Annotated in this window: 84 protein-coding genes, 3 tRNA genes, 1 rRNA gene, 1 other RNA gene and 2 pseudogenes (2 of these 91 only partly in view); 32 read left to right on the top strand and 59 right to left on the bottom strand. The window is 53.6% G+C overall.

What is annotated here, in order from left to right:
• The 3 genes from Pr1d_RS08335 to Pr1d_RS08325 all read left to right on the top strand — a co-directional run.
• Positions 1 to 612: the 3' portion of a formylglycine-generating enzyme family protein gene (locus tag Pr1d_RS08335; protein WP_168205121.1), read on the top strand. Its footprint begins 450 nt before the window's first position; 612 of the gene's 1062 nt are visible here — the last part of the coding sequence; its start codon lies beyond the left edge, outside the window; its stop codon occupies positions 610 to 612.
• A gap of 92 nt (positions 613 to 704) precedes the next feature.
• Positions 705 to 2420 (top strand): ATP-binding protein, encoded by a 1716-nt coding sequence (locus Pr1d_RS08330; protein ID WP_238476658.1) that lies wholly within the window; start codon positions 705 to 707, stop codon positions 2418 to 2420.
• 369 nt (positions 2421 to 2789) lie between these two features.
• Complete coding sequence (locus tag Pr1d_RS08325; RefSeq protein ID WP_148073104.1) at positions 2790 to 3470, top strand: hypothetical protein; 681 nt, start codon at positions 2790 to 2792, stop codon at positions 3468 to 3470.
• Between the two features lie 61 nt (positions 3471 to 3531).
• Here the strand turns inward: Pr1d_RS08325 and Pr1d_RS08320 are convergent, their stop codons facing one another.
• Positions 3532 to 4917 carry a diguanylate cyclase domain-containing protein gene (locus tag Pr1d_RS08320; RefSeq protein WP_168205120.1) on the bottom strand — a complete coding sequence of 462 codons (1386 nt, stop codon included), beginning with the start codon at positions 4915 to 4917 and terminating at the stop codon, positions 3532 to 3534.
• Between the two features lie 241 nt (positions 4918 to 5158).
• On the opposite strand from Pr1d_RS08320, the gene Pr1d_RS08315 reads away from it, so the two are divergent.
• The 4 genes from Pr1d_RS08315 (at position 5159) to hemW (ending at position 12087) form a co-directional block, all read left to right on the top strand.
• Positions 5159 to 6289, top strand: coding sequence for an FHA domain-containing protein (locus tag Pr1d_RS08315; protein ID WP_148073102.1), 1131 nt, complete (start codon positions 5159 to 5161; stop codon positions 6287 to 6289).
• 34 nt (positions 6290 to 6323) lie between these two features.
• Positions 6324 to 9134, top strand: coding sequence for a protein kinase domain-containing protein (locus tag Pr1d_RS08310; protein ID WP_148073101.1), 2811 nt, complete (start codon positions 6324 to 6326; stop codon positions 9132 to 9134).
• Between the two features lie 186 nt (positions 9135 to 9320).
• Positions 9321 to 10874, top strand: a complete 1554-nt coding sequence (locus tag Pr1d_RS08305; protein WP_148073100.1) for an alpha-amylase family glycosyl hydrolase — start codon at positions 9321 to 9323, stop codon at positions 10872 to 10874.
• An 82-nt stretch (positions 10875 to 10956) separates the two neighbouring features.
• Positions 10957 to 12087, top strand: coding sequence for a radical SAM family heme chaperone HemW (gene hemW / locus Pr1d_RS08300; RefSeq protein ID WP_148073099.1), 1131 nt, complete (start codon positions 10957 to 10959; stop codon positions 12085 to 12087).
• A 75-nt stretch (positions 12088 to 12162) separates the two neighbouring features.
• On the opposite strand, the gene Pr1d_RS08295 is transcribed toward hemW, so the two are convergent.
• The 3 genes from Pr1d_RS08295 to Pr1d_RS08285 form a co-directional block, all read right to left on the bottom strand.
• On the bottom strand, positions 12163 to 12855 hold the full coding sequence (locus Pr1d_RS08295) for a gamma-glutamylcyclotransferase family protein (protein ID WP_148073098.1): 693 nt from the start codon (positions 12853 to 12855) through the stop codon (positions 12163 to 12165).
• A 251-nt stretch (positions 12856 to 13106) separates the two neighbouring features.
• Entirely contained in the window at positions 13107 to 13676 is a 570-nt protein-coding gene (locus Pr1d_RS08290; protein ID WP_148073097.1) for a hypothetical protein, read from the bottom strand.
• Positions 13677 to 13946: 270 nt separating this feature from the next.
• The gene (locus Pr1d_RS08285) at positions 13947 to 14759 is read right to left on the bottom strand and encodes a uracil-DNA glycosylase (RefSeq protein WP_148073096.1); all 813 of its coding nucleotides are present in this window, start codon (positions 14757 to 14759) and stop codon (positions 13947 to 13949) included.
• A 313-nt stretch (positions 14760 to 15072) separates the two neighbouring features.
• Between Pr1d_RS08285 and der the strand changes: the two genes are divergently transcribed.
• On the top strand, positions 15073 to 16533 hold the full coding sequence (der, locus tag Pr1d_RS08280) for a ribosome biogenesis GTPase Der (protein WP_148073095.1): 1461 nt from the start codon (positions 15073 to 15075) through the stop codon (positions 16531 to 16533).
• A 45-nt stretch (positions 16534 to 16578) separates the two neighbouring features.
• Here der and Pr1d_RS25985 read toward each other — a convergent pair whose 3' ends face one another.
• Positions 16579 to 16755 carry a hypothetical protein gene (locus Pr1d_RS25985; protein ID WP_210417922.1) on the bottom strand — a complete coding sequence of 59 codons (177 nt, stop codon included), beginning with the start codon at positions 16753 to 16755 and terminating at the stop codon, positions 16579 to 16581.
• Between the two features lie 262 nt (positions 16756 to 17017).
• Between Pr1d_RS25985 and Pr1d_RS08275 the strand changes: the two genes are divergently transcribed.
• A tRNA-Val gene (locus Pr1d_RS08275) sits at positions 17018 to 17091 on the top strand.
• On the opposite strand, the gene Pr1d_RS26640 is transcribed toward Pr1d_RS08275, so the two are convergent.
• From Pr1d_RS26640 to Pr1d_RS08235, 8 genes are all read right to left on the bottom strand, one after another.
• Positions 17045 to 18220 (bottom strand): tyrosine-type recombinase/integrase, encoded by a 1176-nt coding sequence (locus Pr1d_RS26640; protein WP_390622085.1) that lies wholly within the window; start codon positions 18218 to 18220, stop codon positions 17045 to 17047. The genes Pr1d_RS08275 and Pr1d_RS26640 overlap by 47 nt on opposite strands.
• Before the next feature lie 173 nt (positions 18221 to 18393).
• Positions 18394 to 18651 (bottom strand): helix-turn-helix domain-containing protein, encoded by a 258-nt coding sequence (locus Pr1d_RS08265; RefSeq protein WP_148073094.1) that lies wholly within the window; start codon positions 18649 to 18651, stop codon positions 18394 to 18396.
• On the bottom strand, positions 18651 to 18854 hold the full coding sequence (locus Pr1d_RS08260) for a hypothetical protein (protein WP_148073093.1): 204 nt from the start codon (positions 18852 to 18854) through the stop codon (positions 18651 to 18653). The genes Pr1d_RS08265 and Pr1d_RS08260 overlap by 1 nt, the downstream gene beginning before the upstream one ends.
• Positions 18851 to 20557, bottom strand: a complete 1707-nt coding sequence (locus tag Pr1d_RS08255) for a YfjI family protein (protein ID WP_148073092.1) — start codon at positions 20555 to 20557, stop codon at positions 18851 to 18853. Before Pr1d_RS08255 ends, Pr1d_RS08260 begins: the two co-directional genes overlap by 4 nt.
• The gene (locus Pr1d_RS08250) at positions 20545 to 20916 is read right to left on the bottom strand and encodes a hypothetical protein (RefSeq protein WP_148073091.1); all 372 of its coding nucleotides are present in this window, start codon (positions 20914 to 20916) and stop codon (positions 20545 to 20547) included. The genes Pr1d_RS08255 and Pr1d_RS08250 overlap by 13 nt, the downstream gene beginning before the upstream one ends.
• A 79-nt stretch (positions 20917 to 20995) precedes the next feature.
• Positions 20996 to 21229, bottom strand: a complete 234-nt coding sequence (locus Pr1d_RS08245; RefSeq protein ID WP_148073090.1) for a MerR family transcriptional regulator — start codon at positions 21227 to 21229, stop codon at positions 20996 to 20998.
• Positions 21230 to 21360: 131 nt separating this feature from the next.
• A complete protein-coding gene (locus Pr1d_RS08240) occupies positions 21361 to 22095 on the bottom strand; it encodes a hypothetical protein (RefSeq protein WP_168205119.1) in 735 nt (244 codons plus the stop codon).
• A gap of 242 nt (positions 22096 to 22337) precedes the next feature.
• Positions 22338 to 22829 (bottom strand): hypothetical protein, encoded by a 492-nt coding sequence (locus Pr1d_RS08235; RefSeq protein WP_148073088.1) that lies wholly within the window; start codon positions 22827 to 22829, stop codon positions 22338 to 22340.
• 430 nt (positions 22830 to 23259) lie between these two features.
• Here Pr1d_RS08235 and Pr1d_RS08230 point away from each other — a divergent pair, with 430 nt between their 5' ends.
• Both Pr1d_RS08230 and Pr1d_RS25700 read left to right on the top strand, forming a co-directional pair.
• Positions 23260 to 24360: a hypothetical protein gene (locus Pr1d_RS08230; protein ID WP_148073087.1), complete on the top strand. Its 1101-nt coding sequence runs from the start codon at positions 23260 to 23262 to the stop codon at positions 24358 to 24360.
• Between the two features lie 80 nt (positions 24361 to 24440).
• Positions 24441 to 24614: a hypothetical protein gene (locus tag Pr1d_RS25700; protein WP_168205118.1), complete on the top strand. Its 174-nt coding sequence runs from the start codon at positions 24441 to 24443 to the stop codon at positions 24612 to 24614.
• Between the two features lie 353 nt (positions 24615 to 24967).
• Here the strand turns inward: Pr1d_RS25700 and Pr1d_RS08225 are convergent, their stop codons facing one another.
• Positions 24968 to 25621, bottom strand: a complete 654-nt coding sequence (locus Pr1d_RS08225) for a hypothetical protein (protein WP_168205117.1) — start codon at positions 25619 to 25621, stop codon at positions 24968 to 24970.
• A gap of 262 nt (positions 25622 to 25883) precedes the next feature.
• On the opposite strand from Pr1d_RS08225, the gene Pr1d_RS08220 reads away from it, so the two are divergent.
• The 5 genes and pseudogenes from Pr1d_RS08220 to Pr1d_RS08205 all read left to right on the top strand — a co-directional run bounded on the left by Pr1d_RS08220 (position 25884) and on the right by Pr1d_RS08205 (position 28711).
• Positions 25884 to 26840, top strand: a complete 957-nt coding sequence (locus tag Pr1d_RS08220) for a S1/P1 nuclease (protein WP_148073085.1) — start codon at positions 25884 to 25886, stop codon at positions 26838 to 26840.
• 25 nt (positions 26841 to 26865) lie between these two features.
• Positions 26866 to 27045: pseudogene (locus Pr1d_RS26635) on the top strand (YHYH domain-containing protein); the annotation flags it as partial.
• 204 nt (positions 27046 to 27249) lie between these two features.
• Complete coding sequence (locus tag Pr1d_RS26230; RefSeq protein ID WP_238476657.1) at positions 27250 to 27801, top strand: hypothetical protein; 552 nt, start codon at positions 27250 to 27252, stop codon at positions 27799 to 27801.
• Positions 27802 to 27811: 10 nt separating this feature from the next.
• Complete coding sequence (locus tag Pr1d_RS08210; protein WP_148073083.1) at positions 27812 to 28075, top strand: response regulator transcription factor; 264 nt, start codon at positions 27812 to 27814, stop codon at positions 28073 to 28075.
• 9 nt (positions 28076 to 28084) lie between these two features.
• Complete coding sequence (locus Pr1d_RS08205) at positions 28085 to 28711, top strand: SOS response-associated peptidase (protein WP_148073082.1); 627 nt, start codon at positions 28085 to 28087, stop codon at positions 28709 to 28711.
• 697 nt (positions 28712 to 29408) lie between these two features.
• Here Pr1d_RS08205 and Pr1d_RS08200 read toward each other — a convergent pair.
• On the bottom strand, positions 29409 to 35087 hold the full coding sequence (locus tag Pr1d_RS08200) for a choice-of-anchor Q domain-containing protein (RefSeq protein ID WP_148076304.1): 5679 nt from the start codon (positions 35085 to 35087) through the stop codon (positions 29409 to 29411).
• Between the two features lie 1547 nt (positions 35088 to 36634).
• On the opposite strand from Pr1d_RS08200, the gene Pr1d_RS08195 reads away from it, so the two are divergent.
• On the top strand, positions 36635 to 40009 hold the full coding sequence (locus tag Pr1d_RS08195; protein WP_148073081.1) for a choice-of-anchor Q domain-containing protein: 3375 nt from the start codon (positions 36635 to 36637) through the stop codon (positions 40007 to 40009).
• Between the two features lie 537 nt (positions 40010 to 40546).
• On the opposite strand, the gene Pr1d_RS08190 is transcribed toward Pr1d_RS08195, so the two are convergent.
• From Pr1d_RS08190 to Pr1d_RS08170, 5 genes are all read right to left on the bottom strand, one after another.
• Positions 40547 to 41263 carry a DUF2071 domain-containing protein gene (locus Pr1d_RS08190; RefSeq protein WP_238476522.1) on the bottom strand — a complete coding sequence of 239 codons (717 nt, stop codon included), beginning with the start codon at positions 41261 to 41263 and terminating at the stop codon, positions 40547 to 40549.
• Between the two features lie 150 nt (positions 41264 to 41413).
• A complete protein-coding gene (locus Pr1d_RS08185; RefSeq protein WP_148073079.1) occupies positions 41414 to 41791 on the bottom strand; it encodes a hypothetical protein in 378 nt (125 codons plus the stop codon).
• Positions 41792 to 41988: 197 nt separating this feature from the next.
• Entirely contained in the window at positions 41989 to 42195 is a 207-nt protein-coding gene (locus Pr1d_RS08180; RefSeq protein WP_148073078.1) for a hypothetical protein, read from the bottom strand.
• 62 nt (positions 42196 to 42257) lie between these two features.
• Entirely contained in the window at positions 42258 to 42470 is a 213-nt protein-coding gene (locus Pr1d_RS08175) for a hypothetical protein (protein WP_148073077.1), read from the bottom strand.
• 494 nt (positions 42471 to 42964) lie between these two features.
• On the bottom strand, positions 42965 to 43993 hold the full coding sequence (locus Pr1d_RS08170; RefSeq protein ID WP_449240576.1) for an integron integrase: 1029 nt from the start codon (positions 43991 to 43993) through the stop codon (positions 42965 to 42967).
• Between the two features lie 68 nt (positions 43994 to 44061).
• Between Pr1d_RS08170 and Pr1d_RS08165 the strand changes: the two genes are divergently transcribed.
• Positions 44062 to 44241, top strand: a complete 180-nt coding sequence (locus tag Pr1d_RS08165; protein ID WP_148073076.1) for a hypothetical protein — start codon at positions 44062 to 44064, stop codon at positions 44239 to 44241.
• 168 nt (positions 44242 to 44409) lie between these two features.
• Here Pr1d_RS08165 and Pr1d_RS08160 read toward each other — a convergent pair whose 3' ends face one another.
• The 3 genes from Pr1d_RS08160 to Pr1d_RS08150 form a co-directional block, all read right to left on the bottom strand.
• Positions 44410 to 44778 carry a hypothetical protein gene (locus Pr1d_RS08160; protein WP_148073075.1) on the bottom strand — a complete coding sequence of 123 codons (369 nt, stop codon included), beginning with the start codon at positions 44776 to 44778 and terminating at the stop codon, positions 44410 to 44412.
• Between the two features lie 22 nt (positions 44779 to 44800).
• Positions 44801 to 45199: a hypothetical protein gene (locus Pr1d_RS25980; protein ID WP_148073074.1), complete on the bottom strand. Its 399-nt coding sequence runs from the start codon at positions 45197 to 45199 to the stop codon at positions 44801 to 44803.
• A gap of 108 nt (positions 45200 to 45307) precedes the next feature.
• Positions 45308 to 45529 (bottom strand): hypothetical protein, encoded by a 222-nt coding sequence (locus Pr1d_RS08150; RefSeq protein WP_148073073.1) that lies wholly within the window; start codon positions 45527 to 45529, stop codon positions 45308 to 45310.
• Positions 45530 to 46002: 473 nt separating this feature from the next.
• Between Pr1d_RS08150 and Pr1d_RS08145 the strand changes: the two genes are divergently transcribed.
• Positions 46003 to 47229 (top strand): choice-of-anchor tandem repeat GloVer-containing protein, encoded by a 1227-nt coding sequence (locus Pr1d_RS08145; RefSeq protein ID WP_148073072.1) that lies wholly within the window; start codon positions 46003 to 46005, stop codon positions 47227 to 47229.
• 159 nt (positions 47230 to 47388) lie between these two features.
• Here the strand turns inward: Pr1d_RS08145 and Pr1d_RS08140 are convergent, their stop codons facing one another.
• From Pr1d_RS08140 to Pr1d_RS08105, 8 genes are all read right to left on the bottom strand, one after another.
• Positions 47389 to 47583, bottom strand: coding sequence for a hypothetical protein (locus Pr1d_RS08140; protein WP_148073071.1), 195 nt, complete (start codon positions 47581 to 47583; stop codon positions 47389 to 47391).
• Positions 47584 to 48008: 425 nt separating this feature from the next.
• The gene (locus Pr1d_RS08135; RefSeq protein ID WP_148073070.1) at positions 48009 to 52211 is read right to left on the bottom strand and encodes a serine/threonine-protein kinase; all 4203 of its coding nucleotides are present in this window, start codon (positions 52209 to 52211) and stop codon (positions 48009 to 48011) included.
• A gap of 166 nt (positions 52212 to 52377) precedes the next feature.
• On the bottom strand, positions 52378 to 56043 hold the full coding sequence (locus Pr1d_RS08130; protein ID WP_148073069.1) for an Ig-like domain-containing protein: 3666 nt from the start codon (positions 56041 to 56043) through the stop codon (positions 52378 to 52380).
• 267 nt (positions 56044 to 56310) lie between these two features.
• Positions 56311 to 56874 (bottom strand): ECF-type sigma factor, encoded by a 564-nt coding sequence (locus tag Pr1d_RS08125; protein WP_148073068.1) that lies wholly within the window; start codon positions 56872 to 56874, stop codon positions 56311 to 56313.
• A 1173-nt stretch (positions 56875 to 58047) separates the two neighbouring features.
• The gene (locus Pr1d_RS08120; RefSeq protein WP_148073067.1) at positions 58048 to 58449 is read right to left on the bottom strand and encodes a hypothetical protein; all 402 of its coding nucleotides are present in this window, start codon (positions 58447 to 58449) and stop codon (positions 58048 to 58050) included.
• A 116-nt stretch (positions 58450 to 58565) separates the two neighbouring features.
• A complete protein-coding gene (locus Pr1d_RS08115) occupies positions 58566 to 60035 on the bottom strand; it encodes a DUF1501 domain-containing protein (RefSeq protein ID WP_148073066.1) in 1470 nt (489 codons plus the stop codon).
• The gene (locus Pr1d_RS08110; protein ID WP_148073065.1) at positions 60032 to 63241 is read right to left on the bottom strand and encodes a DUF1553 domain-containing protein; all 3210 of its coding nucleotides are present in this window, start codon (positions 63239 to 63241) and stop codon (positions 60032 to 60034) included. The genes Pr1d_RS08115 and Pr1d_RS08110 overlap by 4 nt, the downstream gene beginning before the upstream one ends.
• 987 nt (positions 63242 to 64228) lie before the next feature.
• A 16S ribosomal RNA gene (locus Pr1d_RS08105) occupies positions 64229 to 65770 on the bottom strand.
• A gap of 534 nt (positions 65771 to 66304) precedes the next feature.
• Between Pr1d_RS08105 and aroH the strand changes: the two genes are divergently transcribed.
• Positions 66305 to 66727 (top strand): chorismate mutase, encoded by a 423-nt coding sequence (aroH, locus tag Pr1d_RS08100; RefSeq protein WP_148073064.1) that lies wholly within the window; start codon positions 66305 to 66307, stop codon positions 66725 to 66727.
• Between the two features lie 49 nt (positions 66728 to 66776).
• On the opposite strand, the gene Pr1d_RS08095 is transcribed toward aroH, so the two are convergent.
• Positions 66777 to 67016 (bottom strand): hypothetical protein, encoded by a 240-nt coding sequence (locus Pr1d_RS08095; RefSeq protein ID WP_148073063.1) that lies wholly within the window; start codon positions 67014 to 67016, stop codon positions 66777 to 66779.
• A gap of 328 nt (positions 67017 to 67344) precedes the next feature.
• Between Pr1d_RS08095 and Pr1d_RS08090 the strand changes: the two genes are divergently transcribed.
• Entirely contained in the window at positions 67345 to 68895 is a 1551-nt protein-coding gene (locus Pr1d_RS08090) for a 2-isopropylmalate synthase (protein ID WP_148073062.1), read from the top strand.
• 39 nt (positions 68896 to 68934) lie between these two features.
• Here the strand turns inward: Pr1d_RS08090 and Pr1d_RS08085 are convergent, their stop codons facing one another.
• The gene (locus tag Pr1d_RS08085; protein ID WP_148073061.1) at positions 68935 to 69420 is read right to left on the bottom strand and encodes a DUF420 domain-containing protein; all 486 of its coding nucleotides are present in this window, start codon (positions 69418 to 69420) and stop codon (positions 68935 to 68937) included.
• Positions 69421 to 69582: 162 nt separating this feature from the next.
• Here Pr1d_RS08085 and Pr1d_RS08080 point away from each other — a divergent pair.
• Positions 69583 to 69667 (top strand) — tRNA-Leu (locus tag Pr1d_RS08080).
• Between the two features lie 86 nt (positions 69668 to 69753).
• Positions 69754 to 70329: pseudogene (locus Pr1d_RS08070) on the top strand (IS256 family transposase); the annotation flags it as partial.
• 391 nt (positions 70330 to 70720) lie between these two features.
• Here the strand turns inward: Pr1d_RS08070 and Pr1d_RS08065 are convergent.
• The 7 genes from Pr1d_RS08065 to Pr1d_RS08035 all read right to left on the bottom strand — a co-directional run bounded on the left by Pr1d_RS08065 (position 70721) and on the right by Pr1d_RS08035 (position 76937).
• A tRNA-Ala gene (locus Pr1d_RS08065) sits at positions 70721 to 70793 on the bottom strand.
• Between the two features lie 77 nt (positions 70794 to 70870).
• Positions 70871 to 71329, bottom strand: a complete 459-nt coding sequence (gene nrdR, locus Pr1d_RS08060; protein WP_148073058.1) for a transcriptional regulator NrdR — start codon at positions 71327 to 71329, stop codon at positions 70871 to 70873.
• Between the two features lie 351 nt (positions 71330 to 71680).
• Complete coding sequence (gene rpoN, locus Pr1d_RS08055; RefSeq protein WP_148073057.1) at positions 71681 to 73195, bottom strand: RNA polymerase factor sigma-54; 1515 nt, start codon at positions 73193 to 73195, stop codon at positions 71681 to 71683.
• A gap of 377 nt (positions 73196 to 73572) precedes the next feature.
• Positions 73573 to 73944 (bottom strand): YbaB/EbfC family nucleoid-associated protein, encoded by a 372-nt coding sequence (locus Pr1d_RS08050; RefSeq protein ID WP_210417921.1) that lies wholly within the window; start codon positions 73942 to 73944, stop codon positions 73573 to 73575.
• Positions 73945 to 74049: 105 nt separating this feature from the next.
• On the bottom strand, positions 74050 to 75804 hold the full coding sequence (dnaX, locus tag Pr1d_RS08045) for a DNA polymerase III subunit gamma/tau (protein WP_148073056.1): 1755 nt from the start codon (positions 75802 to 75804) through the stop codon (positions 74050 to 74052).
• 57 nt (positions 75805 to 75861) lie between these two features.
• Positions 75862 to 75956: signal recognition particle sRNA small type (gene ffs / locus Pr1d_RS08040), an RNA gene on the bottom strand.
• A 414-nt stretch (positions 75957 to 76370) separates the two neighbouring features.
• Complete coding sequence (locus tag Pr1d_RS08035; RefSeq protein ID WP_148073055.1) at positions 76371 to 76937, bottom strand: hypothetical protein; 567 nt, start codon at positions 76935 to 76937, stop codon at positions 76371 to 76373.
• A gap of 2010 nt (positions 76938 to 78947) precedes the next feature.
• Here Pr1d_RS08035 and Pr1d_RS08025 point away from each other — a divergent pair.
• The 5 genes from Pr1d_RS08025 (at position 78948) to mutS (ending at position 85225) form a co-directional block, all read left to right on the top strand.
• Positions 78948 to 79868 carry an alpha/beta fold hydrolase gene (locus tag Pr1d_RS08025; protein ID WP_238476656.1) on the top strand — a complete coding sequence of 307 codons (921 nt, stop codon included), beginning with the start codon at positions 78948 to 78950 and terminating at the stop codon, positions 79866 to 79868.
• Complete coding sequence (locus tag Pr1d_RS08020) at positions 79865 to 80704, top strand: triphosphoribosyl-dephospho-CoA synthase (RefSeq protein WP_148073054.1); 840 nt, start codon at positions 79865 to 79867, stop codon at positions 80702 to 80704. Before Pr1d_RS08025 ends, Pr1d_RS08020 begins: the two co-directional genes overlap by 4 nt.
• Before the next feature lie 43 nt (positions 80705 to 80747).
• Positions 80748 to 81227, top strand: a complete 480-nt coding sequence (locus tag Pr1d_RS08015; RefSeq protein WP_148073053.1) for a 6-pyruvoyl trahydropterin synthase family protein — start codon at positions 80748 to 80750, stop codon at positions 81225 to 81227.
• A 176-nt stretch (positions 81228 to 81403) separates the two neighbouring features.
• The gene (gene fliG, locus Pr1d_RS08010) at positions 81404 to 82393 is read left to right on the top strand and encodes a flagellar motor switch protein FliG (RefSeq protein ID WP_148073052.1); all 990 of its coding nucleotides are present in this window, start codon (positions 81404 to 81406) and stop codon (positions 82391 to 82393) included.
• 147 nt (positions 82394 to 82540) lie between these two features.
• Complete coding sequence (gene mutS, locus Pr1d_RS08005; RefSeq protein WP_148073051.1) at positions 82541 to 85225, top strand: DNA mismatch repair protein MutS; 2685 nt, start codon at positions 82541 to 82543, stop codon at positions 85223 to 85225.
• 26 nt (positions 85226 to 85251) lie between these two features.
• On the opposite strand, the gene Pr1d_RS08000 is transcribed toward mutS, so the two are convergent.
• The 14 genes from Pr1d_RS08000 to hisE all read right to left on the bottom strand — a co-directional run bounded on the left by Pr1d_RS08000 (position 85252) and on the right by hisE (position 102848).
• Positions 85252 to 85995, bottom strand: a complete 744-nt coding sequence (locus tag Pr1d_RS08000; protein WP_148073050.1) for a TlpA family protein disulfide reductase — start codon at positions 85993 to 85995, stop codon at positions 85252 to 85254.
• A gap of 112 nt (positions 85996 to 86107) precedes the next feature.
• Positions 86108 to 87874, bottom strand: a complete 1767-nt coding sequence (aspS, locus tag Pr1d_RS07995; RefSeq protein ID WP_148073049.1) for an aspartate--tRNA ligase — start codon at positions 87872 to 87874, stop codon at positions 86108 to 86110.
• Between the two features lie 88 nt (positions 87875 to 87962).
• Positions 87963 to 88970, bottom strand: coding sequence for an NAD-dependent epimerase/dehydratase family protein (locus Pr1d_RS07990; RefSeq protein ID WP_148076300.1), 1008 nt, complete (start codon positions 88968 to 88970; stop codon positions 87963 to 87965).
• A gap of 66 nt (positions 88971 to 89036) precedes the next feature.
• Positions 89037 to 90812: a fatty acid CoA ligase family protein gene (locus Pr1d_RS07985; RefSeq protein ID WP_148073048.1), complete on the bottom strand. Its 1776-nt coding sequence runs from the start codon at positions 90810 to 90812 to the stop codon at positions 89037 to 89039.
• 189 nt (positions 90813 to 91001) lie between these two features.
• The gene (locus tag Pr1d_RS07980) at positions 91002 to 91610 is read right to left on the bottom strand and encodes a DUF937 domain-containing protein (protein ID WP_148073047.1); all 609 of its coding nucleotides are present in this window, start codon (positions 91608 to 91610) and stop codon (positions 91002 to 91004) included.
• Positions 91611 to 92218: 608 nt separating this feature from the next.
• Entirely contained in the window at positions 92219 to 93349 is a 1131-nt protein-coding gene (locus Pr1d_RS07975) for a HupE/UreJ family protein (protein WP_210417920.1), read from the bottom strand.
• Positions 93346 to 94551, bottom strand: coding sequence for a tetratricopeptide repeat protein (locus Pr1d_RS07970; RefSeq protein WP_148073046.1), 1206 nt, complete (start codon positions 94549 to 94551; stop codon positions 93346 to 93348). Before Pr1d_RS07970 ends, Pr1d_RS07975 begins: the two co-directional genes overlap by 4 nt.
• Before the next feature lie 182 nt (positions 94552 to 94733).
• The gene (locus tag Pr1d_RS07965; protein WP_148073045.1) at positions 94734 to 95786 is read right to left on the bottom strand and encodes a DUF4331 family protein; all 1053 of its coding nucleotides are present in this window, start codon (positions 95784 to 95786) and stop codon (positions 94734 to 94736) included.
• A gap of 582 nt (positions 95787 to 96368) precedes the next feature.
• A complete protein-coding gene (locus Pr1d_RS07960) occupies positions 96369 to 96695 on the bottom strand; it encodes a hypothetical protein (RefSeq protein ID WP_148073044.1) in 327 nt (108 codons plus the stop codon).
• A gap of 1 nt (position 96696) precedes the next feature.
• The gene (locus tag Pr1d_RS07955) at positions 96697 to 98331 is read right to left on the bottom strand and encodes a flotillin family protein (protein ID WP_148073043.1); all 1635 of its coding nucleotides are present in this window, start codon (positions 98329 to 98331) and stop codon (positions 96697 to 96699) included.
• A 64-nt stretch (positions 98332 to 98395) separates the two neighbouring features.
• Positions 98396 to 99055: a hypothetical protein gene (locus Pr1d_RS07950; protein ID WP_148073042.1), complete on the bottom strand. Its 660-nt coding sequence runs from the start codon at positions 99053 to 99055 to the stop codon at positions 98396 to 98398.
• 278 nt (positions 99056 to 99333) lie between these two features.
• Positions 99334 to 101415 (bottom strand): SHD1 domain-containing protein, encoded by a 2082-nt coding sequence (locus Pr1d_RS07945; protein ID WP_148073041.1) that lies wholly within the window; start codon positions 101413 to 101415, stop codon positions 99334 to 99336.
• 136 nt (positions 101416 to 101551) lie between these two features.
• Complete coding sequence (gene hisG / locus Pr1d_RS07940; RefSeq protein WP_148073040.1) at positions 101552 to 102406, bottom strand: ATP phosphoribosyltransferase; 855 nt, start codon at positions 102404 to 102406, stop codon at positions 101552 to 101554.
• A 106-nt stretch (positions 102407 to 102512) separates the two neighbouring features.
• Entirely contained in the window at positions 102513 to 102848 is a 336-nt protein-coding gene (gene hisE, locus Pr1d_RS07935) for a phosphoribosyl-ATP diphosphatase (RefSeq protein WP_148073039.1), read from the bottom strand.
• A 142-nt stretch (positions 102849 to 102990) separates the two neighbouring features.
• Between hisE and miaA the strand changes: the two genes are divergently transcribed.
• Positions 102991 to 103920 (top strand): tRNA (adenosine(37)-N6)-dimethylallyltransferase MiaA, encoded by a 930-nt coding sequence (gene miaA / locus Pr1d_RS07930; protein ID WP_148073038.1) that lies wholly within the window; start codon positions 102991 to 102993, stop codon positions 103918 to 103920.
• A 44-nt stretch (positions 103921 to 103964) separates the two neighbouring features.
• Here miaA and moaC read toward each other — a convergent pair whose 3' ends face one another.
• The 4 genes from moaC to smc all read right to left on the bottom strand — a co-directional run bounded on the left by moaC (position 103965) and on the right by smc (position 110004).
• Complete coding sequence (gene moaC / locus Pr1d_RS07925; protein WP_148073037.1) at positions 103965 to 104438, bottom strand: cyclic pyranopterin monophosphate synthase MoaC; 474 nt, start codon at positions 104436 to 104438, stop codon at positions 103965 to 103967.
• Between the two features lie 9 nt (positions 104439 to 104447).
• The gene (locus tag Pr1d_RS07920) at positions 104448 to 104801 is read right to left on the bottom strand and encodes a putative signal transducing protein (protein WP_148073036.1); all 354 of its coding nucleotides are present in this window, start codon (positions 104799 to 104801) and stop codon (positions 104448 to 104450) included.
• 261 nt (positions 104802 to 105062) lie between these two features.
• Complete coding sequence (locus tag Pr1d_RS07915; protein ID WP_148073035.1) at positions 105063 to 105635, bottom strand: helix-turn-helix domain-containing protein; 573 nt, start codon at positions 105633 to 105635, stop codon at positions 105063 to 105065.
• A gap of 766 nt (positions 105636 to 106401) precedes the next feature.
• Positions 106402 to 110004, bottom strand: coding sequence for a chromosome segregation protein SMC (smc, locus tag Pr1d_RS07910; protein WP_148073034.1), 3603 nt, complete (start codon positions 110002 to 110004; stop codon positions 106402 to 106404).
• A gap of 220 nt (positions 110005 to 110224) precedes the next feature.
• Between smc and Pr1d_RS07905 the strand changes: the two genes are divergently transcribed.
• The 3 genes from Pr1d_RS07905 to Pr1d_RS07895 all read left to right on the top strand — a co-directional run bounded on the left by Pr1d_RS07905 (position 110225) and on the right by Pr1d_RS07895 (position 114097).
• Complete coding sequence (locus Pr1d_RS07905; RefSeq protein WP_148073033.1) at positions 110225 to 110806, top strand: hypothetical protein; 582 nt, start codon at positions 110225 to 110227, stop codon at positions 110804 to 110806.
• An 82-nt stretch (positions 110807 to 110888) separates the two neighbouring features.
• Positions 110889 to 111929, top strand: a complete 1041-nt coding sequence (locus tag Pr1d_RS07900) for a zinc-dependent alcohol dehydrogenase family protein (protein ID WP_148073032.1) — start codon at positions 110889 to 110891, stop codon at positions 111927 to 111929.
• A gap of 209 nt (positions 111930 to 112138) precedes the next feature.
• On the top strand, positions 112139 to 114097 hold the full coding sequence (locus Pr1d_RS07895; protein WP_210417919.1) for a RecQ family ATP-dependent DNA helicase: 1959 nt from the start codon (positions 112139 to 112141) through the stop codon (positions 114095 to 114097).
• Positions 114098 to 114143: 46 nt separating this feature from the next.
• On the opposite strand, the gene ppdK is transcribed toward Pr1d_RS07895, so the two are convergent.
• Positions 114144 to 115343, bottom strand: partial view of a pyruvate, phosphate dikinase gene (ppdK, locus tag Pr1d_RS07890; RefSeq protein ID WP_148073031.1) — the end only. The gene runs 1464 nt beyond the window's last position; only the last 1200 of its 2664 coding nucleotides appear in the window; its start codon lies off the right edge, out of view; the stop codon is at positions 114144 to 114146.

Raw genomic sequence — 115343 nt, 5'->3', positions numbered from 1 at the left:
GCCGGTACGACCACGGCGTACTACTTCGGCGACGATCCTGATTTGATTGACGAGTACGCTTGGACGGATGACAACGCCGAGTATGAAACTCACCCCGTTGGGCAGAAGCTTCCTAACGCTTGGGGTTTGTATGACATGCACGGTAACGCTGCAGAGTGGGTACTCGATGAATATCGTCCTGGCTGGTACGCTTCGCTACCGACGCGCCTTTGCACAACCGAGGAAACACTTTGCTGGCCATCGAAGCTCTATCCCCGTGTGTTGCGTGGTGGTTCGATGTATGTTCTCCCCGCTGATTGCCGCTCGGCAAGTCGCAGGGCGAGCAATGATGAAGATCTACGAAGCTACGATCCCAATACCCCCAAGAGCCCCTGGTGGTTTGCAAGCGATGAGGCGATCGATATTGGTTTTCGCATCGTTAGGCCACTTGAGACGCCTTCTCGAGAAGAGCAAGAGAAGTATTGGCAAGCGGATGTTCCTTCGATTACAAGCGACGTGAATCGCAGAATCGACCAAGAGGGACGCGGCGAGCGTGGACTCGTCGATCCTGAGCTTCCACAGGCAATCTCATCTCTAAGAGATTCTTCCGGAGCGAAGGCGAAGTCTCCTTAGAAGGCAGCCTTGCATCCGAAACTCTCAGCACAGCGACAGCTGGAATAAGCTACGCTTTCCCTAGAGCCTGAAAACCGTAGGGAAAATATGCCATGCACACGATTGCTACCCCAGAATCGTTAAAATCGGAAGAGCAGGATGTGATCCGGGTTGCTGCGCGGAACGAAGGAAAGATCGAATTAGCAAACCGCATGGACACTCGAGGGCCTGCTATCCGGGCAGGGAAGGACAAGCTCTACAATCCACAAGATCCCGAGTATGCAAAAAAATGTTGTGACTCCATTTCTGAATTGATTGAGTTGCAACTTCTCCGCACCGGGGATAGCCCGAAGCAATATGAGCTAACCAACTTTGGCTGGCAGTTGAGCCGCAAGTTGACGACTAGACCAAACGATGAGGAACAGCACGTGTCGAACGAAGTAGAATCGCCGCCAGCACCACCCCAAGAATCAAGCCAACCCTCCACCCTCAAGCAAGCGGCTTGGAATACCTCGCAACCAGAATCGACTGAAGCGTTGATCTCGGCATTGGGTCTCGATGAAGGCTTTTTACCAGAGGAACCAAGCACTCTTGAGGAGAGCGGCCTCAACGTTACCTTTGTCGAAGACTTAATCCTCAAAATCATCCATACCTCGGGATCGCTCACTGGAAAGCAAGTTTCCGATCGAATCTGTCTGAGAGTTGCCATTCTGGAGGACATTTTCACTAGCCTCCGCAAGCGGCAGTACCTGGCTCTCACGGGTTCTGCGATGTTGGGAGATCATATCTATCAACTAACCGACCAAGGACGCGAGCGGGCTCGAATTGCGACTCAGGAATGCGCTTATGCGGGGCCCGCGCCAGTACCTCTGGATGACTATGCTGCCTCGGTTCAAGCGCAGACTATCCGCACGGAAAAGCCGAAGCGAGATCGGCTCGTCAAAGCGTTTTCTGACATCAATGTCGAACCGGAAATGCTAGCCAAACTTGGCCCGGCAATCAGCGCGGGCAAAGGAATGTTCATCTATGGACCTCCCGGAAATGGAAAAACCACGATTGCCCAGCGGATCACTCGCTGCTTTGGACAAAATATCTTGGTTCCCCATGCCATCATCGAAGATGGACAGGTCATCAAATTCTTTGATGCTTCGTGTCATGTGCCAGTAGACTCGCTGGCAAGCAAGTTGATCAATACTTCGAATCAAGATCGTCGCTGGATTCGTATTCGTCGACCCACGGTAGTGGTTGGTGGTGAACTCACGATGGATAGCTTGGAGTTGAAGCACGACCCGGTGAGTCACGTCAGCGGAGCTTCCTTGCAACTTAAGAGCAATTGTGGCAGTCTGTTGATCGACGACTTTGGCCGCCAGCAGGTCAATCCTACGGAGCTGCTCAATCGCTGGATTGTGCCACTAGAGAATCGCATCGACTTCTTGAGCCTTGCCAACGGCAAGAAAATCGAGGTCCCCTTTGAACAGCTCATTATCTTCTCCACGAATCTGGAACCGAGCGACTTGGCCGACGACGCTTTCTTGCGACGCATCCCGTTTAAGATCGAGATCGGTGCACCGTCTCGCGAGGAGTTTACGAAGCTGTTTGAAGTGTTTGCCAACAAGTCGAAAATTGATTGTTCGCTTGACCTGTTGGAGTACCTGATTAATCATCACTATGATTCGTGTGAACGTCCCCTGCGTCGTTGTCATGCCCGTGATCTCTTGGATCAAGTGGCACACTACTGCGAATACAACGAACTGCCAATGGTGGCTACGACAGACATTCTCGATCACGCGGTGAATAACTACTTCGCAGCCATGAGTGGTAAGGAATAGCGAAGGGTAGATTTCTTGCAAGCTCGCGCACAACCTGGTTGTGTTGGTCAACTTGGCTTCTTGGCCTCGTGTTTTTCGGTTGGCACATGGTTGGCGAGGCCGCTTCTTTTACGGTGCCAGCCATTGCGTTTCATCTGTGAGTGGATTGACACTTCACAGGCGAGTGGGGAGCGTCAGCTCCCTGCATCGTGGCAGAAATAATTTGCAATCTCTCTCAGAAACGATAGACTATCGTGAATTGAGGGATAGCCTTACCATCTAAAGAGTGTCTATTCGAGGCTATTGGGAATGCCCTAGTCGAATGATCAAGAGCGATGTGGAATCCCGATGCCCGCATACGATTGGGTCTTTCACGAAAGTTAGTGGCCAATGAATACTCTACTCAAAGCAGTGATCTGCACTCTGACTACTTGGGGCTTGGCTCCGAACTTCTCGACTGCAACAACAATCGATGAAGTACTGGTGCCACCTTCCACCCCTGGAAATTCCTACACCGGCACTTTTTTCATCACGCCCTCTCAGGCCACTTGGGCATTTGGCGTCGCCAACGACGCGATCGAAGATACTTCGGTCTCTGGTATCTCAAGCATTGACGGATTGGAAGCGAATGACCACTGGGTCTCGGCCATTATCGCAAGGAGTGATTGGGACAACGGATTCAATTTTGATTCGATTCGTCCCATCGGTGCGACGCCTCCTTCGTCATTTTCGATTGACACAACCAACGTTCTCTGGCAATGGGGAGCCACTAGCTCGGTCGCCTTCTACTGGCTATCTGAGGCTGGCCCCGATGCAAACAATCCACTCGCAGTTCTGCAGGCCGGCACCGAGTACGATGCGTTTCGTTTTTTCACGTCTGACCCGAACTCGCCATTTGCATCTTTCAGTGCGCCAAATGGGGGAGACATCACCACCGGGGAGACTGTCGTATCAATAGTTCCTGAGCCTTCGGCAGTCGCTATGATTTCGCTGTTCTTTGTGAGCCTATCTTTTCGTAGAGAACATCGAGAAGGAGAACGGTTCCCCATGTGCAAAGTGAGATGGCCTTGAAGTACGCGCTTCGCTTTGGCGAGCAGGACTCGCCGGACGCGGCGCGGCTAACAAGGAGTCGTTAACTCAGCGCTACCACCAGTGAATTCAATCCCGCCTCTGCTGGGTCTAATCCAGATTGTTCGTCGATCGGATCGACGGTTAGGGCGGCTAGATTGTCATAGGTTATGTAGCCGACGGGTTTCTCATTCTCGACGACGACCAAATAGTCTTTCTGGGCCATTGCCATCGAACTGATGATTTCATCCAGTCGCATGTCTACTTTCACCGTGTCACTCACCGGCACAAGATGCTCGTCGATGGTGTGGAATACGTCACTCCCACTTTGGCGGAACGAGTCAGATTCCAAAGCGCCCAACAGTTGTCCTTTCTCATCCACGACGGGGACACATGGTGGCAAGGTTTGGTTTGAGGCGAAGGAGTAGATTCCCAGACTCTGATTCTCACCCGAGCCTAGACCATCCTTTGGCAGTACCAGCGGCAAAGCCTCCATTACGTGCTGAGCGTAGACTTCATGATAGGGGGGAAACTTCTGTTTCCAGGTGGAAAACTCTTGCTCCACATCGTTTGCGTCGAGAATCAGATTTCCGCCGTACCCACGTACCTGACTCAAAGCGGTTGTACCGCGGGTTACTGCATCTTCTGCGGTGTCACCGGCAGGCCAATTGAGAACAACTCCGGAAATCGAGAGACTGGAGTTTTCTCCATGTGATGCAGAATACTTGTGATTGACTTGCTTGGAGATGTCTTGTGCTAGCTCGATGCCTTCGCTGACAGTACACCCTTGGAGCAGAACAGCAAATTCTCCTTCTTGAACGATCCCACACAGGTCTTCGTCAGAGAGCTTTTCATTCAGACACTGCGCCAACATCGTCGTCGCTTCTCTTACCGCGAAATAACCCTTCTGCATATGGAGACGTGAGAGCGCATCGATCCCCATGACGACGAGGGCACCATCTTGAGCGTCATTCTTAGTTCGCAATTGTCTTTCAAGCTGTCGAACGAATCCACTTCGGGTGGCAATCCCGGTTTGCGGGTCCAGCGAACTTGCCCGATTGAATCGCTCTTCGAACTCCAGTCGACGAGCGCCACTCTTCAGGCGAGATAGAAGTTCGCCAATGTTTACAGGAAATCGGACTAAATCGTCTGCCCCCAAATCGAGCAATTGATCTGGATTGGTCGAAGACTCTGTGCCGTAAAACGCGATCCGATAGATGAAATGGGTTGTGCGAGGCGAACACAGAACTTCTCGACATTCTTTTCCGTCGCGAGCGTCGATTAGCAGCAGGGATGCAGTAGCGTTCCTCCTCCATGCGGCCAGGTCACTCCAGTCGGAGGATGCCACGACTTCGTAGCCAAACGAGGATAGGGTCCAAGAGATTTCTCGCAGAGCAGTTGTATCAGTCGAAAGAATCGTAACAGGAAATCGGGTTGCACTGGAAGTCACAAGAACCTCGCTTGATCTAGGGCATGACAGGCATGAATTACGCTTAATGGAACTTTAGCATTTAATCTCTTGCTCAGAGAGGAAGTTCGCCATTTCTTGGCTGGCGATATGCTAGGCTTCTTATGAATCAAACTCTTTTTGTCGGTGAGGTCGTTGCATGGAAGCCGCTTGAGGAGACCGCTCGGCTTACACACCAATGGACAACTCGGATTAATCTCAATTGATTTAAGGTGTAAATTCAGTGGAACTAACTTTGCGCATAGAGAACGACACTCGCCCTCGGATTGAGTATTACCCCGTGAACAGCCCCACTCTGCGGACGGTTGTTATCGAAGAATACCCATTTATCATTGGGCGCGGTGAAACCGCACAGCTGCAAATTAAATCGGAAAGCATCTCGCGCGAGCACGCAGAATTAACCAAAACTGCGGATGGCTATCGGATCCGTGACTTAAATAGCACCAACGGGACTTCGATCAATGGGCAGCCGATAAGCGATTCTCCTCTGGAGGATGGAGACTGCGTAAGTGTTGCAGAAACGGTCATAACGTTTCTCTGCGCAGAAAGTGGGCAAATGGAGAGGATGGCAACGCAGCCGCTGGCGTCGAAACGAAAAGACGAGCCTCAGCTTGCATTGATGAAAGGGATCAGGGCAACTCGCGACTTAGAGGAAGCGTTGCTATGGCAAGCCATTCCCCTCTGCCGAACCAACATTGTTGATGCTGAGACAGATTCAACTGAAAGTATTTTCGTATCCGTCGATGAACCCCTTGCATCACTCTTGCAATCTACTGACGCACATGATTGCTGTTCCACTGCCTCTCGAGTTCAACAACTTGCCTGGCAGCTGACTGCAGAGCATGCTGAGGAGATATCTTCTACGGACTCGATTCTGATGCGAGTGGAATTGCATTCGGGTCTTGATAGTCGTCTGTGTGACGCCCTCGATCAAGCATTTGAACGTTTGACGCTTGATCGGTCACTTGGAATCGTGCTTCCTTGGGAATGGGCCGTTCAGTCACCAGCTACATTAGCCCTTTGCGCAGAGTTGAGATCGCTTGGAGCAGAATTGACATTCGACAACTTTTCGGGTGGAGCCGCCTGCATTGGCGATATGGAGGTTGCCACCCCTGAATTGCTAGTGCTCGCACCTTCATTAGTGCGGGGAATTTCAGCAAATCCACGACAACTGAATCAACTCCAGAATGTGACTTCCATCTGTGAAGAAGCGAATATCAAGGTAATTCTTCCCGCTGGACTTCCTCAAGAAGATTGTCAGGCAAGCCACGATATCGGTTTGAATTTGATCGTCAGCAACTCGGCCTCGCCGATCGAACTCCAAAGTAAAAATGACATTCCGGTTTCAGTTTGAATAGCGTTCATCTCATCTGGCAGACCGCTCGTTTATGTCCACTTCCGTTGCCACCAGTATTGAACTTCCTGTAGGCTACACCGTTGTAGACCGTCTCGGAGCAGGCGGCTATGGCGAGGTGTGGAAGGCTACCGCTCCAGGTGGTGTTGAGAAGGCAATCAAAATTGTCTTTGGCCACTGCGACGAAGGCATGGCAGAACGAGAGCTCAAGTCGCTCGAACGGATCCGGAGTGTTCGCCATCCATTCGTGCTCTCGATAGAACGTTATGAGATCGTCAACAATCGTCTAGTGATCGTCACTGAGCTGGCTGACATGAGCCTCAGTGACTGCTTTCAGAATTACCTGAACGATGGCCATTCTGGGATTCCACGCGATCAGTTGATCGCCTATATGTGGGACGCTGCCGAGGCGCTCGATTGCCTTGTCGAGCAACATTCCCTCCAGCACCTGGATATCAAACCAGAGAACCTGCTGGTGGTAGGGGATCATATCAAGGTGGCTGACTTTGGTCTGGTGAAAGAGTTGGCCTCGAAGACGCTTAATTCCATGATGGGAGGAATGACGCCTCTCTATTCCGCTCCTGAGATCTACGACAACAACCCCACCAAATTTAGCGATCAATACAGCCTGGCAATTGTCTACCAACAAATGCTCACCGGTTCGCTCCCCTTTCCCGGTCGAACACCTGCTCAATTGGCGAAACAGCATACACTCTCGGAGCCCAATCTGAACCAGCTCAGTGAGGCAGACCAGAGAATTGTGGGAAGAGCGCTCGCCAAAACACCCACAGATCGATTTTCTAATTGCCGTGAGTTTATTGATGCACTGAGAACGGCTGGTCAGCCCAACCCCTCAAAAGCTAATGCAACTAGCAGTACGAAGGGGAAGCTACCACCCAATGATTTAGACAGCGACGACACAAAATCGGCCTCGATGCTCGACACCAAGCAAATGGAGGATCCTGTATGCGCTGCTGCGACTCAGGTGTTGTCGGAAATCAATGGTTTGGTCGATACCTCGACAATCTCACTTGATAGTCAGCCGGCAAAAGTTGCTCCGCGACGATTCCCTCGTTTTGATTCTACGATCGAGGAGATTGAAACCCCCGCGCTTGGCCCTTTGACGGCAACACAACCGATTCCGACTCTATTCATTGGCGTGGGAGGCATGGGCATTAAGATGCTCAGAACAACCCGCAATCAGGCAAGTGCCAATTGCGAGGAAGCCATGGGGAGGATGGCATGGCTGGCAATCGACACAGAGAGAGATTCCTTAAAGTCGCCCACTGATGGGGAGACTCGCAATCCCTTATCGAGTGAGGAAAAACTGCATATACCTCTGCGACGTCCCAACGAATACCGGGACGACTCTCAAGCTTTGTTGCAATGGGTGAGTCGCCGATGGCTTTACAATATCCCCCGATCGCTGCAAACACGTGGTTTTCGACCTCTTGGACGTATTGCGATTGTCGACCACGCTGAAGAAGTGTTTTCTGCACTGCACAATCGACTCCAATGGCTCGCAACCAATGATCCAGGTCTTGCAGAAAACTCTCGCCCAATTCACGTGGTTCTCCTCGCAGGGATGTGCGGAGGCACAGGGGGTGGTACTGTCATCGATCTCGCCCAGGCGGTTCGCTCGATTTGTCAAGAGTTTTCGCAGGAGGTAGTGATCCATGGCGTGTTAGCAAGTACTTACCACATGGAAAGTACCGATTCACTAGCCGCCGCCAATATGTATTCGCTGCTCGCAGAGCTCAGCCATACTCAGCAAACTGGAAATTGCGGAGAAAGCCCACCGCCGGGGACTGCCGCTCGATACGAATTGCCGCAGCGACCTTTCGATGAAGTCTACGCTGTTGCGATTCCAACTCGCAGTGATCGGGCTTCTTGCGAACTATCGCTACAGTCAATCGCCAATTATTTGTTGTTAGAGGCGAGCGGCAGTGTCGAATCAGCCGTGGATGCAATACGCCTGAAAATTGAGAACCCACCAGAGCATGCATTTTTGCGTACTTTCACCTGTATCAACCTTGATGAACTGGCAAACTCATTTCGAACTATTCATCAGCAACTACTGTCAAAGGCTATCCTTGAACATTGGCTCGCCCCGTGTCAGGATAACTCCGATGCTGATTTGAAGTACTTCCAGGAGTATGCAAGTTCTCATTTTGCAAGTACGGTACTCTCTCAGCTTCCCAAGCCGGCCCCAAAGCCTTTGCCAAAAACGATCAAAGAAGCAGAAGACCCCGGCCCTTCGGCAGAGGAAGCACTCCGTACGAAAAAGATAAAATGCATCGCAGCAGCATTCTCGCAATTTATTGATTCCTTTGAGTTCCAGGGGCCGAATGATCAAGGAACGGTAGAAAATGCGGAAGTGCTCTCGGCCAGCAACCGAATCCTAACCACTCTCGGCATGGTTCTCAAAAGTCAGGAACTTCAAGAAGCTGAAATGGTACAAGTGCTATCGGAATTGCTAGGTGAAGCAGCAAGCCATACGGCCGCAGATTCTTCCGAAGCGAAACCAAGCGAATTGGCTGCAAGTGCATTGTCAATGCTTGAGAAGAGTCCGCTCAATTGCGGCCATCGCCGTCGAACGGTGTTGATTGCTCCTTGCGACAATCAAGATCCGGGACTGATCGAATCGCTTCGCCAGGCATGCCCCACGTTGGCCGATTTCAAGACATCAGTCCCTCAACCGTATTTGCTTCAAGAAGGAAGCGAACTAAGTCCGCTCAATCTAGGCGCTCGATTGGCGGAGATGTATCCGGACATCGACGAAGCGGGTGGGCGGCTGCACACTAGAAGCGACATCCAATGGCGTGATCTTCGCGATAACTTGTGAATTCACCCGGCGGACCGTTCTTCTCTCAGATCTCGTCAATCTTAGTGTACGCCATGCGCAATTCGCAGAACCGAAAATGATGCGACACTCTGCCTAAGTTTGTCGGTATAATAATAAATATTGATCAGCAGGGCTGAATTAACCTACTGCGTTGGACGGGAAACAAGAAGAGGCAACAAGATTACCATGCTGCGCTACTCACGATCTTGGCTCCTCGGGCTCGTGCTGTCGCTGTGCGCTTCCATTGCTCAGGCAGTACCCGCTCCTGAAGATGTGGTGATGTACGAGGTGAATCTGCGGGCATTCAGTCAGGCTGGAGATTTGGCAGGCGTCACGGCGAGACTTGACAACATCCAATCGCTCGGCGCGAACACACTTTGGCTCATGCCGATTCATCCGGTTGGCCAAGTGAATAGTGTGGGTGGGCTTGGCTCCCCCTATTCGATCATGGACTATGGCGTGGTGAGTAGTGAGTATGGCTCCTTGTCCGACCTGACCACACTTGTAACCGAGGCCCACAGTCGGGGGATGTTCGTCCTCATGGATTGGGTCGGAAACCATACTGCCTGGGATCACCCGTGGATTACTACTCATCCAGACTGGTATTCGCAGAACGGCCAGGGTGAAATTATTCATCCGCCCGGTACAAACTGGCAGGATGTGGCTGACCTCAATTACGATAGTGCCGCCATGCGTTCTGCCATGATCAGCGAAATGCAATACTGGGTCGCTGACGTTGGTATCGATGGATTTCGTGTCGATGCGGCCGACTTCGTTCCTTATGACTTCTGGGAACAAGCGATACCCGCCGTGCGTGGTGCCACTGAGCGTCCTCTCTTGATGCTCGCCGAGGGGGCTCGGGACGATCATTATGCTGCAGGCTTCGATCTTACATGGGGGTTTAGCTTCTTCACTGCAGTTGAACGTGTGTTTAATTCGTCTCGTCCCGCTACAGACTTGGTGTTCAGGCACAACCAAGAGTTTTCATCAATCCCTGCCGGAAAGAGCATTCTCCGGTACACTACCAATCATGACGAGAGCGCATGGAACGCTACGCCACCAGACCTCTTCGGTGGTCTGGATGCCTCGCTGGCCGCTTATGCAGCAGTCGTTGCTTACGGGGCGACTCCCTTGGTTTACAACGGACAGGAAATCGGCTGGTCAGAGAATGTACCTATCTTTTCTAAGTCGCCACTCGACTGGAATACGGGACAAGTTACCGAAGCATGGTATTCACAGTTGTTGGCCGTCCACAACAATCACCCTGCCCTTCGCGCCGGCTCAATCGACGACCGCAGCAACAACAATATCGCCATGTTGATGCGAAAAACCGCTGAGGACCAGGTTTTGGTTCTTGTAAATACAAGAGACTTTACAAGTTCGATTCAGATTCCCACCGAATGGCAGGGGGAGTGGTTCGATCTGCTCACTGACAATGCAGAGCAGCTGACGGCTTTGTTTTCCCTTGATCCTTACGAGGTTTTATATCTATCTCCAACGCCTTCGGGTCAACCGGGAGACTTTGATCTCGATGGAGACGTTGACGGAGCCGACTTTTTGGCGTGGCAAAGGGGAGTGTCCACTAACCCTCCCAGCGCATCGGATTTGGTGGATTGGCAAGACTTCTACAGCAGTTCAACGCCGCTCTCAGCGAGATCATCAGCCATTCCTGAACCCAGCGCCCTCCTTTTGGGAGTGTTAGCAATTCTTACTGGGCTCGCAGCTAGACGCCGGTTGTGAAGCACGCTTTAATAGCGTTCGTTCAACATCCCGAAAGGGGTGTGTCCCGCAACAACTATCAATTTGTCTGGTATGGGGTGCGATGAGTTTCCCTCCTCCCCGAGCTGCATATGTCCACATCCCCTTCTGCGTGCATCGCTGTGGCTATTGCAATTTCACGGTGATCACGGATCGGGATGATCTCGTGGAACCTCTACTCACCGCGATCGAAACCGAGCTGAGTTGGCTGGAGACGCCACAGTCCGTCGACACCTTGTACTTTGGCGGCGGGACACCCACGTATCTTTCGCCCTTGCAATTGCGCAAGCTCTGTGAGGTGCTACTCCAGTGGCACCCTCTATCCCAGGGCTACGAGTGGACTGTCGAAGCAAATCCGGGGGATCTAGATTCCGAAAGAATCCAAGTACTTTCAGAGCAGGGTGTGAATCGCTTGAGCTTGGGTAGCCAATCTTTTCGTCGCGAGAAGCTCACTATGCTTGAACGCGATCATTCAGCCGCTGAGATTCGCTCTGCAGTCGAGTTGTGCCGGCAGGTTGGGATAGGAGTCTCTCTCGACTTAATTTTCGGCACGCCTGGTGAAACACTCTCGGAATGGTTGACTGACCTGGAGCAAGCCATCCAACTCGAACCCGATCACATCTCCACCTATGGATTGACGTTTGAGCGGGGAACCCAGTTTTGGAATCGCTTGCAACACCGGGAATTGATTCCCGTCGCTGAAGAACTCGAACGCGAAATGTACCTTGCGGCTATCGACCTCTTAGCCGAGGCAGGATTCGATCACTATGAAATCTCAAATTTTGCCCGACCGGGGTATCGGAGTCGACACAACGAAACCTACTGGTCCGGCCGAGGCTACTTCGCCGTCGGCCCCGGGGCAGCCCGCTATGTTGACGGGGTGCGCCAGACCAACCATCGCAGCACGACCACCTATCTGCGTCGGGTTCAGCAAGGCCTTTCGCCAGTAGCCGAAGAAGAAAGACTAGACGCCATCTCCCGTGCTCGTGAGGCACTCGTTTTCGGACTGCGAAGAATCTCAGGAATCGAGCGCACCTCCTTCGAAGCTCTAACGGGTTTCACACTTGCGGAATTGGCAGGCGATACCATTCACCGCTTCGTGGACTTAGGGATGCTCGCCGACGATGGGGAATGCGTGAAATTGACTCGGGAAGGATTGCTGATAAGCGACAGTTTATGGCCCGAATTCCTGTGACGACTAACAAGTCGCCCGGAAAGCCCACGATAAATGTTGGGTCCCTCAACTCGGCCACACCTGTCTCGTCGCTGGTTACGGATCGATGATTTTCAACGCGATGGCTTCTTCGACCAGTTTTTGAATCGAGGGAAATCCAGAACTGCCCTTTACAAGTTGTTGCATGACGGCTTCAGTCTCAGCTACCGTCAATTTGCGTCCTCGGGTATCTCCCCACACCAAACGCGCCTCGCGACAAGACTGACACAGCATATGCAGCCGATCTCCCTCCTTTATGAATTCGACCTCATTTATATTCAGGCAGCAGGCACATTCACCATGATAGGTTTGAGACTTGTCTAATGCCTCGAAGTATTGCCGCGAGAGAAAGTCTTTTGCCGCCAGGATGTGATTCAGATAGTTGCGAGATGGTTTTAAGCCGCTGGCAATCTTGTCTGGTCGGGCTTGGTAAGTGGTGCAATGTACTTCTTTCTCATTCGTTTGGACCGTGATCGAGATTCGCGTGTAGTGATCCGGATATCGTTCCGATTCGTCCAAAAGAGTAAGATCCTCGTCAACGATATCGTAGAGGATTCCTTCGACCGTACCGTTTGGGTCCTCGTTGATGTTGGCGAAACCGATGTCGGGCGGCAGCCTTTCCCGCAGGGCTTTCTTGTTGAAGAGCAGTCGGTACCCTGGCAACAGAGCGCGTTGACATGAACTGAAGCGCACCCCCTTCTTCTCCATGATTGCGTGGTTGCAGTTTGAGCCGTATGCGAAGTACTTCATGATTGGAGAAACCTGTTTGGCGCGTTGAGCCTACGTACGAATTGAAAATGATATCGGGCACGCCATAAACTGACTAACCGTCCAATTAGTCTAGCAAATCCGGGCTAGTTGCGACACGAGTATCGGAGGTACATAAGACTCTACAGATTAGCCGGTCCGCCATGCGATCTGGGAAAACGCAGGTGATGCAAACTAGGACTTTCGGACCGCGTGGCGGTCCGGTTTAGAAAGCTTCGATTCTTAGCGAGATTTCAAAGCGGCGCACGAGGCACCTGCCGAGGAAATGGTGGGTCGTCCATCTGCGGCGGGTAGCCGCCTGTTTCTTCCACCCAAGCTTGTCGTTCTTCTTCGCTGGCGTAGTAGCGGAGCCAGATTTCTGGATCGTCTCCCACGTTGGCACAGTCCCAATGCAGATAGTTATCCCGGCGGTCTATCCTTTTCTCATGCGAAGGCAGAATGTCACGATAGATCAGGCAATAGAGTTGGCGATCTGACAGATGCTCGGTGAAATCAAGCACGATGTTTTTTTCAAATAGCTGCTGGACGGTCTGATGCAATATTTTGTGAAGTAATTCGTCGTCTAGTTGGTCTGGCGAAGGCAAAACCAATTGTGGGTCAAACCACTCACAGATAGGCATGATTGGTGCGCGTTCCCATTCAAGCATCGACTGCAGAAACTCATTTTCGCTCGATGTCGACATGACGTTGGCATTCACGCAGCCGATAGACTCGTCGTAGAGCGGTTCCAAGGCATCCCGCAACTGTGCATTTCGCAGCAGATGCTCCACGTCGTCCGTTTGGTGTGAGTCAGGTAGTTTCATAGCTTCTGCAAAAGAGGGCAATCAGGCCAAACCCGGGGTCTCAAACGACAACTTTCTGCCTGAGCAGGAACTCTGCCGTGGAATCGCAGAAAAACTACGCTCCACACCCCACATGTTTGACTTTATCAACAAGCTGCCTGCCTGGAAATATTTTTGAGGGCTATAAACAGGGAGATTTTAAAAAGGCTCGTTCAGGACCGTTACGACCCGCAAGGTCCCCCTAAATCACTGCCAGCAAGGCCAGCGAAGCTGGCAAAATTGGCCGAAAACTCACCCCACCGGGGTGCCCATTTCCCGCATCAAGAACTTCATGTCTTCCCAGGCATCCTTCTTCGCCGGTGGGTTGCGGAGCAGGTAAGCCGGGTGATAGGTGCAAACGACCTTAATTCCTTGATAGTCATGAATACGGCCTCGCATCCGACCAATGGCTTCTGTCGTTTCGAGTAGATTCTGGGCAGCCACTGCTCCCAGGCAACAAATGAATTCAGGGTTGATTAGCTCCAGCTGTCGATCAAGATATCGGCGGCAGTTCTGCGATTCGGCGGGGGTCGGGTTGCGGTTTCCCGGGGGACGGCACTTGAGGATATTCAAGATGTACACATCCTCACGGCTGAGATGGCACGCCTCGAGAATTTTCGTCAGGAGCTGACCCGACCGGCCAACGAAGGGTTCACCCTGCCGATCTTCTTCGGCCCCAGGGGCCTCTCCTAGAAGGCACAAGCGAGCTTGCGGATTGCCGACTCCAAACACGGTTTGTGTCCGTGTCTCGGCTAATTCCTGGCAGAGCGTACAGCCTGCGACCTCCTCGCGAAGAACTTCCAATGTGGCTGCATTTGATACGACGCTTGGCATTGTTTCTTCCTGGCTCTCTATTCCTTGCTGATTTTCTCTCTTTGCCAATACCTGGCTGCTACTGATTTCCTCGCCGGTATGAGAAACTTCCTCGGGTTTGTTCCTAGAGAGACTAAAAATCGATTCCCTTGAAGCAGTCGGACGGGGAAGCTGCTGCACACCTGCTGAATCCAGGCTCTCCAGCATCTGCTGCGCCATTCGAACGAGTTCTGAAGTAGAAAATTCGGCCATCGTACTGTAATAGCTGCATGATCAGTGATAGGGACTGCACAATCGCAGCGAATTCCTAGCTAGTCCAATTGAGGGTTCAAGAAACTATGAACTTTCTCCACCCAGCTGCTAGTATTCGGACAAGCGAAAAAGAGCGATAAGCTGCCTTTTTCAGCAGAAATCCTGTCCAATTCGGCACATCGCCTAGAGTTGATTGTACGATCTTCAATTCTCGATGATAAGGGCTCGCAGATTCAACCGTGGCTCTGGCAGCGTTTCTCGACTATTATAGAGTATTGAGTATCGATAAGTGTTTGGGGAGGTTCGAAGTCTGATGGGAGTTCCGCGCGTTGTCATAGTAGGCCGACCCAATGTGGGAAAGAGCAGCCTCTTGAATTGGCTCGCCGGTCTGCGCATTGCTATTGTTGAGGATCAGCCGGGAGTTACGCGCGATCGCGTGGATTACCTCATGGAATATGAGGGCCGCTTCTTCGAACTTGTCGATACCGGTGGCATTGGCATCGAAGATGTCGATCGACTCACTCAGCACATCGAAGACCAGATTCAGTTGGCCATCGACTCTGCCGCGGTGATTCTACTTGTGGTCGATGCCCGCGAAGGGCTCGTTCCTCTTGATGAGGAAGTTGGACGACGACTTCGCAATCTGGATGTCCCCGTACTCTGCGTTGCCAACAAAGCAGACGACCCCAAATTTGACGAACAAGCCGCCGAATTCTATCGGCTGGGCCGCGGCAACTTTGTACCCGTCAGCTCCAAGCAGAACCGCAATCGATCGGTTCTGCTGAATTCGATTCTTGAACGCTTACCTCCAGAGGAACTCGATGGTTCGAGTGACCCTGAGGGCGAGCCTGAAATGAAGGTGGCAATTGTCGGTCGCCGCAACGTTGGCAAGAGCACACTCGTCAATACATTGGCGAAGACCCAACGCATGATCGTCAGCGAGATTCCCGGTACGACGCGTGATAGCGTTGATGTCCGCTTCGAATTAGACGGAAAGTCGTTTGTCGCGATCGACACTCCAGGCATTCGCCGACCCCAGAGTAGGGGGGCGTCCATCGATTTCTACGGCACACACCGAGCTCAACGCAGCATCCGAAGAGCGGATGTCGTCTTTTTGTTTCTGGACGCTACGCAGCGGATCAGCAAAGTCGACAAACAGCTTTGCGACTACATTAGCCAGCAATACAAGCCTTGTATTCTCGTCGTCAACAAATGGGATATGGTAGTTAAGACGATGTCTACCGATAAATGGGTCCGTTATTTACATGACACTTTCCGCACAATGCGATACGCGCCGATTGCCTTCATCACGGGCCAAACCGGCAAGAATGTCAAAGCACTCTTGAATCATGGTCAGATGCTCTTCAAGCAATCGTTGACGAGGATTCCTACGGGGCAGCTGAATCGACTATTGCGCGAAGCCATCGGCCGCGTACCTCCGCCAATTCACCAAAATCGTCGCCCTAAGATCTATTATGGAACTCAGGTCGGTTCCCAACCTCCGACCCTGGTATTGTTCTGTAGCGATCCCAAAGGTATCGACAGGACCTATCAGCGATACCTCTTGGGTGCTGTGCGCAGTCAACTACACTTCGAAGAAGTACCCATCAAGCTCTACTTGAGGAAACGGCAACAGTCTGATCAACGCGACGAAATCAAGATTGTCGATTCTACTCCGGAGCCGATTGAGACGGACCCCGTCGTATCGGGTACCAATGGTGGCGTTGTGATAGAGGATAGCACAACAGAGTCCAAGGAAATCGAAACGACTTAGAACTCCAATGCCGTGACGCAATGCGGTACACGGCCCTATGACGACTCACTCTTGACTATTCTCATCTGAATCCGTGCCTTTATAGGAGGCAACACTGTCACCGGACACAAGGTGCTCACTGTGGCGATAATGATTGACGGCTCCAAGGATAACGGCGACCCAGGTCGCCAGGAAAAGCGCAAACTCGCCTACTGCCAAGATTTCCTGCCTGTCCTTAAGCATCGTCTCCTCCCTAACAATTTCCTGAGTAGATATACCCAGAGGTGCCTCATGTCGGCTCCAGCAATCAATACTGATTACCATGCCACACGTCCACAGTAGAGCGAATCCTGCCCTTCGGCACAACCGCTCCTTTTTCAGGCTTATTTCTCACCTTTCAAACCATCTCAGCCCTACCCCGTCACGAACAAGAATGCTACACTTTTGGGATCTGTCGGAGAATACTGCTAGCAGGACCAAAATCCTCTAATATTCCAACCGGACAGGGCGATTAGCTCAGTTGGTTAGAGCACTAGCTCGACAAGCTAGGGGTCACAAGTTCGAGTCTTGTATCGCCCACTTGAACACCTGTACACTTCGGTAATGTGTCGTATTCGGCGGGAATTCTTGAGTCCTCGCTTTCGGCTTCCCGTTCCGTACTACTGCTTACGGACGCTTTCTTCTTGCACTTGTGCTTACACTTCTCGTTGGCCTTCTCGAAGTCGGCATCGGTTACTTGCCAGTAATGTTTCTGAGCAACCAGTGTGCTATGCCCTAGCCACGCTGCGGCAACGTGGGCAGGGTATTCTGCGGCCAGCTCCGTCGCTCGGGTAGCTCGGAGGTTTTGAAACAGCTTCGGCCAAGGATTGAGACCAGCTTTCTTGAGAATCCGAAGCAGTTGCGTGCGAAGATTCACGTTGTTGTCGCGGTAGCGACGAATAACAGGCTGCTCGCTCAGCCTCACTTGCTTGGGATCGATGGCCTCCTGAGCTTGCTCCCACGCCTTCTCAAAGTACGGCTCTAGTTCGGCAAACATGGGAATCACTCTCGATTCGTGGCCGGCGTGATGCGCGGTTTTGGGAGAGCGTACGGCAATCCTTCCTTCAGCCCAGTTGACGTCGCCCCAAGTCAACGCCAAGTGCTCAGAGGGGCACCGTAGACCGCCGTAGCGGCTCAAAGCGAAGATGAGCTTCCATTCATTGTCAGGGCAAGCTTCGAGCACAGCATCAGAATCCTCGCGCGAAACAAAGTACTCACGGTCTGCGACTTTAACGCAGCCAACTCCCTCTTGCATTTCCGCAAAGGGATTCTCTTGAATTAGTCGCTTGCGAAGTGCGGCCTTGAAGAACTGGCGAGCGATTCCGCAGCGGCGTCGCACTGTATTGGGTGCTAGTTCCTGCGAAGTTGTGAGCCAAGCCCTCCACTCGTCAGCATCACCAGGTGAAACCTCAGCGAGGGGCTTGTCCCGCTTGAAATACTCAGTCAGGCATCTCTGAGTATGGCAGTAGACGGTCTTCGTCGACGCCTTCACCTTCACACTTTGGGTATTGATGAATGCATCCAGGAATGCTCCCAGAGTAGTCGAATCGGGTTTTTCTCTGTGCTGAAGCACGCCCTTCGCAGCCAATTTGTCATATAGAGAAGGATTTTGCTGCTGGAGTCGACCGATCCAGGCGGAGACTTCTGGATCATGGGATTTCAAGCACATCCGATCTGAAATGATGGCATCCACCATGGCCCGAATCGTCTCCGCTGCCTTGGCGGGTGTTTTTCCCAGGCGAATGGAATCACGTTTGCCGCTCGGGGTAATGAATTGCAACGAACGGCATCCGTTGTATTCCTTGGTTTTCTTGTTCCGGTCTCGGATGATGCTGGCCATGATTAGCCCTTTTTATGTGTTAGTTCTAAGTTCAGAAACTCAGCCAAGGTATCAATGGTGGAGATCGCCAGACCCCGCTCGCCTTGGAGAAACTTTGTTAGCATTGATTGGTCAATCCCGGTCTCCTTGCTTATTCGGTAACGGGAGCAATCTGCATTGCGAATTGCTTCGCGTAGCTGCTCGGATACTTTGGTCGATTTGACAGTTCGTTTCCTGGCCATGATAGGATTATTGCCAATAGGTGGCGCATAGTCAAGCATTATTTCTTCCTTCTCCTTGCTAATGGATTGGTTTTCTGAGCAATTGCTGTTGCTTCACGATAAGCCTTCTCATCGAAGTATCGTGCCGCCGAGTCGATCCGGGGATCGAGTTGACATATCCGCCGCACACGCTCTTGTCGTCGGACTTCTTTGTCGCCGTCGAAGGGGAGAAGACGCTGGTTCTTGGGTGGCGATTTGCTCATATCGCACCCCCTGGACTCTGGCCATTCAAGTGTTTCGGGGAACCGTTGACACCGTTGACGCTGACAGTAATGGGCTTTTCTTCGGGGTTTACTGCATTTGTGTCACTGTCAACGCTGTCAACGAGTGTGAAACGGCGGGTAGGTTGACCACGACCACCACCATGATCATCGAACTCCCAGCTACCCAAACCGGCCTCAACCAATTCCTGAAGTGCGACCTCAGCTTCCTTGGATGTTTTGAACCGACGGCAGCATCGCATCAGGTCACGGGGGGTCACGGATCCACCCTTCCGACGGATCAGTTCCACCAACTCCCGACGTTCACGGTCTCCCTGATCTTCCACGAATAGGCCATAGACCCGCTTGGCTTCGTGGCCAAACCAATCGGACAACTCGATAGCGGCACTCATGGCCACTTCGTCGATAATGTCGCTCTTGGCTTCTTCTTCAGCCCAGGAACACAACTGGAAGATAAGAGCAAAACGAGCGGTGTAGGCCTCCAGCTTGGACCATGCCGCCGCCAAATCATCGTCTAGATCCACTAACTCGGCACGGTGGCGATTGAAATACTCCACCCAGGTGGCTTTGGCCTCCGGTGTCAGGTCCATCGGTAGCGGCTCGGATTCCCCCTCATCGTTAACTTGTGGCTCTAATGTGAACAGGGTATCGAACAACTCAGTCATTGCCGCTTCAGTGCGAGGATCAATGACCGCATCGCTCCAGACAACCTTGCGAGGGTCCGGCATGGCAAACAACATTCGAGCACATAACCCGTCCTGCATGTGTTCTCTTGCAATAGCAGAGCGAAGGATGCCGGGTTGAATTCCACCCAACAGCGAAACAGCAGCCCTAGGAACAAATATAAACTTGATCGCCCCTGTTTTTCTATCCACGGTAAGCGATGCCCCACTATGGCAGGCTAGCCAATGGCCCAGGTCGCTTCCCTTACCGCCTTTGTATTCTGCTATGCCATTCAGCCAACCAGCCAACTCATCACGTTGAACCAACACCCCATCGAATTGACCAGCAAGCAGGGTGGCTAATGCCTCGATTGTGCAATCACTCGTCGCGAATCTTTTGAGCACTGGCTCAGGCGGAGCACTTGGAGGGGGTTCAGTGGTTTTTTTGTCTTGCTTCCAAGTTGCATAGGCACGTTCCCAAACGGCTTTATCTTCTTCGTGCTGCTGAAGTGCATCTTTGTGCTCGGCAATGGCTCTGGCTTGTGGCTTCTCCAGAAACTTCATCACGGCTTGTAGAGCAGGTGTCTTGTAACTCCCCGACTTGCCGACGATTGCAGCCCACAAGATCGCGGGTTCCACCCAGGTGGCTTTGAGACGTATCACCCTGGAATTGCCCACGGCTCTGGCCAGACAGCAAAGCATGGGTAAAGCGATGAATGCCGCATCACATCCAATGGCCTTAGCCGCCGCTGCCACAAACTCACCTACGACACCCTGTAAGCAGTGAATCGGGAAAGTCCTGTAAGCGTTGACGCTGACACAACTATGATCTTCCTCGACGTTCTCACTATTAGCGTCAACGTCAACACCCTCCAGGTTGGCTAATATCTCCTGCTTGTGGGGCCTCAACTTTTCGAGCCAGTGTTTCTTATCGCGGGTCGCCTCGATCAACAATTCCCCATCGACAACCTCGATCTGAATGCCATCGGCTCGGGCCTTTTCGAGAAGTGCTACAACGTCCATGACAGCGCCTCGCTTCCCACAGGTTTGGCAACTGTTTGCCTAACCTTCTCTTCATTCAGAATCCCGATCAATTTATTCGTGGCCATCGCTCTGGCCAAGACGATGGAGGAAAGCGGCCCAGTCGATCCAACCGCCCGCAATTTGTCAGCCCAAAACAATTGGCGGTAGCGAGGGGGGAGGAGCTTCTCGACAACTTCCTCGGCCAGCCGTTCACCTGGTATGGTGTCGGCCATCGGCACCCGCTGAAGATGTACGTCGATGTGACGCTCTGCAAATACTTCTAGGTGGCCATCGGAGTGGCTGAGGATGAGCACAGCGGCTCTTTGCGGTTTCTCTTTAGTTCGTATAGAATCAGTCATAACAGAATCCATTCTGTTGGCCCGTTGCTGCCGTCACAGCCGGGCCATTTCCTTTGGCCCACAACGGGTAGGTGAAATACTAATTGCCAATCCGCTGCTCGCGGCTCTTACACCATTCCGCGAGCGACTCTGGGGAATACATGATGCGGTTACCAACTGGGATGAATGGCAGCCCGGCATACTTCCTAAGATTGAAGAGATGCTTCTTGCTGATGTTTCCTAGAAATGCCGCTGCCTGATCTTCGTTTTTCAATGCGGCGGGTTTCGTCTCGTCCAGGAGTGCTGCTAGTTCGGTGTTTGCAGTTACTGTCATTTTCTTGGTCCTCATTGGTTTAGCTAACTGAGCTATACCGCGACATGCGGCAATGAGGGAATGATAGACACGGAGAAGCATGCCCAACCATCGGGCAAAATATGCCCAGGGTTGGGCAATGCCTGAGAGGCTTAGAGATTCAGAGTGTATCCCTGGGGAGAAGACTGCATCAAAGCTTGCAGGTCTTTGCCGAGCTTAGGCAGGATTCTCTTTGGCTTATCTCCAGCCAACTTCGTCAAACCTACCGGTCTAGGGTGGCCCTTTACGACTGCATCAAGCAATTTCGCAGCGTCCCAATTAACTTCCGCGTATGTCTTGCCATTCCAGGTAATTTCAGCGGTTCCCATTTCAGTTTTGAATTCGACTTGTGGGAGTATGGGTTCACTCGAATGTGTGACTTGCAGACTACTCTCAGCCTCAATCTCCGTCGCCCAGCCTAGAATATAGTCCACCGCAGCAAGTGCACTGATGGAAAATTTTGCGAAACGTACCTGCTCTTGGGAATGACAATATCCTTCTTTGGCTTGCTTGATAAGGCCGCCAGAATACTCAGGTATATCTAAGCCAACGCAAACGATTGCCTCGTCGCATATGAAGTGAATTCGCCGTCTGAACATATCGACTTTATCAGGTGGCCTATTGCGCTCTAGCCACAGGGACACAGGGGCCAACTCATTAAAGATTATCCGGCCTGTTATGTCCCTAAGTTTCAGAACTCGCTCTTCTCTGGAATCCAACGAGAAGGAATCGATGATTTCGGTTGACAGAGTGGAGATATGCTCTGCAAGATTTCGAGCGATGATTGCTACAGATTCTGAAGCATGTAGATTATGAGCACTGCTAGTGCGTGGCGAATTGCTGGCCATGAGAATACCCTTACCAAAGCCGGGCCGACTGGCGGCAGACTACCCAGGTAAGGGATTGAGTTTTCTGCCGCTAGTCATTTGCTGTCACGACTTGCAAATCGTGGCAGGCACCCGACGCTTTTGACACTGAATGTAGCAATTGCTTACAATTGTCATTGTACGCGCCCGCGCCCTGATGAGTAGGGGATCTACCGTCTGGAGCAATCTCTCGACACCTACGCCTTCCCCTTGCTGCTCCTCAGTCAGCAAATCCCCAACAGTTCTTCGAGTTCGCCCAACTCTTCATCCTCGTGATCGAGGGAATGCTGCTCCGACTCAAGCTTAGTGCTGAGCTGTAAGGCCTTGGGCAGAATCTGCTCAAAGAAACGATCCTCATTCCGCTCGGCCCATCTGAGCAATGCCCAGGCCCCAGCACTTGGCGCACTCGCGGAAACCACAGTCGCCCTGCCAATCGAGTTGTAGACCCAGAATGCATCCCCGACAAACGTAGCAGGAGAGCTATTGGGCAAATCCTCCTGAGTAGGGTCCAGACCCCCTAGATCGACGCCCTCGTTTGCTTGATTAACGGGAGGGTACTTTCTTGCCATCTCCCCCCAGGCGAGTTCTCCAGCATCCCTGCGAGTTTTGCCAGCTGCCCGCAATTCCTTGATCGTTTGATCTTTGAAGAGGGAAGCCTCATCCCAGCGGTCTTCCCGACGCAACCGTTCCATGATTAAAGCTTTAGATTCCTGCATTTTGGCACCTCATTCCTTCCCTTGAATGTATTCAATCAATTAAGTGACTCAACTGTCTCTCGACTTATCACATTATAGCAAAGAATGGCAATCCACTATTCCGATGGTTGTACTCCTGACGGAAACCAGCAGTCTGAAAGGTAGGAGATCACAGGTGCCAATCGGAGTAACTTGCTCCAAATGCTTAAAAGCCTTCAGCTCGCCAGAGAATTAGGCTGGCAAACACTCTAAGTGCCCTCCTTGGCAGGACGTGATTGTGTTAAACATCCGGATTAATACAGCCAATTAATCCAAAGCCAATGATGCATCACTACCATATAGCCTTGACAAATGATTCTGTTCTGAAACATTGTCCGTGGGATGCCTTGTCTCAGAAAACTCTGCACAATATCAAGAATGATTTGCTACATGCCTTGCATTGGTTAATCTCATGCTTCTCGCTACAGAAACTTTTAAGTCGATAGTATTAACCGGTGCATTCGCAGCGTGCGTGGGACTGATATTATTTTGGTTTCCATTCTGGATTTTCAAAAGGCGGATTTTCGAAACAGTAATCAACCAGGAGCATGTCCGCAGGTGGGTTGCAGGAATACTCTCGATTGCTTCTTTTTTTTCGACAGTAGTTTTTGTAGAGGCGGCAAACTTCTCAGAACTTTTTAATAGTACCAAGGAAAAAGACGTTAACCTCTGGATAGTATTCATATCTCTTAGTTCAGCTATGTGGTGCATATCCGCTCAATTTTCCATTTCGCTTTTTGAAGAAACAACAGACGCTAAATTGCGTAGATCGAAGCATGCACTAAGTGATGCAAATAAACGCTCGAAAGAATTGGAAAAGGAACTCCATCAAGCTCACGCACGTACTGAATTTAATAAGCGCGTCTCCGAAGTGTTTCTTGAAGTTGTTACGCACAAACATACTTCTGTTTCACAACTTGCGGAGGATTTACAGGCGAGGCAGAATGGCAGGCTCACGGTCGATCAACTTCGGAAGGCTTTAGACCCTGTCGAGCGCCGAACAATTCTATTGCAAAAGCTATTTTACGTTTTTGACCGTTGGATAGCTAAGAAAAAGCAGGCGGATCTGCGACTCGCTTATTTCCACCGAGAAGGCGACTACCTTGAAATAGCCCACTGTTGGAATAGAATGCGCGATCAAAACTGTGTGAAAATCCCCGAGGCGAGTAAACACCACTTCCATGTCAACGATGGTGACGCCATGATTGTTTGCTGTGCAAAAAATGGCAAACTTGGCGTTGCAGATGACGCTGACAGATTACATTGCACGGAACATCCCTTCATTCACTTCGAGGGAAAAGGAGAAATTCTGAGCCGAGGATCCATTAAATCTGCTATCTGCTTCCCAATCGGAAGCCCCTCTAATGGATGCTGTAATCACCTTGTTTGGATTGACTGCAATATCCCGAACTTCTTTCAGAATGGGTACTTAGAGCAATACTTTTACATTTTAGACCATCTTCAACGCCGCTTTTTGTATGAAATTGAGATGGAAAAGATTTTTGGAATTTGACTATAAAAGCCGAGACTATTTTAGTAATGACGAATAATATAAAAGATTGATAGCAAAACCCTCTTTTGGAGATTTTGAGAATGCCATCTTTGGTTAGTGAAGAAAAGTTGCAGGAAATAAGTTCCGAGGTTGAGGAATCTATCAAGAGAATGGATTGGGAAGAAGCTTTTGAAATTGAACCCGCAACTCCGAACAAAGAACTTGAGAAAGAACTAGCTATTTGTATATCTGTCGGAGAGAAGTCGAATTCCTGATCCAGCTACTGGAGTCATGGTTTTAATTGCTTGCCCTGCTCTCCGAGTGTGCTGGGAATCAAAGCAGTTACCTTGTGTGTACGCATGGCCACTCACAAGCCCCTAGGATGCCTTCTGGCGCTATCTTGTGTTTTTGGGGTAAGAGTTCGGCACAAGTGCCAAACTATCGTTGTGGCTAATCCTGTGCGACTGGATTCTTGCGGGAAGCCCTACCAGTTGCGAGAATGTCACTCACGTGCCATCTCTATCGACAATTGAGCGAAGCTCGTGAACTAACAAAGCAGTTCAAGGCAACGATAGCCGGCGATCAACTCCCCGTTGCCTTTGGAGACTTAAGTTAGGGCTGCATGGGATTATGGAGACTCTTTCCCTTTCATATGCTCAATCCACTCTGAACTAAACTTGTTGAAAGTCTCCATGGACTGCTGCGCCCTATTTTTTACTTTCTGAGCCAACTCTTTCGAATCTGGGGAGAGCGAACTAGCCAATATCTCAGACATCACAGCATCCAGTGCCTGGGTTTGAGCTAAATCAAAAAGTGATGAATACAAACGAGCTTCACTCGACAGGAGCCATAGCAATTCTTCTTGAAGCATCTTATCCCGTGCTTGATAGATTTTCCCGAATTGATTGTGCTTGTCGACCAAGTCTTTCAACCGTCTGTCGATTTCCTGCATCCCAAACGGTTCATTTTTAGTTTTTAACTGCTCCCGTATCTCTCCTATATCTCGACGAATTGAAGATAATTCATTTCTTACCTGGGCTGATAGTGCATCTACTTGACTACGAAGATTGACTACATCTTGACTGGCAGCCCGGGAATCTTCAGGATCCTGTTGATCGTTTTGGTAGAGGGAGAAGCAAAGAAATATGATCGATATTACAACCAACGATGCTAGAAGTAACAGCAACAGCTTAGACGCACTACTTAATCTACTATCGTTCAATGTTGTACCCGGGGCAATCGGAGGAGGATCAGTATTATCCGTAAACTCTGCTAGTTCCATAATCGCCCCACACTTCTGGCACTTACTTCGCTTGCCAACCATCGTGGATGATATCCGATATTGCGCTCCGCAATGCATGCATCGTGAGGATACAGTTGTGCTCATTTATTGGGTCTCAACTTGTCTGATAGTTGATATAATAACCATTACTTACTAAGAACTGTCTTTTATTACTGGATCACTTTCGCTTGAGACACAACAAAAGTAAGTTACAGTCATTTCGCATCTTTGAAGAACTTTAACTTCATAGTTTAATACGGTCATGTTGCGTCACATAGTATTTTTTTTCACATTGTTTATGCAATGGAATCTACTTTTCGGCTGGTCCGAATCAGGCCATCACCTGATTGCCTTGCTCGCATACGACCAGCTAGACGAAAACGAGCAAAAGCAATTACTTGATATGCTTTCAATGCATCCCCGATTTGAGGAGGATTTCAAACCGTCGCCAAAAATTCGCAACGTTGATCGGTTCCGCGTTGGTACTGCGGGCTATTGGCCCGATATTGCTAGAAGCCAACCTAAGTACAATCGCCCCACTTGGCATTATCAACTCGGCTCGTCGCTTACCCTTGGAGACGACGTCAACGTCCCAGAATCTCCGGGTCCTCTACCTCCTGATGCCACGCTCAATACAAAAAACCTTTACATTGCCCAGGCAGCCGAACTATGTCGCCGAGTTATGGCTGATCGCGATGCCCCGCCGGAAGACCGTGCTATTGCTCTCTGTTGGCTTGCTCACCTTGTTGGCGATGCCCACCAACCTTGCCATGCGGGAAGCCTCTATGCTGAAGGACTGTTCCCTGAAGGAGACCGCGGGGCAAACTCAATACCCTCAAGACAGAAAAACAACATGCACGCCCTTTGGGATGGGTTTCTCGGAGGCAACTACGACGAAGGAACAATGAACCGCCGTGTAAAGTGGATCGATAGCAAGTTCGGCTATGAAGCCCTCGGGAAAGAAGTACTTGCGAGAGAGGATACGCTGGAGCCTCTAGCTTGGTTGAAAGAGAGTCGGGAAGCTTCCCGGCAGTACGCCTATACGACGGAAGTGCTAGGCCCGATCAGGGCAATGATGCAATCCAAACTGACGCCGTTTTTACCGATAGATTTCTCGGAATATTATTTGAAAAAGGCTGGCAATTTATCTCAGCAACGGGCCGCTGAAGCGGGTTTTCGACTCTCTGAGATTTGGGGCGAAGGAATTATGCTAGACTAAAGTGTGAGACACGGTATATTCTGCAATGGCAACCAACATTGCTCTAATAGTTCCTCGTCTTCAGCATTGGGGATTTGCTATGTCACCTCGCCTTCGATTCGTCTTACCTTATCTTTTCTTTGCGTTGGGGTCTGTTGCCCTTTATGCACATTCCGGGCGGACTGATGCCAACGGCGGCCATCATGACCGAAAGAACGGAGGATACCATTACCACAATGGCGGCTCCGCAAGGAGTACACCTCCAGCTTCTTCATTTGCTCCTTCATACTCCCCGCCAAAAACTATTCGTAATCCAATTGCGAAGTCCTCAATCCCCAAGAAAACTCAACCGGTTTTTCGACCTCAAGGTCACACTTGGTATAGTCTGATAGGAAAGACAGTTGCAAAAGGTGATATCACGAAACTCAACTTGTCTGCTGGCACGGCAACGATCAATGATGGTCGTGATAGCCACACAATTCAGCTCGCAACACTGGCTGCTTTAGATCAAGCATATGCGTTGGAAAAAGATTCTACTCATTCGCAGTACAAGAATCGCTATCCGAGTTGGACAAGTGACGATGGCGCCTTCACGACTCAAGCAATGCCGCTGAATGTGACCGATGAATTTGTAACACTTCGCAACAATACTGGAAAAAGTATCGAGGTTCCTCTAAATCGTTTAGACGAAAAGAGTATCGAGTTTGCTCTTCAGATCCGGAAGGCGATGAAAGAGGTGGAGAATAAGCGATCTGACAAAGTTTCATCTCCCTTTGCAGAACTTGAGTCCAAAGCCTCACCCTTTGAGTATGGCGACTTTTCTTTGAGCCAAACTGATATCGCTGACAGCAACATGTCCTATTGGTTGAACACTAAATCAAATACTCGGCACAATTCGGGCTGCCGTTTCTTTGGCAACACTTCAGGGGGGCGTGAATGTTCTGCTGACGAAGGGAAGGCTTGTGGGATCTGTGGAGGCTGACAGAAATCGCATGAAACCGCATTTATCTCCTCGGCAAGCCGAAGTAGTGAGACTGAGAAGCCTTGGTTGTGATGTCACCGAGACTGCCGCCATTCTCGGCATTTCAAAACACACCGTACTCCAACACAGAGCAGCCGCTATGGAAGCCTTTGGCACCGACAAAGCCGCGTTGCTAACAAGAGTGGCAATCAAGCACGGCTTCACGTCGATCAACGACAAGCTGACTGTTAGTGAGAAACGGAAGTGTGGCCGTAAGAACGATGGGTGGAACTGAGTTTCGTTCATGTGTCATCACTTCCGCCTTCTGAATGAAGCCCGCCAACTTGCCAAGCAGTTCAAGGCTACTAGTGCCGACGATCAACTCCCCTTGCCTTTCGGCGACTTCTACCCGCTCAATCAAATTCCCGTGATTCGCTTAGATGATTCAGGCAACCGTGAGATTGTGCCAATGGAGTGGGGGCTGCTGCCGTTCTGGTGGAAACCCTCAGGCCGGAAGACTTCCCGCAAAGCCTTTCAGCGAAAATGCTTCAATGCCCGAGGGGAGACTATCGACACGAAACCAACTTTTCGGGCTGCTTTCAAGAGTCGCCGGTGTCTGATTCCCGCTACTGAATTCATGGAAAAGGGCCACTACTTCCACTTGTCAGACAAAGAGCCGTTTGTCTTTGCAGGATTGTGGGAGCGCTGGCAAAGTGGCGATGAGACGGTCGAGAGTTGCACGATAGTTACCACGACGCCAAATGCCGAAGTCCAGGCGGTAGGCCATCACAGAATGCCGGTTGTGTTGACTGAGGAATCCGATCTTGCGACCTGGCTTGATTCGGAGGTAGTTGAAAGAGAGCCATTGGAGGAGATGTTACGACCTTCTCTCGATGGAACACTTCTAGTTCGTGTCAGCGAAAAAATCTGACAACCACATTCCCCAAAATAATTACGGCAATCCCTGCAAAGAACACTATCTTGGCAGTTAGCTTGTATCGCCACGGCATATCCCCCCAGTTGCCGCCCAATTCGCGGTTGAGCCAGATACCTCTAAGGATCAATATAATCCCGACTACGAAGCTGAAGGTTTGGGAGGTGCTGGGGGACATGTGGTCATTATGCGGCTGGTGAAGCGTTGGCACAAGTCGCCTGCGGGTGTTGTGGGGGCAGCCAGAGAGGCTTCTGGTTGCTTCCGTTTCTAGCGGAGGTTTGGCACGCCGACGCTAGATAGGGCAAGCTCTCCAACTAGCGGCGGCGTCTCTTGTGCGGATTACGGCATCCGGTTTGCTCGCAAAGGACTCGCCCTCAATTGTCGTTTGGGCAGAGCTAGTCTGGAGCCGGATGCCAACGACGCGGGCGCCGTCAATTTGATACCGTCGCTGCAGAGGTCATCCTCACCTCCATCAATTCGGGCTGGCCGTTCGTGAGAGCGGTTGGTCCATCCTCGGGCAGTTTGGAAATCCGTGAACTGCGGGAGGTTGATTCGACCGAAGTAGGTGTCGCTTGCGACCCTTCGCGGCTTGTCTGGGTGCAATCGTCGAACGTGACACGCCCGAACCGGAACCCCGAAAAACGGTGGCTTGTTGACCACTGACATGTATCAATGAGTTCTTGCCCCGCCGCCGTTATCCGAACACTTGCTCCAACTGTTCTTCAGTGAGCCACCCTTCGGATACCTCTTCGGCATCTTTGGAATCAATGAATCCAAAGTCGACTTCCTCAGTGCCCCCTCCCCGCGGGAGAAAAGTGTCATCCGCAAACATGGAATCGTAGCTAATTTCCTGTTCCCATGGGGACTCGGTGAGGGGAACTAATTGGGGCTCGCCACTTTCCTCGAACAGATTCAGCGCCATGGCGGCATCGATGGCAGCCCGGTAGCTCGTTAAGGGGTCTTCCGTAGTACTCGCAAGCAGTGATACCGTTTCGACCGGTTCGCCAACAGCTAACGTCGCGACCATTGGCGGCACACTCCCGTACTGATCCTGCCACACACCGAGATCTGCCCCATCCACGTCCATATCGATGTCCGCGTCCCCATCAGTCTTTGCGGCGGGCGATGTGCCCAAACCGCGCTGCCAGGCCAGAAAATCGCGGCCATCGACGTCGCCGTCTCCATCGAAATCGGCAGAGGCCGCAATTGGTTGCACTTCGAACGCTCCGATGTCGATGCGGCCATTTTGCACACGACCATAGTTGTCACCGCGCTGATCGAAGAGGGGTACGTTGCCGACGCCGGGAGAGGCGGCTATGTCCCCCATATCGATGGCCGGGCTGCCAGGCAAGAGCGCGTGGGTTTCGGTCGGGCCGCCATTGTCCTGTAGCGCACCGAGCATCGGGTTGCCGCCTATCAGATTGAACGTATTTGTATTCAGAGAGCCAAAAACGTCCGCATCGCTGCCAGCTATGTTCCCTGCCACAATGGTGTGAGTGACATTCGCATTTCCATTGTTAGAGATTCCGCCGCCTTCGTCGATCGCTGAGTTGCCCGAGATAGTGCTGCTGGTGACAGTCACCGTGCCACTGCTGTGATTCCAGATGCCGCCGCCATACTCCGCCAAGTTGCCCGAGATGGTACTGCTGGTGACATTCGCCATACCACTGTTGAAGATGCCACCACCGCGGCTTGTTGGGACGGAGCTTCCTGAGATGGTGCTGTCAGTAACAGTCAGCGTGCCCGTGTTGTAGATGGCGCCGCCGCCGCTGGTCGCGGAGCTTCCTGAGATGGTGCTGCTGGTGACGTCAATCGTGCCACCGTCGCTATTTCGAATGGCACCGCCGCGGTTGTCGTGGCCGCCGGTGAGCGTGAGGCCGCTGATGGCGACCGTGGCGCTGTCGAAGATTCTTATGACGCGCGACATGCCCTGGGCGTCGATCGTGAGCACGTCTGCCCCGAGGCCCGCGAGTGTGACATCGCTGGAGATTACAAGTTCTCCGTGGACGAGAAAGATCCTGCTCCCGGTAAGTGCGGCGTCAAATGTAATCGTGTCGGCACCGACACCGCCGGCGGCGAGATTGACCGCCTCGCGCAAGCTCAAATCGCCGGTGCTGTAGTCGCCATCGTTCTCATCGATGTTCGTGTCGACGACTAAGCTAAATCCGGGCAACGTCTGACGCTCGTAGGCACCGATGTCGATTCCTGTGCCCACGGCCACGGGATCGTCAAACACGCGGACAAACGGTGCACCACGTTGGTCGTTGACAAGCGTGGTAGTTCCCCCGGCGTCGATCGCCAGGCTACCGGCTAGCAGGGCGTGCGTCTCGGTCGGACCACCGTTATTGGCTAGCGCGCCGAGGAGCGGGGCATCGTTGGATTGGTTGTTTCCGCTTCCGGACCCCGGCGAGACTGCCATGCCAATCAGACTATAGTTGACGAGAAGGAAACCAGTGCTGGGTTCGATATCCGGACTGCCGCCGCCGGCCGTGTTGCCAGCTATTATGGAACTTACGATGGTGATCGTGCCATCGTAATTGAAGATGCCGCCGCCCTTGGCGTTCGAGTAGTCTGCACGGTTGTTAGTGACCGTGCTGCTGGTGAGCATGACGGTGCCATAGGAGGAATAAATCCCGCCGCCGAAGGCAAAGTTGCCCACAATGCTGTTTCCGCTGACGGTGCTGCTGATGAGCGTGATGTCGCCGCCGGAAAAAAAACCGCCGCCGTCGGCAAAGCTGCCCTCTGTGCTGTTGCCGCTGACGGTACTGCTGGTGAGCGTCACGTCGCCTTGGGAAAAAATCCCGCCGCCGTCGGCATCGCTGCCCGCCGTACTGTTTCCGCTGACTGTGCTGCTGTTAAGCGTGAGCGTGTCGCCGGAAAAGCGGATGCCGCCGCCATCGTCGAATTCTCCGATGGTCCGGCCGCCGGTGATCGTCAGGCCGGAGAGCGTCAGGTCGCTCGCAAGCGCGGTGACGTTGAGTACCCGCGACTGCATATTGCCGTCGATCGTCACGTTGGCGTCAAGCGCCGAGGCGTCGATCGTGAGTGTGTCGGTGATCTCCAGCTCCGTTCCACCGAGGTTGATTGTCTGACCGGAAAGGGCCGCAGCGAAGAGGATCGTGTTGGCGCCAAGGCTGCCGTTTGCGATTCCCACGGCTTCGCGCAAGCTCAAATCGCCCGCGCTGTAGTCGCCGTCGTTCTCGTCAACATTGGTATCGACTGTCAGATTCAGACCGGCCACGGTTTGCCGCTCATACGCCCCGATGTCGACGCGAAAGCCGGGAACGGACGGATTGTTAAAGACGCGAATGAAAGGTGCGCCTCGCTGATCGAACTTAAACGCACTGGGACCAACGTCCGGATCGCCGGCGTCGATTGCCGGGCTGCCGACCAGCAGCGCGTGCGTGAGCGTGGGCCCACCGTGATCGGCCAGCAGGCCGAGCTGAGCCGATTGATTGAGAATATTGCCGGTTCCGGTGCCAACAGTGATACCCGAGTCGGCGGTGTCGCCAATGAGACTGAAATCGACGACGAGCGTGCTGCCGGGATCGGGCCTCAAATCGGGTCCCGCACCGACGGACGTGTTTCCGGCGACGATCGAGTTGGCAATCGTCAGCGTTGGGATGGTGTCTTGAAAGGAGACCCCGCCTCCCTCATCCCCCGCCGAATTCCCTGTCACCGTGCTGTTGTTGAGAGTCAGATCGCCGGAAGATGTGCGGATGCCGCCGCCATCTCTGCCGCTGTTGTTGCCGCTGACGGTGCTGTCCGTGAGCATCACATTGCCGCCGAATCTCGTGTAGATGCCGCCGCCATGTCTGCCGCTGTTGTTGCCGCTGACGGTGCTGCCTGTGAGCGTCACGGTGCCGCTAAGCGTACCGATGCCGCCACCACTGAAAAAAGATTCTGTGCCGCTGTTGTCGCTGACGGTGCTGCGGGTGAGCGTCACGGCCCCGGACTTCGTCTGGATGCCGCCGCCGTACGTGTCGTTGCCATACACGTGATTGTCGCTGACGGTGCTGCGGGTGAGCGTCACGGCGCCGAAGTTCGCGTAGATGCCGCCGCCACCCTTATCGCTGGTGTTGCCGCTGACCGTGCTGCCGGTGAGCGTCACAACGCCGGATCTCGTGTAGATGCCGCCGCCCGAGGCATTAGAACCCGTGATGCTGTTGCCGCTGACCGTGCTGTCGGTGAGCGTCACAGCGCCGGAAGACGTGCGGATGCCGCCGCCATCGGCAAAAGAACCTGTGGTGCTGTTGCCGCTGACCGTGCTGCCCGTAAGCGTCACATCGCCGGAAAACGTTAAGATGCCGCCGCCAGAGGCAGCATAACCCGCGGTGCTGTTGCCGCTGACCGTGCTGTCAATGAGCGTTACAGCGCCGGAAATCACGTAGATGCCGCCGCCAGAGGCAGCATAACCCGCGGTGCTGTTGCCGCTAACGATGCTGTCGGTGAGCGTCACAGCGCCGGAACCCGAGAAGATGCCGCCGCCAGAGGCATTAGCACCTGTGGTGCTGTTGCCGCTGACGGTGCTGTTGTTAAGTGTTAGTGTTAGCGTGCTTATGGGTTCGAAGCGGATGTGGATGCCGCCGCCGCCAGCGCTCTCACCGCTGGCAATCGTCCGGCCACCGGTAAGGTTGAGCCCGGCCAGCGTGAAGTCGCCGGTGGTGGCGTTGATGTTGAAGATGCGCGACTGCATATTGCCGTCGATCGTCACGTTGGCGTCGAGCGCCGTGGCGTCGATCGTGAGCGCTTCGCTGATCTCCAGTTCCGTGCCGCCGAGTGTGATCGTCTGTTCGCTGAGACTGGCGTCGAAGGTAATCGTATCAGCGAGGAAATTCAGGTTGGCCCAGTGAACAGCCTCACGCAGCGCCAAATTACCGATCGTGAAATCCCCATCGAATAGATCGCTCACCGTATCCACAACCAGGCCCTGGGCAGGAAATCCATAATGCAATTCAAACGCCCCCATGTCGATGCGGTTGACAAACACCCGCACAAACGGCGCTCCGCGCTGGTCAAACTCTGCGGAATTGAGGGCGATGCCCGGATCGCCCGCATCAATCGCTAGGCTGCCAGCCAGCAGCGCGTGGGTCTGGGTAGGTCCGCCGTTGTTGGCAATTGGACCGAGCAGCGGATCGATGATGCCGGCGCCTGCTGCGCTACCGATAAGATTGCCGCTGGCGTCCGGCGCTTGTGCCTCGGCGAGGCCTGTCCCGGCTTTATCGCCGATGAGACTGAAATTGACCGCAAAAATGCCGGTGCCGGGTCGTATATCAGGGCTGCCGCCGCCGGCCGTGTTGCCGGCCACGATAGAATTCGTGATGGTGACCGGGTCATCAAGGTTCCAGAGTCCTCCGGCGGTGGCACTCACGCCGTTCGAGTGGTTGGCGGTGATCGTACTGTGCATCAACGTGACGGCACCCTTGGAGTAAATCCCGCCACCATCGGCAAGCAGCCCCGCCGTACTGTTTCCACTGACGGTACTACTGGCAACTGTCACGGCGCTCTGGGAGTAAATCGCTCCGCCATCGGATCGATCCCCCGTCGTGCTATTCCCACTGACGGTGCTGCTGGCGAGCGTGACGGTGGAGCCCCGGAAGTGAATCCCGCCGCCATCAGCGCCGAACCCCGCCGTGCTATTTCCGCTGACCGTGCTGCTGGTGAATGTCAACTCGCCGGAAGAGGTGTAGATGCCGCCGCCATGTGCATAGTTCCCCGCCGTACTGTTTCCGCTGAGGGTGCTGCTTATGAGCGAGACGGAACCCAAGGAGAAAATTCCGCCGCCTCGGGCGAGAGTCCCGGCTGTGCTGTTTCCGCTGATGGTGCTACTAGCAAGAGTTAACGCGCCGTCTGAGAGAAAGCGGATACCGCCGCCAGCATGCGTGAGGTCTGCGGAGTTTAGATTGTCACCGGTCGTCCGACCACCGGTGAGCGAGAGCCCGTTAAGTGCAACGTTGCCGGCGCCGACCGTGATGTTGAAAATCCGCGACAGCCCGTTTGCGTCGATCGTCACGTTCTGGGGTAGATACGTGGCCTCAATCGCGAGTGCCTCGGTGATATCCAGGTCCCCTCTGCTGAGGGTGATCGTCTGTGGTGTGGCGAAGAGCGATGTATCGAAATAAATCGTATCGGCGCCGTTTCCAGCCACCGAACCATCGACGCTGATGTCGAGATTGGCCGCAAAAATCGCTTCGCGGAGCGTCACCCCGTCGCCAACAATAAGATCGTCGGTCAGCGACGTGACCGTAATGAACGCTAACATCCGCCGGTCTTCGAGCGGTTCAAACCGCAAGCGCCGATCGTGGCGAGGGGAACTCTTCGTACGAGAACTTCGCTGACGGCGAAACCACTCAAAACGTCGCATCCGGGACATGGGGAATGTCCTTCCATGCAAGTCAAGCAGGCTAAAGAAGACATCGCAGCAATAGGCTGCTAAGAAAACAGGAACCTGGTCGACAAGAGAAAAAGCGCGGCCAAGGTCAGCAATTCGCGAGAATCACAAGGCTCAATCGGGACGTAAATCGTCTCTCAGCAAAGCCGATTTAAAAAACCTCAACTCTCTGAGTCTAGCCACCTGGGGGGGGAATACAAGCATTTTGCATGAAATCTCTACTTTGAGGGCGAATATCAAGAAATAGGGCGTCGGCACTAATCATTATGCGTGGAAACCGCAACGCCCATCTTGTTAGCCGCGATGCGCAGCGCGTCTACGTTGCCCCGCGATAAACTCCGGTCACTTACGTTCCCGGCTCGCCATCTTTCTGACTAGCCCCTCACAAATCCATTGGACTTCTTCCCATATGAGCAACCCTACGGTGAATTAGACCGCCATCTTGTGCCGCGGCGGTAGCAGTACGAGGATTGCGATTGGAATGATCAACCACAGCGAGCATGGCTCGGGAACGGCAGCCGAGCTTGCTGACCGATGACCTACCGACCGGAGTCACCAAGGCAGGTCACCAAACGACGCAGGTATCGAGACCGCTACTGTTAACGGCATTCGGTTCGAGATGGCGGATGCATCAGCCTCTGCCATCTAGGGCTCTAAGCGAACTGACAGAGGTGTCCTAGCGGAAAGGAGACCTCTGCGCTTACGCCGACTCTCCAAGCTGCAGCGAGTTGTCCAACTTCTGCGAGTTCAACTGGCCGAAATCTGTCGGCGGTCATGGTGAACAAAGGTTTCGCTCGTGACCAATGGCACGCCTTCCATGGGGCACTTTGGGGCGAACAGATCTGGGAGCGGTTGTTATTATTTCGATGACGCATTCCGACCCAGTACACTGCCGCCCTGGAGCAGATTCGGTGTGGGCTGGAAATGGCCCAGAAGAGTCTGTCTTGCGCAGGTCTGGGAGGAGTCAGAGAACATCCGATTGAGCGACTGACGCCTGGAAGATTCGCTCAGTTTCGTCCGTCGGTTGATTTCCTCGACGGACGCAAGGCGTCGCATCAAAATTGGTTCAGGAACGGCTCATCTGTGGGGTAGTATCCCCGAAAAAAGTGTTTCATCCGTCGCCTATTCGGAGAGTAGTTGGCGTTTTGTTTAGCAACATGAGTTTTCTGTACCGTCCCACGCAAGTTACTTGGTGGTAACGGGCCTTGTCGAGATATCCCGGGAACGAAGGTCTCAAAAACACAATGGAGACGTATCTGGGGGGGTCAAATCAGTAGCAAATCAGGCAGGAGGACTGCAAAGTCGCGTAGATGAAGAAGATTTTTGCCACAGAGATCACAGAGGGCACAGAGAACCCCTTGTTTTCAGATCTCCGTGTTCTCTGTGATCTCTGTGGCTAATCCCTTATTTGTTTGGTTTTTCGACTTTGCAGTTCTCCTGAGCAAATCAGGCCTAATTGTCGCGGTCTTCCCCCATTTGGTCTATAATCGGCCTGTCTTTGGGTAGGTATGTCTTTTGGGGGAGTTGCTGTGTCTCGTCAGGATCGTTTTAATTGGTTTGCATCGCGTCAGCGTCGTCGAAAATCTAGCCGCTGCTCTCAGCCTCGGATCGTTTCTCCCGCTAGCTTGTCCTCTTATGGGCGTCGGCTGCATGTCGAAACGCTCGAAGACCGGCGGATGCTGGCGGTCATTACGGTCACGTCGCTGGCCGACAATCTTTTTATCGATGACGAAGTGACCCTCCGCGAAGCGATCCTCGCGGCGAATACCAACACCAGCATCGACGGTTCGACTGCGGGTAGCGGTGCTGACACGATTGAATTTGCGGCGGCCCTTTCTGGCGAGACGATCACTCTCGGCGGCCTGGAGTTAGAGATCACCGAGGCGCTGACGATCGACGCCACGGCGCTGGCCGCCAACGTAACAATCGACGCCAACACGCAGTCGCGAGTTCTCAACTTCACCGCCTCCACGGGCGACCTGACGCTCTCTGGCCTGACGATCACCGGCGGCCAGACCACCGGAATAATCAACCGTGGCGGCGGCATCCGTTTCGACTCCAGCGATACGCTAACGCTTAACAGCAGCACCGTCAGCGGAAATGACAGCGGTGGCGATGGCGGCGGCATCTTCACGCAATCCGGCGCAGTAACGCTCACGGGCAGCACCGTCAGCGGAAATGACAGCGTTAATGGTGGCGGTGGCATCTTCACGCAATACGGCGCAGTAACGCTCACGGGCAGCACCGTCAGCGGAAATGAGAGCGGTGGCGGTGGCGGTGGCATCCGCACGTATTCCGGCGCAGTAACGCTCACCGACAGCACGGTCAGCGGCAACAGTACCAAATTTGGTGACGATGGCGGCGGCATCCGCACGATTACCGGCGCAATAACGCTCACTTCCAGCACCGTCAGCGGAAACAGCACCGATTCTCGTGGCGGCGGCATCGACACGACTGGCGGTGCAGTGACGCTCATCAGCAGCACGGTAACGGCGAATTCGGCCGGGGGTGCGGGGGGCGGAGTTTTCGTTTTTGACTCTGCTGTCAATCCACCGCTTATAATTGTCAACTCGATCGTCGCGGGCAATACGGATAACGGCACGGCTGCTGATCTGAGACCCGACCTCGGCGGCGCGCTCAATGTCGATTATAGTCTGATTGGCGATACCATCGGCTCGGGCATCACCGCCGGCACCGGATCAGGAAACCTTCTCAATCAACTGGCCCTGCTTGGCCCGCTGGCCGACTACGGAGGACCGACGCTGACCCACGGCTTGCTGGCCGACAGCCCGGCGATCGACGCGGCCGACCCAACCTTTGACATCCTCGCCATACCCAACGACCAACGTGGCGCCCCGTTCTTGCGTGGGGTAGGCACACGCGTTGATATCGGGGCGTATGAGTCTCAACCTTTTCCGTTTTTCCCGCTGGTGGTTGATACCATACTTGACCTCAATGATAGCGATTTTTCCGCAGGCAACTTTTCGCTCCGCAAAGCCATCGGACTGGCCAACGGCAACCTGGGCGCCGACACCATCCAGTTCGACCCGGTTGTCTTTGCCACACCGCAGACGATGCTACTCAACTTCGACGAAATGCGAATCACCGACTCGCTCACCATCACCGGCCCCGGGCAGGACCTGCTTACCCTCGATGCGGGCGACGGCATCGACAACATCTTCAACACGGGGGATGGTTTTCGTATCTTCAACATAGACGCGAGCGGGAGCCAGATTGACGTGACGCTCAGCGGTCTTACGCTCACCGGCGGTGATACAGCGAACGGTTTCCTCGGAATCCCCGGATTCTCTGGCCAAAACGGTCAGAACGGTCGAAACGGTCAAAATGGCGGGGCAATCCGTTCTCTAGAGAATCTCACGCTGATCGATTTGTCCATCAGCGGCAATGCAACCGGAAACGGCGGGCAGGCTGGAAACGGAGGAGACGCCATCTTTGGAGCCGGTGGAAATGGCGGAGATGGAGGGGCCGGCGGAAGCGGTGGCGGAATTTATAGTACCAACGGCACCTTGACCATCGTCGGCAGCACTATCAACGGTAACTCGACCGGAAGCGGCGGGAACGGTGGACTCGGTGGCAGCGGAACCGGCGGCCCCTTCGGACCCGATGGAGCCAATGGAGTCGACGGTGATGGCGGATCAGGCGGCGGGATTTATGCCTTGGGCACGCTGACGATCACTTCCAGCACCGTCAGCGGAAACAGCAGCGATTCTCATGGCGGCGGCATCGGCACGTCTTCCGGTGTAGTGAAGCTCAGCAGCAGCACGGTAACGGCGAATTCGGCCGGGGATGCGGGGGGCGGAGTTTTCGTTTTTGACTCTGCTGTCAATCCACCGCTTATAATTGTCAACTCGATCGTCGCGGGCAATACGGATAACGGCACGGCTGCTGATCTGAGACCCGACCTCGGCGGCGCGCTCAATGTCGATTATAGTCTGATTGGCGATACCATCGGCTCGGGCATCACCGCCGGCACCGGATCAGGAAACCTTCTCAATCAACTGGCCCTGCTTGGCCCGCTGGCCGACAACGGAGGACCGACGCTGACCCACGGCTTGCTGGCCGGCAGCCCGGCGATCGACGCGGGCGACCCCGGCTTCACCTCACCACCCGACTTCGATCAGCGCGGCGCGCCGTTTGTGCGAGTTGTCGATGGGGGCGAGGGAGGCCTTCGCATCGACATGGGTGCTGTCGAATTGCAAACGGTCGTGGACTCGGCCGATTTTGATAACGATGGCGACATCGACGGTTTTGATTTTCTCACCTGGCAACGGGGCTTCGGCACGCCGAGTGCTAGCTCAACTGATGGCGACGCCGACAACGATGGCGACGTCGACGCCGTGGACCTAGGTTTCTGGGAGAGTCAATTTGGCCTGCCTGCACCTGCAGTCGCCCTTTCCTCTTTACCGGCTGGTGAACAGGCTAACGAAGAGCCGCTGTTGGCATCGGTTGCAGTGGCGGCGCCGGCTCCACTTCGCTCCGCATCTCAACAGGCAGTGGTGAATATTGAAGTGGTTCCAGTTGCGTTGGCCTCTAAACCGCTAGTCACTTTTGCGACGCCAGCCTCAGTGGAACTTGCATCTGTCGCCCAAATCGCAAGTGGCTTCTCGACTACCATCTTACGAGCAAACGGTTTTAAATTTCACTTGAACACAGCGCAGGAATATCTTCCTGAGACGAACGGATTTGCCGAGTACGTTGATCTGGCGTTTGAGCGAGCGTGGGACGATTTCGACTCGCTGGCCCACGAGCAACGCGACTTGATTCAAATAATTGCGAATCGCGACAAGGGTGGTCACCTGAAGAGTCATGCTCAGGCAGCCGATGATCTCTTCGCAGCGCTGACCGAGGAAAAAGAATTCGCTGGACTGCAACTGCCGCTGTGACCATCGTTTAGATAGGAGATTCTTCCCGAGATTCATCGCGCGCTGTTAGAAAAGGCAGCTCGCTAATCTGCGTCGAACACATCGACCGAACGCATTTCGAGCGGCCGAGATTAGCCAAACGGTGCGACCAAATTGACTACACTCAATGGCCGGTTTGTATTCCCATCTGAAGTTGTCTTTCGTGACATCGGTCGAACCGTTCTGGCAGGCATGTGTGCTACCTCAAATCTACGTTCGGAATCTTGACCTCTGCGAGTTTCGCAGATCACTTCGCGACCGCGGTTGCATCACCCGACCGCTGGAAAAGGCTTCTCCAACTCGCATCGGTGTCAAATCTCGGAGGCCACCTCTGCGAGTTTGGCCACGGCGCAACTCGCTGAAACTGGTCCAACTTCAGCAGCTTGAGCGTTGGCCGAACTGCACGAGGAGTCCCCGCCAAAAAGAGACCGGTGCCGAACGTCACGCATCACCGGGTTGCCGCCAGCGATGCTCAATTTCAGAAAACGGCACCAGCGGCAACTCAGGTGCATGCGATTGTTATGCCCCGATTTTTGGTGCACAACATAGATCGGGGCGACCATGCCATTCATGAACAATATCTCGCATTAACAAAGCGCAGTCAAATTCAACCGAACCATTTGGGAAGCGTGATTCGTCCTCGAAATAGCTGGATTGGATCTTGTCGACGTTTAAGGATGCGACGTGCCAGTTTTCGCATTGCAATTCAAGACCATCGAATTTGCCATTAGTGCTGGTATCTGAATACCCAAGCGAGCCCAATTCAAAAAAGCTGGAGGCGGATTCGAGGGAGTCGAAAACTGATGATTCCGATATCGCGGGGACGACCGTGCCAGAAACATGAACCTTGGCACCGCCATCATCGCTTGCCATCGTGACGGAATAGTGATCACCAATTTCTTCTACAGTGAACTTTGCGTGATGATGAATTCCGGGAAAGATCCTGCCACCGGCCAACGAATTGAGCATTGAATTGGTATCTCGGCGAGGAATGTAGACACCATTCATCGTTTGACCGTTTGCTTCCCATTCGACAGCAATTCTGTGCGCAGCGTTCTCCGACCCGATACCCCAAGGAATTGGAAACATTTTTGGCCGAACCCGTTTCAGGCGAATAAGGCAGATGCCGCCGATCGCGTAACCATCGACCAATTGTGGCCGGAATGGCGAAGGTAACGCGGCCGCCATGCACTCGGGATCGATGCGATAGTTCGCGAGAATACGTCGATCAATCACACCGCTAATTGCTGGTAAACGCATTGGAGTTGAGGGGCATAACGTCCGGGTTCACCGGGCCGCGGCGAACTCGCTAAACATTGAAACCCGCGCGACCCGCGGCTCCGTGTGCAACCCTTTGTTATCTCGCGATCGTCGTGCTTCAGCGGCTTATTCAATGGTTCCACTCGAATCAACCGCAAAGCTCTCCCGCTCGTCGTCCCAGATTCCCATGTAGCCCTTGTGTTTGAACGAATCGTCGTAGGCCTCCATGGAATCTATCGATGATTTGATGATCGCATTGTGGGAATTGTAAACGATTAGCCTCAAACCGGAATCATCAACAGTAATTGAATCGGGCAATTCTCCGAAAACCCATTGCATTTTGTTGTGCGGATCATCAACGAATCTCGTTGCGTAACCATAGCGAAACTCGAATTTTGTGGCGATGTACGATTCTCCGTTTGGTTTATTCCCGATGTATTTCGGGGCAGGGAAAACGAACCAATAGAGAAAGACCGGCGCCGTCACCAAGATAAACAGTGCCAATGCACATGAACGAAGGCAAGATTTCGACGCTTTGCGAGTTGGGATCTGATCGGGTTCGTTCGTTTTTGTGCTAATCGTGTTGTCTAAGCTAAGCGAGATAACGTAAAAGGCTCAGTTGCCGGCCGCCCGCGGGAGCAGGCGTCAAACCGACCACACCATTCTACTCGCGGGCGTCGCCGGTCAACTGCAGCCGGTGGTTAGGGGCCGCCGCGGTCGTTCTTGCCCTTGTTGTATATCCAGAGGATCAGCAATCCGAGCAGTCCACCGATCAAGAACAGAAGTATTGCTCCGCCAATATCTATGTGGGCGCTGCCGCCTAGCAGTAGAGCGATCACTGCAAAACCAGCGAAGGCAAGCAAGCAGCCACAACCACCTTTTGTAAATGCACTTGCCTTTTCACCCATCCGGTAGAGGCCCCTAACGTTTGCATCACATGCGCGCGGAGCGCGACTTGTGCATGCACTGGTTAGATGTCTTCTCCATGGTGGCTCAGCATGGAAAAGGCCGCTCCGAGCGCAGTACCACTCCCGAGACCAATTGCAATACCGACACCGATGTTGTCGAGCGCAAGACCGAGTGCAACTCCAACTGCTGCACCCAGGGCAACACCCATGCTTACGACGTGAGGCTTCAGGCCACCGCTCTCGCACCGAGAGGTCCTGGTTCTTTTAGGCATCATGAATCCTCCTCAATCTAACGTAAAAGGCTCAGTTGCCGGCCGCCCGCGGGAGCAGGCGTCCAACCGACCACAACATTCTACTCGCGGGCGCTGCCGGTCAACTGCAGCCGGTGGTTAGGCGACTGTTTGCCTCAGCGGTGAACTGGTCTAAAAGGTCCCATTGCCGAATCCCGCAGCGGGGGCAGGTTTCGTATCGGTGATACCACGTCTCCGAAGACGAGCCGATTGCGACCTGGAACCAATAGATACAGTGCTTACAAGCCGCTGCAGGGAGCATGCTTTTGACTTCTTCTTTAGTGCGGATGGCATGTGTGCCGTACCAGCTCATTTCTGAAGTCGCCTAACTTGGTTATAGGAAGTTTCTGCCTATCACCTGTAGACCGCAAATGTGCGGCCTAACGCGCAGGCAGTGGTTTGTTGTAAATTCTATTGTAGCAGTGGCTTGCTTCGATGGCGCCCCTGGTTTTGCGTGATAGGCCGCCCCTGTCTAGCGCTCATCGAGTCCGGTGGCGCAGCCCGTCGGCGGGGCTCCGGACGCCGCGTCCGCCGCGATTCAGGACGTGCGTGTAGATCATTGTCGTCCGCACGTCCTTATGCCCAAGAAGTTCTTGAACCGTGCGTATGTCGTACCCGTCCGTCAGCAGGTGTGTGGCGAACGAGTGGCGGAACGTGTGGCTCGTGACTCGTTTCGTCAGCCCAGCTTGTCGAACAGCCTGCTTGATGGCCTTTTGGACGAGTGACTCGTGAACGTGATGTCTTCCTTGGTCGCCGGTTTTCGCATTGCTCCAGCGATGCGATTGAGGAAACACGTACTGCCAAACCCATTCGCGGTTGGCATTAGGGTACTTGCGGGCCAGCGCGTGAGGAAGCTCCACGCGGCCGAAGCCGTCGGCCACGTCTTGCTGGTGAATTGACTTGACTTGCTCCAGGTGTTCCTGCAAAGGATGCGCGATAGCCCGCGGCATCGTCGTTACGCGGTCCTTGTCTCCCTTTCCCTCGCGAACGGTGATCTCACCACGCTCGAAGTCCAAGTCCTTGACTCGCAGTCGGAGTGCTTCGAGCAGTCGCAGCCCACCCCCGTAGAGTAGCATCGCGATCAACCACTTCTCGCCCGCCAGATGCGTCATCACGCGCGAGACTTCATCGACCGTCAGAACGACGGGCAACCGCTTGGGGCGACGGGCGCGAACGACGCCTTCGATTCGGTCGAGCGGTTGCCGCAGAACATGCTCGTAGAGAAAGAGTATCGCCGAGAGCGCCTGATTCTGCGTTGACGCAGCGACGTGCTCATTGACGGCCAGGTGTGTTAGAAAACGGTTGACCTCGTCTTCGGCAAGTTCGCGTGGGTGGCGCCAACTGTGAAAGTCGATGTATCTGCGAACCCAGTGGACGTAGGCTTGCTCCGTGCGGCGACTATAGTGCCGGACACGGAGTACCTCGACCATGTAATCATAGAGCCGGGGCGCTGGCTTGTCGGCGAACAAACCCAAAGGTGTGCGGCGATGCTGCGACGAGTTGGTCACGGCAAGTTTCCATCAGGTACTCGGATAGCACCCAATAGTAGAGCCGCGGGACACTGCGAAATCAAACAATGGCGGTCGATACGAGCAAATGGGCAGAACACGAGGTGGTTGAGACCGATGCGACAGGGGACGTTTGCTTCGTGCTGGCGGTTGCATCAACCGGCCGCTGGAAGAACTTCTTCCAAGTTGCAGCGGTGTCATTTCTCGGGAGACACCTCAGCGACTTCGCGACCGGCGCAACTCGCTGAAACTGGTCCAACCGCTGGCAGTTGGAGGAAACTCAAACTGAGCGAGGTTGTGCACACCGCCGCGAGTTAGCTGCGGACCGTTTCACACTGTGGTTGATGTAACCGCCTCGCGCAAACTGTTGAGAGATTTGTAATTTGCGTACTCACATCTTTGCACTATTTTGATTGTCAGTTTCTGGTTTTTCGCCGCAAGCACTTACGCAGAGCTTCAGCAATCAACAAAAGAAGTACTACACCCCACTGAAATATGCCGAGAACCACAAGGCCCATTCCACCTTGAGAATCTATCCCTTTCGTGAAATAGATAATGATGTGATATAGATAGAGAGAGGTCAAAAGAAATGAGGCGGTGAACAAAGGCAACCAGCTCTTCTGTTCCAAATAACTCATGACACCAAGGACTGCCATGGGAGTTGGGAATACTACTAACCAGAAAACAACGTCCTCCCAAAGCACAACTTTTCCCATTTCACCAATGAACAAAGCAATGTGACACAGAATCGCCACGACACAAATCAGGGGGGTCACTTTATACATTTTCTCAGTTCCGCACCCAACATCAGTGATTTGAAATTGACATCAAAACCGACGCAGTAATTACCAATACCAAACTCGGACCACCGACAAGGAAAGAAACGAACATCGCTATCATCCCCCAACCCGCATCTGTTTCGGGAGGGCCTAATGCAACCTTGATCCAGAGACCTACAGGTATTACCAACAAAACTACGCCAGCTACCAACATCTTCTTGTAAACTGTGGTACTTTTAGGTTTCTTGCTTGTCAGGAACAAAAGCAGAATGCCTATCATGATCAGTGTGGGACCCAGAAACATTAGGGAGGGAATGGCCTCGTACAGTAGCCTGTCATCCCTGCTCTGTAGACTATCGAAAGTCCCGATCACCCCAAAGGCAAGCGTTATTGAGCCAATAGATCTAGCAATAATCAGCCGTCTCATAAGAAATGCCTCCCTGGGTATGACGTGGAGCCGGTGTCAGACTGCTACTACCCTTACTGTACTGCTAGGCGAAAGTGAAGCTCGCCAAATTCCAAGTCCCAGGCTGTACTAACTCTTCTTCCTATGGAGGAAACCTCGGAAGGCAGCTATTGCCATCTGCAGTAGAAACATACCCAGACCGCACAACACCAGAGCAGGTGCGAAATCCGCCCAACTTCCGCCTATCAGGTGAGGCACTCCAATCGAGAGGAAGGCTGCTGCGGCTGGCAATCCAAGGGCAATGAGAACCACGCTAACCACATTGGAAACACGAATTTCCAGAAATGCCATGGAAACCTCCTCGCACATCGTAAATGTGCTGCTATCCGGCATCACTGACTCAGCGATGCCACGAAGGTCTTATGGGGCAAATTTCATTCCAAGGGCGACCATCGATAAGCATCCATTTGTTTCTGTCCGCTAACCTACAGGTGGTGATTATCACCGCCAGCACTTGGCTGACATTCCTTTCTGGTGGAGCTTTATGAAATCTATTGCATATTGGAGACTTTCATGTGTACTCGGGAACGAATATTGCACATTATAGTCTCGTGAACTTGAAGAGGCCGAAAACCCGGAGCCGAGTGGCTTGCGGCGGCGATGGACGTGCGGAATCGCACGCAAACGAGACAGTAAGACACAAACGGCAAAACGGAACCAATTCAGAATTCGCCGCCAAGTTTTCGCAGAATATATGTCGGGGCCCTTGGTCTTTTTGCCATTTACCCTATGAAGGCAGAAGACCCATGCGAGGGAGGTGAATCATGCGATGTCTAACAACCTTGCAAGTAACTTACATTAACACTGTTTCCGTCTTAGGTATACTTTTCGAGTTTACCGCGTCTGGAATTGCGCAAGCACAATTTACCAACCTGCACAACTTTGTCGGTTTCGCCGAAGGGAAAACACCTGCACAAATTGCCATATCGGGTAGCACGGTCTTTGGTACGGCTTCTGAGGGCGGTGCGAACGGAGAGGGCACGCTCTGGTCCTATGAAACGAGTACAGCCCAGTTCACCAATCTGCACGACTTTGTCCGCCTTGCCGATGGAAAGGGGCCTTTTCCTATCGCCATATCAGGACGCACACTTTTTGGTACGGCCCTTGAGGGAGGAGCGAACGAAGCCGGCACGCTCTGGTCCTTTGATCTGGACACAGATCACTATGCGAAATTACACGACTTCGATAGCGTGAGTGACGGTGGGGCGGGTTATTTCATCGCGTCAACCGGTCGCATAATCATTGGCACTGCCCTATATGGCGGCGCGAATGACGCCGGTACGCTCTGGTCCTTTGATTTGGAAACTGATCGCTTCAAAAAACTGTACGACTTCGGCAGCGTATTCGACGGGAAGGGACCCTTTTCAATTGCGTCGATGGGCCGCACAGTTTTCGGTACGACTGAATCAGGTGGGGCGTATGGAAGCGGCACGCTTTGGTCCTTTGATTTGGACATTGATCGCTTCACAAAACTGTACGACTTCGGCAGCATTCTCGAAGGGTATACGTTTCGTAGAATCGCCTTATCGGATACCGCGGTTTTCGGCACGGCTGCATTTGGCGGAGTGCGTAATTTCGGCACGCTTTGGTCCTACGAGTTGGAGAGAAACCAGTTCGTCAAGCTTCACGACTTTATCAGGGCAGCTGAAGGGAGTGCGCCGGGGTCCGTCGCTGTATTAGGTTCAAAAGTGATCGGTACGAATGACATCGGCATGGCGGATGTGCGCGGCACACTCTGGTCGTACGAGGTGGCTACAAGCAACTTTGCCAAACTTTATGACTTCAGCAGTGCGAAATACGGGAGTGCGGGAACGTTTATCGCAATATCGGGTCGCACTGTCTTTGGTACGGCTTCTGTTGGCGGGGCGAACGGCGACGGCACGCTCTGGTCTTTTCAGATACCAGAGCCATTGAGCTTGGTACTTGCTCTGATAGGCATTTGGTCTGCACTCCACCTTTCATCGTTCCGCCCAAGGCAAACTCAGTCATGAGTTGTCTAGCACATTTGTGATACGCCCTCCCGGGATTTCTCGCGCCAACCAAGTTCCGCGGGAAATCTGACCGCCTTTGGAAACGGAATTTGGCGTTCGTGCCGAAGCTGTTCCTGCCCGCCAGCAGGAAAGGCATGTTGCTTCGTGCGTGAGGATGCATCATCCGAGGCCGGTTACCGCCTCAGCAAACTCGCTGAGGTGCCCAAGGTCAGACGAGACCTCCGCAGTTAGCGGGAGACTCTTCCAGCGGTCGGCTGGTCCAACTTCGTTCAGTTCGAGATCCTGCAAATCTGCAGCGGTGGCGCGACCGCCGCCACGAGAATCTCCCGTTTCCTGCGGCGGTCGTTTAGACACCCGCTAGTTAGCGACCGGCGATATACCCCCCGCTGACACACGTCGAGGGAGCCGTTGATGGCGGGTCCCAGCCGCCTGTCTCGCGCATTCAATCTGATGACAGATGCCGCGTTGCTCTTCCGAAAATAATTCGCGGCGGGTGTGCAATTTCGGCGAGCAGAAGTTAGCCTGCTCCATCCAACGAGCAATGTTAGCAACGCACTCTGTGAACTTGGTTTCGAGGCGTGGGCAACTACTCTTCCGTAGCTCAGACCACCGCCACTGACGATCTCAGTGAATGCCGTCCGCCGCAGAATCTATTTGGAAGAGGTGAACTTTCGAGAGACGCTTCAGGCCCCTGAATAGGGGACGCTTCTCACGCCTTGGGGAGTCAGCTGAACTCATCTAGGGCTGTCTCGCAGGCTGTTAACGAGGATTCGCCAACCCTAGTCGGCAAGCATTGCATTCGCCTCTTGACGCAGCGTCTGCAAAGCGACTCTCTGCTGCCAAGCTGTGCTTGGCAATCTTGTGAGGCAAGCGTCTGTGAATTGGTTTGCTTCCTGACAGAGTCGCCTAGCTTGGAATTCGTTGCCCAACGAGTATCTCGACATGGCAAGGAAGTAATTTGCGCAGGCCGAGTGATAGAGGTCAACCTGATCTCCGCCTCGGTCGAGTTTAGCGGATAAACTCATCAGCACTCGGACCGCTTCATCAAGGTCCCCCTTACGGTAAAGGCATGCACCGTACGTTAGGTGCGCGCGGTCTCCCTGATATTCGTCGCGATATGTGTGCGCCATCTGCACTACAGTCTCGGGATCAATTAACTCATTGGGGGTCATTGCCCACAGCCAAGACACGTATCCTTGGTTAGAAGGTATCGGACTGTGTTGAAACTCCTGCACAAGTTCCGCGCACGTCTGATGAAAATCGCCCCATCGACCACTCCCCAGAATTGCCCAGGCACGTGCACGCGCGGCACTAAAGGAATACTTCAAATCTGACCCTATTGCTTTGGAGAACTCCTCTCGTGCTCGCTTGAAGTTGCCGAGTTCTGCGCAGACCTCTCCACGCGACCTCCAGTAGCCAAGCGTATCAGGAGCGTATTTCATGAAAGCCTGCAAGGCGTCGGTGCGACTCTCGCTCGCCGCCTTTGGAGATTGACCGTAATATGCCCATGCCAACTCACCTCGTCTGGTACTGCCAGAGGCAAGTTCGTAACCGCGTCTAGCATCCCAGGACTGAATCTCGCCTCGGGCAGAAGCTGCTGCCAGTTCTTGGCCGTTTGCGCTCCATGCCATCGACGAGATACGCGTCGAAAGCGGCGGGAAGTTCAGCAGCACGGTGCCCGCTTCAGAATCGGCAATCTTCACCGTTCCGTCGCGCGTACCTAGAGCCAATCGCTTGCCAGTTGGGTGCCAAGCGATCGCAGTGATACCGTCAACGTGAATTTTTTCGGAGAACAGTTGTACGCTGTGTTCGGCATCCACGACTTCTAAGCGACCATCCGCCGTCCCGATAGCGATTCGGCCTCCATTGGCGTCCCAGCATGCCGAAATTATTTTGTCTCGACCGTTGGGTAGATATTTGAACAACCTCGATTTCTGCGGTATGTCAAATAAGTGTAAGTGATCTCGCCAATACTTCGATCCGTTCTCGCCGTCATCGCCAAACCCTATCGCGGCAAACCGAGTTCCGTCTGTATTCCAGGTGACTCGATTGAGGGGGCCAGATGCGTTCCTTGACGCACGCTTGCTCTCCCAGGTCCAGAGAAGTCGCTCCTGATCGACGTTCCACACCTCTAGCCGCAGCACTCGCTCCGCTTCGGTCTGGACAAGCACGGTCGACCCATCCGGAGAACATGAAACCGTGTGAAAGTGGCGTTGCGAGTCGACTGGAATGGACGCGCATGGGGTGCCAGTCGCTACGTCAAGAATCGAGATTTTATCCCCGTCGTCGTGGATGGCTGCTCTGGTGCGATCGGCGCTGACGGCGATTGGATCTTCAGGGGACATCAAATGTCGGCTGCTGTTTGCACCGTTTCGAACGTTCCATAGGGCAGTAGAACGCCCCGCTGGATCTACTACGGTCAATATCTGATCAGCATCTTGCCAAGTGATCGTTTCAATATCGTCTTCGGTTGCTATCATTGCCGGGCGTTCTCGATCGAGATCCCAAAGCTTGATTTCCGTAGATTCGCCACCTGAGACGAGTCGTCTGCTATCCGGATGCCACGACAAAGAATGCACCGGGTACCGATGCCCTTGAAGCTCTACAATTCTTGTCTTCTTCGAGGAATCAAGAATTGCAACGGCTTCGCCTTGCGAGACAGCGATGAGAGCTCCGTCAGGGCTAAAACTAATCGCTTCCCCATATCGACCGCGACCTGATTCGTAGACTTGCTCCCAGTTCTTCGTGTCAAACAGACGCCAACGATCATCTTCTGAGACAGCCAATTGATTTCCGCGAGGATGCCACGATACACATACGGCAATACCTGGGAGACCTAATGTCTTAACGCGCTCGCGCTTCGATACGTCCCATATTTCAAGATCTCCACCCCAATCATATCCAGCAGCTAAAAAGCGGCCATCAGGGCTCCAGGCCAAGGATACATCAGAGTCGAAACCCGGAAGTTCATACCTCAACTGCTGGGAAACAGCGTCGCGGACCTCGATGCGATGCCGCAACTCCATTCCCGCCTCCCTAGTCTTCATCACCCCAATTAATCCTACAGCAATCAGCGAGCCTTCTGGGCTCCAAGCGACGGTGTTGACCCTAGCATCGCAAGCATATCGACTTACACGGTTGCTGTTGCGTTCCCAGATGTAATATGCGTTTTCGTCCTCTGTCATGCCCCATGCTAGCTGCTCACCATCGGGACTCCATGCAGACCTGTATCTCATGATGTATGAGGTATCAAACCTACGGATGCACTTGCCGGAATCTGCCTCCCAGACAGCCCCTGGAGCAGCGATGAATTTTCCATCGGGACTCCAAGCGACGAATGGTGTGAGTCCGGGATAGACAATAGTTCGTTCCTCGGGGCGACACTTGGACAGCAAGTAGTACCATTCCCAGCCGCGAATGTCTTGAGTCTGCGGAAGAGGCAAGTACTTAATGAGATTGTCAATCAGTCCTCCTGCATTGCCACTGTCAGTCTGGAATTGCCCCGCTACCATCTCTGCGTAGTACTGATTCTTATGGGCAATATTCTTCTGCTCTATGGCGGCTAATTGCAGTTGCTCAGCCTTCTGGCGTTCGAGTTCCGCCTGCTCACTATGTCGCACAGCTTCATTGCGAGACGCAGAGATGGAAAAGTTGCTGATGCCCAGCGCCGTCGCCGACACGAGCGAGATGCACAAGAGTGTCCAAACCAGCGCAGCATGCCGTCGCGACCACTTTCCGAGCCAACTCGCAAATGTTGGCGGCTTCGCCTCAATCGGTTCGTTGTTGAAATAGCGCTCGATATCCTCGGCTAAATCGCTGGCAGTTTGATAGCGGCGCCCACGCTCCTTCTCCAAGGCCCGCATGGCGATCCAGTCCAGCTCACTCTGCAACTTGGTTACGAGGCGTCTGTTTTCACTAGCAACAGGCATTCTTGTGGTCGAATCGTTGGCAGCTCGAAGTGTGCTGAGCCGCGCACTTGGGCGCAGGGGTTCTTGTTCGCGTATGATTTTGCGGGCGTCGTCGATCCCGGCTTTTGCCAGCGTCTCACGATCGAACGGGGTCGTGCCGGTCAGCAACTCGTAGAGCAAGACGCCGAGCGAATAGATGTCGCTGCGAGTGTCCACGTCGAGGTTGCCGAGCCCGGCCTGTTCGGGGCTGACGTAAAGCGGCGTACCAATGAGTTGCGAAAACTGAGTGAAGAGCGTCTTGTCGGTCAGGTCTTGATGCAGCGCCTTGGCCACGCCGAAGTCGATCACTTTGATCGCAGGAACACCTTCACTACCAGTGACCATCACATTCGATGGTTTTAGGTCGCGATGAATAATGCCTTTTTGATGGGCATGCTGCACAGCATGGCACACGTCAACAATCAGGCGGAGCCTTTCTTCGATAGTCAGCCGATGCTGCTGACAATACTCGGTGATCGGGATGCCGCGCACCAACTCCATCACAAAGTAGGGGTGACCCTGCTCGGTGGTTCCCGCGTCTAGCACTCGGGCAATATTGGGATGGTCCATCATTGCCAGTGCCTGGCGTTCCGCCTCAAAGCGGGCGATCACCTCGCGGGAGTCCATGCCCGGATTGATCAGCTTCAGCGCGACCCGCCGTTTGATCGGTTCGGTCTGCTGGGCCATGTAGACGGTGCCCATGCCGCCGCGGCCAATCTCTTCCAGCAGCTTGTAACGGCCAATGACGGGATGCTGGGAAACATCCCATGCATCGGAGGCGACGGCCGCTGACAGGATCTTGCTGTTTGGCGAGGTGTGCTCCACGTTCGGGTTGAGCTCCGCGACCGCCCGCGAGATGACACCTTCGCGCGTCGCCCCATGTGCGGCGAGCAGCTGTTCGGCTTCTTGGCGCAACTGGTCGTCGCCTTGGCAGGCGTCGTCGAGGTACTTGGCGCATTGCGCCTCGTCTTCGATTTCGATGGCCGAGAAGTAGATCGACTTGGCCGAGGCAAGTCCAGAGTTGTTCGAGTGCATATCTGCCTCTTATGGAGTCGCAGAGACGAGTCTTCAATCGCGATTTAGTATAACCGGGCGCAGGATCACGAGCGCCCCATCCGATTGCGAAGAGTCGACCAATCCTAATGTTCTTAATCTCACCTCAAAAACCCCACTGCCAGCTTGAATGCTCGCAATCACTGCATCAGCTCACCCCATTCCAGTCGTCGCCGAATCCGCCAAAAACCCGGTCGAAGGCGGCATCGTCGAGTACGCCGTCGGCCAAGTCCTCGCTGATAAGTCCCTCCTCGCTCCATTGATCGAGTGCGTCATGCAGGTCGTCCGCGACGAGCGTCTCGGATAGTTCGCCGCCAATGAGAATATCGTCGCCGAAGGAACCAAATAGCTTATCGACATCAGCGCCGCCCACGAGCATGTCGTCGCCGAAGGAGCCGAAGAGTCGATCGTTGCCAGCACCACCAAAGATCAGGTCGGAACGGTAATCGCCGATCACACGGTCATTGCCCGCTCCGCCGTGGATGAGCGTGTCGGCGCCGACGCCTAGCACGATGATCTTGTCGTTGCCTTCGCGTCCCCAAGCGTGGATCTCAGAAACGTCGGCAGCCGCCACGGCCGGGCCCACCCGCTGTCCGTTAATCCAGGTCCTTAGCTGGCCGGTGAATAAGGATCGTGTCACGAGGATGCGGTCGTTGCCAGTGGTCCCACCGATCCTCAGGATGCCATCGGAGTCGATCGTTACGGCACCATCTTCGACTGCCTGGACGATATTCACGGAAACGTCGGCCGCAGCACTGGTAAGTGCTCCGCCAACGTCGTTGTCAGAGACAGAAAAGGAGAACCCGTCGCTCCCTTCACCAGCGCGGCTGGCGCCCGGCTGGTACTCGAGTGTGGGAGCGCCGCTGAACACTGCGCCTACTTCCACGCGATCGCCAGTCGGGGTGAAGAGCGATCCACTGGTGGGTACCGTTTCGACGGTAAAGAGCAAGCTGTCGGCCGGCGTCTCGGCGTCGTTGCCGACCAGCGTGAAGGCAACGTGACCGTCTTCGGTTACTTCGACCGACTGCCCTGTGGCAGTTGGCGCCGTATTGACGGCACCGATAGTCACATCAAACGAAAGGCTACTCGTGGCGCCGCTACCATCATCCGCCGTGACCGTGACCGTTGTCCGCGGAAGCGCGCCTGCAGCGTTGTATTTCCAGGTCCAAGCGCCGGAGTTCCCTGTATCCTGAAAAGCAATGACGCCGAAATCAGTCGAGATGGTTACGTTGTCCGTCTCGTCGAGATCGAAGAAGGTACCGGTCTTTCGGGCGGTCTCCCCCTCGCCAACGGCCACGTTGCCGGCACTCGCCGAGATCAGAGGACCGTTATTACCAGCGCCTGTATCCGTTACGACCGTGTTGGTGCCGCTGCCTTGCTGAATATCGTCGGTTCCCCCGCCAGTGACGATCGTGTTGGTGCCGCCGCCGTCGATAAGAGTGTCGTCCCCTTCGCCGCCGATGATCACGTTGCTGCCGGCGCCGCCGGTGATCGTGTCGTTGCCGCCGCCGCCGTCTAAGACCAGCGTGATGTTGGCCTGCGAGGAATCGATCGTATCATTCCCATCACCTCCGGCGACCGAGACGGGGACATTGAAACCGTCATCGGTCTGTTGGATGATCACTTGATCGTCTCCATCGCCCGCATCGAGCGTAAGATTCTCAGTGGGCGGCAGGAACGCCACCGATTCGAAGGCGCCCGTGCCTCCATCGCTGATGATCGAGAATCCATCTGCCGCGCCGCCGTCGTCGCCCAAGACAATGGTCTGATTACCGGGCGTACCGATCGAGAACGAGCGGTTTTGCACATTCAACTGATCGATAATCGGCTCGAACTCCGAGAAGGTCACCGTAAAGCCATCGAGCGTAATCGTGCCCGACTCGGGTCCACCGGTGGTGTAATCGTAGTTGTCGACGGTGGTTGAGCCGATTAGCTCCAATGTGTCGTCGTCTCCAGTCCCTTCGCCCGCGGCAATCGTAATGCCGCTGGGGAGCACTCCCGGATTCAAGCCGTCGATGTCGATCGAGAAAGTTTCCGACTCCGCGGCGCCTGTGAGTGTGATGCCAAGCACACTTTCTAAGGCAATCGTGGCGACTGGCTGGCCGTCTTTCGTTATAGAGACATCGTCGCCGATGCGAGAGACGTAGACTGTGCCGCTTCCAGCGGGAATGGTGACGACGGGATTGGACATTTGTCCGAAGACGCCTCTGTGCCCACCTCCGTCTTGCCCGGTGCTGTTCCAAGTGACGACATAATGTTCTGCGTCAAGCATCGCCACAGACGGATTTCTCTGCCCAAAAAAAGTTTGGCTATTGATCTGAAATTCGCCTCCGAGAGCGGCTCCAGCCGCATCATAGCGTTGCCCAGACACGTTCGGAGAGAAGCCGTCTCCACCTTCACTGGACCAAGTCACGACAAAGTTGCCCGCAGCGTCCATTGCCAAGCTCGACCGCTGAGTCCGGTTCTCAATCGCATCGCTATTGACTTGGAACTCGCCTCCCACCCTGGTTCCAGCCGCATCATAACGTTGCCCATTCACGCTAGACCAAACGCCGCCAATGGATTCGGTTGTCCAAGTCACGGCAAAATTGCCCAGTGCATCCATGGCAACGGATGGCCTCTCTTGGTGACCATCGAATTGAGTGTTAACTTGGAATTCGCTTCCCACAGCAGTACCGGCTGCATCAAAAAGCTGCCCATAGACTCCTGAGCCGGAACCGTCTTGACCAAAGCTGGACCAAGTCACGACAAAATTGCCAGTGGCGTCCATCGCCACGGACGAATTCTCCTGCGAATCATCGACATGGGAATTGACCTGGAACTCGTTTCCAACGGCGGTTCCAGTCGCGTCGTATAGCTTCCCAAACACGCCACTGTTAGAGCCGTCATTATCGGTCCAAGTCACAACGAAACTGCCCGAAGAGTTCATCGCCACAGAAGGAAAATCATCACTACCACCCACCATGCGTGTATCAATCTGGAATTCGGCTCCAACCGCAGTTCCGGTTGCATCGTACCGTTGCCCAAACGCAGAGCGATGTGAAGAGCCTTGTATATTTTTTCTGGTCCAAGTGACGACGAAATTGCCCTCGGCGTCCATCGCCACTGACGAGTGTTCATGATGATAATTCGCATCGGCACTAATCGCGAACTCGCCCCCCAAGGCAGTTCCGGCTGCATCGTAGAGTTGCGCATAGACGTCATATCCATTGCCATCATTTTGGTTGCTAGACCAAGTCACGACGAAGTTTCCCGCCGCGTCCATCGCAACTGATTTGTTCGAGACAACATCTTGTGGACCAATGGTGGATGAGTTCACTTGAAACTCCGCGCCCATTGGTCCAAGCGGAATCGCGTCAAAAACACGGACCCAATCCCCGCCAGGATTACCGTCCTCGTCGCCATCCAAGGCATCGCCCGATTCATCCGTGATGGCGTCGCTAACTGTGAGGCGATAGCGGCCCACTTCCACATTAGTAAGGTGCAGGTCGACCATTATTCCTTCGTCCGTGTTGTCGACCCACAAGGCAATGGGAGTGTCGTCAGCTGTATCAAACAGCTCGTCCGCACCTGCGTTGATCAAAGTGAAGTTGTCCGCTTCCTCTAGCCCTACCATGATGTCGTCAAACTCCAGGAAGATCCCTTCATACTGCTCATAAATCAGGCCAGTACTGATGGGATCTGCTTCGACTATAGTCGCGGCCAACATTCGCCGGTCTTCCAGCCGCTCGAAAGTAACATTGCAGCCTGCTGTGGCTTGCTTGCGAGAAGTCTGGCAAGCAGATCGACGGAATTTCGAGAGGAGGTTTCGCATGGCGATGATCCTGCTGGAGTGGGGGAGGCTCGGATTTGGATTTCAATTAGTGAGGCTGTTCGTTGCGTCCAACTGACAAGACTTGCCGCACTACCACTACATGCGTATTTGCTGTCAGAAGTGTCCCGGGAAATCCGAGAGTTTTCTGGCGTTGCTGGATTTCGCCTATTTTTAAAGGCTAAGCGACAACGGCACCCTGAGGATCGAGACCAGGGTCACAGGCTGGTAGGCGAGGCAAATCGGCGATATTGCCGTTAGAAGGCGCCGTCAATTGCCGTACGAATCGACGTGCACGGCGAACCAGGAGCGGATATAGTCCCAATGCCGGTAGGCGATCGTCCTGGACATGCCCAACACTCGCCCGGCTTCGGTCACCGACAAACCGGCGAAGAACAGCAACTTGAGCAACTCGGCAGCTTCGGCGTCCTCCGCGGCGAGTCGATCCACTGCATCGTTCAAGTCGAGTAACACACTAGGGTCGGTCGGTAGTTGGGTTGGGTCGTCAGCGAGGATGTGCCGCTGGAGATTTCCACCCCGTTTCACCGCCATTTTCTGGCGAGCGTGCTCAACCAAGATCCGCCGCATTGATTCAGCCGCCACCGAAAAGAAGTGGGCTCGACTGTCCCAGTCTTGAACTGTGTCGGTATCGACCAGGCGGATATAGGCCTCGTTGACTAAGCTCGTCGCCGAGAGCGTGTGATCGACTCGCTCCACGCTCATCTTCCCCGTGGCCAATCGCCGTAGCTCGTCGTAGACAACCGGGAACAGATCTTGGCTGGCGTGTTGCTGGCCTTCTTGGATGCGTTGCAGGATGAGCGTGACGTCTTTCATGAGCACTAGTCTAATCGCAAAATCAGCAGCGAGCCACAATCAATGTCTCGGGCCACTTCACTCTTGCTACCTAGAGGCTATTTCCTGTGAATTATTCGACTTCGTGCGTGCGGCGATATAGCCCACGGTTCGCAATGGAACTTCCCATTATTCAATGAGGCCAGACACCGACCAAGCATTGCCATTACGCAATCGCACCAAGGTTGCTTCTTACCCAGTGGATTTCAAATAGCATTGACTACCTTCCGTGATCACCGCTGACAAAGAATCGAGCATTCCGATTCCTGCGTAGTAGGGCCACCCTCGAACACAAACGACCTGATTCTCGTTGTAGTCAGCGGCCTGGCAATAGCGCGCTCGAAGTGATGACACATCGCACCTCCCAGGTCAGTTTCAGAGCGCTCGAATGAAGCTCAAGACCGCGCAGCGCAACTAGCGGAGGCGTTCACGACCGCCGCAGGAAACTGCAGATACTCGGAGCGACGATCTCGCCACAGACGGCAGTTGGCCAGATATTGAAGTCGCTGAAGATGCATCAGCCGCGGCGGTTTAGGACTTTGGCGAACTGCTGGAGGTGTCTCGCGTCGGCAAACGTCTCAGCGAGTTCGAGTCAGTGAAAAGCGTAGTCAAAGCGATCGCACGTGGCAACGTTTGGTGGCCTCCGAGCGGCTGCTTTCGTGACCCAGAACGAAGCGTCATGTCGTGCAGTCGGCGTGAACACCGTTGACGATAATTGCCTGTCGCAACGCCCGTCGGATTTATCGACCGCCGCTACATAGCGGTTGGCAATAGAGCCCCCAAAATTCATCCCCTAATGGCCGATTTCACTCTGTCCGGCGAGTTAGAAAACCTCGGATTGGGAGCAGGTGAACTAGTACGCTATACCGATGGTACCTGAAGGGCGGGCACCGGGATTAAAATCTGAGCCAAATCAACTCTAGATGCTGGGACAAGTAGGAAGATTCTTTGCGAGTCTGGTCGAACAGCGCGGGCCAACTTCGGTCCTCATCATCACTTGCCTGCCTTAGCCGAAGCCACTCTTTTACAATGCTTGACACAGCTAGGCGCCGCAGCCCTCTGATCCGTTCTAGGAAGTGAGAATTCCTTGGGCTACTGGCATGGCCCACGATGTGATCGATGGCAACTTGGGCGGATGATTATTCAGCCAACCTCTCACTCATTCTCGATCATGGCCAGGATGCTTGACTTGGTCTCCTCGTCCAGATTCGACCAAGCTTCGACCAGAATGGCCAATCCTGGATCAGTAATTGGCGAATTTACTTGCACCTGAGCTTGCACTTCCCGCCGAACTTCAGTTTTCCCCGGCGATTGGGGATGTTGTTCGAGTCTTGTATCGCCCACTTTAACACCCGTACACTGCGGTAAGGTGGCGTGATCAGCGGGAATACTTGAGGATTCTATTTCGACTTCCTCTTCCTTACTATCAGTTACCGCCGCTTTGTGCTTACACTTCTCAAAGTCGGCATCGGTTACTTGCCTGTAATTTTTTTGGGCAACGAGTGTGCCGTGCCCGAGCCATGCGGCTGCAACATGGCCAGGGTACCATAGAAACAATCATCACGTTCTATTTGAATTACAACACTTTTTTTGTCTGAAAAAGTAGTGAAGTGTAATTGCCCTTGAGAACGGAGATTGCCAAGTGAGGAGCAATCTACAGCCATTGTTTTTAATTAGGTCAGTAAATCATTTACAAGGTTTCCATGCACATCAGTCAAACGATAGCGTCGTCCTTGGAACTTGTAGGTGAGTCGTTCGTGGTCGATCCCGAGTTGATGTAGAATCGTCGCGTGTAGATCGTGCACATGGACGGGCTTGTCGACAATGTTGTAGCTGAAAGGGTCTGTTTCACCGTAAACAAGCCCCGGTTTGATTCCACCCCCTGCCATCCACATGGTAAAACAACGCGGGTGGTGGTCACGGCCGTAGTCTGTAGCAGTTAGCTTCCCTTGGCTATAACTGGTGCGGCCGAATTCTCCGCCCCAGATAACCAGCGTGTCCTCCAACATGCCGCGTTGCTTCAGGTCTTGAATCAAGGCAGCGCAGGGCTGATCGGTTTCTTGGCATTGCACCTTAATGGAATTAGGCAGAGTACTATGTTGATCCCAGCCGCGGTGGAAAAGCTGGATAAAGCGGACGTCTTTCTCGGCCAGTTTTCTCGCCAATAGACAATTGGCGGCGAAGGTACCCGGATTGCGGGAATCGGGACCGTACATATCAAAGATATGGTCTGGCTCTTCCGAGAGGTCGGCAACCTCAGGAACCGAGGTTTGCATGCGATATGCCATCTCGTACTGAGCTATCCGAGCCGAAATTGCTGGATCGAGGGTTTGATCGAATTGGAGTTGGTGGAGTTCTCGCATGTGGTCAAGCATGTTGCGTCGACTCGCCGCAGAAATACCACTGGGGTTGTTAAGGTAGAGCACCGGGTTCTTTCCGGGCCGGAACTGCACCCCTTGGTGGACTGAGGGCAAGAAGCCGCTGCCCCATAGGCGCGCATAGAGAGGTTGGCCCCCCTTGTTCTTGGTCACCAAGACGCAGAAGGTGGGCAGATTATGATTGGATGTCCCCAGCCCATAGCTGAGCCAGGCACCGATGGAAGGTCTGCCGGCTATTTGTGATCCGGTCTGGAAGAAAGTAATCGCAGGATCATGATTGATGGCCTCGGTGTGCATTGATCGGATCAAGCACAACTCGTCGACCACTTTGGCCGTGTGAGGCAATAAGTCGCTTACCCAAGTGCCATTGGCACCGTACTGTTTGAAATCAAAGATGGATCCTGCCAGGGGCAAACTCGCTTGATTGCCCGACATGCTTGTAAGTCGCTGTCCCATCCTCACTTCCGCGGGCAACTCTTCGCCATTTCTTGCGCGGAGCAGGGGCTTATGGTCCCACATGTCGATTTGCGAAGGACCACCACTCATGAATAGATAGATCACTCGCTTGGCCTTGGGAGCGTGGTGCAGCCCCTTCAACACGCCATCCATCGCAGCATCCGAGGATGCTGAGGCCGCCACTTTTTCTGTGCCAAGCAAGTTCGCGAGCACTGCCGAGCCGAGTCCCGCGCTGGACTTTGAGAAAAAATGACGCCGAGTGATCGCTGCAGCGCTATCAGACGAATTGTGATTGTAGGAAGTATTCATTGCTTCGTTACCGATTCATGAAGGTTCATAATCGCTTCGACAACAACGGTGAGTGCTGCCAAGGAGGGTTCATTCTTTTCCGTCTGGTAGCGGTAGTCACCAATCTTGAGAAATTCGTCGGCTTTCTCTGGCTCGCTCTGAAACATCTCGAATTGCTCGGCATAAAGATCCAGCAGGATGTCCAGCTCTGCTAGTGTAGGGAGTCGACTCGTCACCTTCTCAAACGCCAGGTTGACTTGTTCTCTTATGTCTTTATCGGCACGTTCACTGAGTTTGTCTGCTAAGGCACGGGAAGCTTCCACGTATTGTGGGTCGTTCAGAAGCACCAAGGATTGGAGTGGGGTGGCGGTTGTTTGCCGTTTGACGACACACACCTCTCGATCCGAGGCGTCAAACGTCATCATCGAGGGAAGTGGAGACGTGCGTTTCCAAAATGAATAGATGCTGCGGCGATGACTCCCTTCTTCCTTGTCTCGTTCGTACGTTGCCGAGCCTTTTTCCTCCCATAAGCCAGCAGGCTGATAGGGTTTGACAGGAGGTCCCCCGATTTTCTCAATCAGGAGCCCACTGGTAAACAATGCACTGTCCCGGATTGCTTCGGCAGATAATCGATGCCTAGGTCCCCTTGCCAGGAGTGTGTTCAGTGGATCGCGCTCTCGAAGTTCTGGTTCGCATACCGAGGATTGTCGATAGGTTGCTGACATCACAATAGTCTTCATAAGCTTCTTAACATCCCATCCCGACTCCACAAAGGATTCAGACAACCAATCCAACAACGCTGGATGCGTGGGCAACGTCCCCTGGCTTCCGAAATCAAGCGGAGTCGCAACCAAGCCTTCGCCAAACAGCGATTGCCAAAATCGATTCACAGCAACCCGGGCAGTCAGGGCTTGAGAGGAACCAGTTAGCCAACGGGCGAGCCCCAATCGATTATTTGGCAGACTATCACCCATAGGAGGCAAACAGTCCAACGTGGCTGCAGAGACGGGATCGGCAGGAGCATCATACGCTCCCCGAGCCAACAAGAACGTCGGACGTTTCTCGGGCATCTCCTTCATCACCATAAGCTGGCGAGTCTTGTCATAGGCATCTGCATAGGCCTTGCGGGCTTCATACAGCGCAGCTAGTTTCACGGCGTATTCTGAACTGTGGTTGCGAAGGTAATAATCGTAGAGTTGATCCGTTTCCTGAGGCGACCGTTGTTGAGCCTTCTTGATCAACTGCTGAATTGTTTTCGCGTCGTCAAGCAAACTTGCGACTTCCAATTCGCTTAGCTCTCGATTATAGACTTTCAATTCGTCGACGAGCCCCCCCATAAAGCCTCGATCGCGGAAGCGTTGACCCAGCACCAATTGGTGTGCGATTTCGGCGACTTTGTTCGTATCGACTTCGTTAGATTCATCTGTGTACACAATTTGGCGAGTCAGGTTGTCACGCTCTACATTACATTTCATTGGTTGTCCGTCCCAATAGATTTGTAGGCCATCAGCCTGACTCGAACCATCATACGTGACAGTTACCTGCACCCATTGGTCGATGGGGAATAGCTGCTCAGTCCGAATCACGATTCCGTTACCAGGCAAGAAATGCACAAGTGAAGCGGTCATCTTGCCATCTTCGATTAGGAGTTCATACCCACGACTTCCTGCATCGATTGATGCCCGACTACGGTGCCAGATGACAGCACGATCTTTCACGTCTGGCGTCTTCACCCACAAGCTAATCGTGAAAGGGTCACACCGCGTAAAATCTCCACCCACTCTCGTACTGAAATTATTTTCTCCGCTAAACTTCAGCGCCTTGCCATGTTTTCCTTCGACAAACTTGGGATTCTCGTCCAATTGACCTGTCTGCTCTGGCTGGGCGCGATTGGGCACATTCTCTCCCTCAAGCCTGTCCAAGGAGAAGTCGCCAATCAAACCAACGGACTTCGTGTGGCTAGGTGAAGTATTTAGCCAAACGTCAAAGGAGGCACGTTGGTCGACTATCGTGTTATCTAGCTCCTCTTGAGCTCGGGCAATTCTATCTCGGAGATTCTTAAGAGTTTGTTTTTCTTCCTCGGTAGTAAGCGTCATCGTCGGCGTCGGAGTCGAGGACGTGAAGTAGGAATAGAGTCCACTTTCGTCGATGTTGTCGAAAAACGCAAAAAGTTGGTAATACTCCTTCTGCGATATCGGATCGAACTTATGGTCATGACAGCGGGCGCAGCCTATAGTGAGACCCAGGAAAGCTGCTCCGAATGTATCCACGCGATCGACCACATACTCCGTGCGGAATTCTTCTTCGACACTCCCTCCTTCGCTGGTCTGGCGATGCAGGCGATTGAATGCAGTAGCGAGGATTTGCTCATCCGTGGCATCAGGCAAGAGGTCGCCCGCAAGTTGCCAAGTGATGAACTGATCATAGGGCATGTTTTCATTGAACGATTTGATTACCCAATCACGCCAAGGCCATGTTTCACGATAACGGTCCTCTTGGTAGCCGTAGGTATCTGCGTAACGCGCCAGGTCCAGCCAATCGACCGCCATCCGCTCGCCGTAGCGGGACGAAGCGAGCAGGCGATCGACTAGCTTTTCGTAAGCCTCAGGTGACTTATCCGCTTCGAATGCATCTATTTGCTCAAGCGTTGGTGGCAACCCAGTTAGGTCGTAGGTCAAGCGACGAATCAAAGTAGATCGGTTCGCTTCAAGAGCAGGCGATAATCCTTCTGTTTGCAGCTTAGCCAGCACAAAACTATCGATTTCGTTTCGAGGCCAATCGGTTTGCTCTACTGGTTGAACCTCAGCTGCGTTTAAGGGCAAAAAGGACCAGTGGGCTTTCCACTCGGCACCTTGCTCGATCCATTGGCGGAGGAGTCCCATCTCTTCTTCCGTCATCGAGAGATTCGAGTCGACCGGAGGCATTCGCATATCTGGATCGGACGAGGTGATTCGACTAATTAGCTCGCTACTCTCCGGATCGCCAGGCACGATAGGATGCTCGCCCGAATCGGCTTCCCCAGTGGCACTTTCGAGTTGATCTAGCCGAAAACCACCCTGCCGGTTTTCTTCGTCGGGGCCGTGGCAGGTATAGCACCTGTCCGACAGAATCGGTTTGATGTCGAAGTTGTAGTCGATGGATGCAGACTGACCATCGCCCCATGTGCTTTCCAAGGGTGTACTAAACAGGCTGGCGAGGATAACTACAATTGAAAGAAGCAGTTTCATTGGACAATATCGAACGAAGTGCGTGGCGGATGAGCTAATTCCCACGTAATTCACTATTATATGGGCGAAACGAGCTTAAGTCGAATCATAGGTTGGAGAGTTCATGAATCTACGACTCAGCAAGAGATCGCTATATTCGTAACCCTGCTGCTCTGGATAATACGCGGCATCTCCGAGGCACCACTTTCCGGCAACGAACCACTTGTAACTGTACTCTTGCAATAATTCGGGTGTGGTTAGCTCCTCAAGCGGCAAGTACTCGAGATAGCTTGTCGGCAACTAAGGGCGCATCTTGAAACTCTCCGAAAATCGACCTTTCTGAGCTTACCGACGATAGAGCCCACCAAACCACTCCGTGCTACTAACAGTTCAATTCTTCGCAGCCTACAAAAATTATCTAAACGCAGAGGACGCGGAGTCGCGAAGATACGCAGAGAATCCTTATAATCCCTCCTCTGCGCCTCGGCGATCTCTGCGTTTAATTGATATTCGGTTGCGGTCACCGGCTGCGCTGGGTTATGTAGTGGACGAGCGGGATTTCAGCCAGTTTGCAGGCTGGCCCTTGTCGGAGTGCAAATGGTGTAGGCTGCATAGCCATAGGTGAACTTGAGGGGGTATGTTGCCAACACATCAATCTTTAGATCTTGTGCATTCGGTGAACATGCAAATGACATTGAGAGTTGTGGGATCAAGAATGGTCTGTGGTCTCTCTGCGTGTCTTGATCTAAGCCCAATGCCATTCTGAGCGCATAAAAAAACCCGATCCAAGGTGGCTATCCCTGGACCGGGTTTCTCAATTATCAATTCGGTTCGTTTGCTTTAATACCGAGGGGATGAACCCCACGGCTCGCAGCTGACTTCTATGCCATCACAAGGACTGTCCCCATGTTTTTCAATATCGTCACCGATAAAGAAGATTTCATCAACTTCTGGTTACTGGTCGCTAAAGCGACCAGTCCTCGAGTTGACGTTCTAAGAAATCCTTAGAAAGGAGGTGATCCAGCCGCAGGTTCCCCTACGGCTACCTTGTTACGACTTAGTCCCAATCGCGGAGTTGACTCTAGGCGCCTGCCTCCTTACGGTTAGCTTGGCGACTTTAAGCCCCCCCCACTTTCGTGGCTTGACGGGCGGTGTGTACAAGGCTCAGGAACATATTCACCGTGGCATGCTGATCCACGATTACTAGCGATTCCGGCTTCATGCAGGCGAGTTGCAGCCTGCAATCCGAACTGGGGCATACTTTTTGGGATTTGCTTGCTCTCGCGAGGTAGCATCCCTTTGTATATGCCATTGTAGGACGTGTGCAGCCCAGACCATAAAGGCCATGAGGACTTGACGTCATCCCCACCTTCCTCCGGTTTAACACCGGCAGTCTTCTTAGAGTCCCCGCCATGACGCGCTGGCAACTAAGAACAAGGGTTTCGCTCGTTAAGGGACTTAACCCGACATCTCACGACACGAGCTGACGACAGCCATGCAGCACCTGTAGAAGTTTCACCCGAAGGCAACTAACCCACTTTCATGGGCAGCATCCAACTATGTCAAGGCCTGGATAAGGTTCTTCGCGTAGCCTCGAATTAAGCCACATCCTCCACCGCTTGTGTGAGCCCCCGTCAATTCCTTTGAGTTTCAGCCTTGCGACCATACTCCCCAGGCGGAGCACTTAACACTTTCGCTGCGACCGAGAGCCTATGGGGGGGCCCTCAGTCAAGTGCTCATCGTTTACGGCTAGGACTACCGGGGTATCTAATCCCGTTCGCTACCCTAGCTTTCGTACCTCAGCGTCAGAAGAGACCCAGTAAGCCGCTTTCGCCACTGGTGTTCCTGATGATATCAACGCATTTCACCGCTCCACCATCAGTTCCGCTTACCCCTGTCTCCCTCTAGCACGGCAGTATGCAGCGCAATTCCACGGTTGAGCCGTGGGATTTCACACCGCACTTACCGCACCGCCTACGCACCCTTTAAGCCCAATAATTCCGAATAACGTTTGTCCGGTTCGTATTACCGCGGCTGCTGGCACGAACTTAGCCCGGACTTCCTCTGAAGATAGGTCAAGATCCGCTCTTCACGGACCCTTCCTCCCAACTGACAGCGGTTTACAACCCGAAGGCCTTCATCCCGCACGCGGCATTGCTCGGTCAGGCTTTCGCCCATTGCCGAAGATTCTCGACTGCAGCCACCCGTAGGTGTCTGGGCAGTGTTTCAGTCCCAGTGAGACGGGCCACGCTCTCACGCCCGCTATGCATCGTAGCCTTGGTAGGCCATTACCCCACCAACAAGCTAGTACAAAGCAGTCTCCTCCCAGGGCGGAATCACACCTTTGATCCGGGGATATTATCCGGCATTACCTGCAGTTTCCCGCAGCTATTCCGGACCCTGGGGTAGATAACTACTCGTTACTCTCCCTTGCGCCGCTTTCCACTAAAGTAATCGACCGAAGTTTCAAACTTTAGCTTCTCGCTCGACTTGCATGCCTAATCCATGCCGCCAACGTTCATTCTGAGCCAGGATCAAACCCTTCAATTAATGTATACTTAAACTGAGTAAACTCAGCTAAAGAGCCTAATTGTAGAATCTGAAAAATGTCGTTGCGGGGAATTACTCCGCACCGACAATCGTACAGTCTTGTGCTGGCATTTCACTCAAGAATTATGAGCACCTACAAAGAGGAACTCACAACCTCAAGAAATTGTTAGAAGTCACTTACCGAATTGTCAAAGAGCAAAACAAACTCCAACACTTATTTTCCGTGCTGGAGCATTTCTCACAAGACCCTGTTGCGAACAACAAGTTCATGCGAGACCCGAAATTCTACCACTGGGACGCAGGCTGTCAACGGGTCAGAAAGAATAAGGCAAAACATTTTTCAGAGAGGCAGAGTCAAACCGGGCAAAGACGGCAATGTTTTCCCAAACTGCGAATATCCCTCGCATATTCGGAATTTGGCGTTTTATAATAAGGCTGAACGGGCGACTGGCTTACCCTCCGGATGGCCAGGAGTTAGTCTGCTGTCAGAGAGCCAGTGATCCCTTCTTTTTCCCTATTTCGCGAGATTCATTCATGCCTTGCCGTGGTGTCCGTGGAGCAACTACCCTTCAGCAGAATGACCGCGAGGAGATCCTTTCGGCTACCCGACAATTGCTTGCCCTGATGTTGCGACAAAATGGCATTCAAACCTGCGACCTTGCCAGTGCTTTTTTTTCCACAACCCCGGATATCAACGCCGAGTTTCCCGCGTTAGCGGCCCGACAGCTAGGGCTTCTGGATGTGCCTCTGTTGTGTGGTCACGAGATGACGGTCCCCGGCGGACTCCCGATGTGCATTCGTATTCTCTTGCACTGGAACACCGACAAGGCTCAATCCGAAATCCACCACGTCTACGAGCGGGAAGCCAAGCGGCTACGACCAGACATTGGCTCGCTTCCGCCTGTTGATCTGGAGGAATTGGAAGCTTGGATCCAGGAGCAAATGGAGAAGCAGTAGCCAATTCCGTCATTCCCGCCTGCGCGGGAATGACGGGGGAGTGCCCACCCTACTGAGCGGTAAAAAACCGAGAATCACTTCCGCCGGGACCGATTTCGAACCGCACCTTTCTGGCACAGCGGGGACAGTGGCCCACATAGGCACTTCGCTCCGTATTGGGATAAACCCGCGAGTAGACTCCGCAGCAGGCAAAATTGACGCCGAGAAACGGCTTCACCGAAGTTGGAGACGATCGCTGATTTCCGGCATCGCCGGAGAAGAGATCCAAATGCTTACCTTTATCCAACACTTCAGAATCTCACGATTTTTTGCGTTGACCACCGAACCTTGACGGCCCCCAGGCTCTCAGCTAAAGTTGTTAAGAGAATACTTCAAAGTTCGATCCTCGGCCAACCGAATATTTACGTAATTATGGCGATTTTGTCCTTACTAACCCTGCTACTACTACCGCTCATCAAGAGTAGGGCTTAGGGTTCGTAACGGCACTTTATCAAGAAAAGTTATCAAACCCTGAGGCCCTTCGGCCGCAGGGTTTTTTTATTGTCGATACATGATTTCCGGCGACTTGTAGAGCCGCGGCTATCAAATCACCAACCACAAGTAATTCACAAGCAGTCATGACCACTAAAATGCCGCGAAAGATCACGATTTTTGACACGACTTTGCGCGATGGTGAACAATCGCCTGGTTGCAGCATGAACCTCAAAGAGAAGTTGGAGGTCGCACAATCATTGGTTGATTTGGGCGTAGACGTCATCGAAGCGGGATTCCCGATCACCTCGATTGGAGATTTTGAAGCCGTGCGAGAGATTGCTGGCACGGTTTCGGGGGCCACGATCTGTGGCTTGGCCCGCTGTCGAGAGGCCGACATCGATCGTGCCTGGGAGGCTCTCAAGGACGGTTCTAACACCCGGATCCATGTCTTCTTGGCGACCAGTGCCATCCACCGTGAGTTCAAGCTCCGCATGGACAAGGAGGAGATCATTCGTCGGGCCGTCGAAGGGGTCAAGCGGGCTAAGAGCTACTGCGATGACATCGAGTTTTCCCCCGAAGATGCTGCCCGCACCGAGCACGACTTCTTATGCCAAGTGGTCGAAGCGGCCATCGCCGCGGGGGCCACGACCGTCAACATCCCGGACACGGTCGGTTACGCCACGCCAACTCAATTTGCCGAAGTGATCCACATGCTTGTAAACCGCGTGCCGAACATCGATCAGACGGTGCTTAGCGTCCATTGCCACAATGATTTGGGATTGGCCGTCGCCAATAGTCTCGCAGCCGTCGAAAATGGTGCAGGACAAATCGAATGCACGATCAACGGCCTCGGCGAGCGGGCTGGAAACTGCTCCCTGGAAGAAGCCGTAATGGCTTTGCGAACTCGTAGCGACTACTATCAGGCTGAAACAGGAATTAATACCCAACGACTGGTCCCCATCAGCCGTCTGGTCTCCAACATTACAGGAATGGTGGTTCAACGCAACAAAGCAATCGTTGGCCGCAACGCCTTTGCCCATGAGGCGGGGATCCACCAAGACGGCATGCTCAAGGAGCCTACGACTTACGAAATTATGCGTCCCGAAGATGTCGGCTTCACCAAGACCGACCTCGTTCTCGGAAAGCATAGCGGTCGAGCAGCCCTTGCTGACCGCAGCAGGGCACTCGGCTACCATCTGACCGATGAACAAGTCGACGCGGTATTCGTCGATTTCAAGAAACTCGCCGACAAGAAAAAAGAGATCTACGACGGCGACATTGCGGCCCTGATCGAACAGCGAAATACAGAAATTGGCGATCAATGGCAGTTGGTATCCTATGAAATTCAAGCTACCAGTGGTTTAGTCCGCCAGGCCAAGATTGTCTTGTCTCGCGGCGGCCAGGAGTCGGAAGCGACCAATAGCGAAGGGGACGGACCGCTCGATGCTTTGTTTCTGGCCATCGAGAAAATAACTGGCAAGTCGGTCGTCGTGAAAGATTTCCGGGTCCAGAGTGCCAGCCGAGGAAAAGATGCCCAAGGGGAATCTCTGATCGAAGTGGAGCACAACGGTCGAGTCTATCGCGGTCGTGGTGCTTCCACCGACACGGTCGAAGCTGGCGTTAGAGCATTCCTCAACGCCATCAACCGCATCGAAGCCGGCCAAGACACGAACAAACCAAGCGGAGCAGTCTAAAATTGCTCTGGTTAACAACTAATTGCTAAATGCAAACAGCTACAAAACAAACGCCATCATATAGAACACCCAGCCGGTGCAAGTTGTGAGCAGCATATCGATGGCCGCCAGCCAGGCCCAGCGACGATGAGATTGGCTATGCTCAGCGGGCAGGGGAGGGCGCGGGAAATTCTTGAGGGCCCGTACGATTACCATTACCCACAAGACCAGTGTTGAGATGGCGAAAAACAAATGAACCCAAAGCACGTAGTAAACGCCACTTGAGGGGCTGCCTCCCAATTCACCCGCGGCGCGCTCCTCCCAGCCGTGTAGTCGAATATCCACCTCAAAAGCTGTCAGCACGATGACCAGCAGTCCCGCCAGAGTAAGTTGTACGCGTTTGTGTAGCTGGTAGTTATTCTGTTTCCTCACAAGCCAAATGCTCCAAGCCAGAATGGCGAGCACAAGGACCATCCCCAAGCACACGGCGTCGAGCATGAACGAAGCACGGGTCCCGAGAAACCCATTCCAACCGGGATATTCCATAGTTCAGCACCGCATCGCACGAGGAAATTCGAGAAACAGCTCGCAAACCTTGGTTGGCGAACCGCACCCAAAACAGTAATCTGAAGTCGCACCAGAATCTAGTGCAGAACGCGAAGCGGCCAACATTCCGCATTCCGCAATCTGCACTCCGCACTTTTTTGGGGCCGAGTGGCGGAATGGCAGACGCTCTGGACTTAAAATCCAGTGGGGGGTAACCCCCGTGCGGGTTCGACTCCCGCCTCGGCTACTCTTACAGATGTACACTTATGTCCGGTGATGCCCAGAAAGGACTTCATTGGGATTTTCTTATTATCCGTCATCGGCTGGCAAGAGGTTATGGGCGCACCGGTCGATGGACGGAAGGAACTCCTTGCCGTGGTTGTTGGCGTGCGAGATAGCGAGCAGAGTTGGTACAAACTGCTGATCGACCGCAAACATCGTGGTTTGACGATGGCTCCCAAGCTGGGAATTGGTGACGGGGTGTTAGGCTTTTGGGCTGCTCTACGATAAGTCTTCGGCGAAAATCATGAGCAACACTGCTGGGTTCGCAAGACGGCCAACGTGCTGAACAAGCTGCCCAAGAGAGCGCTACCGAAAGCCAAGGAGGACCTCCACGAAATCCGGATGGCCCAGACTCGTGAATCGGCTGGAAACGCATTCGACACCTTCTTGGAAAAGTACGGTGCGAAGAACCCTGACGCATGTGCGTGCTTGAAAAAAGATCGTGATGTGTTGCTGCCGTTCTACGACTTCCCAGCAGAACATCGGAAGCACTTACGTACGACCAACCCGATCGAATCGACGTTTGCAACAATCCGGTTGCGTCATCGAAGAACCAAGGGAAGCGGGAGTCGCCGAGCGAGCCTGACCATGATGTTCAAGATCGGCCAGTCCGCTCAGAAGAAGTGGTGAAGGCTCAGCGGCCACGAAAAAATCGTCCCACTCATCCAAGGTAAGAAATAAGAAATTCGTAGACGGAATTCAGCAGGAAGTCGCCTGACTCAAAACACAACTATTGACAATATCTCGCGGCGAACAGTGAATTCGCCAACAACACCGAATTGGGTTATCTTCCGTAGCCGCTGTTTAATCCTTGCCAAGATATCGCTGTTTGTCGTCAATCCACCCGTGCCGAGTACCGGTAGACTTAAGTTTACAGGGCGTAGGAGTTTTCAAGTATTGGTCCTCTAAAGCAAAGATAGCTTAGGAATAGACCGGATAAACCAGTTTGCGTTCCAAAAACCGTGTAGTTTACTACACACATTTGGCAAGCGGTCACTGAAAACTATCGTTTTTCTAGTGGAGCGAAAGGGAGTCGAACCCTCGACCTCTGCATTGCGAACGCAGCGCTCTCCCAACTGAGCTACCGCCCCAAGAATCTCCTAACGATTCTAAATCGTGCGTTGGCGAGTGTCCAGGTGGAGAAGAAAGATGAGCAGGTAGAGGAAACCTACTTCGCCTTCGAAAGAAAAGGACGAACTTCAGCGACGAAGTCGCCTGCGTCCGCAAATTGGCGATAGACACTGGCAAAGCGTACGAAGGCCACTTCATCGAGATCGCGAAGGTGCTCCATGACTAGCTCACCCAGCCGCTGGCTGTCGATCTCGGTTTCAAACGAGCCGTAGACATCGTTCTCAATAGCGGCGACGGTCCGTTCGATTTCGCGGTCGCTGATCGGCCGCTTCCAGCACGCCCGTTCCAGACCACTCTTGATCTTGCCTCGTGTGAAAGGAACGCGTGATCCATCGCGCTTGACCACTTTGATAGTGGACTCCTCAATCCGTTCATAAGTCGTGTACCGACGCTTGCATTTGAGGCACTCCCTTCGGCGACGGATGGAAAACCCATCCTGGCAAGCCCGGGAGTCAATCACGCGATCATTATCAGTTCGGCAGAAAGGACATTTCATGGTCACTACTATACACTAGCTTTGGCGCTAGTAAACTACCGCACAGCCCGGCCATCTAAAACTTTTTCCACCGTTCAAAAGTGAGACCTGTTGGAAAAGTAATGAAGGAGAAATCGTCCGTTGGTAGTCTGGGAGGTCTTGCGACATTCCCTCGCATTTAAAGACAAATATTGCGGAGAATACGTAAAGTTTCGCAAGGACCCCTACGTGATGCAATTGTGGCAGTGGAAAACCCGTCGAAGGACGAGCAATTGCCCATGCAATAAGCGATCGCATGAAGCAAAGCTTGTTTTTGCTTGTAGTAGAAAACCACAGGTAGTCTGATCAAACCGTTGTGGCGAACCGGTTAACTCACTTTTCCTTCGACCAGTCCCGCCGTTGGCGGCTGCTGGGAATATCCATCGCTTTGCGATACTTGGTGACCGTGCGGCGTGCGACGGTGATGCCCGCCTTAGCAAGCTCGTCGACCAAAGCATCGTCGCTCAGCGGTTTGGTCTTGTCTTCGTTGTCAACTATTTCTTGCAATTTGAGTCGCACCTTGTCCCAGGCGACTTCCTCGCCGTCAGCACTAGTGGTGCCTCCTACGAAGAACCGCTTGAGCGGAAAAATTCCTCTCGGGGTCTGCATCCATTTGTCGTCAACAGCCCGACTCACCGTGGTGACATGCACACCGACTTTGTCGGCAATCTGCTGCATCTTGAGGGGTTCTATGTGTTCGGGTCCGTTGTCGAGGAAGCTTGTTTGATGATCGACGATGGCCTGCGAAACCTTGGTGAGCGTACTTCGCCTTTGTTCGATGGCCTCGATGATCCACTGGGCCGAGTTGACTTTCCGTTTGATGTACTCGCGGGTTTCGGCGTTGGTGTTGGGATCTTGGAGCAGATTGCGATAAGTGTTGCTGATGTAGAGCGACGGCAACTGGGTGTCTTCCAAGCGGACCTCATAGCCACCCTCGTCTTTGCGATCGACATAGACATCGGGCGTTACCGAGGGGGCGAAGGTTTCGTTGAACTCCGCTCCCGGCTTCGGCTTGAGCGTTCGCAGGTCTTCCCACGCTTCCTGGATTGTTTCGATGGAGAAACCGGTTTTCTTGGCAATCAATGGAAGACGATTGTTCTCCAGGTCTTCCAGGTGGTCTTCGATAAGTACTTGCAATTCTTCGTAGAACAGCAGGCCTGATGTCAATTGCAGGAGCAGGCATTCCTTGAGGTTGCGCGCACCGATCCCTGGCGGGTCAAGTCGTTGAACGATGGCGAGTGCCGATTCGGCAATCTTGAGTTGTTCAGCGCGCCAAGACTGAGCATCGCCGTTGATATCTGTTGGTGCGGGGGGAATGAGTTCCTCTAGCGGTGACTTGAGATAGCCGTTCGTGTCGAGGTTGTAAATTATTCGCTCGCACATCTTCCGGAGAGGTTCATCAAGGTCGAACCAGCTGAGTTGGTGATCGAGATAATCCAGAAGTGATTCGGGGCGCGACACCATGTTTGCCATGGCGTCGTGATGTCGGTCGGACTCAGCCTCCATCTGTCCACGCGAGGGGCGGCTACGCTCCTCGTATTCGTCGGGCAGATTGTCCGACATGTTCAAGAGTCGCTCGAAGTCGTCTTCGTTGTTGGTGTCATCTCTGACAACCAATTCTTTCTCGGACTCGGTCGGGGCATCCGAATTGTAAGCATCCTCGTCAACTTCCGTTGACTCGTCAGACAGCTCTGCCTTGTCGAGCACAGGATTGTCTTCCATCTCTTGCTCGATGCGTTCCTGCAAAGCAAGGATCGGCAGCTGCAGTATCTCCATCGATTGGATCATCCGCGGTGCAAGCACCTGCTTCTGAGCCATCTGCATCTGTTGGCCGAATGAAAGTCGCATGAAATAAACTGCTCGTTAAAGTTCAAGGAATTACGTGGGGGCTTCAACCGTCCGCGCCGCCGAAGTCTCCGATCTGTAGCATAATGTGATTGCTACTCGAAGGTCAAACTTGTCCCTCCGACGGGCTACCACAATTCTAGTGTATTATTGCGGTTTGGGAGCGGTAGAAATGCGAAAAGTGTGATAGCCCAGAATCTGGGCTATTTGCAGCAAACCATGCTGGCGACGAGATACAAGACACGAATCCTGTCTTGACAAATTGCGAGGTAAGTATCTGAGGATGCCCGGGATTTCACACTTCGTCATCCCGAAGTACTCCGAGGGATCGGGCCAGATTCCTCGGAGTACCTCGAAATGACAGCAAGAGGCTGGTCATGTCAACTTTGCCCAGGCCCATCGCCCAGCTGGCCGAGCATGTCGCCGAGTCCGGGAATGTTCATGCCGCCGGTGAGTTCTTGCATTTTGCTGGCGTAGAGTTCCTTTGCCTTCTGCTGAGCATCGTTAATGGCACCTGGAAGCAAGTCTTCGAGCAATTCACGGTCTTGCTTTTCAACGAGACTGGGATCGAGGCGCACGGCCAGCACTTCGCCAGTTCCGCTGGCTTCGACTTCCACGAGTCCGGCCCCCGAAGAGCCGACAACTCGCTTGGCTTTCAACTCCTCGGTGAGTTGCTTCATTTTGCCACTCATTTCCTGGGCCTGCTTCATGAGACCACCCAAGTTGGCAATGTTTTCTAGTCCTTTGAACATGATTTACTCCTGTCTTACGGCAGCACGATGCTGACAGTTGATGAATAGTTCTTTCATTGTTAGCCGCGATGCAACGCATCGCAGTGACACTGCCTACCAACTGATCTAATTCTTTTCAGCCGGCGGAATGTACTTAAGTCGTTGCGTATCGCCGTCGAAGAGGTCGATGGCCTTTTTCACAAACGGCTGAGAAACTAACTCCATCTGTTTCTGGCGACGCGAGGGGGGAGGCGCAGACGTTGAAGACGCGGGATCACGCTTTGTCGCTTGCAACACTAACGGCACTTTGCGTCCACAGACTTCTGTGAGAGCTGCGTCCAACCGAGCACGATTCGCGGGTCGCTCACACCAATCGCGGTAGAAGCTCTCGGTGAATGTGATCACCATTCGCCCATCTGCATCGGCCGTTACTTCATCCACATGCGAAGCCTGGTCGGCGACCATGCCGGTGAGCGAATCGAGCGCCTGTTTCCAAATCTGCTCAACGTTCTCAGCCGTGGGGACACGTATTTCCTTCGACGGGGCACTCTCCACCGCTACCGCTGCCACGGACTCCTGCCGAGCGGTCGTGGGCGACGCAGGCGTCTCTCGTGCGGGCAAACTCTGACGCGTTACCGCGGCAGGGCGAGAAGGGCGGGCTTGGCTAGAGGTTGCGTTTTTTTTTATTCCACCTGACATTTCTCGTGCCCCAGCGGGAAGCTCACGGAGTTGCTCCAGCAGCGTTGCCAACTCATCGAGGTTTTCCAATTGGCAAATCCGCACCACTGCCATCTCGGCCAAAGTTCGCGAGTGAGTACTGACCCGCATGCGGGCCGCTGTCTGGTCGAGTACCTGTACTATGGCCAGCAACGTGTGAACTCCCAGTTGCTCGGAGATCTCTCGCACTTCCTGCCACTGGCTCGGCAAGGCATAGAGCAGGCGGCTTTCGTCGCAGCCCACCGCTTGGGTCATCACATCGCGGAAATAACCCAGCAGCTGGTCAATCAATTGGCTTTCGTCTGCCCCCTCGGCAAGCGCGGCATCGAGTTCCGCCAAGGCAGTCGCGGCATCGTGATTTACCAAGGGGAGCACCAACTGACTCAGCCGTGCCGCTGGGGCAATTCCCAGCATCTCGGTCACGTCGGCGGTGGTGATGGCATTGCCCCCTCCGGAAAGCAATTGCTCTAATAGCGATTGGCTATCACGCATCGAACCCGCGGCACGCATGGCAAGAATCTGCAGCGCATCCGGTTCGGCGGTAACTCCCTCAGCTTCGGCAATCTGGGCGAGCCGCTCCTGGATCGCCGTCGACTCAATACCCGCAAAATCGAACCGCTGACAGCGCGAAAGGATCGTGATCGGGATCTTGTTCGCTTCGGTCGTGGCGAAGATAAATTTCACATGCTCAGGTGGTTCTTCGAGCGTTTTAAGCAAGGCGTTGAACGCCTCCTTGGTGAGCATGTGGACTTCGTCGATGATGTAGATCTTCAGCCGAGATCGACTGGGACGAACGGCCACGTTCTGCCGCAACTGCCGAATCTCATCAATGCCGCGATTGCTGGCACCGTCGATTTCGAGGACATCCACGTCATCACCAGCGGCAATCGACTCGCAAATCTCGCACTCGTTGCACGGAGTGGCGGTTGGCCCCTGCTCACAGTTGAGGGCCTTAGCCAGGATGCGGGCCGCCGAGGTCTTACCGACCCCCCGAGCCCCTGTGAAAAGATAAGCATGCCCCACCCGATCGCTGGAAATCGCGCGCTTCAGGGCCTGGGCCACATGCTGTTGTCCGATCAGCTCATCGAAGCCCTGGGGGCGATACCGACGTGCGACGACGACATAATCTGCCCCAGTGGTCGTAGATCGGTCTTCCTCAGTCATCGAAATCTCAAAGCCGCTGGCAGCTTAGCGGAAAAAAACAGGAACAATCGCGACCGCCGGTGAGAGGCCCCCACACAAAGAAGCACTAGCTTATGGCTGCTGTGTCTCCACCCTGACCAGGTTCGCAAGGCCCCCATTGCAGAGACCCCTCACCCACAGCCGCGATTGTTCGCCCTGCCCTTATTTGTACGCTTTGAAGGACGGATCGTCAAAGGTGCCAGAAATTGGGCAAAAAGCTGCCGCCAAAATTGTTTGCCGCAACGCGGCTGTCGAGTGGAGCTCGACAAAGCGGAGCGCGTCCCAATCGCTTCGGAAAGCACATCTGCGAAAGGAACGCCGCCTCCCTGCAAAAACTGACGCCTGAGAAAACTAATCTGTTGCTGGAACCGTCCTTGGTTAGAAGAGGCCATCCTTGGGCCTCCTTGTGGGTGATGAGGTTGTTGATAAACACCATCTACGCAAGAGAGGCCATTTCTGCATAGGTCATTTCTACGCAACGACTTGCGGAAGATCTAAGTGCCATTCGTCGATAAATCCTCGGAAGGTTAGCGAAGGTTGGTGTTGCTCTAGTAACCATCAGAAATCGACTCCTCAACGACGTATGCCGTATATTCAAAGAGAGTGCCATCTCTAAATTCACCCTTGACGAACACCGAAGGCCAAATAACTCCTCTATGATACTCTTTTGGCGACCGCTGAATGACTACTTCGTGAGTCTTTTTTCCCACATTTTTCTTGACTTTTGACTCAAAGAATGAATTGAAGACAAAACCATTTTTCGGATCAACTAAAAGCTGACGATAATTCCTTTTGCCGTCAAATGTTAATTCCACACAATCCTGCTTGTACAGAACGCTGGTGCTTTCTGTGGTAAAAAGATATTGGGGAACGTACCTCAAATCCCCCGGTTCTACTCGTGTGCTGCGACGAATGTATTGGGATTGTGGAGGTAATTCATCGTCATCGATCTGAAAACGAAATCCGCCTCCGTGTATTTTGAGCCGGTAGGTCGTCCAGGCTTTTTGTTCCTCTAGTAAGTCTGACCTGAATGCAGTCGAGAAATCAGCAATTGCGTCAACATTTTTATCAAGATTTAGGGACTTCACAAAGCTATGGAATTCAGTGGGGTTCATCGACTTGGACGCTCCCAATTCCCCTCTCACTTTCCCAGTCACGTAACGAACTTTTAATTCGAGGTCTGTCAAATGAGTTGTTGAGAGTTGCTTCTCCCAAGACTGATTAAGATGTTCGAGTAAGAGTGTATTTTGTCGCTCCTTCACGATTGGCCGCACAATGCACCAAGTGGTTAAAGCCACAAGTGTTGTCAGGATTAAAAGGCTTCTTAAAGAGAAGCGTAGCTGGGGTAGTCGCATAATTCGAGAGTCTCCCAGCAGTGGCAAATCCAACACTTTGTCGAAAAGTTTACTAACAAGAGAGAATATTAGATTACTGGCTGTGGATTGTCGCCATTGAAGAATTGTATCTTGAGTTCCCAATGCTTGCAAAAACGTGACGTTTCAGCCACCGCATATCCAGCGGCGGCGTTCCAAAACCCCGGAACTTAGCCGTTGGTAGCGGCGGTCGATAAAGCAGCGGGACTTGGGGGGGGCCGCGAAACTGCACTTTTTGGAGCGAGCAAGATAAGTTAGATTTGCCCCAATTAGGCTCCAGCATCCCATGCTAGGAGCGTTTCCCCCTCAGTTGCATCCATAGCTGGTGTTGATGCGTCTCAAGACGAGAAGGGTCGGTTGCTCGGGTCTTTTTTAACCCCCATATTTTCTTGGAGGTCCCTCATGTCGTTAGCTACTTTAATCTTGGCTATGGGTCTTTCGTTTCACATGGTTACAAGCGAAACGGAAATCCAATTCCGGGACTACGAACTTGCATTTCAAGGGCCAGTAAAATTAGAGGTCCTCGAAGATCAAATCGTATTCAGGCCCCAAAGTGATTTACTATTGGAGTTCAATATTAAAGGGTTTGATCGCCTTGAATTCTTTGGGAGTGCGTCCGAATTGACTTTGTCGAAATCCAAGAATTCAATAACGCTGACAAATGTCCCTAAATTCATGAAATCTAGGGATCATGGAAAACCTTCGATCAGTACCAATGCGAAACAAATTGTACTTAAGCCGGAGGGCGAATATTATTACTCTGGTGGACCGAAGCCTGATTGAAAGTGGAAAGTTGATCCTGTGACTTAGACAGCTAAGACCGTAAGCATCATACCCGTGCCAAACCCGCTGCTAGAACCGGCAGACAACAACTCTTGTCCAAAGGACGCCTCATCGTACAAAGCCGCGAAGTTCACCTCGCTGCTTCAGTGGAGCACATCGAATCCGTAAATTTCTGACTGACAGGATTTATCGGCGGCTGATTTTCTCCCCGTTCAGCTTACCCAGCTCATAGTCCCTGCCTCACAAGTGGCCCACAAATCGTTGTGGAATTTGGCCAACGAATTGCGATAATGGTGCTCGCTGCATCGTCTGCTAGTTGTTTGACGATTGAGAACAAAGTCGAGAGCCCAATCTCAAATGCCCTCTGTCGGGAGAGTAGTGCCAGAAGCCTGACAAGCTGAGAGCACGCTTCCAGGGAGCCCGGCTAGAGATCCGTCGGTAGGTTTCAGGGGAGTTGACTGCACGAAGTCTCTTGTAGTCTTACACCGAGGAGGGAGAGTTTCGTACTACAAAACTACTTGGAAATTCGTAGAAAACATCGAGGAAATCACAGTGCGGAAGTTTAGTTTTGTATTTTGTTTTTGGTTTTCGTGAGAGGGCCACCATGGTTCTCTCGCCATGGTGCGTAGGATCGAGCAAGGCAGCAAAGATTATTGGCTTGCATGCAACCGCGCTTGCCCGGTAGACGCATTATCCAGAAGATCCCGAAATAGTTAGCGACCCAAATGGCCAACACTAGTCACAACTCGAAAGTCCGGGGGCCGACGACGGGAGGGATTGTCGTTAGAATGTTACTCAAACCAAAGAAGGATTTACCACAGAGGACACAGAGAATACCAATCGCTTTCTAGGTGACCCTCCTTGTCCCAACTTCGTGTCCTCTGTGACCTCTGTGGTTCAAAATTCATTTACTTTGGATCAAGCTTGTATCCCCATGAAAATCCCAGCCTCGAATTAAATGATAGAGCATTGAAGACTCCACCCGACGAATGCGACTCTTGGCAGCAACTCTATCCCTTCACCGGTCATTGGTGCGAGGTGGCCGGCGGACGTATGCACTACCTGGACGAAGGTCCGGAAAACGCAGAGCAGACCCTGCTGTTTGTCCATGGCAATCCAACCTGGTCGTTCCATTGGCGGCGGTTGATCGAAGCAAATCGAGACAGCTATCGCTGCATTGCCCCAGATCACATCGGCTGTGGGCTGAGTGATCTTCAAAAGCGTCCCTTGCGGTTAGCGGATCATATTCAGAATCTCTCAGAACTTGTGCGCAATCTCGATCTCTGCCGGGTGACACTGGTAGCCCAAGATTGGGGTGGAGCGATTGGGCTGGGTACGCTCCTCAAAGAGCGCGATCTGTTTGAGCGGATCGTGCTCTTCAACACGGGAGCTTTTCGGCCTTGGTTCATCCCTTGGCGGATTCGCGTCTGCCGGTGGCCCCTGTTCGGAAAACTGGCGCTGCAGGGTGGTAATGCGTTTTCGCTTGCGTCTTTGCGGATGACACTCTCCCGAACCACTCGACTTGATCCCGCAGTCGCCGAGGCTTACCTGGCACCCTATAACAGTTGGACGCGTCGAGCTGCCGTGCATCAATTCGTGAAAGACATTCCGCTCTCAGCAAGCCATCCAACTTGGGACACCCTGGGTGAGATTGAGGATGCCTTGCCGAGTCTCGCCGGGCTACCGCAACTCTTGATCTGGGGGATGCAGGACTGGTGCTTCACGCCGGAATGTCTGGAGAAGTTTTGCCAAGTGTGGCCCAAGGCCGAAGTGCATCGACTGGCCGATGTTGGTCACTGGGTTGTCGAAGATGCTCCCGAGGAGTCGCAACGTTTCTTGGCTGACTTCTTGGCTCGCACTGCTGAAGCGGCTACTGGAGCAAATCGATGACGGATCTTGCCGCCTGTGCAACATTGGCTTGTATTTGGGAAGCCACTGCTCCCAAACCGGGGAACGTTTATCGGGGGGCTGATTTTGAGGATGTCACCTACGCCGATTTTCTTACGAGTGCCGCTGTGATTGGCCAGCCAATTGCCTCGGCTGGCAAGGTCGGCGCGGGGCAAGCCATTCTCGATTGTATCTCCGCCATCCATGCATCTGTCGGTACGAATACCTATTTGGGTACCGTGCTGCTCTTGGCACCGCTGGCAGCCGCAAGGACAGATATTCCCCTTCGAGACGGGATTGGTGAAGTATTGGCAGGATTGACCGCCGCAGATACTCGCACCGCCTACGAAGCGATTCGATTGGCCAACCCAGGCGGGCTTGGCAAGGTGGACGACGCCGATGTGAATCAACCGGCCCCCGATATCACGCTCCTCGCCGCGATGCAAACGGGAGCAGAGCGGGACTTGGTTGCACGACAATACACGAACAACTTTGAACAGGTACTCTGGGTGGCTGAAAGAATCTCTGCCGCCGGCTTGCCGCTTAGTGTGTCAATCGTCGTAGCTTTCCTTGAGTTGCTGGCAAACCACCCCGATAGCCTCATCACCCGCAAGTGTGGAATCGAAATCAGCAAACAAGTATCACAACGGGCGGCACATGTCCTCTCACTTGGCAGACCCGGAGACGAATTATTTGATCGAGAAATCGCCGAGTTCGATTTCTCGCTCCGCACCGACGGCCACCGCCGCAATCCGGGCACATCGGCAGACCTGATCGCGGCGGCGCTGTTTGTCCTCCTGCGTGAGAATCGCCTAGAATGGCCTGTAAGGTTTTATTAGTCGCTGGCGCGACTAGAAGCGTTAGCGCCTGGAGTACTTAGCTATGTCTGAATCCTTTCATGTCCGCCTCAGCAAAGAACGCTTTGTCTTTAGCGCTGCGCACTTTATCACGTTCAATGGCGACATCTGCGAACCCTTGCACGGACACAACTACCACGTGACGGCCGAAGTCAACGGCCCACTCGACGAGAACCAGTATGTCGTTGATTTTATTCTGGTCCGAGACGCCTTGCAGAAGATTGTTGATTCGCTCGACCACCGAATGTTGCTTCCGCTGGAGCATCCGACGATAGGAGTCACTGTCGAAGGAGAGGAAGTCGAAGTAACCCACGGCGTGCGACGTTGGGTCTTCCCTCGGCAGGATTGTGTGTTGTTGCCGATGGCCAATACCACAGCAGAATTGTTAGCGAAGTATATCGCCACCCTCCTGCTCGAAACGCTGCCAGACTGCACACCCTCACGCCTCAGCGTCGGCGTAGACGAATGCGACGGCCAGTGGGGATACTACGAAACTAACCCCTAGCCGGGCCGCAACGCGGCACACGGCTCCCGGAGGTCGTAGCCTAGCGACTATGACACCAATGCTAGCACGGGCTCAATCATCAAACTCTACTTAAGTTCCCCAAATGGCTAGTCGATGCTAATTCTGAGACTCCACTGGCGCAAATGCTGCGCTGAACTCTTGTCTGACGAACTAGCATGAATGACCTCCGCAAAGCCGCTGTCTTGCTCGCCTCACTACCGGAAGAGGAGGCTGTAGCCATCTTGTCACGTCTGGATGCCAAGCAAGTAGAAGCAGTCTCGATTGAACTAGCACGACTCAAGGGCGTCCCTTCGGAAGAACAAGACCAAATCATCTTGCAATTTGCAGAGTCAAATCCTTCAGGCTCTGTTGAATCAGGAGGTCTCGACCGAGCCAAGCAACTTGTTCAGATGGCACTGGGTAAGAATGCCAATTCCACTCTGGATAATATCCGACAATCGATCGAAGAGGTTCCTTTCTCTTTTCTGCGCCATGTCGATAGTCAGAATATTTTGACCTACGTAGCGGATGAGCACCCTCAGACGATTGCGCTCATTCTTTCACACTTGCCGGCCCAGACGGGAGCCGAGATACTCGCGGGACTTCCTACCGAGCGTCAGTTGTCCGTCGTGCAACGTGTGGCGGCCATGGGGCAGACCAGCCCCGATATTATCCATGAGGTAGAGCAGGGTCTCGAACGCCGTATGTCGAGCCTCATGGGTCAGAGTTTCGAGAACGCCGGCGGAGTAGGGGCGGTGGCAGAAATGCTCAATGTCTCCGACCGCTCAACAGAAAGAACACTCTTAGAAAATCTCTCTCAGGAAGACCCCGATCTGGTCGAGGAAATTCGCAGATTGATGTTTGTCTTTGAAGATATGGTCAAGTTCAACGACAAAGACATGCAAATCGTGCTCAAGAATGTTGATAATTCCCAGTGGTCAATGGCCTTGAAGGGTGCTAGCCCGGAACTCAAGGAGAAGGTGTTTGGCAATATGTCACAGCGAGCAGGTGACATGCTTCGAGAAGAGCTGGAATTCCTGGGGGCCGTGAAGCTTTCAGCCGTTGAGGCCAAACAACAGGAAATCGTCGATATTATTCGCCGCCTCGAGGATAGTGGCGATCTCGAAATCAATAAGGGTGCCGAAGAGGAATTGCTGGTCGAGTGAGCCTAGTGAACGGCGCGAAACCAAATTCCGGCCGCTATTGTTTTCCTATCCCTCAATTCCTTCCATAGTTTCCCTGCCCCCCTCCAAGGACCTGTTGGGATGCGTTAGTATGGGTCGCTGTCTTCCGACTTTTTGGAGCAGTCGACCATGTCAGCCACCCCGATGATGAAGCAGTACCACGAGGCGAAAGCGGCCGCTGGGGATGCGCTGCTCTTATTTCGCATGGGCGACTTTTACGAGCTTTTTTTTGAGGACGCCAAGACGGCCGCCCGAGTGCTAGGGTTGTCCCTTACGAGTCGCGACAAAGGGGAGAATCCCGTCGCTATGGCTGGCTTTCCTCATCATCAGCTCGATAGCTATCTAACCAAGATTATTTCCGCCGGGTTACGGGCCGCAGTCTGCGAGCAGATGGAAGACCCACGTCAGGCAAAGGGGATCGTCAAGCGGGCAATCACTCGCGTGGTGAGTCGAGGCACGGTGACCGACGACGCGCTGCTCAATCCAGCGGAAAGCAATTTCCTGTTGGCGATTTCGCGCAACTTGCCGAAGTTCGACGGACACTGCGGGCTTGCCTGGATCGACATCTCCACGGGCCGCTTCGAGGCAACTGTCATACCGAGCGAGAAGTTAGAAGACGAGTTGGCGCGTGTCGCCCCGGTAGAGATCATCGTCAGCGAGGATTCTTCCCCGCTTCCAGCGTCGTGGAGCGAAGGTCGCTTGACGACTCGTCGCCCAGCATGGTCGTTTGGCACAGAAGCGGCACTCACAGCCCTCACCAAACATTTCGGCACGCAGTCGCTCTCTGGCTTTGGCTTTGAAGAATCGGACTCCCCTGCCCTCTCCGCTGCAGGAGCTGTGCTCGACTATTTGACCGAGACGCAAAAAACCTCTCTCACCCACATTGCCGCCCTGCTCCCTCATCGGACGGGAACTTCCCTGGAAATCGACCAAGCAACCCGCCGCAGTCTAGAGATTTCGCATTCTTTGCGAGAGGGACGCCGCGAAGGTTCCTTGCTGGGGGTTGTCGATCGGACAGTGACTTCGATGGGAGCGCGCATGCTGGGTGACTGGTTTGCAAGCCCTTTGACTAATGTCGATCAGATCAATGCTCGGCTCGAGGCGGTCGGCGAGCTGGTTGCTCATCCGGCGGTTACCACCGATGTGCGCGCTGAACTCAAAGCGATTTACGACATGCAGCGCCTAGTAGCCCGCGTCACAACGGGTCGTGCAACTCCGCAGGACCTGAGTTTTGTTGCTCGGACACTCAGCAGCCTGCCAAAAGTGAAGGCCAAGCTGACAGGGAGGAAAGCGGAACGACTTTCTCAACTCGAATCGCGGATCGATCTCTGTGCGGATATTCGTGGACGGCTAGAGGCAGCTCTGGAAGAGGATTGCCCGCTGACGACACGTGACGGTGGTTTCATTCGAACCGGTTTTCATGCGGAGCTCGACGAGCAGCGGGAGCTCATGCGAGGTGGCAAACGCTGGATGGCTGAGTACCAGACGAAGGCCATCGAGGAGTCTGGCATCCCTAGCATCAAGATAGGCTTCAACAAGGTATTTGGATATTACCTGGAGGTGACCCACACACACCGAGACAAAGTCCCCGACTATTTCATTCGCAAGCAAACGCTTAAAAACGCCGAGCGGTTCATTACTCCCGAACTCAAAGAGCACGAAGAAAAGGTGCTGGCTGCTGAGGAGCGCTCACAAGACTTAGAATATGAACTGTTTGTCGAATTACGTGAATTGGTCGCTTCGGCAACACGCCGACTACAAGGCACAGCCGATGCCTTGGCCGAGATCGACGTACTTTCCTCACTATCCGAGCTGGCGCGGGCTCGCAACTACGTACGCCCCGAGATCAGTTCTGATCCGGTCCTCGACATCGTCGAAGGTCGTCATCCGGTCCTCGATATCACGGAACCAGAGGGAACGTTTGTGCCGAATGATGTGAGTTGCGAGGCAACCAATAAAGGCCGAAGGCGGAAGGCGGAAGGCGGAAATGGTGATTCCGCAATCCGCAATCCGAATTCCGCAATTCTTCTCATTACCGGTCCCAATATGGCTGGCAAGAGTACTTACATTCGTCAGGTGGCACTGATCACACTATTGGCCCAAGTCGGCAGCTTTGTCCCGGCCAAGCGTGCGACGATTGGAGTGGCAGATCGCATCTTTGCTCGCGTGGGTGCTAGTGACGATCTAGCGCGAGGTCGAAGTACGTTCATGGTCGAGATGACCGAAACGGCAAGAATTCTTAATACGGCCACCGAGCGGAGCTTGGTTATTCTTGACGAGATAGGCCGCGGCACGAGTACCTATGACGGCTTGTCGCTCGCTTGGGCCGTGGTCGAAGATTTGCACGACAGAATCGGCTGCCGCACTTTGTTCGCCACGCACTATCACGAACTGACTGATCTAGAGGAGACGCTCTCTGGGCTTCGCAACTTGAATGTCTCCGTTCAGGAATGGCAAGGTGAGGTCGTGTTCCTGCACCAGATCGTCCCTGGCGCAGCCGACAAGAGCTACGGAATCCACGTGGCCCAGCTTGCCGGAGTGCCCCGCGAAGTGAACCAACGGGCTGAGGAGATCCTCGCCCAACTCGAAGCCCAACACGATAATACGCTCACTCCGCATTCCGAACTCCGCACTCCGCAATCGAAAAACGGACATGCCATGCAGATGACATTGTTCGAGACGATGGATCATCCGCTGCTGGACACGATTCGGGGAGTGGACCTGAACGGTACGACTCCGCTTGAGGCATTTCAGCTAGTCAAAGAATGGCAGGAGCAACTTACGGAGACGCGTGTGGCTAGTCGACCGAAGTAGTAAAAATCACTTCTTGATCGACCAGCTCAATTCGTCCCTTTCAGCGCATCCAGCGTCTCATGTAACTCGCGCCGAGTACTCTCGCTGTACTCGATGTCGAACCAGACGATGCGGCCAGCGGGATCGAGCACATAGATGCGGGGAAGCATTACCATGCCCAATTGGTCGAAAGCTTTACCATCGACATCCAAGAGCTGCGGGAAACTCGCTCCCGAGGATTTTGCTTCCGCTGCGACTTGGTCCTCAGGGGTTTCTACTGCGATGCCTATCACAGCCACTTTCTCCGATTCAGCGCTGGACACAACTTCTCGTTCCAAATCGGATAGCGCCATGTGGCTCATCCAGCGGTCGGGCTTCCAAAACAGCACAACAGTTGCTTGATCTCCACTAAGTTCTGATAGAGTCACCTCGTCATGACCCAATTGGGGCAATTCTATTTCTGGCATCTCGTCGCCGACACGCACGCGGCACATTGCCGAGTGGGCGGTGCTCAGAATTACTTCAGGAATGTTGGCAGTGATCTCTTGAGCCACTTCCTTACGAACCACATGTGGCTTAACCGAGGACTGAGCAACCAGTGATTCCGACTCAACTTCGATTCTTTGAGTCGATTCATTTGCGACTTCAGATACCACTTGCTGTTTGGGCGCCAATTGTGTCACAGAATCGTGAACAGTTGATTGTGAGCAACCAATTGAAAGGGCTCCGACCGCGCAAGCAACACAAGTCAGTTTGCTCAACAAGCACTTCTGCACAATTGGTTGCATCATAGCTTCCAAATCCTTAGCCCTACAACGCGGGAGAAAAGTCGATTAATTCTACGACCCCTGATTGTCGAGAGTCGCCAGAGGATCGTCAACTAGCAATAACCGCAATGGAGAATCATTCGACCAATTTGATCGCTAGTTCTCGGAGCTGTTTGGCATCTACTTCCCCGGGAGCCTCGGTCATAAGATCGGTAGCTTTTTGTGTTTTGGGAAAGGCTATGCAATCGCGAATATTTTCCAATTGGGCAAACAGCATCACGCAGCGGTCGATGCCCAAGGCAATTCCACCGTGCGGTGGGGCACCATATTGCAGGGCATCAAGCAAGAATCCAAATCGATCCTTGGCGGTCTCTTCGTCGATACCCAACAAAGAAAAGACCTTGCTCTGAATTTTGTTGTCGTGAATACGAATCGTGCCGCCACCTGCCTCGTAGCCGTTGACCACTAAATCATAGGCCTTTGCACGACAGTTGCCCGGATCAGTATCTAATAATTCCAAATCCTGATCGCGAGGGGCTGTGAAGGGATGGTGCATCGCTTGCCAGCGAGCTTCCTCTTCGTCTCGCTCGAACATGGGGAATTCGACCACCCAGGAAAAATTCATCTGCCCGGGTTCGTAAAGCTTCATCTCACGGGCAATCTTAGAACGCAGAGCATACAGGGCTTTGCACGTCACTGCGAACGAATCAGCCACGAAAAGCAACAAGTCCCCTGGCTCGGCATTGAGTCGCTCGCCAATTCTCTTGAGCAGTTCAGGCGTGAAATTCTTGGCGATTGTCGAATTAAGCGAGCCATCCTCTTCAACTCTGAACCAAGCCAAGCCTTTCGCCCCGTACTCACCCACGAATTCTGTCAGACCATCGATGCCACGCCGAGAATACTGCTCGGTTCCCTTCTTGGCATTGATAGCCCGCACGCGACCTCCAGAGGTCGCGACACTGTGAAAGACGCGGAACTCTGCTTCGGCTGCTAGATCGGTGCAGTCGACAATCTCCATGCCAAACCGCAGGTCGGGTGCGTCGTGGCCATAGCGCTCCATCGCCTCGTCGTAAGTCATGCGGGGCAGGGGAGTTGCAACTTCGATTCCCAAATGCTTCTTGGCAAGTCCGGCGATCAAGCCATCGATGATTCCCATCACATCGTTGGAGTCCACGAACGACATCTCGGCATCCAGTTGCGTGAATTCCGGTTGGCGGTCAGCACGGAGGTCTTCATCGCGAAAGCAGCGGGCCACTTGGATGTAGCGATCGTAGCCAGCGATCATCAGGATCTGTTTGTACAACTGCGGTGACTGCGGCAAGGCATAGAACATGTTACGATGTACGCGACTAGGAACGAGATAATCGCGAGCCCCCTCGGGAGTGCTGCGTCCAAGGATTGGTGTCTCGACGTCGACGAAATCATGCTCAGCGAAATAGTCGCGCATGTCCTTGATCAGTGCGGCTCGAAGCAACATCGTTTTCTGCATCTCGGCACGACGCAGATCAAGGTAGCGATATTTGAGTCGTAAATCTTCGCCGGGGGCTTCATCAGAACTTGGCGAGACGGGGGGCGTAAGGCACTTGTTCAACAGTTCGAGCGTCGTGGCACGCAATTCGATGGCGCCCGTTGCCAAACGCTTGTTGGCCATTCCTTCCGGGCGGGGAGCGACCTTGCCAGTCACGCGAATCACATACTCAGCCCGTAGCGATTTGCTCGCCTCGATTACCTCAGAAGTGGAATCGGGAGGATTAAAGACCACTTGGGTGATGCCGTAGCGGTCGCGGAGGTCAACAAAGAGCCCCCCACCGTGGTCGCGGTAGCTATCGACCCAGCCGCAGAGTGTGACGGTTTCTCCCTCGAGTTTTTCAGAAAGTTGACCACAGGTATGGGTACGAAGCACGGCGTCCTCTTCAAGTGACAATGACAAAATCGCGAAAAATGCAAGCTGCTGATTGTAATTGGCAGTGGGGGAATCGGCTAGGTGGTCCCTAACTCGGCTGCAACCACGCAGCCAGCTGTTGCATTCCCTCTGCAGTAGAAACGAGGGGCTGATAGCCGAAATCTTGTCGGGCGGCAGAAATGTCGAACCAGTGCGAACTGGCAAGCTGCCAGGCAAGAAACCGGGTCATGGGAGGCTCCTGTTGGGAACGGGCGATTCGATATCCCCATTCGCACGCCTGACCTATGCGCAAGGCCTTTTTGAGCGAAATCGACTTGATCACAGGGGGCACGTTCACCAATGCCAAGATTTGGTTGATCCACTGCCAGCAGTTGACTGGCTCACCCTGGCTCAAAAAATAAGTCTTGCCTGCGACGGGTGAATCGGGTCGGACGAGGGAGTCCGCTGCCTGCAGGTGCGCCCTTGCGGCGTTCTCGACATGGATCACATCGACCAGATTCGTGCCGTCCCCTACGCGACGCAGCCGACCACTCTTTGCTCGATGGATTAGTCGCGGCACCAAATGCGGATCGCCCGGTCCCCATATCAAGTGCGGCCTCAATGCACAGGTGGCGAGTTGCTCACAGTTAGCGGCTAGTACCCCCTGCTCTGCCAGCGCCTTGCTGCGGGAGTAATGACATTCGTTTTTCTCAAGCCATGCCAAATCGATAGGTGCCTCGCATTCGGTCACGCCACATTGATCGCCACCGGCGAAAGTCACGCTGGGACTGCTTGTGTAGACCAGGCTTTGAACCCCATGCCTTCGGCAGGCAGCTATGACATTCTCCGTACCCAACGTGTTTGCTGAGTAGAACCGATTCCAAGTGCCACCAATGCCAGCGATTGCTGCGGTGTGGAACACACATTCGATTCCCTCACACGCCTGGGCAACGGCTTCTGCATCGCGGATGTCGCCACGCACGACCTCTACGCCTAACTCAGTAAGTTCTGCATGCACGCCGCGACTAAAGCTCCGTACTTGATCGCCGCGGGCAAGCAATTGCTCGACGATAGCGCGCCCAAGAAATCCTCCGCCGCCGGTAACGAGTGTGTGCATTGTCAAGAGTTAGTGCTTAGTGGTTGGTGGTTAGTTGCGAGCCGGGTCGTCTCGACCCCGGTTGATTTAATGCTGAAGCTTGTGTCCGCCCAACTCTCTCGTCGCCCACTTTGCTAATTGCTCGCGGTTGATTTTTGAGTTGTGTCTCACGTCGACAGGCAACCCGGGATGAAAAATAGGTTGTGCGATGTGCTTAGTAATTTCGTACCCCTTAGCCAATTCCAATAACTCCGCTTGGAGCCTGTGATAGTCGCTGCGAGACCAGTTCTTACCACAACGCCGTAAGAGTGTTCCACTCGGCTCAACGACCAACAGGGGTGTAGCTCCACCCGCTGGACCGATCCCAACCAAGGCCGTGCGAGCGACATCCGGATGTGTATTGAATATCTCCTCACAAGGCACGGAAAACAAAGTTCCTTCGCTGGTTTCGATGCGGTGATTCTTACGGCCGCAGTACCAGAACCGACCTTGTGAGTCCAAGTAGCCTACATCGCCCATGCGGTGCCAGATTGAGATGCCGTCGGTAATTTTAGTCATTGAGTTGTGAGATGCGAGTTTCGAGACGCGAGTTGATTCTTTCTCTCGCAACTCGCAACTCGCAACTCGCAACTCTCCATCGTACTGCGGCGATACCTGCGGACCACGCACAATGAGTTCACCAATTTCACCCATCGGCAACTCCTCAACGTCGGCGATGTTTGTGATCGGCTCATCCGAGATCCGGATCACACGCCAATCAATCGATTCGAACTTACGCCCGACGCACACCCCTGCCCCGCACGCAGTCTGCTCAGCAGTCTCAGAAAGTACCTCGCTGGCGGCGATGGTTGCCACGGGGAGGCTCTCAGTTGCTCCATAGGGTGTGTGCATTTCGGCATAGGCATCGACGTAGGCTAGGGTTCGCTGCAGCACTTTGGCCGGCACGGGTGCGCCACAAGAGAAAATCTTGCGCAGGGTGGGAATCTGTTCGCCGTGATGTTCGCAATAGCGGCTCAGTTTGTCCCAAACTGCCGGCGAACCAAACGCTTGGGTTACTTGCCAATCACTCGCCGCGGAGAGCAACTTGCGAGGATCGGCCGAGGCGGGGCGGGAGAAATCCATCTTGGGGAACACCGTGGTGATTCCCATTGCGGAGTTGAACAGACCAAAGAGGGCAAAGCACGCCAGATCCGCTCCGCCGGGCTGAAGGTCATACTCGCGGCGGATCTCGGCAACCTGGGTGTCGAACATCTGGTGGGTGTAGAGTACGCCCTTGGGGGGCCCCGTGCTGCCGCTTGTGAAGATGATCGCGGCGGGGTCTGTTGCCCGCGAAGTCGGCAAGCGGGTACCCGAGTTGGTTCCTGCGCTGAGCAGTTGTTTGTAGGTTGTGCCGCCCCAGAACCATCGCCGGCCAACAGTCACGTTGAGCTTTGCTTGCGGGAAACGGCTCTTGAGTAGAGTTCGCACAGCTTGAGCAGGGCTGATCGCAACAAATCCGGCGGGCTCAGCCGCGGCAAGGCAATTCACCAGATGCTTTTTTCCCATGCCAGGATCGATCAAGATCGTAGTCGCCCCCGAACGCAAGAGGGCAAAGACTAGCTTCACAAACTCCACCCCGGGCTTCACCAGGAGCACCAGTCGCGTTCCAGGCGTCACACCCAGGTCGACCAAGCCGCGAGCCAAGGCAGTGGCATCGCGATCGAGTTCGGCAAACGTGCAAGTGGCATAGCTATTTCGCCCCGCAGCATCACCATGCCCAGGACAAGCCACGGCCACGGAGAGCGGCATACGCTGGGCAAAGTGCGCAAGTCGATCGGCGACATTGATTTGGACGACGGTGTGATGTTCAACGGCAGAAGTCATCCGCCTATTGTGCCAGCACTAACACAATCTGGGGAGGGGCAGGTTAGTCGGGTTTGGCGTTAACATATGTTTGCTGAGTTGAGTGGCCTGCTGCGAATAATTAGATAGGTCCAGAGGGTACACGAGATCAGTCAACAGGCAGAGTCTGCCCACCGATCAAATCTCGTGCCCTCTAGGTTGGACGAAATCTTATTGCTTACCTGCCAAGACGCCGACGAGGCCGCTGAGGTCGTTTAGGTCGACATCACCGTCGCCGTCGCGATCCAGAATGGCGTCGAAGATACCACGCGTTTGGGGCTGCTTCTGCTCCATCTCCGTACGCGCGCCGCCGAGAATTTTCGGCAGAGCCTGTCGGCTATCCTCAGGCTCTTTTTCCGCCGCACCAAAGATTCCGCCGAGTACGGCAGGCAATACTTTGCCGAGGATCTTCTTGGTGGCCTCTGAGTCGAGCGTGATGACCTTGCCAAAGCCTCCTTCGACCTTCGGCGCATCCTTTCCGAAGATGACCGAGAGGATATCATTCACCTGATTGGGGTCCATGTCTTTAACTTCAACATGCTTGTTTTCTGCCGGTGCTTCGGGGGGAACATTTCCTTGCTCAACCTGTTTGCGCAGCATATCCCAAATGGTGTCGGCTCCCTCCTTGGTCTGACTCTTGGCCTCTAGGCCTCGGAGCAAAGTGCCAATAGCTGCACCATAGGCTTGCTCGGCCTTCTTGGCATCCAAGTCGGTATCCCTTTTGACCTTTTCGACGGTTGGAGATCCACCACCGAGTAATGCTTCAAGTAAACTGGACATTTCTGTTCTCCTAATCCAAGTGGAAAAGTGTCATGGTTGCTGACCGATCGTGAACCAGATGATGCACTGCCATTCAACGTGTCGAACAGCAAGTCAATTTCAAGCTAACGAAGTCGACAACCGGAAACTGTGCATCACTCAATCTACAACCTACTACGGAAGATACAAGCAATTTTTAAGGTTCCGCTGGCTAAACTGCGGGCACTTCGAGGTCACTTTGTCACGCGAAACATGGCATACTGCTCACGGAAGGCGAGAACCAATCGCGATTAGTGAAGAAATGATGAATATTCTCAACAAGTCATCTCCACTAGGATCTGAGAAATTCTCAACCTCAAGTCGCGCCTGCGGCGGAAATATAAGATTGACAGTGTTTCCTAGAATTTCAGCTGCAACTAAGGAGAACTACAAAGTCATGATGCGTCATTGGCAGAAAGCAACTCTCGCAAAGGCGCTAAGGCGCGAAGTTATAAATAATCAGCTTTTTGAACGTTGCGATTTAGCGCCTTTGCGAGAAATAGCTCTGGGAATTCGTTTTTGGTGGCTTTGCAGTTCTCCTGATCTGCATGTGACTGACAGAAAGTTCAGAATAATTTCCGCAGTACCATTCACAACCCGACTATCGTGGCGTTGAATATGCGCTCATACATCCAGATAGCTGCAATAACGGCGACCAGGATCGATCCGCAGCGTAAGATCGCCCAGCGGTAGAATGTTGTGCTGCGCATCAGGTAGGCCAGGGGCAGGAATACCGCTACGATGGCGAGTTGGCCCAACTCTACACCGACGTTGAAACCTAAAAGTGCGATGCCTAGCGACACGCTACTCAGGCCTAAGTCGATCAGCACATTGGCGAATCCAAAACCGTGGATCAGACCGAAGCCGAAGGCAATGGCCCAACCCGAGAGGTGCAAAACGGGGAAGAGATTGTTGAGTGCCGTCACAATGATCGAAAAAGCGATGGCCGCTTCTACGATCCAGCCGGGAAGAGTGACGTATTCCATCACGGCCAACCAGAGAGTCAGCGAATGGGCGATGGTGAACATCGTGACGATCTTGAGGACTGACGTCCATGCCGGGCGGAAACTCTCGACCGGTTGCCACTGGTGGTCACGGCGAATGAGTACGGCAGGGATCAGCAGCGTGAGCAGGAATAGGATATGGTCATAGCCAATCCAAATATGCCAGATGCCCTCCTCGACATAGGCTACAAAGGAATTCCACCGATTTACTTCACCCGTCTTAAGTTCCAGAAGCGGCGATTCGGGGCTGAGTACATACGTGCTGTCGATCTCGCCGTTGGTGTAATGCACGAGTCCGCGGTGGGTGGGATCGACGTCGAAAAGCAAGTTGTAGTGGATCGTGAGCTCAGCCGCGTCGCCCGGGCAATCGGTGCTGAGCGACAGCACCACGTAGCCGCCATCGCTGTGACGAGTTGCGAGTACATCCAGCAGCTTGAGTTGGCAATCATAGCCTCGGTGAGAAATCTGCAGACGACTTAGTGCGTGGGCAGTGACCGCCTTTCGACGAGCTTTAACCTCGCCCCAGGTAATCTCACCATTTTGATTCTCGTCGAGTCCAATGAGAAACTCCAGATCCTTCAGAGCGATGTCCCACTCGATGGTGAGATATTCTTCACCTCCCGTGATGGTAAGGTAGCTGTCACTTGGCTTGTGGGCAAATGCCGTCGCGCACATGAGTTCGATAACGAAGAACAAGCTGGCGAATAGGTACTTCACTCCATCTCCTCCAATTGCTCGACGAGCTCTTGGAGGTCCACGTCTTGGTTGCCATTCTGCTTGAGGAAGCGCACCACCGGTTGAGCGGCTTGGGGATCGTTAGCCGCGATGGCAGCGGCGAGCACATTGCGGGTGTCGTTCATCTCCTTTTGCTTTTCCCAATTGTCCAGGGCCAGCGTGAGGGCTTTCTGGGCGTCGTCTTGCAACTCAAGGGCACAGCGAGACTCAAAGCGGCCGTGCGGCTCGCTGCCACGCAGGCGGATTTCCTCAAATCTATTTTCGAGTTGTGTTTGAAAGTCGCGAGAGACCTTTTTCTTGCCCGTCCTGCGGGCAGCGATTGCCGCGAGGAGCAAGACGCCGTTGTCGGTTGTGTGTTCTTCGAGTAACGGCAACACCTCTGCGGTGCGATTCTGGTCGAGCAGAAAATCAGCGCATGCCCGCAGGAGATAGAGGTTGGCGGGGTTGTTGGCCAGGCCTTCTTTGTAATGTCGTTCGGCCTGCTCATCGCGACCGAGAGCCCGGGCTGCTTCCGCCTGCTCGGTCAAAACCCATTCGAGGGTCTCGGGGGATTCTCGTTTGATGATTGGCAACATGTCCGCCAACAATTTGTCAGCTTTCTCTGCTTGGCCGGTTGAGATCAGCAGAGGAACAAGGCCGACATTCGCGACCACGTCACCGGCAAACTCACCAAGCCGATCACACGCTTGTTGGGACTTGTCGTACTTCCCTTGGACACGATAGATGTTCGAAACTTCAATCCAGGCCTGAATGTCCTGGGGCTCATGTTCCAGAAAGGTTTTGAGATCGTCGAGGGCCCGATCGTATTGGTGGTCCTTTTCCTTGAGCTTTGCCCGCAGTCTGAGAATTGCAGCGGGTGGATTGTTCACTTCCCACCAAGGCTCAAGGGCCGCCTGGGCATAGCCGAAGTATCGAGGGTCTCCCTCTTGGCTCCCCATCTGCATGTAGAGAGAGGCTACGGAAGCTGCTGTGTTAACATCGCGAGGGTTGTCGGCTAGTTTTCTCCGCAGCGATGACAACTCACTGCGGCTGGAGAGCAATGTGCTGGGAAGTGTCTCCAACACTTCGTCGTCGCTAGCGGGGAGATAGGCATCGGCGGCGGAAGCGGGAGATTCGCCAATGCTCCCTGCAATGACGAAACAACTCAGCAAGCGGAAGGCGAAAGAAATGTATTGTCGCTTCATTGGTTGATATTTACCACAAGGCCAGGGGACGGCGACGATCTTAACCCTACCATGCCTGAATTCTAGGCGATATTCGTTGGGACAGACTTGATCGAGAAAACTGAGCGTAGCTACGATGCAAACAATCCCGCAGCGCTAAGCGCTGCGGGATCGCTTACTTAGCAAAAACCTACTCTCTGGTGTTAGGAACGACCGCGTCGGCGGAAGCCAAGCGCTGCCAAGCTTAATGCTCCCAGTGCAAAGGTCCCCGGCTCGGGCACGTTAGCGGCAGCCAAATACGGGAACACACCTGGAAATGCAACGTCGTTGGCAGCTACGCCGTCACCGATCGGAGAAGAGCTGTTCGTCAACAACGTCAATTCGGCGTCGATCACATCGTCCGCAAGCTGACGCCCGTTCAAGAATCCGCTGGCGTCTGACGTATCAATGGTGAGAACGTCCGGCAGAAGAATTCCTGTCAAAGTCGCCGCGTGAGTGCTATCGCCACCATTCAGGCTTTCGATGGCTGCCTGGACATCGGAGCCGAAAGCAGTCGGATCATCAGCAGGATCGGCCATATTGAACTCTGATTTTCTTGCCGAGGGAATTAGCACAGTATTGATGGCGGGTCGACCAATGCGGTCGACTTGATTTCCACCAACCTCGGTGGTAGCCCAAACACCAATGTTGCCGCCCAAATCGCTACTGGGAACCTCCAACACAATCGCGTTCGTATTCAAGCCGGCGAAAAAGTCGTCGCCCGTGAAGGCAAGGCCATTGTTAAACCCATTCAGATCGAAGAAGAACGGATCGTCAAACACATCTGCTCGCACGGTTCCCCCGCCGGCACCGGTCGCGGTGATATTCATTCCGGTCGTGCCGGTGGCAAATGGTACGCCATTACGCAGAGTGGTGAGTGTTTGAACTCCACCTACCGAAGCCGTGAATGTCGTTGTGTAGCTTACGTCGGCGATAGCATCGCCAGTGTTGTCAATCTGGAACCCGTAGTTCACTGTGGCGCCAAAGGGTGCGTTTGAACCCGTGGCAGGATTACCGGCGATAGGATTTACCGTCATGATCAAGACCGTGTTATTGGAATTCGTTGGCGACTGGAACGCGTACAGATCATTGATGTCACGATCGGCCAGACCCATCACATTGGGGGCGTCGAGGTGATCCGCTGCTTGTGTGACAGATTCCACGCTTAGCAACAACGATGCCAAAGCGAATGTCGGAAGGATCAGTCGGGAGTTCATTTCTTGATTTCCTTAAGTTGAGAATCAGGTGGCCAGTTAGCGCAGCGGCTCTGTTGAACGAAAGTGCCTCTTCTCAAGATGCTCTAACGTCCAGAAAAGGAGCGTACTGAGAGAACATACGAGGACTCTCGATCAGCAGATTAGGATTTTTTGGTCTAGAAGCAATAAATCCGAGAAGTCCGCGGAAACGGATAGATCAATGAGGGGGTCCGAGAATTCGTTTACTGTCATTTCGAGGTACTCCGAGAAATCTGGCTAGATCCCTCGGAGTACCTCGGGATGACAGTTCGCTTTGCCCTTGTATATATCGAGTGCAATTCCCGGACACCTCAGATATACAGGGATACTCTACTACCGATCTCTGGCGCAATCGCCTGGAGGCAAGTACGACAAAATGGCTGATCGAACCTGGAGGACAACTTGAGAAGGAGTGCTACATTTACTGTGCGAAAGACGACGCTTGTCGGCTGATTGGATCAATCGGATATATCGAAATCAAGCCAGTCGCCCAGGTCAGGCCAACTCCAATCACTCGGATCGAATATCGACCAATCGAACAACCCAGGCAACCAACTCGACGACCTATCGGCAGCTCAGCAAGAAAATGTGTTTGGCGGAACGCACACACTCAGCAGCATCAGCCATCACGCTACCAATTTCGGTATGCATCTCTGCGTAGTCACAAGTCTCGCCCATCCTGTCGTGGAGTGCTTCAAATGTCATCTGATCCCAAAAAAGCACATATCCCCAACAAATATAATCGATATCGAGCCCAGCTCGATTTGCAGATTCGAAAACCTCATTGGGGGTATAGCGTCGGCACTTGCCGTAGTCCTTTGCCAATTGCGGGGCAAGTTTGGTGGCATACGCACGCTTAACGCCAACGGGTGCGCCGCACGTACCGGGCATGTTAGACTCCCTTGCGTTTGGGGGGAACGTCAGCCGATGATTCAACCGTCGACACGTGACCATTTTCCGAGGATTCTTTAATGTCGCCTTCGCCGGCAAGTTTCGCCAAACTCTCAGGGATCTCAATACCACCGATGTCGCGCATTACTTGCATCATCGGAGGAAGGGTCCCCGCCATCTTGTGAAGGAAGTCAGCGGTGTTCGAGCGGCCGTTGCTGCCGCCGTTTTCCCAAACGACGACCTTGTCGAACTTGATGTTCGAGATCGCTTTGGCGGAACTTTCGGCAAGGGTGTCGAGGTGTTCGAGCATCATGAGTTGGAAGGCTTCTTTCGCGCCGCCACAGGCTGCGACTATTTGCTTGAGGCCTTCGCCCTTCTTGGCCAAGATTTCGTATTGGCCACGGGCCTCGGCTTCGAGCTTGGCGTAGATTGCCGATGCTTCACCGACTGCTTCCAGGCGACGCTTCTCGGCTTCCGCCTCGGCCTCGACCACAGTTCTCGCTTTTTGTGCCTTGGCGGGGGCTTCGAGCTTGGCTCGTTGCTCTGCTTCAATTTTTTCAGCCTCGGCCAGGGCCGCTTTAGCCATTGCGCGGTTTTGTACTTCGAGCACCGCAGCTTCGGCTTCGCGTTTGCGGGATTCGCCCCGTTGATAGGCATCAGCTTTCTCTGTGAGCAAGGTCGCTTGTGACTGGGCAACTTTCGCCTCGGAGAGGTTTTCCCCTTCGACAGCGGTGGCGTTAGCCTGGGCGACCGAGATACGCATCTCGCGCTCGGCATTCTTAATCTGAATATCGCGTTCGTAGGCCGCCTCTTGCTCACCCACAGACTGCAGTTTGGCCATGTCGGCGATTCGCACAGCCTGTTCGCGCTCGGCATCGCGGGTGCCGATCTGCTGGTCACGGGTCGCATTGGCCACTTCAATCGCCCGTTCACGATTGGCCTGAGCCACGCGGATTTCACCTTGCTTCTCTTCGTCGGCCACATCACCACGAGCCTGCTGAATCGCCTGCGAGGCAGCCTTCTGGCCAATCGCGTCGATGTAGCCGCTCTCATCGGTGATGTCGGTGATGTTCACATTGATCAGCACGAGACCGATCTTCTTGAGTTCTGGCTCGACTGAGTTTTGAATGTGCTGCAAGAAGGCGTCACGATCTCGGTTGATGTCCTCGATGCCCATCGAGGCGACCACCTGCCGAAGTTGACCGAAGATAATCTCTTCTGCCTGCTTGCGGATATCTGCCGTCGAGAGTCCCAAGAGCCGAATCGCGGCGTTGGTCATCACCTCGGGAGCTGTGCCAATGGCAACGGTGAACACACTAGGCACGTTAACACGGATGTTCTCGATCGAGAGGGCACCCCGCAAGGGGATCTCAATTTGAATCGGTTCAAGACTCAGATATTCGTAGTCCTGAAACAAGGGCCAGACGAATGACGCCCCACCATGTACGGTCTTGGCGGCCTGCCCTTGCTTGGTCTTACCAAAGATGACCAGCACCTGATTGCTGGAGCAACGTTTGTAGTTTGTCTTCAGCATGATGATCATCATGAAGAAGATTGCCGCGACTGCTGCGGCGAGTATTGCCAGCCAGATCATCGTTTCGGATGCCATTTGTGCCAGAAGGATCAAGTTTGTCATTTTTCGTTTCCCCCTTGATATTTTGCTATTTGCTCCGGGCGCTAACGCTTCCGGACGTGCCTCATTATGCTTCCACCGGTGCGGCCAATCGTCGGACCGCAACCGTGTCACTGTTTTTTACTGCTACGATCTGCACTGTTTCGCCGGTACGGAGGGGTTCACTTTCCTCCGAGACGGCTTGGAACTCCACCGTGCGATTTTGTAAATTGACATGTACTTTTCCCAAGCCAGAGCCGTCGGCTGGGATCGGCACATATACTTTGGCGTGTTTTCCGAGGGTGTAGCTTATGCGCTCATTCCCCGAGGAGGCGAGTCTCGACATCGCCTTCATTATCCAATACATGCCATACATGGCCGCCAAGCCAACCACGATCCCTATCATCAATGACATGGGTTCAGAAATCCCCGCACTGAGCGCGGCCTTGCCGGAAATGCCAAAGAATGCCGCGGCGGCGATCAAGGTACGAAATGACAACACGCCGAATAGCCAAGTGCTGTCCGGATGTTGGTAGTCCGCGTCGGCTGCGTGCCCCAAGGGCGTGTCGTGATCGGTGGGCATATTGCCGTCGAGATCAAAGTCGCCAGCTACATCTGCATCGCCGGAAAAATCTCCATCACCGATGTCTCCGCCGTCATCGCCCATTCCCATCAGCGTGAGCAGGAACTGGCAAATCATTACGGTGCCGCCAATGATTGCTGCAATCAGAAATAGTATGTCAAGCATATTGTTCCTCCGGCGGTTAATGTGATGATGGATATTCCGTCGTCAAGCTGTGAGCATTTAGTCGTCAGTCCCGGCCAGCAATTTCTTCTGGCGGGCAGCAGACAGCTTCTCACATCAGCCAATCATCCCGAAATTGTACCTCAAGTTCTCGTCTCAGAGAGGGACGTGCCGATTATTCCGGCAAAATCGAGATGCCTATTTTGGGCGTCTGCAGCAGGGTATTCGCCCGGGATTGCATGATCTTGCCGAAAAACCGAGGCGAATTCTATCTGACAGTCTCAAAACCCTAGCGACAAGTTGCTCTTTCCCAGGGGCTCCATATACTCAGGCCGTACAACGAACGAAGGAAGTCGCCCCTTGAAATTCGCTCCGCTCGGCTTCATCACACGGTCGATTGCCGTGCGGGTGCTTTCCCCTTCTTGCAATTGCAAGTGATAAGGCGCCGAATGCACAGATTCACGTTTCCAGATGACCGCACCGTTGAGCAGTAGTTCCATTTCGTAGATGCGATTGACCACATCGATAAGTTCTCCCTTGCCGAAATGATCGTGAAACCCACGATAGCGGATTTTTTGCGTCTCACCTGTCTTAGTCCTTGCCACGAGTTTAAGTGGCGAATCGTCAACCAACTTCATGTTCGCGTCTGCCAGTGCCTCTTCGAGTGATTGTTGAACATCTTGCGCCAATAAGTTGTCTTCTGGAATCTGTACATCGATGCTGATGGAGTCGCCGGGTTTGACGACCAACAGGTCTTCATCACTGAGATCCTTCACAGCTTCGAGAGCTTCTGGTGGAGGCAGTTCGAAAGGTACCAGAGCCTGTGTCTTCTTGGCATGGTTGTCCAATAGCATCCAATGTGTGCCAGCAAAAGATTTTACCAGCTGATTTCGGATGTCGAATTTCCAAGCGATGATACGCAAGGGGACATTGATCAGCAGTCCGCCTGCTGAAAAGAGGTAGTCTTCATCGACCCATGTCAATTCATCTCGAAAGCCGAGACCGCGGCAGGGAAACGAACGTGTCGTTTCACCGGTTGTTATGTCGAACACGTCGATAAACTCATTAGACGCGATCGCCAACTGGCGTCCTGAGGGAGAAAACGCCAGAGTCGCATTTCGAAAATTCCCTGAGCCGACGACTGCAAGCAAGTCGCCCGAATCGGCATCATAAAACTGTACTCCTGCGGAGGTAGGGACCACCAAATGTCTTCTTCCGGCAGTCAGCAACGGCTTAACACCTCGATCGAGCATCAGTTCGTAATTCGCCTTCGCGTCGGAGGCATTCCACAACAACAGTTGGCCCTCTGAGTTCACGGTAAACAAGCGCTTGTCGTCGAGCCACGCGAACCATTCGGGATCGAGATTCGGCCAGGTATTCATCACGTAAGGCACAAAACTCACCAAGTGGCTGATCTTTTTGTCAGCCAACTTCCAGATGTCAACTTGTCCCGAAGAGTCATCGCCATGAAGATCCGACTGAGCGGTCGCAATCGTAGTTCCTGAGGGAGAAAGTACCAGTTTGCTCGTGCCAGGAGGAGCCGGCCCAGAGGCAACCACTTTGCGGGAACTGAGGTCGACAATTTCAACTCGAGGCAACGCCTCTCCATGATGATTTCCATGCAGAATAAGCGCCAATGGTTCGGCAGATGCAGTAACGACAAAATCGGCTGGCTTTTCGAAAAAGTCACTCTTGCCGCTAAGTCGCACAGCGCGGGGTTTCCAAGCAGAGCCGGCATCAGAGTGCGGGTCGGCTTGGATTTTGTCGGCGGGAGTGCCATCGGCAATCAGCCTCGCCATATCATCGTAATCCGGGCGGACAGTCTTGAGAGAGCTGGCGGGGGAGGCTGGTTTGACCAGGAACGGCTGCTGAGTCGTACCGGGGTAGCGCAGCTCGTCGAGGTCCTTGGTCCAATCCATATCGTCGTCGCCATCGATGCGTACTTCAACGTCATCCCACTTGTAGTCAATCTCCGTAACGACCCCCAGTTTCCATTTGCCAAAGTGCTGGGCCTCGACGCGATCCCCAACCTGCAAACCCTGGGGAGCAGGCGCTGCGGGCTCATGTGGTTGAGCAGATTTGGCACCGTTCTTCACATAGTCTTGATCAGCTACGCTGAGCTTCTCCAGCGGGATACGGCTGACATCGCCGTTGGGGCGCTCCAGTCGGACTTGACCGTCAACCAAATCGATAAACTTCGCCTTGATTTCGTGTTTGCCACTCTTGTCCGACCAGATACGGGATTCATATTCGGCAGCCGTCGAACTGGTTGCAAATATGAAAGCACTTAGACAAGCAAAAACATAGCTGCCATGAACCAATATGCCTGAGTGCCAGAAACGATGTCGAGGAGAATTGGCCATAGGGTTCTCACCATGGTCAGCTGGTTGAAAAGCAAGTGTGAAACCCCAGTATCCATGAGAATCACTGGATATTCAAGCAGAAATTAGCCATTTGCGGCTTAGCGGTTTCCAGCGCTAAGCTGCAAGCGTCTAAATCTTAGAGGCGGCAATTGGCGATCGAAGTTTCCAAAATCGCGGTCGCGCCAAGCGTTTCTAGCTGCTCCATGATGCCGATTACTTCGCCTCGCTTGACCATCGCTCGCACACTGTACCAGCTTTTGTCTTCAAGCTGATTGACAGTAGGCGAATTGTAGCCGGGCGTAATGCGTTCGGCATCGGTGAGTTGTGCAGCGGGGACATTGTATTCCAAAAGCGAATAAGCTCTCGCAATGACTACTCCTTCAAGTCGACGCACAACCCGGTCGCACAAGGCCTCGTGATTCGTGTTAGGATTCTGAATCAATACCGTCTCATAGGTGCCGATCTCATCCAAGATTCGCAGACGATTGGCAGCCAAGGTACTGCCTGTCTCAACCAAGTCGACAATTGCGTCCGCTATACCTAACGCGATCATCACCTCGACCGAGCCGGTGAGCTTTACCGTGTGTGCGCTCACACCATGCTTTGCCAAATACGATTGAGTCACGTTGGGAAAACTGGAAGCGATTCGTTTGCCTGCGAGCTTCTTGGGAGAATCGATCCCTCCATCAGTCGGGACACAAACTGCCAGTCGACAATTGCCAACGCCCAGATTGAGTCGCTCGACCAGCTCGACGCCACTCTCTGCTACCAAGTCGGCCCCGGTGATGCCAAGATCAATCGCTCCTTCGGCGCATAACACAGGGATGTCGTCAGTGCGAAGAAAAGTGATGTCGATCGGCATCTCCTTCACGCGAGCAAAGAGGCTCCGATCTTGGCGGCGAAAACGTAGTCCCGCTTCGAGCAATAATGCCGTAGAAATATCGGCCAACCGGCCTTTGCTGGGAACACCAATGCGCAAGTTTTCAGTCATATCAGCTCTTCAATAATTTGTTCTCGCAGAGACGCAGAGGCCGCAGAGATTGTGGAATGCCTAAGTCTCTGTGTGCTCTGTGTCTCTGCGAGAGACATTTCTTACCTTATGATTTTCGCGAAGCCTTTTCTTCTAATCCGGAGACACCCTCTCGCCGAGCAAGTTCGGCTTCGACCTCTGCAAGGCTCACCCCACGGCAGGCCATCAAGACGAGCAGGTGATAAAGCAGGTCTCCTGCCTCCCGAATAGTGTGCTGGCAGCCTTCTTCTCCAGGCTCTCCTGCCGCTTCGACCACCTCGGCGGCTTCCTCGATGATTTTGCCACCGATTTTCTCAATGCCCCCTTCAAGCAGTTGGGTAGTGTAGGATTTCTCGCTGGGAGCATCTTTGCGCGCTAGAATCGTTTGTTCCAGACGGTTGAGTGGACGTGTTTCGTGAGACATGGCATTAACGGAGTGTGCGGGTTCCCCTTAAGGTCATCACGCATCACAATAGAGTTTTTCGTGCAAAATGAAGCCTCCATCTTAACCAAGGCGGGCAGGGTGCGTAAGCACCCTGCATCGACCCATTACTAACTCAAATCTCGTGAACGAAGCACAACCGATCGTCGATTGTTGGTTTCTCAGTGGTGCTACCGCCGTGGGAAAAACCCAGGTCGCACTTTCGCTAGCCCGTAGAATCGGGGCCGAAATCATCTCGCTCGACTCGATGGCCGTCTATCGTGGAATGGACATCGGCACGGCCAAGCCTACCCCTGAGGAACAGGCCCAAGTATTGCATCACCTAATCGATGTTGTCGATCCGAGCGAGGAATTCAGTATCGAGCGCTATCTGGAATTGGCACAGGAAGCCGTTGCCGAGATCAGATCTCGGGGCCATGAAGTACTCTTTGTCGGCGGGACGCCGCTCTATCTAAAAGCGCTCCTGCGGGGGTTGTCGTCGGGGCCCCCTGCCGACTGGAAAGTGCGCGAGCAAATTGCCGCGGAAGTCGAAGAAGTTGGTAACGAGGTGTTGCACCAGCGACTGGAGCAACTCGATCCGCTGGCCGCTTCGCAGATTCATCCACACGATACGCGGCGATTGATTCGTGCATTGGAGGTATTCCGCGCCACTGGCGAACCTATCAGCCATCAGCAGTCACACTTTGACGAAGGTACTCCAGCAGACGAGTGCCGGGTGTTTGTACTGCGCCGCTCTCGCGAAGAACAACATGAACGGATAAATGAGAGAGTAGAGCAGATGCTCGAACGCGGCTTAATCGATGAAGTGAAGCGACTGACTTCCGAGGGAAAAACCCTCGGTCGCACCGCGAGTCAAGCAGTCGGGTATCGCGAGGTGATCGATTATCTTGCCGATGACGACTATGATTCGATGGTTGCAAAGATCAAGGCCCGCACGCGCCGCTTTGCCAAACGTCAAGGAACCTGGTTTCGCAGTCTGTGCGAGTGTCGATTTGTGAACATCGAAGGAGACGCAGATGCAGAAGAAGTCTCCGAACAGATCGCCGCCGTGTGATGCATTGCCGCACGGCTATAGCCGCGATTCAACGAGTCGCAGTGTCATTCACGCACAAAGTGCCCGCTCCGACCGCCGCTTTTTTCTTCAAGCTGGACACACTCGACCCGCATCGCTCGGTCCACACTCTTGCACATGTCGTAGACGGTCAGCGCCGCGACGGAAACGGCCATGAGGGCTTCCATCTCGACCCCCGTCTTGGCGGTTACTTCCACCGTAGCCTCAATCCGCAGAGCATCCTCGCCGACCTCAGAGAAAGCGATGCTCACCGCATCAAGTGGCAGTGGGTGGCACAAGGGAATCAAATCGCCTGTCCTCTTCGCCGCCATGATCCCCGCCAATCGGGCAACTTCCAGCACGTCCCCCTTGGCAAGTTGGCGATCCAGAATCAATCGCCGCGTGGCAGCCTGCATCCGCACAATGCCACTCGCCCTGGCCATGCGATGTGTGACCGGCTTTTCGCCGATGTCGACCATGCGGCTGGCGCCTTGTTCGTCGAAATGGGTAAGATCAGGCATATTAGCTATTCAAATTGAACTAATGAGTGCGTAAATAATCCCGCCAAGGGTTCCAATGAAAGCGATAATTTCAAGGCCAGTCCAAAGCCCATTTAAGTGAGAGTCCTCATTTTCAGCGGAAACATTACTGGTAGAATCACTTGGCAATTTTATTTTTGTCAACAGTTCTTGGGAATGTTCGAAGTCTGTATTTCGAACCACAATAGTTGGCCAACCTGGTGCTTCAGCGCGAAAACCAGACGTATATTCTCCTGAGATATGCGCTTCAATGCCTTCGCGTTCAAGTGCCGCAACGATAATTGCAGCTTCGGTGTCTGTTCGTACTTCGATGAGTTTCATCGGAATGTTGGCAGAACTACTCATGCCCTCATTCTACCCGATAGTTGACAAGCTGTCCCCTACTAGCCGGAGGCACACCTGCCTCCGGGCGAATTCCCCGAGGACGTGGTCCTCGGGCTTGGCGCATGAAAAAACCTCGCTGCCATTTCTGACAGCGAGGTTTCTTGAGCGGGGTAGGGGTGACAGTTCGGGAGAACCCAGCCACCCGGCAGTTGAATCATTCAACAGCCCCTAATTCTATAGTAAACCACCAGCGAAACTTTATTCCCGGCAGGTTGTGGTATCTTAGACCAACTCTTTCTTCGCACCGATCAGGGTCCGCAGTCTTTCGGCCAACAGGGCGGCGTCGAAAGGCTTCTTGAACGTCTCGTTGATGCTGGAGCGATCGAAGCTTGCCGTGGTGCCATCGTCTGGCAGCAGGGCGATCAAAATGGTTTCTGCAAAGTCACTGCTACGACGCAGGTTCTGGCAGATTTGCAGGGCTTCGACTTGACCGATTGAAAAATCGACGATGATGCAATCAGGGTGGAAGCTCTCGGCTTGGATGCCGGCCTCGAAACCGCTCGCGGCGGTAGAGGTGCGGAATGCCTTTTCGGCAGGTAGTTCACGTTTCAGGTTTTCGATCAGCACCTGGTCCTGGGCAACGATCAGGACTTTGGCCATCGCTTCATCTTCCAAATCGCCCAAAGGCATACCATGCTCTTTGAGGAAACGGATTAGATATTCGCGAGGAATCCGCCGGTCCTGGGAACCGGGAATTCGATAGCCCTTCAAACGCCCTGAGTCAAACCATTTGCTGACCGTGCGCGGGGCCACTTTGCAGATCTTGGCGACCTGACCAGTTGTAAAGACCTTCATCACGGGTACTCCAATAATGTCTTGCGTTTCGCTGGTCGCACTAGGGGCACTTACCCTCTAGCCGTGTATTCCTCTTTGTGCATCAGACTGGCGTGGGCTTCCCTGGGGTGCCAGTACGGTATTCTGATTTCGCACACTTGGGTCGGAATACAAAATTTTCATGGTGGGTTGGCTCAGGTCCTTCTGATCCTCTCCGTCATGTATTCTTCCATCGGCAATGCAAGCATAGGAAGATTGGTGAAATTCGTTAAATTGGAGACCGTAGTGAACAATCCTTCCAATTCCTACAAAAACACCGATTCCTATGCCCGATTCCCGAAGGATCGGTCAATATGGTGTCGCGAGAGAGAGCGTACCGCTAGCGTGGTGGGTGGGCGCTACCACAGGCGTGGCAACGTTTATCCCAATACTTGGCAGGCTCCCCCCTGCGTGGATCGCTTTGGTTGACTCCCAGTCGGCAGGCAACCAAAACAATCCTTCCGAAGGTTAGTTTCGATTCAAAAGGGGGTCTGACTTTAGAGAGTTTCCCTATTCGCACAGAGAAGGCCGTTTATGACGGCTGGATTCAAGATGAGGATTCTCTTGATCGTGCCTGAAAAGGCCACCCCACGGGATGGGTACTGGCCCTGCGGCGACATTCAGTAGGCCGGAACAAGCCGTGCGCAGTTCCGGCATGAAGTAGGAATACGCGATGTCGCGTCGATTCATTGGCAATGCCGGAACAGCGCTACCGCTCGTTCCGGCCTACAGGCAGATAGCTGCCCGATCAAGCCGCTTGCCCCGATTGGCGAATCTGCCCATCAGCACTGACATCCTCGAATCTCACGGAAACGTGTTTCGAGATGCCTGATTCCTGCATGGTAATGCCGTAGAGGGTGTCGGAGCAGGACATGGTGCGTTTGCTGTGGGTAATGACGATGAATTGGGTGGACGACATGAATTCACGCAATACATCCACGAAGCGGTCGATGTTTGCTTCATCAAGTGCTGCATCCACTTCATCGAGCACACAGAAGGGAGTTGGGCGACTGCGGAAAATTGCTAGCAGGAGAGCCACGCAGGTCATGGTCCGTTCACCACCTGATAAGAGCGACATGCTACGTGGTTGTTTTCCAGGGGGACGAGCGACGATCTCGATGCCGCATTCGAGTACGTCTTCAGTCTCACTCTCTTCGATGATAATGTCCGCTTCGCCTCCACCAAACAGACTTCGATAGAGTTCTTGGAAGTGTCCCCGCACCAGTTCCAAGGTCTGCACAAAAATGTCGCGGCTTTCCGCATTGATGTTGAGAACCAACTGCTCCAGCCGAGTTTTGGCCAAACGAAGGTCCTGGTATTGTTTCGCCAAAGAGGCGTGGCGTTCCTCAATGGCCTCTAGCTCGCTGAGTGCCTCAAGATTGACTGGACCAACGCCCGAGAGCTGTTCACGCAAGGTGCGAATCTCCGCTTCGACTGCAGCACGATCCGAGATTTCCACGGGGGGCTCGGTGACTGCCAGCATGGCAATATCGAGGCCGTAGTCCTCAGCCAGTCGTTCTGCAATTTCTTTTCGCTGGCCATCTCCTTGCTGGTGCCGGTGATCGAATTGCTGAAGACGAGATTGCTTTTCCAATAGTTGTGAGCGAAGCGATTCGGCATTGCGGCTTGAGGTAGACCGCTCCTTGCGAAGTTGCTCGAGGCGGCTGTTCCATTCGAGGAGTTCATTGGTAAGGCGGTCTTTCTTACCATAGAGCTCTGCCAACTCGCTGGTAAGGTCGAGGACCGACTGCCTGAGCGATTCTTGTTGCGTGCGGCAGACGACCGCTCGTTGCCTAGTTTCCGCCAAGGCTTGGTCATGCTCCTCGTGGTCCCGGCGAAGCTGTTCCATCTGATGGCGGAGACCATCGCGGCGTTGTTCGCTACGGGCCAAGGCAACGCGGATGTCCGTGAGGCTCGGTTGGAGACCCGTGACCTGCTGTTCCAGTCGAGTGGCTTGCTCCGTGTATAAATTAAGTTGGTGCTGGAGTTGTTCTTGACTCACATGCCGATTGGCGAGTTGGCTCTTCACATCGGCCATTTCATTGGCTGCTGCGGTCGCCTTCTCATCGGCAGCTTTGAGCTGAGCTTCTGCTTCGGCAAGCGTCTCATTCGCCCTGTCAAGACGGTCACGCGCCGATGCGACCTTCATCATGGACTCGTTGACCGCACGAGTTGCCTTCTCTTGCTGGGCACTCAATTTCGCAAGGTTCTGTTCATCGGACTGGACGGCGGATTCCAAATCCGAACAGTGTTCCTGCTGGGAGAGAATTTTGTGCTGCATGTCCCGGATTTCGTCCACAAGGGCGCGTAGCTCACTACGGCGGGACAAGAGTCCCATCGAGGCTTGACGAGGTCCAACCGTTAGCGTGCCATCTGCGGAGAGCACTTCCCCCACAGCAGTGACGAAGTTTAGCCCTCGCCCGATTCCTTTGGACAAGCTAAAAGCCGTCTTGAGTGAGTCTACGAACCAGTGCCGAGCTAGCAGCCTTCGAGTAAGTGGAGCCAGGTCCGGAGCGATTTCGACGAATTGGTCAGCACGGCCAATTATTCCGGGCTCATCAGAGAGATCAATTCGATCAACGGCGCTAGCGGGCGACGGCACATCGAGTCGCAAGAAACTCGTGCGACCGAGCCAATCCGCCTCAGCCATTTCCACCATGCGGGAATCGACTTGCTCGATCACCAAGCAGTTCGCACGTTCTCCTAAGGCAATTTCGACGATCGACGCCGTATCGGCATCAACATGCAATAGATCGGCAACTACACCTCGCACCTTGCCAAAGGGTCCGTCTGGCTCTGCCTTGGCCAAGCGCAACACTTCTTTGGTTCCGGCACTCAAACCGTCCAGTTGCCGCTCCAACTCCTCAAGCACGAGGGAGCGTTCTTTGGCACCGCTAAGCCGACCCTTGAGATCTGCAAGGGCTGCCTGTGATTTAGCCAACTGGCTACGGTGTTCACGAAGTTTCTCCTGGGTAGCAAGAAGTTCTTGCTGGGTTTGTTGAGCAATTCCCTCCTGTTGGCGCAGCAGATCGTTGGCGATGGCAAAATGGCCACTCGACTCTGCCTTTGCTTCTCTGGCTTCGTCGGCTTCAACGCGATTTCGATCTCCCGTTGCAACCGCCTCGGTATGCTGAGATTCTAAGACATGAATGCGGTGTTCAAGCTGGGTGGCTTCACGAAAGGCCTCCGTTGTCTTGCTTCGACAAGCAGCTAGGTCACTACGACATTGAGCCAATGCCTCCTGGGCAAGATTCAGTTCCGCCTGCCGTTCTTTTGCCTGGCCTTCGAGTTCACTGTATCGTGTTTCGGACTGCTGCAGCTGGGCACTTGTTTCAGCGACCAATTGCTGAGCACTGCCGGCACGGGTGCTCATCGAGAGCAACTGTTTCTCAAGCCGCTGAGTCTCCTCAACAAGTTCATCCCCTCGGGCGAGTTGGCTACGACGCAAGGATTCATTCTGGGCAATTCGTTCTCTTACCGAAGTTGCCTGGGAAGTGGCCTCGTGGGATTGAGCCTGCAGGTTGTCGGTCGCTTTTTCCACAGACTGTAATTCTTCGTCGTGAATTGCAACTGCCTTTCGGACTTCATCCACTTCGGCACGCAGGGACTCCGCTTCTCGCTGAGCAATTTCAAGGTTTTCTGACAGTTTTCGCCAGTCGGCCAAACCAACTTGAGTTCGCAACTCACGAAGGCGGTCAGAGAACTCTTTGTATTTGCGTGCCCTCCCCGCTTGGCTTCTTACGCTCCGCAAGCGTGATTCGAGTTCTTCGACGATGTCAGAAAGTCGCAGCAGGTTTTGTTCGATTCGCTCCAGTCGACGGGTCGCTTCTTGCCGCTTGAGCTTGAAGCGGCTTACCCCGGCTGCTTCTTCGAAAATCAATCGCCGCTCTTTCGCAGAAGACTGCAAGAGGGCATCAACCTTGCCTTGCTCGATGATACTGTAGGCACCCGTCGTAACACCGATACCCGCGAAGATTTCGCGGATATCGCGCAGGCGGCAGACTTCACGATTCAAGAGGTATTCCGCTTCGCCACTACGCAGAACGCGTCGTGTGACATGCACTTCTTCTTCGTCGACATCCAGAATGCGAGCTGAGTTATCAAAGGTAAGCGTTACTTCAGCGGCATTCGCCTGCTTACGACTCCGCGAGCCACTAAAAATGACATCCGTCATCTCCGAGCCACGCAACGCTTTGGCACTCTGACTCCCTAGCACCCACTTGATTGCGTCGACAACGTTTGATTTCCCCGAACCATTGGGCCCCACCACCGCCGTGATGCCGCTGGGAAATTCCAGCCGCGTACGGTCGGCAAAGCTCTTGAAGCCGTTGAGTTCTAAGGCTTTAAGCATGGTGATGTAAAAGGAATGACTGGGGAATCTGCGAAAGAAAATAGCGACGAAGTGTAACAGAATGCCGCACTCCCCTGGAGGGCAGAACCCACTGCATTTATGGACCTGCTAGCAGCAAAAAACCGTTGAAAATGCGCTATTTGCGGCATTATGCGAGGTATACTGGGATAGGCGAATTCTCCGCCAACCATATTATAAAGAACTCAATGAGGCCGAATTCATGCGATTGTATTCCAACATGATTGCCCTGCTACTTGCCACTGTTTGGTGCCCGACAGTGGCCGCCCAGGAATCAATTCCTGCAGACGACCACCAAAATGTATACCGCCTCACCCCCAGAGACGACAACACAGGGCTTGTTCTGGTTCCGCCGAGTGAGATCAAGCCCGGGTATGCCTACTATTTCTATTCTTCCGTGCTCAAGCGACGCGTGTGGGGATTTGCCACAGAAGAGAACACTTTTGAGTATGCCTTTGGTGAGGGAACGATTTTACCCACGAGCCGATTCGATCTAAGACTCTCTGAACAAGATCAAGAAAGAATCTTGGAAGAGCGAGTTCCTCGACTGAAGCAAGATATCGAAGGCTTGGGCAGGTCCCCTGCTGCACAACTGGATGCATCAGGTAATTGGAAGCTCTTGAGTTACACGACTTCTGCCAGGGTGTTTGACATGCTTACCAGCGAGCGCTGGGAATGGCACGGCAAGCGCCGCTTGGGTGTCGTTAATGTCTACGGCAACTTGTGGCAGATCGTCGATGGAGAGTACGTGCCACTGGTAATGGGGTGGGCTGTGTGTCAATAATCGCATTCGTTAGGCACCCACCGGCAACGTAAGTGACCGGAGATTACTCAAGAAACTCTCAGTTGGAAATTGTTTCTTCGCCATGCAGGCCGTCGTATATCACCGCTTTGGCGAACAACCTTCCATGGAAATGGTGCCCGATCCTACTCCGGCGCCCGATGGTGCCGTGATCCGTGTCGAGGCAACGGGACTGTGTCGTAGCGACTGGCACGGATGGCAGGGCCGCGATCCTGATATCCAGACTCTTCCTCACGTGCCCGGCCACGAGTTTGCCGGGGAAGTAGTGGCGGTGGGCGACAAGGTCCGCCCTGCCCTTCTGGGACAACGGGTTACGATGCCGTTCGTCGCTGGCTGCGGCAATTGTCCGGAATGCACGAGCGGCAACCAGCAAGTATGTGATAACCAGTTTCAGCCAGGATTCACTGGTTGGGGATCGTTTGCGGAGCTAGTCTCGGTGCGATATGCCGAAGAAAATCTGGTGCCCCTTCCTGATTCCTTATCCAGTGTGGCTGCAGCCAGTCTCGGATGCCGCATGGCGACTGCCTTTCGCGCGGTAGCCGTGCAAGGGGAAGTCAAGCAAGGGTTGTGGCTGGCAGTTCACGGTTGTGGAGGAGTTGGGCTTTCGGCAGTCATGATTGGAGTGGCGCTGGGTGCCAGGGTGATAGCCGTCGACATTCGTGCGGAACCACTGCTATTGGCAGAACAACTCGGTGCCGAAGCAATTCTCAACGCACGAGAAACCGAAGATATCCCCGCCGCGATTCACGAGTTGACCGGTCGGGGGGCAGACGTTTCTTTGGACGCGTTGGGTAGCAGTGTGACTTATACCAATTCAGTCCTTTCGCTTCGTAAACGAGGACGGCATGTACAGGTGGGATTGCTCACGGAAGTGGAATCGCTCCCAGCGACTCCGATGAGTCGCCTCATCGGCTGGGAAATACAGATGGTCGGGAGTCACGGTATGCAGGCCCATGCGTATCCTGAACTATTCAAGTTGATCGAAGCTGGTAAGCTGACTCCCGAGCGGCTGATCGATCGTGTTTTGCCTCTGGAAAGCGCGCCTCAGGAGCTGGCAGGAATGCAAGACTACTCCGGATGTGGGGTGACGGTCTTCGAGCCTTGATTTCATGAAAATCACTATTTGCGTTACTCTCGCCCCGGTTAGTCGATTTCCGATCGGCGGAGGCGGCACGCTAGGTTGGCTAAATTGTCAGCAATTTTTAAAAGAAAGTGCTTGCAACCTCCTGGGACTACGGTACCTTGGGTAGATGTGAACATTTGTTCACATATCCAGATCCCTTCTCAAAACACTAAACCAGCGAGGAGCAAGCCATGTCTACCGCTACTCTTGAACGGAAGCCCGTGATGATGGATCGTGCAAATGAAGTTCTCAAGGAAGTGTTTGGTTTCGACGGCTACCGGCCAGGGCAGGAGCAGGCGATTCGGCAGTTGCTCGCCGGGCACTCGTCGGTGGCGATCTTTCCCACGGGCTCCGGGAAGAGCCTCTGTTATCAGTTGCCGGCGATACTCTTGGATGGGCTGACGGTAGTCATTTCGCCGCTGATTGCGCTCATGAAGGACCAGATCGACTTCCTGCAGGCCAAGAACATCTGTGCGGCGCGGCTTGATTCGAGCTTAGATCGGGCAGAGGCGGTCCAGGTTTATGACGATTTGCGGAGCGGTCGTACCCGCCTGTTGTATGTGTCCCCGGAACGTCTGGCGAATGAACGTTTCTTGCAGCTTCTAGCTCAGCAGAAGATCGCGCTGTTAGCGGTGGATGAGGCACATTGCATCAGTGCTTGGGGGCACAATTTTCGGCCCGATTACCTCCGTATCGCGGACCTGGCTAAGAGACTGAATGTCGAGCGAGTGCTGGCTCTGACGGCGACTGCCACGCCTGAAGTCGTCGACGACATTGCCGAAGCATTTAGCGTCGAGCCAGAACACGTTGTACATACGGGCTTCTATCGAGCAAATTTGGAGATCAATGTGACGGCTTGCGATGATCGAGAACGGCATCGTGTGCTTGTGAAGAAACTCTCATCCCATCGAGGTGAACCGGCCATCGTCTATGTCACTCTGCAGAAAACGGCGGAGCAGGTCTCGGCTTTTCTGAAAGACAAGGGCTTCAATGCAAGGGCCTACCACGCGGGGATGAAAACCGAAGAGCGAACCAAAGTGCAAGAAGATTTCATGGCTGCCGACGACATGATCGTTGTGGCGACGATCGCCTTTGGCATGGGAATCGATAAGGCTGACATTCGCGGGGTTTATCACTTCAATCTGCCTAAAAGCCTTGAGAGCTATCAGCAGGAGATCGGCCGCGCGGGACGGGATGGCAAACCGGCGGTGTGCGAAATGCTGGCCTGCCGCGACGACTTAGTCACTCTAGAGAATTTCTCATACGGCGACACACCAACTGAGGAGGGGGTGAGAGAATTAACAAGAGAACTTTTGGCGGGCAGAGATGAGATCGAGGTCTCCGTGTACGATCTGTCGGGGCGACACGACGTGCGCGATCTGGTCGTAAAAACTCTGCTTACTTACCTCGAACTGGAAGGGGTCCTACAATCGACCGGGCCAAAATACACCGAGTACAAGTTCCAACCGCTGAGGCCTTCGCAGACGATATTGGAGCAATTCAACGCCGAGCGAGCTGATTTTCTCCGTAGTATTTTTAAGTTGGCCAGGAAAGGAAAGACTTGGCTGACGATCGACGTTGCTGCTGCGAGCGAGCGCCTATCGGAGTCACGCGAGAGAATTGTCGCGGCGCTCGACTATTTGGATCAACGAGGGGACATCCTATTGCAAGCCTCTGGTGTGCGGTTTGGCTATCGCGTGGTGAAGCGTGTTGCCGACTTGGAAGACTTGGTCCGCACTATGCAAGAAAAGTTTGAGCAGCGCGAAGAACAAGATATCGCAAGGCTACGCAAGGTAGTTTCGCTGGTCGAATGCCCCGGTTGCTACACGCGATATTTGCTCGATTATTTCGGCGAGGATCGCGATGACTGTGGTCACTGCGGTCGCTGTCAAGGGAATCCGCAACAGACATTGCCACGGGCTCAGTATTCGAAGATTACTGACAGAGACCGAGCGGTTGTGAATCAGCTTCAAGCGGAACACAGCCCTGCGCTGCGCAGCCCGAGACAAATCGCTCGATTCTTGTGTGGGATCAAGTCACCTGCATCGACACGAGCAAAACTAGGCAAACACCGGGACTTTGGCAGAATGGATAGAGTGCCGTTCGCCGAAGTACTGGAATTGGCAAAAAGTGTAGTAGGCGAGCCGTGAGCGTCAGCGACCGGAGGACCAGTCGCTGACGGCACACCTCATATGTCTACTTGCCGTTCGCCAACGCAGCCTGTGCGGCGGCAAGGCGGGCAATGGGAACTCGGAAAGGACTACACGAAACGTAATCCAATCCAACCTCATTGCAGAATCGGATCGAGTCGGGATCACCGCCGTGCTCGCCACAGATGCCGCACTTGAGGTCCTTTTTCACTGAGCGTCCTTTGGTCACGCCCATTTGCACTAACTGACCGACACCGTTTGTGTCGAGTGACTGGAATGGGTCACGCGGAAGGATTTCATCGCTCAAGTAGTCGGGGAGGAACGTGTTGATATCGTCACGGCTGTAACCAAAAGTCATCTGAGTTAGGTCGTTGGTGCCGAAACTGAAGAAGTCGGCCACGGGGCTGATTTCATCAGCAGTGAGAGCGGCACGAGGAATTTCGATCATTGTGCCGACCAGAATATCAAGCTTTCCGGTGTACTTCTTGGCGGCTTTGACGTCCTCGATGACCTGGCGGGTTCGATCGCCAAGCATCTGAAGTTCGGTCGCTGTCCCCACCAGAGGAATCATGATCTCAGCCTGGGCATCGATCTTCTTACTCTTGCAGGCAATCACAGCCTCGGTAATCGCGGTCACCTGCATGTCAAGAATCTCGGGATAGGTGACCGCCAAGCGACAACCACGGTGCCCGAGCATCGGGTTCTGTTCGTGCAGGGCGTTCACCCGATTCTTAACATCAGCCCGTTTGACATTGAGTCGCGAGGCCATTTCTGCTTGGCTCTTGTCGTCATGAGGGAGAAACTCGTGCAAGGGAGGATCAAGCAGACGAATCGTGACTGGCAACCCTTTCATGGCTGTAAAGATGCCGATGAAGTCTTTCCGTTGGACAGGCAAGAGTTTCTTCAGGGCTTTCTTCCGATCCTCTTCATTTTCGGCGAGGATCATCTCACGCATCGCCATGATGCGCTCCCCTTCGAAGAACATATGTTCGGTTCGGCACAAGCCAATACCTTGAGCACCAAAATCACGTGCCCGCTTGGCATCCTTGGGCGTGTCGGCATTGGTGCGAACTTTCATCGTGCGATACTTGTCGGCCCATTGCATCACCGTGGCAAAATCGCCGGAGAGTTTGGGGTTTTGAGTGGCAATTTCACCTTCCATGACTTCCCCAGTCGAACCATCGATCGAGATCACATCTTTATGGGTAAACACCTTGCCACCAACTTTGATTTTGCGAGCCTTCTC

The sequence above is a fragment of the Bythopirellula goksoeyrii genome (assembly GCF_008065115.1).
Taxonomy (GTDB): domain Bacteria; phylum Planctomycetota; class Planctomycetia; order Pirellulales; family Lacipirellulaceae; genus Bythopirellula; species Bythopirellula goksoeyrii.
This window is presented reverse-complemented; position numbering and strand designations above follow the sequence as displayed.

Excerpts from the sequence above, each read along its gene's own strand:
- Pr1d_RS08050 (WP_210417921.1), bottom strand. The coding sequence starts at position 73,944 with ATGTTCAAAGGACTAGAAAACATTGCCAACTTGGGTGGTCTCATGAAG.
- Pr1d_RS25700 (WP_168205118.1), top strand. The coding sequence starts at position 24,441 with ATGCCATCTTTGGTTAGTGAAGAAAAGTTGCAGGAAATAAGTTCCGAG.
- Pr1d_RS08160 (WP_148073075.1), bottom strand. The coding sequence starts at position 44,778 with ATGTATAAAGTGACCCCCCTGATTTGTGTCGTGGCGATTCTGTGTCAC.
- Pr1d_RS08230 (WP_148073087.1), top strand. The coding sequence starts at position 23,260 with ATGCTTCTCGCTACAGAAACTTTTAAGTCGATAGTATTAACCGGTGCA.
- Pr1d_RS08265 (WP_148073094.1), bottom strand. The coding sequence starts at position 18,651 with ATGCTTGACTATGCGCCACCTATTGGCAATAATCCTATCATGGCCAGG.
- hisE (WP_148073039.1), bottom strand. The coding sequence starts at position 102,848 with ATGTCTCACGAAACACGTCCACTCAACCGTCTGGAACAAACGATTCTA.
- Pr1d_RS25985 (WP_210417922.1), bottom strand. The coding sequence starts at position 16,755 with ATGCTTAAGGACAGGCAGGAAATCTTGGCAGTAGGCGAGTTTGCGCTT.
- der (WP_148073095.1), top strand. The coding sequence starts at position 15,073 with ATGGGAGTTCCGCGCGTTGTCATAGTAGGCCGACCCAATGTGGGAAAG.
- Pr1d_RS08225 (WP_168205117.1), bottom strand. The coding sequence starts at position 25,621 with ATGGAACTAGCAGAGTTTACGGATAATACTGATCCTCCTCCGATTGCC.
- Pr1d_RS07900 (WP_148073032.1), top strand. The coding sequence starts at position 110,889 with ATGCAGGCCGTCGTATATCACCGCTTTGGCGAACAACCTTCCATGGAA.
- Pr1d_RS07955 (WP_148073043.1), bottom strand. The coding sequence starts at position 98,331 with ATGACAAACTTGATCCTTCTGGCACAAATGGCATCCGAAACGATGATC.
- Pr1d_RS07920 (WP_148073036.1), bottom strand. The coding sequence starts at position 104,801 with ATGAGTAGTTCTGCCAACATTCCGATGAAACTCATCGAAGTACGAACA.
- Pr1d_RS08255 (WP_148073092.1), bottom strand. The coding sequence starts at position 20,557 with ATGGACGTTGTAGCACTTCTCGAAAAGGCCCGAGCCGATGGCATTCAG.
- Pr1d_RS08150 (WP_148073073.1), bottom strand. The coding sequence starts at position 45,529 with ATGGCATTTCTGGAAATTCGTGTTTCCAATGTGGTTAGCGTGGTTCTC.
- Pr1d_RS08145 (WP_148073072.1), top strand. The coding sequence starts at position 46,003 with ATGCGATGTCTAACAACCTTGCAAGTAACTTACATTAACACTGTTTCC.
- Pr1d_RS25980 (WP_148073074.1), bottom strand. The coding sequence starts at position 45,199 with ATGAGACGGCTGATTATTGCTAGATCTATTGGCTCAATAACGCTTGCC.
- Pr1d_RS07965 (WP_148073045.1), bottom strand. The coding sequence starts at position 95,786 with ATGAACTCCCGACTGATCCTTCCGACATTCGCTTTGGCATCGTTGTTG.
- rpoN (WP_148073057.1), bottom strand. The coding sequence starts at position 73,195 with ATGCGACTTTCATTCGGCCAACAGATGCAGATGGCTCAGAAGCAGGTG.
- Pr1d_RS08200 (WP_148076304.1), bottom strand. The coding sequence starts at position 35,087 with ATGTCCCGGATGCGACGTTTTGAGTGGTTTCGCCGTCAGCGAAGTTCT.
- Pr1d_RS08310 (WP_148073101.1), top strand. The coding sequence starts at position 6,324 with ATGTCCACTTCCGTTGCCACCAGTATTGAACTTCCTGTAGGCTACACC.
- Pr1d_RS08330 (WP_238476658.1), top strand. The coding sequence starts at position 705 with ATGCACACGATTGCTACCCCAGAATCGTTAAAATCGGAAGAGCAGGAT.
- dnaX (WP_148073056.1), bottom strand. The coding sequence starts at position 75,804 with ATGACTGAGGAAGACCGATCTACGACCACTGGGGCAGATTATGTCGTC.
- hemW (WP_148073099.1), top strand. The coding sequence starts at position 10,957 with ATGAGTTTCCCTCCTCCCCGAGCTGCATATGTCCACATCCCCTTCTGC.
- Pr1d_RS08325 (WP_148073104.1), top strand. The coding sequence starts at position 2,790 with ATGAATACTCTACTCAAAGCAGTGATCTGCACTCTGACTACTTGGGGC.
- Pr1d_RS08260 (WP_148073093.1), bottom strand. The coding sequence starts at position 18,854 with ATGAGCAAATCGCCACCCAAGAACCAGCGTCTTCTCCCCTTCGACGGC.
- Pr1d_RS08180 (WP_148073078.1), bottom strand. The coding sequence starts at position 42,195 with ATGGGTGAAAAGGCAAGTGCATTTACAAAAGGTGGTTGTGGCTGCTTG.
- Pr1d_RS07985 (WP_148073048.1), bottom strand. The coding sequence starts at position 90,812 with ATGACTTCTGCCGTTGAACATCACACCGTCGTCCAAATCAATGTCGCC.
- Pr1d_RS08205 (WP_148073082.1), top strand. The coding sequence starts at position 28,085 with ATGTGTCATCACTTCCGCCTTCTGAATGAAGCCCGCCAACTTGCCAAG.
- Pr1d_RS07915 (WP_148073035.1), bottom strand. The coding sequence starts at position 105,635 with ATGAAGGTCTTTACAACTGGTCAGGTCGCCAAGATCTGCAAAGTGGCC.
- Pr1d_RS08305 (WP_148073100.1), top strand. The coding sequence starts at position 9,321 with ATGCTGCGCTACTCACGATCTTGGCTCCTCGGGCTCGTGCTGTCGCTG.
- mutS (WP_148073051.1), top strand. The coding sequence starts at position 82,541 with ATGTCAGCCACCCCGATGATGAAGCAGTACCACGAGGCGAAAGCGGCC.
- Pr1d_RS08015 (WP_148073053.1), top strand. The coding sequence starts at position 80,748 with ATGTCTGAATCCTTTCATGTCCGCCTCAGCAAAGAACGCTTTGTCTTT.
- Pr1d_RS07895 (WP_210417919.1), top strand. The coding sequence starts at position 112,139 with ATGTCTACCGCTACTCTTGAACGGAAGCCCGTGATGATGGATCGTGCA.
- Pr1d_RS07950 (WP_148073042.1), bottom strand. The coding sequence starts at position 99,055 with ATGCTTGACATACTATTTCTGATTGCAGCAATCATTGGCGGCACCGTA.
- Pr1d_RS08000 (WP_148073050.1), bottom strand. The coding sequence starts at position 85,995 with ATGATGCAACCAATTGTGCAGAAGTGCTTGTTGAGCAAACTGACTTGT.
- Pr1d_RS08250 (WP_148073091.1), bottom strand. The coding sequence starts at position 20,916 with ATGACTGATTCTATACGAACTAAAGAGAAACCGCAAAGAGCCGCTGTG.
- Pr1d_RS08115 (WP_148073066.1), bottom strand. The coding sequence starts at position 60,035 with ATGAATACTTCCTACAATCACAATTCGTCTGATAGCGCTGCAGCGATC.
- Pr1d_RS07905 (WP_148073033.1), top strand. The coding sequence starts at position 110,225 with ATGCGATTGTATTCCAACATGATTGCCCTGCTACTTGCCACTGTTTGG.
- Pr1d_RS07990 (WP_148076300.1), bottom strand. The coding sequence starts at position 88,970 with ATGCACACACTCGTTACCGGCGGCGGAGGATTTCTTGGGCGCGCTATC.
- Pr1d_RS07960 (WP_148073044.1), bottom strand. The coding sequence starts at position 96,695 with ATGCCCGGTACGTGCGGCGCACCCGTTGGCGTTAAGCGTGCGTATGCC.
- moaC (WP_148073037.1), bottom strand. The coding sequence starts at position 104,438 with ATGCCTGATCTTACCCATTTCGACGAACAAGGCGCCAGCCGCATGGTC.
- fliG (WP_148073052.1), top strand. The coding sequence starts at position 81,404 with ATGAATGACCTCCGCAAAGCCGCTGTCTTGCTCGCCTCACTACCGGAA.
- Pr1d_RS08090 (WP_148073062.1), top strand. The coding sequence starts at position 67,345 with ATGACCACTAAAATGCCGCGAAAGATCACGATTTTTGACACGACTTTG.
- Pr1d_RS08110 (WP_148073065.1), bottom strand. The coding sequence starts at position 63,241 with ATGAAACTGCTTCTTTCAATTGTAGTTATCCTCGCCAGCCTGTTTAGT.
- Pr1d_RS08020 (WP_148073054.1), top strand. The coding sequence starts at position 79,865 with ATGACGGATCTTGCCGCCTGTGCAACATTGGCTTGTATTTGGGAAGCC.
- Pr1d_RS26640 (WP_390622085.1), bottom strand. The coding sequence starts at position 18,220 with ATGTGCTTGAAATCCCATGATCCAGAAGTCTCCGCCTGGATCGGTCGA.
- Pr1d_RS08125 (WP_148073068.1), bottom strand. The coding sequence starts at position 56,874 with ATGAAAGACGTCACGCTCATCCTGCAACGCATCCAAGAAGGCCAGCAA.
- Pr1d_RS08285 (WP_148073096.1), bottom strand. The coding sequence starts at position 14,759 with ATGGCCGAATTTTCTACTTCAGAACTCGTTCGAATGGCGCAGCAGATG.
- aroH (WP_148073064.1), top strand. The coding sequence starts at position 66,305 with ATGCCTTGCCGTGGTGTCCGTGGAGCAACTACCCTTCAGCAGAATGAC.
- Pr1d_RS08245 (WP_148073090.1), bottom strand. The coding sequence starts at position 21,229 with ATGACAGTAACTGCAAACACCGAACTAGCAGCACTCCTGGACGAGACG.
- Pr1d_RS08085 (WP_148073061.1), bottom strand. The coding sequence starts at position 69,420 with ATGGAATATCCCGGTTGGAATGGGTTTCTCGGGACCCGTGCTTCGTTC.
- Pr1d_RS08220 (WP_148073085.1), top strand. The coding sequence starts at position 25,884 with ATGTTGCGTCACATAGTATTTTTTTTCACATTGTTTATGCAATGGAAT.
- Pr1d_RS07945 (WP_148073041.1), bottom strand. The coding sequence starts at position 101,415 with ATGGCCAATTCTCCTCGACATCGTTTCTGGCACTCAGGCATATTGGTT.
- Pr1d_RS08175 (WP_148073077.1), bottom strand. The coding sequence starts at position 42,470 with ATGATGCCTAAAAGAACCAGGACCTCTCGGTGCGAGAGCGGTGGCCTG.
- Pr1d_RS08130 (WP_148073069.1), bottom strand. The coding sequence starts at position 56,043 with ATGCGAAACCTCCTCTCGAAATTCCGTCGATCTGCTTGCCAGACTTCT.
- Pr1d_RS07970 (WP_148073046.1), bottom strand. The coding sequence starts at position 94,551 with ATGAAGCGACAATACATTTCTTTCGCCTTCCGCTTGCTGAGTTGTTTC.
- Pr1d_RS08295 (WP_148073098.1), bottom strand. The coding sequence starts at position 12,855 with ATGAAGTACTTCGCATACGGCTCAAACTGCAACCACGCAATCATGGAG.
- Pr1d_RS07980 (WP_148073047.1), bottom strand. The coding sequence starts at position 91,610 with ATGTCCAGTTTACTTGAAGCATTACTCGGTGGTGGATCTCCAACCGTC.
- smc (WP_148073034.1), bottom strand. The coding sequence starts at position 110,004 with ATGCTTAAAGCCTTAGAACTCAACGGCTTCAAGAGCTTTGCCGACCGT.
- Pr1d_RS08240 (WP_168205119.1), bottom strand. The coding sequence starts at position 22,095 with ATGGCCAGCAATTCGCCACGCACTAGCAGTGCTCATAATCTACATGCT.
- hisG (WP_148073040.1), bottom strand. The coding sequence starts at position 102,406 with ATGACTGAAAACTTGCGCATTGGTGTTCCCAGCAAAGGCCGGTTGGCC.
- Pr1d_RS08210 (WP_148073083.1), top strand. The coding sequence starts at position 27,812 with ATGAAACCGCATTTATCTCCTCGGCAAGCCGAAGTAGTGAGACTGAGA.
- nrdR (WP_148073058.1), bottom strand. The coding sequence starts at position 71,329 with ATGAAATGTCCTTTCTGCCGAACTGATAATGATCGCGTGATTGACTCC.
- Pr1d_RS08135 (WP_148073070.1), bottom strand. The coding sequence starts at position 52,211 with ATGCACTCGAACAACTCTGGACTTGCCTCGGCCAAGTCGATCTACTTC.
- Pr1d_RS08290 (WP_148073097.1), bottom strand. The coding sequence starts at position 13,676 with ATGAAACTACCTGACTCACACCAAACGGACGACGTGGAGCATCTGCTG.
- Pr1d_RS08165 (WP_148073076.1), top strand. The coding sequence starts at position 44,062 with ATGGCGGTCGATACGAGCAAATGGGCAGAACACGAGGTGGTTGAGACC.
- Pr1d_RS08235 (WP_148073088.1), bottom strand. The coding sequence starts at position 22,829 with ATGCAGGAATCTAAAGCTTTAATCATGGAACGGTTGCGTCGGGAAGAC.
- Pr1d_RS08035 (WP_148073055.1), bottom strand. The coding sequence starts at position 76,937 with ATGAACCCCACTGAATTCCATAGCTTTGTGAAGTCCCTAAATCTTGAT.